Raw genomic sequence first — 115,343 nt, 5'->3', positions numbered from 1 at the left:
ACCCCACCACCGAGCTCAACTGGAGCACGCCGTTTGAGCTGTTGGCAGCGGTACTGCTCTCCGCCCAAGCAACGGATGTAGGCGTGAATAAAGCCACGGCCAAGCTTTATCCGGTCGCGAATACCCCTGAGGCGATCATTGAGCTAGGTATTGATGGCCTAAAGCAGCACATTAAAACCATTGGCCTGTTTAACACCAAAGCAGAAAATTTGATGAAGACTTGCCACCTGCTGGTCAATCAGCACGGCGGCGAGGTTCCCAACACCCGTCAAGCGTTGGAAGCACTGCCCGGCGTCGGGCGTAAAACCGCCAATGTGATTTTGAACACCGCCTTTGGCCAGCCCACTATCGCGGTGGATACGCATATTTTTCGCGTTTCGAACCGTACCGGTATCGCCAAAGGCAAAGACGTGGTCGAGGTTGAGCAGAAACTGTTGCGGCATGTTCCCAGCGCCTTTAAACAAGATGCCCACCACTGGCTGATTTTACACGGGCGCTACACCTGCATTGCGCGCAAACCTCGCTGCGGTAGCTGCATCATCGAAGATCTGTGCGACTATAAAGAAAAAACCGAGCTTGCTTAACGGCACGCCAACGCCAGGATCGACCCATGCCGAGCCCCACTGCCCTGCTTCACAGCCAGCCCATTGCCCAACGCATTGATGCGCTGCTGGACCTTTCCAGACAGCATGCCGAGCGTTTCTGTAGCCCAGATGCGTGGCTTGCCCGCCAGCGCTACCTGGCACAGCACCCCACTTCCATCGTGGTGATGAAGTGTATGGATGGGCGGATTCACATTCCCCATGCCACCCGCACGCCGCTGGGGATCATCACCCCGTTTCGTAATTTGGGCGGCATCTTTGATCTGGGCTGGCCCTATCTTGGCGAGCTGCTCACCGAATCTGTCCTACACGCCGCTAATAACGGTCGCGCCACGCTGATGCTGATTACCTATCACTTTTCTAGCGGACATCAAGCACGCGGCTGCGCTGGGTTTAACTGCGATACAGACGCCGCGAAAGCCCACGCTTACGCCATTGCCCAGCAAGCGGGGGAGCTGTTTGGCCACGACCATCAGCAGGTGTACCCGCTAGTGTGCGGTTTTGAAACCGACAGCGATGCCATGATCATCCACGGCCAAGGTGGCGCAGTGCTGGATATCCGCGACGAGGTAGGTCAATGTGCCAGTGAACTACCTGCCAAGTTGGCAAACCTCTGCCCCGATATGCCCGATGATATTCAGCGAGACCTGCTGCCGCTGCTGGTGGGTAACCTAGCTCACGTAAGCGAGCTAATCGGGGTGGCCAGGGAACTTGAGATTGAACACCGCGAGTGGGTCATCTGCATTGGGCGTGGATTCGATTTTTTACACCTGCCCAATACCGCGCTGATAATCGGCCCCTACGGGCCGGATCTTGCAGCCCCTATTGCCACCGCCGCAAGCATCATCGACGCCAACATGCGTGCCGGGCGAATTCCCGAGGATGGCTTTATGCTGTTAGCGTCGACGCCTTATCAGCACAGCGGTGTAGACCGAGCGCGGGCAGAATTGAAGTCGCGCTTTTTATCGGCTTTTGCCGAACAAGTCATCCGCCTCCATCATCCCAAGCTTGCTGAAAAGATGCGCCGCCACACAGCGGTGGTTCACTGGCCCACACGGCGAATGGATTCATTAGACGCATCCTCCGCTAGCAGTTGACGATACGTCTCCCGCCAGCGTGGCCACTGCCATGCCTGGGTGTCGAGCTGAGCCGGCTGGCTGTGGGGTTCTAAAAGCCACCGCTCCAATCGCTCATAAAGCCCCTCTGGGGTGCCGTCATAGCGATATTCACTGGGGTATAGCTCGGGAAAACAGAGCCTATCCGGCACCAGCGGCGTGGCTCCTCGCTGGGCAGCCTCCATGATCGCCAGCCCCTGAAACTCATGCCAAGTGGTTGACACCACAATACCGCCACCGTTGAGCAGCGCACGGTACTCCGCCTCCGGCTGCGGCCCCCAGCAGATAATATGCTCAGCCAGGCGCACCTGCGCCTCGGCAAACACTGGTGGCACATCGCGAAACTGCTGGCCAAGCACGGCCAGCTCAAAGGGCACTTGCTGCTCGCTAAGTTTGAACAATACCGTAAAGAAATCCTCCGGGTTTTTGTCATACTCCCAGCGATGATTCCAAATCAGCCGCCGTGGGTTTGCATTGCCAGCAGCGCTACAGGCAGCAGGCGCAATGGGAACAGGCACCACGCGCGCGCTCTGACGTAACCGTTCTAGCGGTTTAGCCGCCGGTAGATTTTCCGGCATTTTCTTTAAAAAACGCCGCGCACCATCGAAAAAGGAGTCCCGGTTATAGGCCGTGTTGAACACCAGCACATCCGCCGCCAGTGCCGCATACAGGTTGACCATTTTGGCCTCTACCTGGGGCATCTGATCACTGGATTCTGGGTAGGCAAACTGATTTTCGTGAAAATAGACGACTTTTCTTGCCCGCCCCAGATGGGGAAACAGCCCCACCAGGGTGGCGATATCGACCATGGATGTTGCCAGCACCACATCGTAGGGCTGGCTTAACCGCTCGTACTCTTTTAACCACCAGCTCATCGGATTGCCGCGAATACGCCAGGAAAAGTGGCGAGGAGGCAGGCTTAGCAGCGTCCATGACACGTCGCTCACTTCATCCATCAGGCTGTTAGCCCAATAGCGGTGGCTGACGGCTTCATAAGCCGATAACAATAAAACGCGCATTGTCCTGTTTACCGATCAGAGGTTTCCATCACCGGCATTCGGCCAAGGTCGTCTTGGCCGAATGCCGTACGCTACATACACTTAAACCATCGCTTGCAGTCGCACTGCTCATCTAAAACCGCTGGGGAGACCGTAATGGCCAACGTATTAGTGGTCGATGATGAACCCAACATCCTGCTGTCCCTTGAGTTTCTCATGTCTCACGCTGGGCTGACGGTCACCACCGCGCCCGATGGCGAAACCGCGCTATTGAGAATTGCCGACTCCTCTCCTGACCTACTGCTGCTAGACATCAGCTTGCCAGGCATTAGCGGTTTTGAAGTGCTGGAGCAGCTGCGCCGCACTGACACCGAACGGCATCTGCCGGTGATTATGTTAACGGCTCATGGCCGTGAAGTAGAGCGTGAAAAAGGCTTTGCGTTGGGAGCAGATGACTACGTCACCAAACCTTTCTCGACCCAGCAACTGGTAGACAAGGTTAAAGCGCTACTTAACGAGCGTGCATCATGACCCCTAAAGGCCTTCCAAAACGCCAGCGATTGGTAGGCATGTGGCTGCTACTTAGCGGCATCAGCTTGCTAGGTGGCGCTCTTTTTGCAGCCTGGTTAGACAGCCAGCTAGTGCTCTCTGGCTTTGCGCGTGCAGCCCTATGGATAGGCAGCTTCTCAGGTGGCATCACGCTATTTCTGATGGGCCTGCTTCTTGAACGCATGCTGTTTACGCCCCTTCGACACCTTCAAACCCAACTGGCACGCTGGGTGGCCAACCCAGATGCGCAAGATGAAAACACGCCAGAAGGCTGGTTAAAAGGACTCGGCCCTGACCTTCGTCGTGTTAGCAATAGCTGGCGCGCTGACCGTTCACGGCTCGCCACCGCGCACGCGGAAGGCGCGCGAAGCGCATCGCGTATACGCCAGGAATTGGAAACACTGCTTCAAGTGCTGGAAACTCCGCTGTTACTTTGCGACCGACACCGCCGGGTGATGCTCTTTAACCAAGCCGCCGAGAACTTCTTTGCGGGCAATACAGGACTTGGCCTTGGCAAACGCCTAGATGCACTACTCCCCACCACCAGTCTCGCGAATGCCATGGCCCAACTGCCGGAGGACGGCTCGCCGCGCGAAATGCTGGCCCCCTGCGACCAGCGTTGGTTAAAAGTCGTCATTCGCCGCGTGCCTGGTAGCGAGCACGAAACCCTAGTCACCTGCAGCGACGCCACCAATACCTGGAATAATGAAATGGGTGTACGGGCCGAGCTTAACCGCCTGCTGCCCACACTTCGCCAACACTCCGCAAGTGTGAGCAGCGCTGCTGAAGCTATGCGCCAGCTTCCAGCAAGCGACACATCGCGTGAGCTACGAGCACGTCTAGAACAAGTGGTGCACGATGAGAGCCAAGCGTTAAACACACATGTTGCGGAGATCGGCTCGCTACTAGACGATCTCCAGTATCACGGCGAACGCTTAAAACCTATTTGGTCAAATGACTTTTGGCAATCCTTGGATGAGCGTCTTGATCCCGCCCATCGCTTGATTACCCCTATTGGTGTGCCCGCTTGGTTCAAGGGCGATGCCCCTGCGCTAATTGAACTATTCGATTCCCTGGTAGACCACCTACGTTGCCACTTGCCCAGCAGCGGTTTTGAAGGCGAAATTACGCTCAACCAAAAACGTGCCTACATTGATTTGATTTGGCAGGGAGCGCCTGTTCCTGAAAGTGAACTGACCGTGTGGCGCGAACACCCGCTGACCACGCTGCCGCTTAGCCCGTCCGTGGCAGATATTCTGCGCCAGCACGCCACCGATATTTGGAGCGTGGCCGATGTAGATAAACGCCACGCAAGACTGCGACTGCCGCTACCGACGATTGCGCAAGTACAGGCACCGCGAGAACCGACACCACCGCGCCCTGAGTTCCATGACTTTGGCATTGCGCAGCTTCCCGCACCGGATGAGGCCTTAGCCAGTCGCGCCCTACGCTGCCTGGATATTGTGGCCTTCGATACCGAGACCACGGGCCTGGAGCTTCGCAAGGGAGATACTGTCATTAGCTTAGGGGCCTGTCGGGTTGTCAATGGACGCTTATTAGCAAGCGATGCCTTTGATCACTTTGTGGATCCTAAACGATCAATTCCGGCGGCCAGCACGGTGATACACGGCATTACCGATGCAGATGTCGCAGGGGCTGACTCGCTTGATAGAGTGCTTGAGCAATTTCGTGATTACGTCGGCGATGCCGTGCTACTGGCTCATAATGCCGCTTTCGATCTGCTGGCGATTAGCGGTCGAGGCATCGCGTTTGACATGCCTATTTTAGACACGCTGCTCATCTCAAAGGCACTGGATGAAGCGCTGGATGGTCACGATTTGGATACACTTGCCAAGCGCTATGATCTTCACTTTCCACCCAATACGCGCCACACAGCGCTCGGTGATGCGCGCGTTACCGCAGAGCTATGGCTGGCCTTGCTGCCACGGTTAGAAGCCCGAGGCATTGATACATTGGAAGAACTGCTTGCTCTACAAGCCAATGCGTTTGATAAAGAGGATGCCAGCGCATCATGAAGAGCGTGAGCGCTTCCCATCGCAGGCGCGAACGGTTTATCGCGCTTACCCTGCTTGCTCTATTTATGTTTTGCCCGCCAATGTTGCTCATTATCGACCGTCTACCGGGCTTGCTGGGTTGGCTTCCGCTGTACCTCTTTATCGTTTGGGGCGTGCTCATTGGCTTTACTGCATGGCTGGTTGAGCCCCCCAAGAGGCCATGACCATGCGCGGCGATCTCGTGGTTATTGGTACCGCCTTTAGTTATTTAGCCCTGCTATTTATGGTCGCCGCCTGGGGAGACCGCCGCGCCGAACAAGGGCGCTCGTTGATCGGCTCCCCAACCGTTTACGCGCTCTCCATCGCGGTATACTGCACCGCGTGGACATTTTACGGCAGCGTTGGGCGCGCCGCGCAGTACGGCCCCAGCTTTTTACTGATCTACCTGGGGCCAACATTGGCAATGCTGCTGGCCCCCTTTACGCTACGCAAAATGGTGCGAATTGCCGCACAGCAGCGCATCACATCCATTGCTGACTTTATTAGCGCTCGCTATGGCAAGAGTTCTCGATTGGGCGCACTAGTGGCGCTCATGGCGCTTATTACCATCACTCCCTATATTGCGCTCCAGCTCAAGGCTATCACGGTGAGCCACGCTGTACTGATGAACTACCCACTAGGCGCTGACACCACGCTGGACAACGAACGCTTCTGGATGGATCGCTCTTTTTGGATCGCGATGGTGCTCGCCGTGTTTATTATTCTCTTTGGCACGCGCCACTTGGATGCCAGTGAGCGCCACGAAGGTATGGTCGCCGCCATTGCCGTAGAGTCTTTGGTAAAACTGATCGCTTTTTTAGCCGTCGGTATCTTTGTCACGTTTATATTATTTGCAGGACCTGCCGCGCTACTGGCTGAGGTTGCCGCCACCCCCGCTTTAATGCATAGCATGCGCCTGGAGAACGTGCCGGGTGGAGCCACGGGGTGGGTGGGCATGCTGCTGCTGGCATTTTTGGCGTTCTTTACTCTGCCTCGTCAGTTTCAGGTATTAGTGGTCGAGAATGTCGACGAGCAGCATTTAGACCGAGCCAGCTGGCTTTTCCCGCTCTATTTATTGCTCATTAATCTGTTTGTCATCCCGATTGCCTTAGCCGGATTGCTACTTGGCGAGGGCGACCCCGACAGCTTTGTACTCACGCTGCCGCTTTCGGCAGGGCTAGAAGGCCTACCACTGCTGGTCTTTATCGGAGGACTCTCTGCAGCGACCGGTATGGTGATTGTCGAGACCATTGCCCTTTCAACGATGGTCAGTAATCAGCTGATGATGCCGCTGCTGCTAAAGGTCAAGGGGCTCTATAGTGGACGTCATGGTCGGCTCGCGGATTGGCTGCTCAATATTCGACGCGTTGCGATCTTACTGATTCTCCTTTTGGGGTATCTCTACCATGCGCTGATTGGCGATAGCTACAGCCTAGTAACCATTGGGCTGGTTTCGTTTGCAGGCGTCGCCCAATTTGCCCCTGCGCTGTTAATTGGGCTTTACTGGCGTGGCGCAACACGCCAAGGGGCCACGCTAGGGCTACTGGCGGGCTTCTTCATTTGGTTTTATACGCTACTGCTACCTGGATTCGCACAGTCGGGCTGGTTAGAAGCGTCGCTTATCACCCAGGGTCCGTGGGGTATTAGCTGGCTATCGCCCTATGCCCTACTGGGCCTCAGCGGATGGGATATTTATACCCACTCACTGTTTTGGAGCATGCTAGCAAATGTTGGGCTACTGGTAGGTATTTCGCTGTTCACTCGCCCAACGCCTATGGAACAAACCCAAGCCGCGCTGTTTACCGAAGCGATGCACCCTCACCTACCCACGACCGCCCGCTGGCAGGGGCAAACCACTGAAGGTGCTCTGTACACGCTACTGGTACGTTACTTAGGCCACGGGGCCACGCTAAGGGTATTTACAGCGCTCGACGCCCCGCTAGGCGACGCCGAGGCCTACCAGCGGCCTGCCTCGGGCGAGTTGATCACACGGGCCGAACAAGCACTATCAGGCTCACTGGGTAGCGCCTCTGCCAGCGTCTTGATCAATTCTGTCCTGCGCGGTGAAGCGCTTGACATGGAGTCCGTGCTGACGATTTTGGACACCACCTCTCAAGCGCTAGAGTACAATCGCCGGCTGGAGCAAAAATCTCAGGAGTTGGCGCGAGTAGGTGAAGAGCTACGCAGTGCCAATGAGCGCCTGCGAGAAGTCGACCGCATGAAAGATGAGTTTGTCGCGATGGTTAGCCACGAGCTGCGCACACCGCTCACGTCTATTCGCTCGTTTGCCGAGATACTGCGCGACACGCCCGACATCGAAGCAGAAAAACGCCAGCACTTTCTCGGCATCATGGTGTTAGAGAGTCAGCGCCTGTCTCGCCTCATTGATGAAATTCTCGACTTAGCACGCCTTGAAAGCGGTCGACTTTCCCTCAAACCAGTGCCGGTAGATTTAGCCTTAGTCGCCAAACAAAGCAGCGAAGCACTGGCTCGTTTACATGACGAGCAAGGGTTAACGTTTGAGTTCATCGCAGAGGTATCCACAGCGATGGTGTTAGCCGACCCCGACCGATTAGAACAGGTCATTATCAACCTACTGGAAAACGCTCGAAAGTTTGCTGACACTCAGCAACCCAGGATTACGCTACGCATTTATGAGTACAACGGTGCTTTTCGGCTAAGCGTTGAAGATAATGGCCCCGGCATCCCCGTTGCTGAACGCGAAAATGTGTTTGAAAAGTTTTATCAATTAAAACTAAAAGAGTCCCCTAAGATACAAGGGAGGCCAAAAGGAAGCGGCTTAGGGCTGCCCATTAGCCGCGCTATTATCCACCACTTAGGCGGAAAGCTATGGGCCGAAACATCCACACTAGGCGGAACCGCCCTTCAACTTGAACTACCCCGTCATAGCGTTTAAGTGAACAATTGTGCCATTCAACGCATTGTGACCCAATGTAACTAGCGTAAGCGCAAGCTTTTACGCTATTCTTCGCGACCTCGCACGTTTTACCCCCTGACAGTTGGAGCAGCGGCACTATGCAAGGGTCAGCGCAACAAGAGTCGAGTACAGGTCATTACACGATCGCCATCCAGCCCATTGTTAACGCACAGCTGCAGCATGTAGCAGATGAATTGCTCTATCGCGGTGATGTCACAGCCAACAGTGCCCATGTATTTGATGACGTACAAGCCACCGCGCGGGCCTGTGCGGTAGCCATCTATGAAATAGGATTAGATAAACTCTGCGGCCAGCGGCAGCTGTTTATTAATGCCTCCGGTGACTGGTTACTCAATCCCGATTTAATTAGCTTACCGGCTGATCAAATTGTCATTGAGGTATTAGAAGACACGCAGGTAAACGAGCCACTGTTAGCGGCTTTACGCAGACTAAAAGCCCTGGGGTATACGTTAGCATTAGATGATTTCGAACCCAACGCTGCCAACCGTCCTCTGTTAAATATCGCTGACATCATTAAATTTGATATTTCAACGGGCATCCCCATCGCGCTTATTAAACGCCTTGACCAAGACGGTTATACACTCTTGGCAGAGCGCGTGGAAACGTATGAACAGTTTGAGCAGTGTAAAGCACTGGGGTTTAGCCTATTTCAAGGTTATTTTTACCAGCGCCCCCAAGTCCAAGTCACCACTACTCAGCGCCACAGCACCTCGCGCGCCAATCAGATGCAGCTACTTGCTCAGCTTTATAGCGATAAAGTACGCTTGCCAGCCTTAAGTACACTGATTGCGAGAGACCCATATCTGCTAAACGCGGTATTTAAGCGTGCCAACTCTGCTGGCAAAGCCGCGCAACGACCTGCCTATAAGCTACTGGACTGCATCCATATTATCGGCTTAAAGGAGCTACGCACCCTAGTCTCCATCGTCATGCTGGCTGGCAACAATCCTGCTAGCAAGGTCAACTTGATCAATGGCTTAACGCGGGCATTTGCCTGTGAAGCCTTAGCCGAACAGCGCGGGTTAGACGAGGAAGAAGGCTTTATTGCTGGGCTATTTTCGCATATGCCAGTGATTTTAGGGGTGAACTTAGAAGCCATGCTTCAAGAGCTTCCCCTCAGTCAGGCCGTTAGCCAGGCACTAACTCAACGAATAGGCGCGTTAGGCAAGCTGTTAACAGATGTTGAAGCGTGTGAACAAGGCGACGTGAACCCAAGCGTGCCTGCAGGACTCATACTGCAGGCCGCTGCTGATGCACGCTCCCTGATGGATGTTCACATCAGCTAGGAGCAGTGCCGCTCTCTCGGCGAGGATCGGGTTCAAACATTGAATCGCCCACCTCGTCGATATAGCGCTGCGCTTTGGAGACCATCAACGCATCGCAGGCGTCTCGCCCTGGCAGCATGTCAGAACGTTCAAATCGATGCTCTTGCGCCCCGCCCTGGCTATCAGGCTTGCGTATCCAGCCGCTAACACGGTATTGACCGCTCTGATTGTCAGGCTGAGAAATAATTAAATACTCTTTGTACTCAATCGGCTCAGCAGCCTTGGTGCTAGCGTTCGCTTCACCATCGCCCTGTGAGCCAAATAAGCCTGCAAGCAACTTTTTAAACATAACGGCTCCTGTTACGTTGTGGCCAGCCCTAAGGCTGGCCACCGTTAAACGCTAGCTCTGCTGGCGGCCTTTACCTGCCGCAATACGCAGACGCAGGGCATTCAGCTTGATAAATCCTTCGGCATCTTTCTGATTGTAAGCACCTGCATCGTCTTCAAACGTTGCGATAGACTCATCAAACAGTGACTGCTCAGATTTACGACCAACGACCGTGGCGTTACCTTTGTAGAGCTTCATGCGTACAACACCGGAGACATTTTTCTGCGTCTCGTCAATAGCGGCTTGCAGCATGCGGCGCTCTGGGCTCCACCAGTAGCCGTTGTAGATGACTTCGGCGTACTTGGGCATCAGCTGATCTTTCAGGTGAGCTTCTTCACGATCCAGCGTCAGCGATTCAATCGCACGGTGCGCACGCAGCATAATCGTGCCACCGGGTGTTTCGTAGCAGCCGCGAGACTTCATGCCCACATAGCGGTTCTCAACGATGTCCAGGCGGCCAATGCCGTTATCACCACCTAGTTTGTTGAGCTTCTCCAGCACTTCATGCGCTTTCAGCGCTTCGCCGTCGATCGCTACAATGTCGCCTTTCTCGAACGTCAGCTCAACGTAAGTCGGCTGCTCTGGCGCGGCTTCCGGAGAAACGCTCCAACGCCACATGTCCTCTTCGGCTTCGGCCCAAGGATCTTCCAAAATGCCGCCTTCGTAGGAAATGTGCAGCAGGTTGGCATCCATGGAGTAGGGAGATTTCTTCTTCTTGTTGGAGAAATCGACCGGAATGTTGTGCTCTTCACAGTAAGCCATCAGCTTTTCGCGGGAAGTAAGATCCCACTCGCGCCATGGTGCGATGACTTTAACGCCTGGCTTAAGCGCATAGCCGCCCAGCTCAAAACGCACTTGGTCATTGCCTTTACCGGTGGCACCGTGAGAAATGGCGTCTGCGCCGGTCTCGTTGGCAATCTCAATCAAGCGCTTAGCGATCAGCGGCCGAGCGATAGAGGTGCCCAGCAGGTACTCACCTTCATAAATGGTATTCGCGCGGAACATCGGGAAGACGTAGTCGCGTACAAACTCTTCGCGCAGATCTTCGATATAGATCTCTTTCACACCTAGCGCTTGCGCTTTGGCGCGGGCGGGTTCGACTTCTTCACCTTGACCGATGTCGGCAGTAAAGGTCACCACCTCGCAGTTGTAGGTCTCTTGCAACCACTTAACGATAACGGATGTGTCCAGGCCGCCTGAATATGCCAGTACAACCTTTTTGACATCGGACATTCTTTGCTCCTTGTAAAAAGCAGTTCACCAGAAGGGGTAGCGCCCTTCAGCGCTACCTGTTTATTCAAACCGTCAGTATAGCGTTCTCAATGCTCAGCGAATACCGTCAACGACGCCTTAGGGGTAAAGCTGCTAGAATCCCCTCAACCATAGCGGCACCTTGCGCCGCTAACCCTGACCGACTACTCGCTTTACTAAGGAGAGCTGCATGAGCGAGGCAATTGCCCGCGAATTGATGGCCCAGCGTTTTCGCAGTTATTTACCGGTTGTCATCGATTTGGAGACGGGTGGGTTTAATGCCCAAACGGACGCAGTACTGGAAATTGCAGCTGTCACACTGACAATGGACCCAGATGGCAATTTACTGCCCGATGCCACCTATGCCTATCATATCCACCCGTTTGAGGGTGCTAACGTTGAGCAGTCCGCGTTGGATTTCACCGGGATTAACCTCGATGACCCACTGCGTCGTCAGGTGGCACTCAGTGAATCTGAGGCGCTAGGAGAGATTTTCCGCCCCATTCGTAAGTCGCTTAAAGCCCACGGCTGCTCTAGGGCAATCCTTGTAGGTCACAATGCCGCTTTTGATCATGGGTTCTTGAATGCCGCAGCCAACCGCTGCAACGTGAAGCGCAATCCGTTCCACCCCTTTTCAAGCTTTGATACCGCAACGCTCGCTGGGTTTGTGTATGGCCAAACCGTTCTCGCCAGAGCCTGCCGAGCCGCGGGCATTGAATTTGATAACAAGGCAGCGCATTCGGCACGGTACGACACCGAACGGACAGCAGAGCTGTTTTGCGCCATGGTAAACCGTTACAAAGATTTGGGCGGCTGGCGGCTGGCTCAACGCGAGCAAGCCCTTGATGGCGGCGATGACTAACACGATGCCGTGCAACACTTAAGCAGCCTGGCCTACTAGCAGCATGTAATGCAGCAGAAATGGCTTTGCGCTAAACTTTGCTGCGTTACGAACGCTGTAGCAATACGTATGCTTATCGTACGTGTACAGAATTCAGGTAAGAAATTGATTTCTTGCCGTTAACAATGATGCAACCACCCGTTTTCAGGAGATGAGACGTTTCCATGGCCCAGCATAATGCCTTTTACGCCCAGTCCGGTGGCGTTACCGCCGTCATCAATGCCAGCGCCTGCGGCGTTATCGAAGCTTGCCGGCAAGCCCCCGACCAGATTGGCAAGGTATACGCCGGTCACAACGGCATTATTGGTGCGCTGACGGAAGATCTTATCGATGTCACTCAGGAAAGCGACGAGTCTATTTCCGCGCTTCGCTATACGCCGGGCGGCGCTTTCGGCTCTTGCCGCTATAAGCTGAAGGATATTGATACGCATCGTGCCCAGTACGAGCGCCTCATCGAGGTGTTTAAAGCGCATGATATCCGCTACTTCTTCTATAACGGCGGCGGCGACAGTGCGGACACTTGCCTTAAGGTGTCACAGCTCTCCGAAAAACTTGGCTACCCGCTGACCGCCATTCACGTTCCCAAAACCGTTGATAATGACTTGCCCATTACCGATAACAGCCCTGGTTTTGGCAGCGTGGCGAAATATATTGCGACGTCTACGCGGGAAGCATCGCTGGATATCGCCTCCATGTGCGCCACCTCTACCAAGGTGTTTGTACTGGAAGTGATGGGGCGCCATGCGGGCTGGATTGCTGCCGCCGGTGGCTTAGCAGGCGAAGGCGAAGGTGAACCGCCGCACTTGATTATCTTCCCTGAAGTGTCGTTTAACCGTAAAGCGGTCATGGCACGGGTCGATGAGAGCGTTAAAAAGTACGGTTACTGCGTCATCGTGGTGTCGGAAGGCGCGCGTTACGAAGACGGCACCTTCCTGGCGGATGCGGGCAATACGGATGCCTTCGGTCACCGCCAGCTAGGCGGCGTTGCGCCTACTTTGGCAGGCATGATCAAACAGGATTTGGGCTACAAATATCACTGGGCAGTCGCTGACTACCTGCAGCGCGCCGCACGCCACCTAGCGTCCAAAACCGACGTTGAGCAGGCTTATGCCGTTGGCCGTGAAGCCGTGACGCTGGCCCTTGCTGGCAAAAACTCCATGATGCCCGCGATTCGCCGTATTTCACAAACGCCCTACCAGTGGGATGTGATTTCTGCGCCATTGTCGCAAGTGGCCAACCAAGAAAAATTCATGCCGCGTGATTTCATCAGCGAAAGCGGTTTTGATATTACTCAAGCGTGCCGGGACTACCTCTCGCCGTTAATTCAGGGCGAAGACTTCCCTCCATTTGAGAATGGCCTGCCGAAAGTCGCTAAGCTGAAACTAGCGAAGGTAGAGCAGAAACTGCCTAAGTTCACGCTGTAGGGCGTTTGCTGGCGTAAACGCTGGCCTGTAAAAAGGGGCGATGACATAGTCATCGCCCCTTTTTTAATCGCTGTACGCCAATCACATATAGCGCTCTATGTGATGCCGCCTTATCGCAGCAGCCAAGAAAGCACCAGCAGTAGTAGCAAAATGCCCGCAACGCCTTGCCAGAAACGCCTGGACTCTGGGCGCGGCTCCTCCTTCTGGGGCAGCCGACCCAGCGGCACCCGGAGCGCGTGTAAAAACTCCGACATACGCCTGAAACGCAGCGGCCGCTGTGGGTCTAGTGCCCGGCGCAGCGCATCATCCAGTGCAGGCGTAATTTCTGGGTTAGTGGTACGCGCACTGCGGTAGCTGAGCTCCTCTAAATCGGTATGACAGCGCAGGCGATTAGGCGTCAGGATGTAGGGCAACTCACCTGTCAGCAACCAATACACCGTCGAGGCCAGCGAGTACTGATCGCTGCGCCGACCCACGCTATCGCCAAGCGCATATTCGGGCGCAGTATGCTCATTAAAGCCAATTTGGCGTAGCAGCTCACCAGAATGACGATGGCCATCTACTTCGCGCATATGGCAGGCGCTAAAGTCCGTTAACACTACTTTCCCATGCTGATCTACCAGCACGTTATCGGGGGTGATTTGTTGATGAATAATATCCCGATGATGTAACGCTTGAACGGCTTTACCTAACTGGTTGGCAATATCCAAACGCTGGACAAGGCTCGCCTGCGGGTGACGCTCCGCCCACTGGCGAAGCGTCTCACCCTCCACGTTCTGCATGAGATAGTAAAGGTAGCGACGTGGCCGCGATGGCTCCATCACCTTCACGACAAAGGGTGAATTCACGCGCTCGACCACCCACTGCTGAAGTAAAAAATGCTCTAAATAGGCGTTACGCAGCGAAAGCTCTGGGCTGGGTGCTTTCATCACCATAACGCGGTCGCTATGCACGTCGCGCACGCGGTAAACACGCGATTGGGCATTGCGCGACAGCACCGCTTGAATTTCTAACCCGTCAAGGCGCTCGCCAGGGGCTAGTTCAGGAGGAATCGGCAGGTCGCCATAGAGCATGCTCGGATGGTCGGTTGCTTCTTCGGGCAGTTCATCAATGCGCAGTAGCTGAAAGCAGAACTGGTCACCGCCGTAGCCACGCTCCTGAGCACGCTGCTTGGCTTCGCTGGCCAACCGCTCACAGGCCGCATCCAGGTCACTGGCATCTTGGCGAATAAGCCGCACGTAGTCTGAGGGCATCAGCGTGCCGCGCACCGCTTGGGTAGTAAATACAAACAGGTCGCCCTGCTTTAACGCCAAATGGGTATAGTCAATATCGACACTGCCATCCATACCCAATGCACGGGAAGGGTAACGATAGCCCCCTACATCGGTCACATGGTCGCGGGTGAGCTGTTCAAATTCAGCGCCGCGCAGTCGAAACACGAGGGTATCGCCCATATGGAACAGATGCCCGTCACGACCTAGAAACACCACCGCCGAAAGCGAGGAAACAAAACTGCCTTCCTTAACATGCTGGCTTTGGCTATAACACCAGCTATTTAGAGCGCGCAGCACGCGAGTGGCCGAGGTTTTGGTATCCCAATGCTCCGGCGTTGAGTAGTAATCAGCAAGAAAGCCTCGCACGCTTAAATCCCCCGCCTGCTTGGCCATGGTATTGCGGGAAATAGAGTCACTAATGACCGCGCAGCCGCCTTTCACTTTTAACAACGGCGCATCAGGCAGGCACACCGACATAGAGCTTCTGTGCTGCCGCCGCTCTGGGGCAACAAACGCTTGACCATAACTCATTAGCAACTGGGCGTGCGCCAACTCATCCTCCTGGGCTTACGGCTCACTATCGCGACTACCATCACAACCACATGGGGCTATCATACACGCTGCAACCGCGAAACGATGCCCACCAAACGTCGCGACCAGCACAAAACCGCTTCATGAACTGCCGAACAAAGGGCTTCGCTGCAGTGACTTAGCGGAAACTGTGAGGTTCTTAAACACACAACGCATCCACCACTATGCTGTTAAACACCTATGTCGCATTGGTAATCTATCAACCATGTTCGTATAATTCTTCACCATTAATGCAATGCATCAACTGCTTAACTACTGCGCTCCGCAATAGGTAAGAAAAGCCAAGCCAAGGAACCAACGATGAACTTTGATAACATCCCCGCTGGAAAGGATCTGCCCAACGATATCTATGTGGCGATTGAGATTCCTGCCAATCACGCGCCGATTAAGTATGAAATCGACAAAGACATGGGTGCCCTCCTCGTTGACCGTTTCATGGCCACGCCCATGTTCTACCCGGCCAACTACGGCTTTATTCCGCACACACTGGCAGACGACGGTGACCCGCTGGACGCACTGGTCGTAACGCCTCATCCCGTTGCCCCAGGCAGCATCATTCGTGCGCGCCCGGTCGGCATTCTGAACATGACTGACGAAGCCGGTGAAGACGCTAAACTGGTCTGCGTACCGCACCCCAAACTGTCGACACTGTATGATGACGTGCAGGAAGTGACTGACCTTCCCGAGCTGCTGCGTCAGCAAATTGCTCACTTTTTCGAGAACTATAAAGATCTCGAAAAAGGCAAATGGGTGAAAGTAGAGTCTTGGGAAGGTGTTGAAGCCGCTCGCAAGGCCATTGAGAAGTCTGCCGCTGCTTACAAAAAAGCATAAACAGCGTCACGACCCTGCTTGTAAAGGCCGCCTTGATAGGCGGCCTTTTGCGTTTAGATTAACGGAGCATGAAGCACCGCGGCACGTCACCGCAGCAAGTACGCTAATCTCAGTAGTTGCGCTATCCTGCCTCTTTGCGCCTCCATTTGACACTACTGCGTAAGGATACTCCGTGTTACTCATGCAACGTTTCAGTCTATTTTTAATGCTGTGTTGGCTACCTGTACTCGCCCATGGCCAGTGGTTTTCCTCAAGCAATCAAAGTGATTTTTTGCCAGTGATGGAAGCCTTCCAGCCAAGCGCTTGGCACGATGGCGAGACGCTCAGCATCGGGATCGATATCGCTGATGAGTATTATTTATACCGCCATCAACTGGCGGTTAGCAGCCAGCAAGCATCCGTCAGTTTAGAAGAACCGGTGATACCACAGGGAACTTTCACCACCGATGAATTCATGGGGGATGTCTACGTTTTTCGCGACCAGCTCGTCTTTGAGGTGCCACTTAGCACGGCTTATAGCGGACCCATCCGCCTCGAGCTGACCTTTCAGGGGTGTGCCGATGCTGGTTTATGCTACCCACCTGAACGCATCACGCTAGAGGCCGCGGAGACATCACCGCCCAGCGCGTTTGCCAACTGGCAAGGTGAGAGCACCTCAACCCCCACAAGTGAGGTGAGTACGGGTGCAGCCCTGTCTGTACCGCAAAGTGAAGATAGCAAGTTCAGCACTCTGATCAGCAATACCAGCCTACCACTGGCCCTAGGCCTCTTTTTCCTGGCGGGCATTGGGCTAACCTTTACACCCTGCGTGCTGCCGATGATACCGATTCTGTCGTCTATCGTGGTCGGTCAGAATCCTACCAAGCCGCGCGCTTTCGTACTCTCAGCCAGCTACGTGCTAGGCATGGCCGTTACCTATGCCCTGGTGGGGGTGTTAATGGGGCTATTCGGTGCCGGACTTAACCTTCAGGCACATTTACAGTCTGCGCCTGTGTTAATCACCTTTGCGATTCTATTTACACTGTTCGCTTTAGCGATGTTTGGCGCGTTTGATCTGCGCGTCTCCCCGCGCATCGCGAATACCATCGATGCGTGGCAAGCGCGTGCCCAGCGCAGTGGCCCAATGGGGTTAGCAGTAGCGGGCGCGCTGTCAGTACTGGTGGTTTCTCCCTGTGTCACGGCCCCCTTGGCCGGTGCCTTAGTGTTTATTTCTTCCACTGGGGATGCCGCTTTGGGCGGCGCTGTGCTGTTTGCGCTGGGGCTTGGCATGGGGCTCCCTTTGTTACTCGTAGGCACCTTTGGGACCACGTTACTGCCGCGTTCTGGCGGTTGGATGAATGGTGTTAAAATTGCTTTTGGCCTGCTGTTATTAGGCGTTGCGATCTGGATGATTGAACGATTAATCGCGCCCTCCATCTCTTTATTACTGTGGGCAGCACTGGCGATAGGTAGTGCTCTTACCATTGGAGCACTCAACACATCGCCCTCCCAAGGTTGGGCAAAAGCTCGCCAAACAGCGGGGTTAATGCTGCTGGCCTGGGGTGTGGCACTCGTGCTCGGTGCAGCCCAAGGAGGAAGCAACCCTTTGCGCCCCCTGTCGTCTGTCACTTCTTCGGGCACTAGCCATGCCACTGCTGCTCCTGAGTTTCAGGAAATCAACACGCTCAGTGCCTTGCAAACCGTCGTGGAACAAGCTGCTCAGGAAGGACGACCTGTCTTCGCTCACTTCACGGCCGACTGGTGCATCTCTTGTAAGCTAATGGAAAGAGAAGTCTATCCCGACCCCAACGTCGCCGCTGTATTGAACGATTTTCAGCTAATCGCGGTCGATGTGACTGAGACCAACGCCCAAAGTCGTGAGCTGCTCAACCATTTTAATCTGTTTGGCCCACCCAGCCTGCTACTCTTTCATCAGGGTGAAGAAGTGCGTGAAGCACGCATTCAGGGCGAAGTAACTGCCCAGGGACTCACTCAACACCTGGATGCCTTCCAGCGCTGGCAACAGGGATAAGGCGCCAAGGCTTCCACCCACATACGGGTTACTCGGCTTTCAGCGCGTTTTTAGGGCACCGTGTCGCGATCATCGTCAAACAGTTGTTTAAGTCGCAAATTTAGCACACTGGAGGCCTGCCACTGGACAGTGGATGACTTTTTCGGCAAACTCCGCTGCCATATTTGCTAAAAAACTCATCTTTTAGCGTTGAGTCTAGGGTAACGTTCGCCATCGTGCAGCGTTCTCTTCATTTTTAAATTTGGTTTACTGCGCTTGAAAACGCCACACTCTGCAGGCATATACCTCCTGCGAAAGCGTACACTTTGATCAACTTTTGGGGCTATACGAATGGATATTCGCAAAGTTAAGAAACTGATTGAGCTGCTAGAAGAGTCCAACATCAGCGAAATCGAAATTCAAGAAGGTGAAGAGTCGGTTCGCATTAGCCGTCACCCCAACGGCACGACGTGGCAGCCGCAGCCAATGCCGCAGTACGCCCAGCCAGCGCACGCTCCCCAAGCAGCGAGCGCCAGCGTTACCGCCGAGGCAGAGCCGCAGGGAGTCAGCTACCGTGGTGAAGCGGTGAATTCACCGATGGTCGGCACTTTCTATCGCAGCCCGGCACCCGGCGCAAAATCCTTCGTGGAAGTAGGCGACACCGTTAAGCAAGGCGATACTGTTTGTATCGTTGAAGCCATGAAAATGATGAACCAAATTGAAGCCGACCGCGATGGCGTGGTTGAGGCCATCCTGGTGGAAGATGGCGAGCCGGTGGAATTCGATCAGCCCATGATCGTCCTCGCTTAATCTTTCATATCAACACGGGTGGACTCTCCCATGCTGGACAAGGTACTTATCGCGAACCGCGGCGAGATAGCCCTTCGTATCTTACGCGCGTGTAAAGAGCTAGGGATCAAAACCGTTGCCGTTCACTCCAAGGCAGACCGTGAACTGATGCACGTTCGTCTAGCAGACGAAGCGGTCTGCATAGGCCCGGCTTCTTCTGCGCAATCGTATTTGAATATTCCTGCCCTGATCAGCGCTGCTGAAGTCACCGACTCAAGCGCGATTCACCCTGGCTACGGCTTTCTTTCTGAGAATGCTAATTTTGCCGAGCAGGTAGAACGTTCAGGCTTTACCTTTATTGGCCCGCGTCCGGAAACCATTCGCCTAATGGGCGATAAAGTCAGCGCAATTGAAGCCATGAAAGTGGCTGGCGTGCCGACCGTTCCCGGCTCTGATGGCCCGCTAGGCGATGATGACGCCACTAATCTGGCGACTGCTCGCCGCATTGGCTACCCGGTCATCATTAAAGCGGCAGCGGGCGGCGGTGGTCGCGGCATGCGCGTGGTGCATACCGAAGGTCACCTCCTCTCTGCGATTACGGTCACGCGCACCGAAGCGCATGCCGCCTTTGGCGACGGCACGGTGTACATGGAGAAGTTTCTTGAGAAACCTCGCCATGTAGAAGTACAGGTGTTGGCAGACGGCCAAGGTAATGCCATTCATCTGTATGACCGCGACTGCTCGCTCCAGCGCCGTCACCAGAAAGTGCTGGAAGAAGCTCCCGCGCCAGGTATCGATCCAGCCGCTCGGGCAAAAGTACTCGAAGCGTGCCGCCAGGCGTGCATTGAGATTAACTACCGCGGCGCAGGCACCTTTGAGTTCCTGTATGAAGACGGTGAGTTCTTCTTTATCGAGATGAACACACGTGTTCAGGTAGAGCACCCGGTGACGGAAATGGTCACAGGTGTTGATATCGTCAAAGAGCAGCTGCGCATTGCATCTGGCCTGCCGCTGTCGATTCGCCAGGAAGATGTGACACTGAACGGTCATGCGTTTGAGTGCCGTATTAACGCGGAAGACGCGCGTACTTTCATGCCCTCTCCGGGTAAAGTCACGCTGTTCCACGCCCCGGGTGGCCTGGGCGTTCGGATGGACTCTCATCTGTACACTGGCTATACCGTGCCTCCGCATTACGACTCCTTGATTGGCAAGCTGATCACTTGGGGCGCTGACCGCGAGATCGCGTTGACGCGTATGCGCAACGCGCTTGACGAGCTACTCGTTGAAGGCATTAAGACCAATATTGACCTACAGAAAGACTTGGTACGGGATAGCTACTTCCGCCAAGGCGGTGTCAATATTCACTATCTGGAAAAGAAGCTAAGCAGCTAGGAACACGGCTGTTTACTTGCTCGCCTAAACGCGAGCCATACAGCGGGGTGGCTATCGCCACCCCGCTGCTGTTGGTTACCTCAGTGACTCCTTACCCTTTTCACGCCGTGGAGATCCCCCATGCCCTGGCTGCAATTAAAAGCGCATGTCGCCCCCGAGCAAGCCGACCTTCTTGAAGAGCTGCTGCTGGAGGAAGGTGCGACGGCTATTGGCCTTCAGGATGCTCACGACGACCCTGTCTTTGAGCCAGAGCGCGGCACCACTCCGCTATGGCAAGACACTATTTTGACCGGGCTCTACGATGACTTAGAGGGCATCGATGAGATGCTAGGTCGTATTGAAGCCTCTTGGGCCGAGCAAATGCCCGGCGAGCCCTGCCCCACTATTGAATACGAGCTACTGGCCGACCGCGACTGGGAACGCGAGTGGATGGATGACTTCACCCCACTGCGCATGGGTGAACGGCTGTGGATTGTGCCCAGCTGGCACGAGCCGCCCGAAGCCGGAGCGGTGAATTTAATTCTCGATCCTGGCCTTGCATTTGGTACCGGCACACATCCAACGACAGCCCTTTGCCTTGAGTGGTTAGATGGACTAGCCGTGCGCAATGAGCTACAGGGCAAAGCCGTGCTGGATGTAGGCTGCGGGTCGGGCATCCTCGCTATTGCCGCCCTGAAATTGGGTGCCACCCATGCAGACGGCACGGATATTGACCCACAAGCGCTACAAGCCAGCCGCGACAACGCCGAGCGTAATGCTATTGGCGCGGAGCAGCTCGCGCTCTACTACCCTGAGCAGCTTGAAGGCGGCCCCTACCCCATCGTCACGGCCAATATCTTAGCAGGTCCGTTGGTAGAGCTTTCTAGCATGATTGCCGGCCACGTCGCGCCCGGCGGTCACATTGCGCTGTCCGGCATACTGGCTAATCAAGCTTCCGACGTACTGGAAGCCTACGAAGCCCAAGGGCTTTATATGGATGAACCCACCGTACGTGAAGGCTGGGTGCGCCTGACGGGCCATCGCCCTGCATAAAATCGGAATTGGCCTTCAATCCCTTGCCGAGTAGGCGTATCATACGCCCCCTTGAAACGTCCTACTCGTCGATTTCATGCCTACCAAAGTGCACCGCAATGACCTTGATGACTACTTCGCCACCTGCGATTGGGCCTTACCAACTGCCTAACCCGGTAATGTTGGCTCCCATGGCAGGCGTTACTGACCGCCCATTTCGCCAGCTCTGCCGCAAGCTCGGAGCAGGCTGGGTGGTAGGTGAAATGGTGACCGCCGACCCCTCATTGTGGCATACCCGCAAATCACAGCTACGCATGGACCACGAGGGTGAACCCGACCCCCGGGTTGTGCAAATTGCAGGGGGCGATGCTGAGATGCTGGCCCAGGCCGCTCGCCTTAACGCGGAGCTTGGCGCGCAAATCATCGACATCAACATGGGCTGCCCGGCCAAGAAAGTGTGCAACAAAGCGGCAGGCTCTGCCCTGCTGCGCGATGAAGCCCTGGTGGCTGACATCTTGGACGCCGTGGTGAATGCCGTTGATATCCCTGTCACGCTGAAGATTCGCACAGGCTGGTGCGCCAGCTCCAACAACGCACGCCGCATTGCTCAGCTCGCCGAGTCTGCCGGTATACAGGCACTCGCTATCCATGGCCGCCACCGTGAACAGCGCTATACTGGTGAGGCAGAGTACGACACCATTGCCGACATCAAATCGCGCCTAAGCATTCCTGTCATTGCTAATGGCGATATCACAACGCCCGAAAAAGCGGCCTATGTGCTGCGCTATACCGGTGCCGATGCTGTGATGGTGGGACGAGGTGCGCAGGGCAACCCGTGGATTTTTCAACAGATCACTCACTATTTAACTCACGGTGAGCGATTAGCGCTACCCAGTTTAGCGGAGCGCGGGCAAGTCCTGCGTGAACACCTGCAGGCATTGCACGCTTTCTACGGTGAGACGATGGGTGTGCGCATCGCACGCAAGCATGTTGGCTGGTATCTCAACGACGACCAGCGCTTTACAGACGCCGAGCAGCGCACGCTCAAACAGCAATTTAATGCCCTCGCCACGCCTGAATCGCAGTTTGAATGGATGAATAACGCCATGACCCACGACGCCACCCAGCGTCTGTTAGTTAAAGGAAGCCATGCGGCATGACTGAACGAGACCTGCTCTCCAGCGAGCGCTCCTCCCGACTCTCCGGTACGCTAGCAGACCCTTCCGCCAGCGCTCAGCCCCAGCCGTTAAGAGAAGCGGTTGAAACCGCCATGCGCCGCTACTTTGAGCATCTGGATGGCAGTCAAACCTCCGACTTGTACGCGATGGTGATGGCTGAAGTAGAGGCTCCTCTGCTGGCATGCGTGATGGAGCACACCGATGGCAATCAAACACGCGCCGCAGACGTGCTCGGCTTAAACCGTGGCACGCTGCGCAAAAAGCTGAAGCTTTATGGATTAATCGATAGTGACGCCCCTTAACGGGGCGTTGCTGTTTTCACCTCCGACCTGCCCACGACGAGCACCCTTATGGCCGATAGTACCGCTACCCCTGTTCGCCGCGCCCTGCTGAGCGTATCTGATAAAACTGGCATCGTAGAGTTTGCCCGCGGCCTCGCCAACCACGGTGTTGAGCTTCTGTCTACCGGTGGCACGTTCCGCTTACTGCAAGAGAACGGTATCGCTGTTAAGGAAGTATCTGAGCACACTGGCTTCCCAGAGATTATGGATGGCCGTGTGAAAACGCTGCATCCCAAAATCCATGGTGGCATTCTGGCACGCCGCGGCCAGGACGATGCCGTGATGGCAGAGAACGACATCACACCTATCGACATGGTCGTTGTGAACCTTTACCCCTTTGCCGCTACCGTTGCCCAACCAGACTGCACGCTGGAAGACGCCATCGAGAATATCGATATTGGCGGCCCAACCATGGTCCGCGCCTGCGCTAAAAACCACGCTTATACCACGATTGTGGTTAACGCCAGCGACTACGACCGGGTGCTGGGTGAGCTAGCAGAGCAGTCCGGCCAAGTAAGCGCCACCACCCGCTTTGACTTAGCCGTAAAAGCATTTGAGCATACGGCTGGCTATGATGGCGCGATTGCTGACTACCTTGGCCGTCAAGTGGCCAGCGAAGACACCACGTTTGCCCGTACCTTCAACCTGCAGCTGCATAAAAAGCAGGACATGCGCTACGGTGAAAACCCGCATCAGAAAGCCGCTTTCTATGTTGACCCCACCGCTAGCGAGCCAAGCGTTGCCACCGCCAAAACGCTTCAAGGCAAACCGCTCTCTTTCAATAACGTCGCCGATACCGACGCGGCGTTTGAGTGCGTAAAAGCCTTTGACGATACCGCCTGTGTGATCGTTAAGCATGCCAACCCCTGCGGCGTTGCCGTGGGCGCAACGGCTCTGGAAGCTTACGACAAGGCGTTCGCCACCGACCCGACCAGCGCCTTTGGCGGCATTATTGCCTTCAATGTACCGCTGGACGCTGAAACCGCACGTGCGATTATTGATCGCCAGTTTGTCGAAGTGATTATCGCTCCTGGTGTCAGCGACGAGGCAGCCGCCATTGTGGCCGAGAAGCAGAACGTTCGCCTGCTCGACGTCAGCGCTCATTGGCCCGGCACGGCCCAGCCTGCGTTTGACTTCAAACGCGTGAATGGCGGCCTACTGGTACAGGATCGTGATCAAGGCATGGTCACTAAAGATGAGCTAACCGTGGTGAGCGAGCGTGCACCTTCTGAGGAAGAGCTGCGCGATCTCGCCTTTGCATGGCGCGTTGCTAAGTTTGTTAAATCCAACGCGATTGTATACGCCAAAGCAGGCCAAACGGTTGGCGTAGGCGCAGGCCAAATGAGCCGCGTTTACTCGGCTAAAATCGCGGGCATTAAAGCAGCGGATGAAGGGCTGTCTGTTCCAGGCTCTGTGATGGCTTCTGACGCCTTCTTCCCCTTCCGTGATGGCATTGATGCCGCTGCCGCCGCAGGCATTACAGCGGTGATCCAACCGGGTGGCTCCATGCGCGACCAGGAAGTGATTGATGCCGCTAACGAAGCGGGCATTGCCATGGTATTTACCGGCATGCGCCACTTCCGCCATTAATCAGCAAATAAACCTGCTGCATTAAAAAAGCCCTCACTTGGTTTCAAGTGAGGGCTTTTTCGGTCTAGGGCGTGTTACTTACCAAGATCAATGCACAGATATTTCGTTTCCAAATACTCTTCCAAGCCCTGGTGGCCACCTTCACGCCCAAGGCCCGACGCTTTCACACCGCCAAAGGGTGCTGCCGCATTGGAAATAAGCCCGGTATTAATACCCACCATGCCGTATTCCAGCGCCTCTGCCACGCGCCAAACACGCGCAAGGTCTCGGGAGTAGAAGTAAGAGGCCAAACCATATTGGGTATCGTTGGCCATCTCAATCGCCGTCTCTTCGTCATCAAAAGGGAAAACGGCGGCCAGCGGGCCGAAGGTCTCTTCGTGAGCCACCTTCATCTTATCGGTGGCAAAGCTAATCAGCGTTGGCGTGAAGTAGTTGCCCCCTAACGGATGCGGGTGACCACCCAGCAGCAACTCAGCGCCATGATCAACGGCATCCTGCACGTGCTCGCTGACCTTCTTCACCGCCTTTTCATCGATAAGCGGGCCAATATTCACCCCGGGCTTGGTGCCATCGCCTACTTTTAGCTCGCTGTTCATGGCCACCGCCAGCTTTTCGCAAAAAGCGTTGATCACACTGGATTGCACCAGAAAGCGGTTAGTACACACACAGGTTTGCCCAGCATTGCGAAACTTAGCCGCCATCGCGCCTTCAACGGCAGCGTCTAAATCCGCGTCTTCAAACACGATAAACGGTGCATTGCCCCCAAGCTCCAGGGAAATTTTCTGGATATGCTCAGCGGCTTGCGCCATCAGCGTACGACCCACTTCCGTAGACCCCGTAAAGGTGATTTTGCGCACCTTCGGCGACTGTGTCAGTGCTTTGGCGATGTCTGAAGCGCTGCCGGGCACCACATTGAAGACACCACGAGGAATACCAGCACGCTCGGCTAGTAGCGCAAGCGCCGTGGCAGAAAAGGGAGTTTGACTGGCGGGTTTTACAACGATGGTACAACCTGCCGCTAAGGCAGCACCCGCTTTTCGAGTAATCATCGCTGCCGGAAAGTTCCAGGGGGTAATCGCCCCGACAACACCCACCGGCTGCTTGGTCACCACAATGCGCTGATTGGCATTGGCTGCAGGAATGGTTTCTCCGTACACACGGCGCGCTTCTTCTGCAAACCAACGTAAGAAGCTCGCCGCATAGACGATTTCTCCTTCCGCCTCTTTAATCGGCTTGCCCTGCTCATGTGTCATCAGCAAGGCTAGATCTTGCTTATGCTCAAGCATCAGATCATGCCATTTGAGCAGTAAATCCGCACGCTCCTGGGCAGTGAGCGCCCGCCATGCAGGTAATGCCGCATCGGCGGCATCAATGGCGCGTTCGGTCTCCGCTTTACCCAGCCTTGGAATATCACCAACGGGCTCACCGGTGGCTGGGTTTATGACGTTGATTTGCTCACCGCTGTCGGCGGCTACCCAGCTGCCATCAATATAGGCAAACGGGCAATACAGCTGCGTTTCTCTCAGCGCTTCCATGACAGACTCCTGACCAAATGACGGCCTGATAGGCTCATTTACCTGTTCATGCTAAGACGAAACGGCGTATTTCACCAAACCTTTGACATGAAACGGCTGAGACCGCCTTCCATTAGCTTATTAAAGTTAAGAATTCCTGACGCGTCGCTTGATTACTGCGAAAACCGCCTAGCATCACCGAAGAGGTCATGCTGGAGTTCTGTTTTTCCACACCGCGCATCATCATGCAAAGGTGGCGTGCTTCAATCACAACCGCAACCCCTCTCGCCTGAGTCACCTGCTGTACCGCCTCCGCAATTTCACGGGTCAGATTTTCTTGAATTTGCATGCGACGAGCATACATATCGACAATACGAGCAAACTTGGATAGGCCTAGTACACGACCACTGGGTAAGTAAGCAATATGACATTTACCAATAAAGGGCAGCAGATGATGCTCACACATCGAGTACAGTTCGATATCTTTAACCAGCACCATTTCATCGGTTTGTGACTCAAACACAGCACCGTTAACAATTTCTTCTAGCGACTGGTGATAGCCAGCATTCAAAAACTGCATCGCTTTAGCGGCACGCTTTGGCGTATCTCGCAGCCCTTCGCGATCAGGGTTTTCACCCAGCGCGGTAATAATTTGACGGTAGTGTTGGGCGATATCGTCGGTCATTGTAGGCCTCATCAAACTGTGCGTATTCGCTATCACTTAATCGCCTTGCAGCAATGTTATCGCGCCAGCGAGCTTCCATTATCGGCAAGCTACCAAGTAGCTTGTAGTCTCTTCCGTTTAGCTGCTTACCCCAAGAGTGCTAGCTGAACGCTTATCTTCACAAACCACCCTGTACAAAAAATATACCTTAAACAATTTATGTACAACAAAAACGGTAGATTAATCTATTTTAACGCACCTAGGCTGCCTGTGGCAGAGTGACACGCACCCCCCTTCGGCGCTCATTGAGCTGTGCTATGATAAAAACACTATTTTCCTGCTGGTAAGGCAGGAACCACTGTTGAGAGTACGCTATGTCATTCAAATCCTCGCCCTTTTGGCTCACTGCCCTGCTGGGCACCTTTTTTGTGTCTCCGTTACATGCAGAAGAGTCCACACTGAAACTGCCCAGCGGGGCAAAAGTAGGCGTCGAAGTCGTTGAAGCTTTGAGTTTCGATAGTAATCAAACGCGCTATACCGATATTTTATTGCACCCGAAGCAAGCAAATGGCACCACTCACTCTCTGCCAGAGTATTGTTTGCTAGTCGCGAATGCGCAGTTAAACGGAGACCGCATCCGCATTACGACCCAGGATGCTACTTGCATTGAGACCCACGATTCAGAAAGCGCTATTTATTCTGGCGATTTTGCCGCCAGCGCTTATGCAGAAGATGGTCAATATGGACTTGCCTGCGACAGCGGTGCTTGCTCGCTCGAACCCGGCCAAACGTTTATCCTAGCCCTTGAAGAGAGCATCCATATTGAGGCCCAGGGTAACCCGTCCGCCGAGATCAACGCGACTCGACGTCAAGCCGATGGGGATGGTGTTGCCAACCCTATTCCAGGCGAACGCCCAGATCCTGACCAAAGCATCGAGAACCCTGCTCCTACGGAGCAGCCTGAGTAAGCGTTACGCCCCGTATTGAGCGGCCTTGCGTGAACATTCATGCAAGGCCGTTTTCGTGTCAGACGGGAATCACCTTCTAGACGAGGGCTAAGCCAACCAGAGTGGCTGGTCCAACTGCAACAACTGTTGCTCAAGTTGGCGAATGTGTTGGTCCCAATACCCTGCCTCTGCCAGCCATGGAAACGCCCGCGGGAAAGCGGGATCATCCCAACGCGTCACCAACCAAGCAGCGTGGCGGATCAATCGATAAGCGCGCAGCGGTTCAATCAGCGACATCTGCTGGTGCGGAAACGGCAACGTCTCTTCATAACCTTCTACCATCTCGCTCAACTGCGCCCGCCATAGCTGGGGCTGCTCCATCGGTAGCAACATCCAAATATCCTGGATCGCTGGAGCCATCAAACAATCGTCAAAATCGACCAGGGTAAAGGCCTCATCGCGCCCCAACACATTGCCTAAATGACAGTCTCCATGGGTGCGAATCATCCAGTCGCTGCTAACATGAACCGCCGACAGTTGGCGGCGAATCTTATCGACCACCGTTTGATACGCACGGGCTTGGTGGTTGCTCAGCCAGGGGCTTGCCACAACGCGCTGCTCTGCCTCTGAAACACCTTCAGCAAACAATAACGTACCACGATGCTTAAACGGCTTTTTAGACGATACCTTATGCAATTGGCCTAATACTTCGCCAAGCGCAAAGAGATGACCAGGATTATCCAGCTCAGGTGCCTGCCCTGGGCACTGAGGGAACAGCGTGAAGCGAAACTGCTGATACGTGTGCAGCGACACGTGCTGCTCATTTCGCCAAGGGGCCACGACCGGAACGCCCGCCTGCTTTAATTCCGTTAGAAAGTCGTGCTCTTCCTGGATCGCCTCACTCGACCAGCGGTCAGGCCGATAAAATTTCACCACCCAGCGAACACCCTCGTCATCACGAAACATCAGCACGCGATTTTCATAACTATTCAGAGCAAATGGCTCGCCAGCCGGCCAAATATCAACCGACTCTACGGCCGACATAACAAGGTCTGGCGAAAGTGCGCTAAATGGATGTGACATAGGTGACTCCTTAGATGAGCCGCCCAGTTTATCAACTCTTCTGAAGCGGTGTACGGGCAGCTGCCCAGATGTCCACTCGCTGTGCGCCGTTAACCAACAACACACTGGCTAGCGCATGCCCCGTGGCTCCCGTGGTGACCACATCATCAATAATCGTTACGTGGGCTGGCACCGGGCTCTTCACTGTGAATGCACCAAGCAAGTTTTGCTGGCGCTCACGGCGGTTCAAAGCACGCTGAGAGGGCAAATGCTTCACACAGCGCGCCTGCAACAATGGTTTATGGATGCGTTCTCCCAAGCGTTCGGCCAACCACTGCGCTTGGTTAAATCCACGCGCCTTGGCCCGCGCAGGGTACATGGGCACGGCTAACAAAGCGTCTCCCACTTGAGCGGGGCGGCGAGATAACATCAACTCAACCAACAACATTCCCGCTCGGGGCGAACCGTGAAACTTAAAATCATGTACCAAAGAAGTGACGGGGCCTTGGTAGCAAAGCGCTGCCGTCGTGGCAGTAAAGCTGGGAGGCTCGACTAAGCAATGGCCACACCGCTGACCGGCCTGGCCTACCAACGGCTCTGCACACTGCTCACAGCGGCGGTGATTCCACGGCAGTTGGGCAAAACACTCATCGCACCAACCCGCATGAAAAGCACGTGCAGTGAGACAGAACGCACAGTAGCCTGGCAATCCCTGTTTGAACCACTGGCTCACTGCTTGCGTCCATTTGTGCATAGCTAACGCTCTCTATCCCTGCGAATTTCAAAAGAATACTGCTTTCATATTGACATTACCGCAGATATTGATAATATACGTCTCGTCTTCTGCGGATGTGGTGGAATTGGTAGACACGCTAGATTTAGGTTCTAGTGCCGTAAGGTGTGGGAGTTCGAGTCTCCCCATCCGCACCAATTTAAAGTGTATCACTTCAAATAATTCGGTAGCTTTTAGCTAACCGAATTTTTTTGTTTTTGAATTCCTTCAAATCACCCTAACTGGCTGACGAGCGCCATTTTTTACGCTACGTTAGCGGCCTACCCACGCCGTTTAATTTGAGAAGGATCTCAACTTATGCAATGGCTCAACGACAATGCTCAGGCAATTTCAGCAGTCACCAGCGTTTTTACGCTGTTTGTGTGGGTCTTTTATGCGCAACTGCTCTATAACGGCTATGTTCGTCAACGCCGCCCTCGCATCATTGTGAATCGCGGCAAAGGCATTGGTACGGACGCACTGTGCTTAATCAGCAATATGAGCAGTGAAGCGATCTATATCCAGCACTTGGTAGCCGTACTGCATACGGGTGATGGTATTTATGAACTGGATGTCGTGGAGTACCAGCAGCAGAGCGGTGACGACGATGAAGCCTGCTATCGCACTCATCAAGGGCCCTTAGCGTCCGGTGATTATCTCCACATCCAGTCTTTTGGCTCCATCGTCAAGCAGCTTACGCGCCACTGGCAACTCGATAATCAATTATTAAGCCAGCAAACGCTTAAGCTAGAAATACGCGTGATCGCTATTTATGGCTCAGAAGATATGCCCGTGGGAGCATCACGCTGTTTCTCGCTTGACCTAAAGGCTGAACCACTTCATCAGCTCATGCCGCTAAAAGTTGACACTGAGCGCATGAACAGTCGCCAAGATCGCAAACGGGTTCTGCAGTGGGCGAAAAATATCGAAATGCATAAAGCACAATAATGACGCGTGCATCATTAAAATTTGGGGACGGACCTATGAAACCAGTCATTGCGTTTATTTGCCTTGGCGCGCTTACCACACTCTCGTGCTACAGCCACGCTGCCGAGGAAGATAGCGACTTGCCCGACTGGGCCGAGGAGCGAGTTGAGCCGTTTCGCGCACGCATCGGCAACTGGGTCGACAATACATCGCGCAATATCGATTCTTTTTTTGGTGGTGACCAATCTGCTACCGTTAATAACGAGTCTTACCTGCGCTTGGGCCAGGAAATTGACTGGATGGAAGGCGACGGCACCAGCGGCGATATCAGCCTACGTTACCGCATCGACTTGCCCACCACAGAAGAGCGCCTGCGCCTCGTCATCGAAAGCGATCCCGAAGAGTCTCAAGGGACGCTGGCCGATCAAGGCTCTGGCCGTCTCTATAACGACCAGCGCGACCGCAGCACTTCCACGTTTGGCCTAGATTGGCTTGAAAGCCGTGATAAACGCGAAAACTGGAGCAATCGAATCGGGGCTGGTATTCGCCTACGTATGCCGCTCGACCCCTATGTCCGATTTACCAGTGAGCGGCTATGGGATTTAGGCGATGGGCCCTGGCAGCTTGAGTCCTTCAACCGAGTCTCCTGGTTCAACAATGAAGGTTACTCAGCCCGCACCACCTGGGACGTGGGTCGCCCACTGTCCGCCAACCGTCATCTACGCTTTATAACCAACGTGCAGTGGCGTGAAGAAGAAGATACGCTTGAGTACAGTGAAGTCGCTCAGCTCAATCAGCGCTTGAATAACCGCAGCGCCCTGCGCTACTCGGCCATTGCCATTGGGGAAAGCGCTTCTAACCCTCGTATGACCAATTACTACCTGCAGACACGTTACCGCCGAGATATTCATAAAGGCATTCTGTTTGGTGATGTTATCCCTGAGCTGCATTTCCAACGTGAAGATAGCTACGACCCACGCTGGGCAATGACGTTGCGTTTGGAGATGTACTTCCAGCGGGAAATTCAGCGGGACTACTTCCATTTTTGACGCGTTTGCGCTGCTGCTCGCCGATGAGCATTCACTAGTATAGCTCATGCTCATCGGCCGTTTTTTAAAGCCGCAGCCCACCATCACATTCGATAATCCGCGCGGTGAAGTAGTCATTCTCAAAAATAAAGGCCACGCTCTGGGCGATATGATCAGGCTCACCCAACTGCTTCAATGGCACGCTTGCGGCAATTTTTTCTAACATATCCGGGCGCATAGACGCGGTCATTTCCGTCTCGATAAACCCTGGTGCCACAGTGCCGGTACGCACGCCATAGCGCGCAAGCTCTTTCCCCCAGGTCACGGTTAACGCATGCACACCTGCCTTGGCAGCCGCGTAGTTACTCTGCCCCATATTGCCCGCACGAGAGATACTGGAAATATTGACGATGACTCCCTCGTGCCCAGCCTCCACCATCTGCGTTGCCGCCTCACGACCACATAGAAAAACGCCGGTTAAATTTACGTCCAGCACCCGCTGCCAAGACGAAAGCGTCATACGTTTTTCAACAACCCCCTCTTTGGCTTTAATCAGCAGCCCATCATCAGTGATGCCTGCATTATTCACACAGCCACTCACAGGCCCCATACGCTCAGCAATATCAGCAAAGGCACGCTGAACGGACTGCTCATCAGCCACGTTCACCACAAATGCCTGGGCAGCAATACCCTCTGCGCTCAGCGACGATACCGCGCTATCCAGCGCTTCCGCACTCATATCCAGAAGAGCGACCTGGGCGCCCTGCTTACCTAAACGTTGAGCAATAGCAAAGCCAAGACCTCGTGCGCCGCCAGTTATTGCCACCACTTTTTTATCTACCTGCATCTCTCTCTCCTTACGCAGACCTGTCGCCTATTACACTTGGCGGATGTCTGCAGGTTATGTCATGGTTGTGCATTGCAGCATAGAGGAGCTATCTCAGAATATCGAGCCGCTCGAAGCCGCTCTCACCACTACGTACTGCTTGTTTTTTATATTTCTGTCACCATATTCAGCGATTACGCCTGTTTTGGAGTTGGCCATGCCCATTCTTCTCTTTATATCGCTGTTTACTCTACTGGACTTTGTGCTGCTTTTTTCAATCGGCAGCCAAATAGGCCTGCTCACCACACTGATATTAGTGCTTGGTACCGGCTTTATTGGACTCCATCTCATTCGCAAAGAGGGGGTTTCTACGTTTGCTCGCGCCCGCCAACGCATGCAAATGGGTGAAATTCCCTCTCAAGAACTGCTTACCGGTGCAGCGCTCATTTTTGGCGGTGCCCTGCTACTCGCCCCAGGCTTTTTATCCGATGCGCTGGGTATTGCGTGCCTAATCCCTAATGCGCGCCAGCTGCTGATGAAAGCACTCACCTGGGTAGGATTAAAGACCGCAACAGTCAAGCAAAACACCTATCAACGAGGCTCCTCAAACTGGGAACAGAGCAGTCAGCAACATCACTCCCAATCCCAAGACGGCCCCATCGAAGGTGAGTTTATTAGTGGTGATGATGACCCTCGTCGGCGCTAGGGTCCAATACCTCTGAAAAACTACCTGAGCGTAATTTTTTTCATGTATACCCCTTGAAAGGCGGGGGCTAGCCCCCACTTTTGAGTCAGCAAACAAGTTCGGCGATGGCTTTAGCTTTCGCCATTAACATGAAGGTGACTTACCTTCACTTTTCGCGGGCAAGACGCCCACGAAAATCACATTTAGCTAACTGCCCTTATGGGCCTTGACGATACTCAGGAGAACGTGAGCATGAATATCCGTCCTTTGCACGATCGCGTCGTGATCCGTCGCGTGGAAGAAGAGCAGAAAACCGCTGGCGGCATCGTGCTACCGGGTAATGCGCAGGAAAAACCCACGCGCGGTGAAATCCTGGCGGTTGGTAACGGCCGCATTCTCGAGAACGGCGACGTACGCCCGCTAGACGTTAAAGTTGGCGATACGGTGATTTTCAAAGACGGCTACGGCGTTGAGAAACAAAAAATCAACGGCGAAGAAGTTCTGATCATGAGCGAAGCCGATATCCTGGCCGTTGTTGAAGGCTAAACCGCCTCGGCTAATTACTTTCACATTTTTATTTCAAACGTTAGGAAGTAACGAACATGGCAGCTAAGCAAGTTAAGTTTTCAGATGATGCTCGCAAACGTATGGCGCGTGGCGTCGACATTCTGGCAAACGCCGTAAAAGTCACGCTGGGCCCGAAAGGCCGCAACGTAGTGCTGGACAAATCCTTTGGCGCGCCGACCGTTACTAAAGACGGTGTTTCTGTCGCTAAAGAGATCGAACTGAAAGACAAGTTCGAAAACATGGGCGCTCAGATGGTCAAAGAAGTCGCTTCCAAGACGTCTGATGCTGCAGGTGACGGTACCACCACTGCTACCGTTCTGGCTCAAGCGATTGTCGCGGAAGGCCTGAAAGGCGTCACAGCTGGCATGAACCCGATGGATCTGAAGCGCGGTATCGACCAAGCGGTCGCGGCTGCGGTGAAAGAGATCCAGGCAATGTCTGTACCCTGCACCGATACCAAATCCATTGCTCAGGTAGGTACTATCTCTGCCAACGGCGACAAGCGCATTGGCGAGATCATCGCTGAAGCGATGGAAAAAGTAGGTAAAGAAGGCGTCATTACCGTTGATGAAGGTCGCGGCTTTGAAGATGAGCTGGAAGTCGTGGAAGGTATGCAGTTTGATCGCGGCTACCTGTCTCCCTACTTCGTGACCAACCAAGACACCATGACGGTTGAGCTGGAAGACCCCTACATCCTGCTCGTCGACAAGAAGATCTCTAACATCCGCGAACTGCTGCCGGTGCTGGAAGCCGTTGCCAAGCAAGGCAAGCCGCTGGCCATTATCGCTGAAGATATCGAAGGCGAAGCGCTGGCCACGCTGGTTGTGAACAACATGCGCGGCATCGTTAAAGTAGCCGCTGCAAAAGCACCTGGTTTCGGCGATCGTCGTAAAGCCATGCTGCAGGATATCGCTATCCTGACCAACGGCACGGTGATTTCTGAAGAAGTCGGCCTGACGCTTGAGCAAGCGAACCTGGATCACCTGGGTACCGCCAAGCGCATGACCATGTCGAAAGAAAACACCACCATCATCGACGGTGCTGGTGCAGAAGGCGATATCGAAGCACGCGTTAACCAAATCCGTGCGCAAATCGAAGACACCTCTTCTGACTACGACAAAGAGAAGCTGCAAGAGCGCGTTGCCAAACTGGCAGGCGGCGTTGCCGTTATCCGCGTCGGTGCAGCTACTGAAGTCGAAATGAAAGAGAAGAAAGCCCGTGTTGAAGATGCGCTGCACTCAACTCGCGCTGCCGTAGAAGAAGGCGTGGTACCTGGCGGCGGTACTGCCCTGGTACGCGTCATGGCCAAAGTACAAGGCCTGACGGGTGATAACGAAGACCAGAACCACGGTATCAACATGGCACTGCGTGCCATGCAGTCTCCGCTGCGTCAGATCGTTACCAACGCGGGTGAAGAAGCCGCTGTTGTTATCAATCGCGTAAAAGATGGCGAAGGTAACTTCGGTTACAACGCGCAAACAGGTGAGTACGGCGACCTGTTTGAAATGGGCGTTTTGGACCCTGCGAAAGTAACCCGTACTGCCCTGCAGTCCGCTGGTTCTGTTGCTGGTCTGATGATCACCACTGAGTGCATGATCGCTGACGACCCGGAAGAGAAAGAATCTGCCCCTGATATGGGTGGCATGGGCGGAATGGGTGGCATGGGCGGCATGATGTAATGCACCCATGAGCCTATCGCTCTGACGTTGTAACGTCATTAAGAACCCCGCTTCGGCGGGGTTCTTGCGTTATTGCCCCTTATAACAGTAGAAAGCGTGCTACCATCCCCGCCTTTATTTGGCAGCTTTTAGGTGCTACTTCCCGTGCTTTCCAATATTCGTATCGTACTGGTGCAAACCTTCCACCCTGGCAATATCGGCGCCGCTGCGCGTGCCATGAAGACCATGGGATTAACGGATCTTGTACTAGTGAACCCTCGCTCGTTTCCCGATGAAGACGCTACTCGCTTAGCCGCTGGCGCCACAGATGTACTGGAAAACGCTCGCTGTGTAAGCACGCTGGAAGAAGCGGTGAGCGACTGCGTTCAAGTCGTCGGGGCAAGCGCCCGGTTACGTAGCATGCCGCTACCTCATTATGACGAGCCTGACGAGATGGCCCAACAGGTCATCGAAAACGCCACACACGCTCCAGTGGCAATGGTATTTGGTCGAGAGCGGTCTGGGCTTACGAATGATGAAATTCGTTGCTGTAGCCATCAGGTGAGCATTCCCGCTAACCCCGAGTACGGCATTCTGAACTTGTCACAAGCGGTGCAAATTCTTGCCTATGAAGTTCATCGCGCCTGGCGTAAACACGATGCCAATCATTTCGAGTATCAGCGTCCGCTGGAAGCAACGCCACCCAGCCGGGAACAGTTCGGCCATTTCCAAGAGCATCTGGGAAGGCTCATGCAGCAAAGCGGCTTTCTGACCCAGCCGCATGCGCGCACAGAAGAGCAGCTGCAAGCGCTGTTCGCCCGAGCACAGCCCAGCCGAAAAGAACTGTCGCTGTTACGCGGCCTGCTAAGTGCGTTTGAAACTCACTTGCCTAAGCAGTAGTAATATTACCCTCTAAATTGCATTAAAAAAGGGCAGCTCATCGCTGCCCTTTTCATTACTCACCGCTACTAACACGGCGGATATCGCTGACGCTTAAAGCGACATGGCTGCCAGCCAGCCAAACGCAATCAGCGGAATGTTGTAGTGCAGGAAGGTCGGTACCACGCTGTCCCACATGTGATCATGCTGACCATCCACGTTCAAACCTGAGGTTGGCCCTAAAGTGGAGTCCGAGGCAGGAGACCCCGCATCACCTAACGCCGCAGCGGTACCCACCAGCACGACGGTGGCCATGGGCGAGAAACCAAACTGCACCGCCAACGGTACAAAAATAGCGGCGATAATGGGAATGGTGGAGAACGAGGAGCCAATACCTAACGTAATAAACAGGCCCACTAACAGCATAACCAGAGCGGCCAAGCCACGGTTATCGCCAAACAGGTCAAAGGCACCCTCCACCAACGATTCAATATCACCCGTGGCTTTCATGACCTCCGCAAACCCTGCTGCAGAGATCATGATAAAACCAATCAACGCCATCATGCGCATGCCGCTAGTGAACAGATCATCCGCCTCGCGCCACTTAAAAATCCCACCTAGCGAAAGCAAACCAATACCGACTAAGCCACCCACGATCATAGAGCCCGTATACAGCTGCAAGCCCAGCGCGGCGACAATGGCAACGCCTGACATAATCAGCCCCAACATATGCGGCTGCGCGGGCGTATGCGCAGGCTGCCCGTTCGGTGCGGCGACCGCTTTACTGGCATACGTCCGTTGGCCACGATAGCTAAACAGCAGTGCCACCAGAAGCCCAATAGCCATACCCGCCACTGGAATAGCCATGGCCATCGGCACCATGCCACGGGTAATTTCTAGCCCTAGTGACGCCCCAGCGCTATTCAAGTTTGCCAATAAAATATCGTTCAAAAAGATAGCCCCAAACCCTACCGGTAGCAGCATATAGGGAGCGGTTAACCCAAACGTCAGTGCACAGGCGACCGCACGGCGATCTAGCTGTAAACGATTCATCACTGCTAACAGTGGCGGAATAAGAACCGGAATAAAGGCGATATGTACTGGAATCGCGTTCTGCGAGGAAATAGCCACCAGCAATACAGCCACCAGTAGCAACATTTTCACGCGGGCTTGGTGGGCAGCGGTTGCCTCTTTACCCAGCAAGGTGATCAATCGGTTCGCCAGCATGTCGGGCAAACCAGAACGGGAAATAGCAACGGCAAATGCCCCTAACGTTGCATACGCCAGCGCCACCTGCGCACCGCCACCGACACCGTCGTTAAACGCACTGAGCGTATCGTCTAAAGAGAGGCCACCAACCAGCCCCCCAACTAACGCCCCAACCACCAGAGCGAAAACAACAGACACGCGAAGAAGCGACAGTGCCACCATGACGAGCACTGCAAGAATTACTGCATTCATGGAAATACCCAGAGCTATTGGAAGGTCATTAACGCCGAAGGTGGCGGATTCTAACAGATAGAACGCACTTAATCAGGCTAAAGTGGGGTGGCGACCCTGTTACGACTTTAGTCCCAATGCCCTTGCTGCTTTGCAACATACTGCCTAGTATCCCGGCCTTTGCTTAAGCTTACCGCTTGCTAAATTAACAAACGCTTAGGAGCCTGTATGGGCATGCTCGCCATTCTTATATCTCTATTACTGCTGATGTTTCTTGCCTATCGGGGCATTTCGGTACTGCTACTCGCTCCCTTGATGGCGGCTTTGGCAGTATTACTATCGGGAGACGGCGCTTTCTTACTACCGATATATACCGACACCTTCATGCGTGCATTGGGGAATTACGTCATTCAGTTCTTCCCGCTTTTTTTGCTGGGCGCTCTGTTTGGGCAACTAATGGCAGACTCTGGCGCGGCTCAATCTATTTCAAACGGTATTGTAAAACGCCTGGGGACTCATCACGTTGTCCTCACGGTGGTGATGGCGTGTGCAGTCCTCACTTACGGAGGAGTCTCACTGTTTGTGGTGGCCTTTGCGATCTACCCTATTAGCCGCGAGCTGTTTCGCCAGGCAAACGTTCCTAAGCGCTTAATCCCCGCCTCCATTGCGCTGGGCTCGTTTACTTTCACCATGACGGCGCTGCCCGGCACCCCCGCTATTCAGAATGCAATTCCAATCCCTTACTTTGGCACCAACAGCTTTGCTGCACCGGGTCTGGGTATTATTGCTGGCTTGATTATGTTGGGTTTAGGCACCTTCTATCTTCAGTCACGGGTCAAAAAAGCGGCCGCTAACGGGGAAGGTTATGGTGCCCATACTGAACGCGAAGCTGACGCCAACAGTGATACCGCTACAGCACCCAGCATGCCGCTTGCGATTGCGCTTATTCCGCTGGTGATGGTGATTGGCTTAAACGCCCTGTTTACCTATGGTGTTTTTCCAGCAATGGACCTGAGTTTTATCAGCGAGGCTTTTGAAAACGTCACGCCTAGCCGTCAAACAGGGCTTTGGGCGATTCTTATTTCACTGCTCAGCGCCTCTGCATGGTTAATTATTACTCGCTGGCGTCATTGGCAAGATTTAAAAGCCACTATCAACCAAGGGTGCTTTGGCTCGCTATTGCCGATTTTCAATACCGCCTCTGAGGTCGGGTACGGCGCGGTGATTGCAAGCCTTGCGGGGTTTGCCATCATTCGCGATGCGGTACTCAACGTGTCGCCGAGCAACCCACTGATCTCAGAAGCGTTGGCAATGAGTGTATTAGCAGGCATCACCGGCTCCTCTTCTGGCGGTCTTTCGATTGCACTCCAGACCCTGGGCAGTGAGTACCTTGTGATGGCACAGCAGGCGGGTATTAGCCCGGAACTCATGCACCGTGTAGCAACGCTGGCTGCCGGGGGTATGGACACGCTGCCCCACTCAGGCGCGGTGATTACTCTGCTAGCCATTTGTGGTCTTACCCACCGTCAGTCCTATGGCAACGTGGCGATGGTCACTATCGTGCTGCCGATCGCCGCATTGATTAGCGTGATTACACTCGGCACGCTGTTTGGAAGCTTCTAAAGCCACCAAAGCCATGCGATAGTTGGTTAACGCGTTAATCAACTAACCATAAGAGACGTGACATGGCACTCCAAAGACACAACACGCTGCTACTTATCGTGCTCGCCAGCCTGGTCATTTCAACCGCCATGGGTCTACGCCATGGCTTTGGCCTGTTTCTGGAGCCCATTAGCAGTGACTTTGGCTGGGGCCGCGGCGTCTTTGCCTTCGCGCTAGCCGTTCAAAACCTAATCTGGGGCTTATCCCAACCCTTTACCGGGGCACTAGCAGACCGTTTCGGGGCAGCCAAAATCATCGTGGTCGGCGGTGCGCTTTACGTGCTTGGGCTTTGCTTGATGAGCCTTTCTACCAGCTCACTTGGCATGACCCTAAGCGCTGGCCTGCTGATTGGCTTTGGACTGTCAGGCACTACTTTCTCAGTCATTTTAGGAGCCGTTGGCCGTGCGGTCGCACCTGAAAAACGCAGCATGGCCATGGGTATCGTCAGTGCAGCGGGCTCTTTTGGTCAATTTGCTATGCTGCCCGGCACGCTAGGATTGATTGAGTGGTTGGGCTGGTCGTCTGCACTGCTGGCCATGGGCATGATCGCGGCATTGATGATCCCATTGGGAGCCATGGTAAAGGATCGCCCAAGGCCCAATGCATTAGGCGATTTAAGCCTACGCGATGCACTCAATGAAGCCGCCGGGCAAAAAGGGTTTTGGCTGCTATGCCTGGGCTTTTTTGTGTGTGGCTTTCAGGTCGTATTTATCGCCGTTCACTTACCGGGCTACCTGTTCGATAACGGCTTAGCCGTGCAGGTAGGCACCACGGTTCTAGCGCTGGTCGGACTCTTCAATATCGTGGGTACTTATACCGCTGGCTGGATGGGTGGCATTTGGTCAAAGCCTCGTTTGCTGAGCTGGCTGTACTTAATCCGCGGCGTTGTGATTACCGCCTTTATTGTGCTGCCATTGACCACTACCAGCGCCTATTTATTTGGTATTGCCATGGGGTTACTGTGGCTCTCAACCGTTCCGTTGACCAATGGAATTGTGGCATCAGTCTTTGGTGTTCGCCATTTATCCATGCTGGGAGGAATTGTGTTCCTTTTCCATCAATTAGGTTCTTTCATGGGCGTCTGGCTAGGGGGGTATTTATACGACCTTACCGGCCACTACAACACTGTTTGGCAAATTGCGATTATTCTCTCCGTCATCGCCGCGGCGCTTCACTGGTTTATTAGCGAGAAGCCGTTGGCACGCCCCCATACGCCGCAGGTCGCCTCATGAGCTCAACAACCGCACTCTGGACAGCGCTTGGGCTGCTACTGTTCAGCAGCCTGTCGTTACTCGCTTGGTGGGGATGGCAAACCCTAGATCCATCGCTACTGCTGTTTGGCAGCCGACTCTGTTGAACACGCGATTGAATAAAGAACACACATCACTTGCGCTAGATCAAATGAGGGCTTGGCGTTAGTCAGTAAACTGACTAACGTTAACCGTATCAGTCACTTAAAAAAAGGGCGTCAATGAACGTTATTCACTCACTCGCCCTACAGCTTAAAAACAGCTTACGGGACTTGCTACCCGTTGTACTGGTCATAGGCTTTTTTCAGATTATCGTCATACGCCAGCCACTCCCTGATACGCTGGCACTCCTCGACTTGGCCTTAGGCCTGTTATTTGTGGTGATAGGCTTAACGCTTTTTATTAAGGGGCTTGAGCTTGGGCTTTTTCCATTAGGAGAAAGCCTAGCACGCGCCTTTGTCCAAAAAGGCTCTGTTACCTGGCTGTTACTGTTTGCGTTCGCGCTAGGGTTTGGCTCTACGGTCGCTGAGCCGGCCCTCATTGCCGTTGCGGCTCGTGCAGGGGTGGTCGTATCTGAAAGCGGCCTGATTGAAAATAGCAGCCTCGCTCAAACATCTTTTGCGTTTACGCTCCGCATGATAGTGGCGCTTTCGGTAGGCACCGCGGTAGTCGTTGGCGTACTGCGTATCTTTAAAGGCTGGCCGCTGCATTTAATGATTATTGGTGGCTATGTGATTGTCTTGCTATTAACGCTGCTAGCGCCAGCCGAGCTGGTGGGCATTGCCTACGATTCAGGCGGAGTGACGACATCCACCATTACCGTCCCTCTTGTCACAGCGCTGGGCGTTGGCTTGGCCTCCGCCATTAAAGGCCGCAATCCGATGCTGGATGGCTTTGGTTTGATTGCCTTTGCATCGGTGATGCCCATTATTTTTGTGCTGCTGTTCGGTATTTTTGGCCTTGGCCTAGTCGCAGAGGGAACATCATGAATATGCTGACGACTTTCTGGGACACACTGCGCGACATCTTTCCGATTGTGGCGATTATTTTTGGCTTTCAATATCTCGTTATTCGAAAGCCCATCAAGCATTTTCTGAAGGTCGCTATTGGCTTTTTAATGGTATGGGTGGGGCTCTCATTCTTTTTGCTAGGACTGGAGCAAGCCCTATTTCCCATGGGCGAATTGATGGCAAGCCAATTAACGAGCCCCGATTTCCTACCGGCCATTACCGAGGGCGCTCATCGTCACTGGAGTGACTACTACTGGGTCTATATTTTTGCATTTACGATTGGCGCGAGCACAACTATTGCCGAACCATCACTGATCGCAGTGTCGATTAAAGCAGGGGAAATATCAGGCGGCACCATCAACCCCTTTACCCTACGCCTTGCCGTTGCCCTCGGCATGGCCTTTGGGATCACCTTAGGTGCATGGCGTATTGTGATGGGTCTACCGTTGCAGTGGTTTGTGCTGGGTGCCTACTGTTTAGTCATCGTCCAGACCCTACGTTCACCAAAGTCGATTATTCCTCTTGCGTTCGACTCTGGCGGCGTCACCACGTCGACGATTACCGTTCCTATTATTGCCGCGTTAGGTCTTGGATTAGCATCTTCGATACCCGGGCGTAGCGCGCTTATGGATGGTTTTGGAATGATTGCGCTCGCCTGCTTATTTCCAATTATCACGGTGATGGGGTACGCCCAGATTGCCCAATGGCGAAGCAACAGAAAACCCCAAAAAGAGCCGTTTTTAGGCACGTCAGCGACGAAATCTCATCAAGGAGATACAAATGCGCTTTAAACTTATTGTCGCGTTGGTGGAAGATGAGCTAAGCGACCAGATACTTCAGGCGGCTAGGGATGCTGGCGCGACAGGTGCCACCGTCATCAATAATGCACGTGGCGAAGGCTTAAAAAAGGCAAAGGGCATTTTCGGCATGGACATAACGGCGCAGCGAGATGTGCTGCTCTTTTTAGTAGAAGAGCACATCAGCCGTTCGATTCTTGAAGCGATTGCAAAAGTAGGAGCATTCGACGAGACCTCGGGAACAGGCATCGCTTTCCAAATTGATGTTGAAGACGCCGTAGGCGTGGCACATCAAATGAAATCTCTCGAAGATGCGTTTGACCAACCGCTCGACTAAAGAGGTCTTAAAAATGGCAAGCAAATCGCTCACGGAAAGAACGGCTAACGATGTCATGCACTCACGCTATGCAACGGCCGATGGTTTCATGACCGTTGCCGATGGCATTCAGTTGATGGGGCAACACAACGCCAGCGCCATCATTGTTAACAGGCGCAATGAACATGACGAGCTGGGCCTGGTTTTAGCATCTGATATTGCAAAAAAAGTGCTCGCTGCCAATCGTGCTGCCGACCGAGTAAGCCTCTACGAAATCATGAGCAAACCTGTTATTAGCGTTCGTCCAGAGATGAATATCCGCTATTGCGCTCGCCTGTTTGCTCAGTTCGGTCTCTCTCTAGCACCTGTCGTGGATATACAGCATAACGTCATTGGCATTATCGATTACCCACAGCTCGTAGCAGGCTGGGGTGCTAATTAGCATTACCTAACTTACGATGCCGCCAAAAACGCATCAATACTCCGTGTTTTGGTGAAAACAACAGCGCCATAAAGAAACAGCTGGTGGCAACAAGAACAATGGTGCCACCTGAGGCAACGTCAAAGGCAAACGATAGCCATAAGCCGATAACCGCCGACCCTATGCCCACTCCAATAGAGATCAGCAGCATGGTTTTAAAACGGTCGGTAAGGAGATGTGCAGTTGCCCCAGGGGTGATTAGCATGGCCACCACGAGAATAATGCCAACGGTTTCCAAACTGGCCACAATGGTCAGCGTAAGTAGCAGGATTAAACCGTAGTGAATCACGCCTGTATTAAACCCTAGGGCCTGAGCTTGTGTGGGGTCAAAGGCGTATAGCATTAATGGTCGGAAGGCCAGCCATACAACTAATATCGCTACTAAGCTCGCCACCAAGGTCAGCAGCAGGGCAGACTGCTGCACTCCCAGCACGTTACCAAACAAAATATGCATTAAGTGAGTGCTGGAGGCAATTTTGCTAATGAGCACGATGCCAAGCGCAAACGCACCGGTAAACATAATGCCCATCGCAGCATCCGACTTAATCCGGGTGTGGCGTTCAATGGCTCCAATGCCCAAGGAGGTTAAAGCTCCCGTCACAAAAGCGCCTATAAAAAAAGGTAGCCCCAGCAAGTAGGCAATGGCCACGCCCGGTAGCACAGCATGAGAAATGGCATCGCCCAATAGTGACCAACGCTTTAATACAACGTAGCAAGAGAGCATGCCACAGATAGCACCGACCATCATCGATGTGAGAAGTGCACGCTGCATAAACGCGTATTGAAAGGCGTCTGAGATGCTATTGGGTAACAGGTTAACCAGCACCATGAGAGCAGCTATTAAGCCGGCTACCAGCGCGCTACTCCAAGCGTCTAACGTTTGTAACATGCAAGTTGCCTATTATTTGCTTGCCAACGCAGGATTGCCCGCAAGCGTTACGTCATGAGCAGATTGCTCAATAGCGCTTACCGCCAGCTCAGCAAGTTTACTATCGCTAAGCATTTCATCTGGAGTGCCCTCACCGCGTATAAACCGGTTAATCAGCACCACATGATCCACATAACGCCGCGCTCCAGGCATATCGTGGGTCACCATTACAATGGTTCTGCCTGCTTCGCGCTCACGCTTAAGCACCTCAAGGATCAGCTGCTCGCTGGGCGGGTCAACACCCGCTAGCGGTTCATCTAGCAATAGAATACTGGCTTCTTGCGCCAGCGCTCTGGCCAACAGCACTCGCTTTTTTTGGCCACCGGAGAGAGCACCAATAGGCCGATCAGCAAATGCCAGCATATTGACGTCATCCAGCGCCTTCTCCACTGCCTGACGATGCCGCGGCTCGTGCCAGCGCACAGGCAGTAATCGACGCCACCAGGCATCTTGGCGCATATGGCCATAGCGGGCACTCATGACGGTTTCCCATACGGAAATGGGAAAGTCCCACTCAATGGCTTCGCGCTGTGCCATGTACGCAATGCGCCCTGCTTTGCGGTGATGCTCAATGGCTTGTCCAAACGCGTTCACATGGCCACGCAGTGGTCTCATGCTACCCGTTAAGACATGAAACAGCGTGGATTTACCAGCGCCATTAGGCCCCACGATAGCCGTCCACCGACCGGCAGGCAGCGAGAGGTGAATATCCTCCAGCACGGGCTGTCGCTGATACGCGGCATAGACCCCCTTCACTTCTATAGCAGCCGCCGATTGAGTTAGTGGCAAAGACATAAATAGTTACTCAGTCGCCAGATAACGACGCAACAACGCTACGTTGTGGCGCTGCATGGCAAAATAGTCGGCAGCCTCACCGTCAGGCTCACTTAAAGAGTCGACATACAACGGCCCCGCAACTGGCAGCCCTGTATCACGAGCAATACTGGTTACATGACGATCCGAGATCGTACTTTCCCAAAATAGGGCAGCAGGCTGACGCTCATTAATACGGTCAATCACGCGCATAAGCTGCCGGGGCGAACCCTCTGTTTCTGCGTTTGTGCCCCAAATACCATCATGCTCAAAACGATAGGTATCGGCAAAATAGAGAAATGCAGCCTCACTGGACAGCAGCACTCGACGCTCTTGCGGGATCACTTCCAGCGCTTCTTGCAGCTCAACATACAGGTCATGCAACTGTGCCTCTAGCTCCGATGCCCGATGCTGAATGGTATCTGCCTGATGCGGCAGACGATCTTCTAATGTATTGGCAATCGCTTGAACATAAGCACTAGCGGCACGAGGATCCATCCACAAATGGGGGTCAACATCGCCTTCCATTTCCCCCGTCACAATCGATTGCGTTGGGTAACCTGAAGCCTCGGCCACTGCGACCATCGGCACATTGTCACTCACGGTAGCCTCTACTTGGCGCATCCACTGCTCAAGCTGATAGCCGTTATAAAAAACAATATCCGCGTCTTCAAGGGCCGCAAAATTATCCGGTGTCAGCTCCCACTCATGCACTTCTGCGTTAACCGGGGTTAGCACAGTCACTTTGGCATCGTCCCCGGCCACTTTCTTCACTAAGTCCCCGAGGACAGAAAACGTCACTGCAATATTGATAGGTGGGTTTTGCAACTCATCTGCCTGCGCACTGGTCACAACGCCGCACCACACTAACGATGCGCCCACTGCCGCTAGCAAGTACTGTTTGGCCACTGGATTTCTCCTCTATGCTAGGCTCGTGTTAGTAACAACTTTAGCTCAACAAAAAAGCATTGTGCAAACAGTTTAGCCTTGGCTAACAATTATCGTGAAAAATGCGCTACCATCGCCAATTAACGTTTCCACTAACTTTGATAACCTTTGCCAATGAGTGATCACGAACAGCGGCACACCCCTACTCCACCTGGGCACAGCGGTGACGCACTGCCGCCAGTGGAACAGCACGCCCAGCAGTACGAAGCCGTGCGCAACGCCCATGAAACAGAGCTAATTGAGGATTATGTCGAACTCATTGGCGACCTCATTCGCCATCGTGGCGAAGCCCGCGCGGCTGATATTGCCAACCGCATGGCCGTCAGCCAAGCCACCGTGTCGAAAATGATTCGCCGCCTCAATGAGCTAGGTTTAGTGACAAGCAAGCCCTATCGCTCGCTCTTTTTGACAGAAGAGGGTCAAAAGATGGCGCAAACATCGCGTGCACGACACGATGTTGTGCTGCACTTTCTTCGCGCGTTAGGCGTGGATGACAGCACGGCCCGCATCGATGCGGAAGGTATGGAGCATCACGTCAGCGATGAAACGCTCACCATTATGCAGCGTTTCACGGAGCAACAGCGAACCCCCTAACGAAACGCTTATTGTTGCGTAAACGTTAAGCAGCTCACTTGGGGGAATCGCTCCATTCCAAATCATTTCCAGGTGGGTGGTTTGGATAATGTCAGTCACAGACTTCATTATTTATGAAACTGTGGTTTCAGGACACGCCATGACACCGAATACAAAAGAACGCTCATTTTTAAATCGTGTGCGCAGCGCCCTGCCCACACTGCACCCTGCAGAGCGGCGCTTGGGTGAGTTTGTCTGCGACTTTCCTGGTGAGCTGGCCAGTTACGATGCGCAAGAGCTCGCTTCTTTTGCCAAGGTGTCCAAAGCAACCGTGTCACGCTTTGTGAGGCGATTAGGCTATGAAAGCTATGAGGCCGCCCGCAAACACGCACGGGAAGAACAAACCACAGGCTCAAGGCTGTTTCTGCCATCGACTGAGCTGCACGAAGAAGAGCACTCACTTAGCAGCAATCTAGAGCAGGGAAAAGCCAACCTAGATCGAACGTTTACCACCATTACCCAAGCCGAAATCGATGATGTTGCTCAGACAATTCTGCGCGCTCGCAAAACATGGGTGATCGGCTTTCGCGCCAGCCACCCTTTTGCCGACTACTTGCGCTGGCAGCTAACCCAAGTGGTAGAGCACGTTACTAGCCTACCAGGTGGCGGCGAAACGCTGGGAGAGCAACTCGTCAACTTCACGCAAGACGACTGCGTCATTATCTTTGGGCTGCGCCGCCGCGTAGCGTTAACGGAACAGCTGCTGTTACATGCCAAAGAGTGTGGTGCCAAGCTACTGTACATTACCGATGAAGGTTTAACGACTGAACCCAGTGCCACGTGGCATTTCCGGTGTCATACCCTTGCCAGCGGGCCATTATTTAACCATACCGCCGTGATGGCGCTGTGCCACTTGGTGGTAATGCGCACCATTGAATTAGCAGGTGATGCCTCCCGAACACGCTTGCGCCGTATTGAAGCCCTCAATGACCGCCTTGAAGAGCTGTAATCGTCAGCCCTTGCCTCTTTCCAGCCTGCCCTACTCTCCTCCTCTACACGCTGAGCACCTAAATGGCGCAAAACACGCGCATGACGCACAGTTAATGTGCAATTCCGGCACCGGCTGAATCCGCTTTTTGCGTCGCTAAATAAAGTAATCGCTTGATTACAATATGAAACTACAGTTTCTTATTGATTGTGGCATGAAATATGGATCTACATACCAAGCAGGCTACTTGCACCCGCCGTGCCATTACCTCCTCGACACTCCACTGCGTCGCCCAGCGTTCGTGGTAAGACATCCATAGGAAACCATCATGTTAAAGCGCACCGCACTCATCACCGCCATCTCAACCGCTCTTATCGAATCCAGCGCCCAAGCAGCACCGCTATCGCTCAAGGTGCTTGGCCAACCGGCAGGCTCTGGACTGATTGCACAAAATAAAGAGCAGCCTTTCTTTGAAGCACTGTCTGAAAATAGCGGCCTAGATGTGGCCGTTCAGTATATTCCTGTTGATGTGGCGGGCATCCCTGACACGGATGGTCTGCGCGTGCTGAATTCAGGACTCTTTGACATTGTGTCGCTGCGCGGCCCGCAGGTAAGTCGAGACGAACCCTCCATCCTCGGCCTAGACCTGATTGGCCTGAACACCAGCTTTGAGGCCGGGCGCAATAACGTGATGGCTTTTTATGATTATGTCGACTCACGCCTTCAAGAACGCTTTAACGCCAAACTGTTGGGCGTATGGCCCGCAGGCCCACAGGTGATTTTCTGCAGCGATCAGATTACTGGCCTAGATGACCTTCAAGGGTTGCGCGTTCGGGTCGGCGACCAAAGTGCCGCCAACTTCGTTGGCGAGCTAGGTGCCACCGGCATTTCCATGCCTTTTGGTGATGTTCAGCAAGCGCTTTCCCGCGGCGTTGTGGACTGCGCCATTACAGGCCCCGCTTCAGCAAACTCTGGCGGCTGGCCCGAAGCCACCAGCACCGTCTTACCCATTGCACTGCAGTTAGCGATCAATGGCTACGCCATCAACATGAACACGTGGAATCGTTTAACCACCGAACAGCAAACCCAGCTTGAAGACGCCATCACCACACTCAGTAACGATATTTGGGAATACTCCGAAGCGCTCTATGAAGATGCCATGCGCTGCAATGCCGGCGAAACGCCCTGCGAGTTTGGAACCTCCTACTCGCTGACGGAAGTGGCTGTTTCAGAGACTGATTTAGCCACGGTCACCGCGGCCGTTGAGGAAGTATCGCTGCCTCTTTGGGCAACCCAGTGCAACGCAGTGGCCGCCGACTGCGAAGCCGCTTGGCGTGACACCGTTGGCGCACAGCTAGGCCTTTAAGGCGCGAGGAAAGGAAGATGACAACCTACTCTCGCGTTCTAGGGATCATGTTTGGCAGCGTCATGCTACTGCTGGCCTTATTGATCACTCTGGAAACTCTGATCCGCAAGTTCTTCTCGCTGTCATTGGGCGGCGTGGATGAACTGGGGGGCTACGCCATCGCCATTGCGGCACCGCTAGCGTTTTGCGTAGCGATGGTGGAGCAGTCGCATATTCGCATCAACTTGCTGCATATGCGTCTTACCACCCGCACCCAAGCGGTGCTCAATGCACTGGCAGCCCTCTCCATGGGGCTGTTAGCGGCCTTTTTGCTCTACTTCACGGTGCAAACCGTACTTGATACGCAGATGTATCGCTCCATCGCTCAAACCCCCTGGGCGACGCCGCTGATATACCCCCAAACGGTCTGGCTAGTGGCCATGCTAGCGTTTAGCCTCGCGGCTGCGCTGCTCTCCGTTAAGGCGTTACTTCTGCTGTTAAAACGTGATTGGAAAACGCTGAATCAGCAGTTTGGGCCAAGCTCGGCAACCGATGAGCTGGAGGCTGAACTGTCTGACCTAGAGCAGCGTGAAGGAGGCAAACCATGAGCATTCCACTGATTATCGTCGCTTTTTTGGTCATGCTCGCACTCATGCTGCTGAGCATACCGGTGGCAGTGGCCATTCTCTTTGTTGGGGTATTAGGCGGCTATCTCATGTATGGCACCCCCTTGGTGGATATGATGGGTGGCGTGGTGTGGAGCAGCCTCAACAGCCCCTCTATGCTTGCCATACCGCTGTTTATGCTACTGGGGGAGCTGCTACTTCGCGGCGGCATCGCCGACCGTATGTATGCCGCATTAGCCGTGTGGTTTAACAAGCTACCCGGCGGCTTACTGCATACCAACATTGCCACCTGCACGCTTTTTTCTGCGACCTCTGGCTCATCGGTCGCTACTGCTGCCACGGTGGGTACTATTGCCCTTCCCGCCCTTCAGGAGTACCGCTACCCAATACGCCCGTCACTCGGCTCTTTAGCTGCAGGCGGCACGCTGGGCATCCTGATTCCGCCCAGCATTAACCTGCTGGTCTATGGTCAATTGGCCAACACGTCGGTTAGCCAACTGTTTGCGGCAGGCTTAGTCCCGGGAATTGCCCTGGCGCTACTGTTCTCGGTGTACCTGTTTATCGCTCATGGCAAGGCGGGAAACGCATCGATCGTTGACGTCGATGTGCCTGTAAAAGAGAAACTCGCACTTTCTAAACACCTGATTCCCCCTGTAGTGATTTTTGGTGTTGTGATGGGCAGCATTTACGGCGGCTTAGCGACGCCTACGGAGTCTGCGGCTATCGGAGTGGTCATCGCGTTAGCGTTTATTATCGGCGGGGGAAAAATGAGCCTGGATCTGCTCATTCACTGCTCACTGCAAGCGGCCAAAACGTCGGGCATGGTGATTATCGTGTTGATGTGCGCCTTGCTGCTTAATGTCACCATCTCGATGTTAGGCGTCACTCAGGCACTCACCCAGTGGGTGGCGTCGTTTGGCTTAAGCGCTGTCGGCCTGCTCCTGGTGCTGCTGGTGTTTTACGTGATACTGGGCACCTTCATGGATGCCATGTCGATGCTGGTACTGACCGTCCCCATTACGGTTCCCATGGTCATGGCAGTGGGCATTGATCCAATCTGGTTTGGTATTTTTATCGTGTTGATGTGTGAAATTGCGCTGATTACCCCACCGGTCGGCATGAATCTCTTTGTGGTTCAGGGCGTGCGCAAAGACGGCGGCAGCTTTAATGACGTTATTTGGGGCTCCATGCCGTTTGTCGCCATCATGGCGCTGTTTACCCTCGCGATCATGGTATGGCCGAGCATCGTGATGTGGCTTCCCGACCTACTGGCGGGACGCTAATGAACCCTCAACACTCACTTGCAAACACACCGCGTGTATTAATTATTAATCCCAACACAAATCGCCACGTCACCCACAGCATTCAAACACTGATCCATCGGCTCGCCCCCGTAGACGTGGTCACAGAAGTGACCAGCCCTGCGCAAGGCCCCACGGCTATCGAAACTGATCAGCATAAAGCAGACGCAACCCAACACGTATTGGCGCTGATTGAACAACGTAAAGCAGAAGGATTTGCTGGCTATATCATGGCCTGCTTTGATGATATCGCCATTGCACAAGCGCGGGCGCTGACTCAGGCGCCAGTCATCAGCTTAGCGGAAGCGGGCATCCGCCACGCGGCGGCGTCGGGCGGTTTATTTACCGTCATCACGACGTTTGATGAAGCGGTGCCTACCATAGAAGCGCTAAGCAGTGCTTATGGCGTAGCCGAACGCTGCCGCGTGGTTGCCACCGGCATGGGAGTGGCTGACACCGCTGCACAAACGGAGCGCGCCGAAACACGCTTACACGAGGCCATTAAAGAAGCGATACGAATCCACTCTACGGCCATCGTGCTAGGGTCGGGAGCATTTGCGGGACGTGCTAAGGCCCTTCAACAACGTTATGGCATTGCAATTAACGATGGTTTTGCTGAAGCATTGGACTACACACTGAAAAATGCGCAAGTTACCAAAGGCTAATCTCCACTGCCCGCCACGCGCGCGGGCATTCCTAATCGACCGATACCAGGCAACTTCAACGCAGGCCGCATGACGTCGAGCCCTGCACTCATGCCCAACAGGTTGACCTCTATTCCTTCCTCAAGCGCCAGCATGACGCCAAATACACCGCCTAACGAGAGCTGATACCCCGTGCCGCTAGGGGTGGGGGCAACCACGCCATTAAAGAGATAATCTTTACCTACCGCCGTAGTCGGTAGCGCAACTTCAAACCCTTCGACTTCGCGTATCACCCAGGCAATAAAACTATTGCTATTAGGCCCCGGCCAAACGCGATATATATCCGCTTGCGGGTAGCGAGCCACGGCGTCTTGTATGCGGGGGATCAACTCAGCGGCTTCAGCACCTCGATAATCGGCTAGCAGCTCAGGCGGATGCCCAAACCAAGCACGATCAGGCGTATCAATAGAGGAAACAACCGTAGGACGCCGCCAGCTCAGTACTTGATGCAACTGATACTCCAGGGCACCTTCCGCCTTGGTCGCGATCCATATATGTACGCCAAAGGCTCCCCGCCAGCTGTAAGCACGGGCGGCATACACTTGCACCACTGCTTCTTGCGTCTGGTCTGGATGAGGCGCTAAGCCCGCGGATGAGCGATCCAGGTTTGACCAGTGGCCATCGGTAATCACTTGGTTGCTGGCCAATATCCACACTGGCCCCGCCAGGAGTAGCAGCAATAGCGCAATAGTACCGACTGCCCAACGCAGTAACGTTTTCATACCGTTGTCCCAAGTAAAAAATATTCGTTAATTACCGTGATGGGAAATAGCGCGCAAGTTGATACATCAACGCACAGTGGCATCAATAATAAAAAGGGGGAGGCAGAAATGGAGGCGGCCCCAAAAGCCACATCCCGGCACACGCAGCCACCACTACCGTTGCTCCCTTCCGGGCCTGGCGGGGTTCGCAGTTTAGCGTTGCGGGAGGACCTAAGGGGCCACCATAGTTGTATGCTGTTGAACTGCATACTTGCGCTGATTGGTGGCTACGCCCTGATTTGAACAGGGGACCCCATCATTATGAGTGATGTGCTCTAACCAGCTGAGCTACGTAGCCTTTTCGACATCAGCGGGTGCAGATTATGCCTATATGAGTGAAAAAAGGCAAGCCGAAACGGCCTACCTTTTTTATTGCATACCTCACTCAGCTCAACCGAGCTTACAGCGCTGCTTTTACAACAGGCAGTGCTTCTTCGCCTTCACGCGTTGTCACACCCTCTAACCAAGCCTCAAGGATCTCAGGGTTATCATTGAGATACGTGCGCGCCGCCTCACGCGGCTCAACGCCTTCATCCATAATGGCGCTCATTAATTGGTTTTCCATTTCCAACGTAAACGTCATATTGTTGAGCAGTTCCACCACATTGGGGCAGGACTCCACAAACCCGGCGCGAGTATTGGTGTAAACCGTCGCCCCACCAAGGTTGGGGCCGAAATAATCATCCGCGTCAGAGAGATAGGCCATCTCAAAGTTACTGTTCATCGGATGCGGCTCCCACCCCAGAAACACCATCCACGTTTCATTCGGCACCCGCGCGCGGAGTTCGGCCAACATACCCGCCTCGCTGGAATCGACCACCTGCCAGTCACCTAACCCATAGGCGTTATCGTCGATCATTTGCTCAATGAGCTCGTTACCGTCGTTCCCTGCTTCAATACCGTGAATGCGCTGCTCAAACTGATCTGCGTGCTCGGCTAAATCATTAACGGAGGTCACGCCAGCGTCATACACATACTGCGGCACGGCGAGGGTGTACTTCGCCCCTTCGAGATTCGCGACCAAACGCTCTACTTCACCACGCTCAATGTACGGATCGCTGATCGATGCCATCGATGGCATCCAATTACCCAAAAACACATCAAAATCATTATTGCGCATCCCTGCATAAGCGATGGGCACCGAGACAGTATCCACGCGGGGCTCGTAGCCCAGCGCTTCCAGCACTTCACTCGCCAGCGCCGTGGTCGCCGTAATATCGGTCCAGCCCACCTCAGCAAAACGTACGCTACTACATTCACTCGCGAAGGCCGTCACCGGTAAAAAAGCAGTGACGAATAGAGCACTTAAACGACGTTTAGATAGCTGTTGCATACATATTTCCCTCGTTGTCTGTTGTATTGATACGCCCTCTGCAAACGGTCGATGCAGGAGTAAGAAACCAGCAGACACACTTTTATTGATTGAACGTTCAATAAAAAAATGCCATTATATTCAGGTAACCATGCCTACTCCTGCTTTTCAAGGCGAGGAGCCAATGGGCATTCAACGTCATTAGGAGATAGCTGTGCCTAAGGTGGGAATGGAACCAATACGCCGCCAGCAGTTAATCAAGGCTACGATGGCGGCCATTGATGAGGTTGGCCTTGCCGAAGCGACTGTCATGCGTATCGCCCGCCACGCGGGGGTTTCTGCAGGCATTATCAGCCACTATTTTGGCGGCAAGGATGGCTTACTCGAAGCCACCATGCGGCAAATTTTGACGGATCTTAGCGATGCCGTCGCAGCACGTCGTCATGCATTAGAAGATGACTCACCACGCGCCCACATTGGCGCAATTATCGAAGGCAACTTCGATCGCACACAGGTGACGGGGCCGGCGGCTAAAACGTGGCTGGCCTTCTGGGCCAGCAGCATGCACAAGCCGGTGCTACAACGCCTTCAGTACGTTAATGACCGTCGTCTTTACGCCAACCTTTGCCATCAGTTCCAGCGGGTCATGCCTAGGGCGGATGCCCGCAACGCCGCACGCGGCTTAGCCGCCATGATCGATGGCTTGTGGCTGCGCGGTGCATTAACCCCCGAAGGCCTGGATGCCGCAGAAGCACGCCATCTTGCGCACACCTATCTCGACCAGTTACTGACACATTATGGATGTTACCAAGACGCATCCGCTGCCGACGTTCATTAAGGAGATCAACATGGCCGTTCAAGACGTACAACCTCTCTATATTGGTGGTCGCCCGGTTGATGCCACCTCCGGCGAAACATTTACTGTTACCAACCCCTACGATGGCAGCCTGCTAGCCACCATTGGCCAAGCGAATCAAGCCGATGTCGACAACGCCGTTCAGGCAGCACAGCGTGGCCAGCGCGAATGGGCCGCCATGACCGGCATGGAACGTTCACGCATCCTGCTGCGTGCCGTAGCACTGCTTCGTGAGCGGAACGACGAGCTTGCTGAGCTAGAAACGCGCAATACCGGCAAGCCCATTAGCGAAACTGCCAGCGTCGATATCGTGACCGGTGCCGATGCACTGGAGTACTACGCAGGCCTTGCCCCGGCGATTGAGGGCAGCCAAATCCCCCTGCGCGATAGCTCGTTCGTTTACACCCGCCGCGAGCCGCTGGGCGTGATTGGCGCCATTGGTGCCTGGAACTACCCGATTCAAATTGCTTGCTGGAAAGCCGCTCCGGCGCTCGCCGCTGGCAATGCGATTGTATTCAAACCCAGTGAAGTCACCCCGCTAACCGCCATTAAATTAGCCGAAATTTTCACCGAAGCAGGCCTGCCGGACGGCGTCTTTAACGTCGTTCAGGGCGACGGTCGCGTGGGCGCCATGCTGACCGAACACGAAGGCATTGCCAAAGTCTCGTTCACCGGTGAAGTGGGCACCGGCAAGAAGGTTATGGCAGCGGCTGGCGGCTCCACGTTGAAAGACGTGACGATGGAGCTGGGCGGCAAGTCACCACTGATCGTGTTTGAAGACGCCGACCTCGACCGCGCAGCGGATGCCGCCATGATGGCGAACTTCTACTCCAGCGGCCAAATCTGCACTAACGGCACTCGTGTGTTTGTCGAGCGCAGCGTCAAAGAAGCGTTTGAGGCAAAGCTGGTAGAGCGCGTGGCGCGCATCAAAGCAGGCGACCCGATGGATCCAAGCGTCAACTTTGGCCCGCTGGTGAGCTTCGAGCATCAGGAAAAGGTGCTCTCTTACATTGCGCTTGGTAAAGAGCAAGGCGCGCGTGTTCTGGCCGGTGGCGAAGCGTGGAACAGCGGCGAATGGGCGAAAGGCGCCTGGGCAGCCCCCACCGTGTTCACCGACTGCACCGATGAGATGCGCGTTGTCAAAGAGGAGATCTTTGGCCCGGTGATGTCAGTACTCGCCTTTGATGACGAAGACGAAGTGATCCGCCGCGCTAACGACACCAAGTACGGCCTGGCCGCGGGCGTGTTCAGCGAAAGCCTGAACCGCGCGCACCGCGTCATTCACCAGTTGGAAGCAGGTATCTGCTGGATCAACACCTGGGGCGAATCTCCCTCTGAGATGCCGGTCGGTGGCTACAAAGAGTCCGGCATTGGTCGTGAAAACGGGGTGGAAACGCTGAATCACTACACCCAGACCAAGTCCGTACAGATCGAGATGGGCCCGTTTGAGTCAGTGTTTTAACGACTGAATCCACACTCTCAAACACGGCGGCACAGGTAGACATCTTTTCAATCTGCCTATCTGTGCCTGCTTATTACCCTCTTGATAAGAGAAACATGAATGCCTCAACCACGTGAATTTGATTACATTATTATTGGTGCTGGCTCGGCGGGTAATGTACTGGCCACTCGCTTGACCGAAGATAGCGATGTTAGCGTTCTACTATTAGAAGCGGGTGGCCCTGATTACCGCTTCGATTTCCGCACCCAAATGCCTGCGGCCCTGGCTTACCCACTGCAAGGCAAACGCTATAACTGGGCGTTTGAAACCGACCCCGAACCGCACATGGACAACCGTCGCATGGAGTGTGGCCGTGGCAAGGGTCTTGGCGGCTCATCACTGATCAACGGCATGTGCTACATCCGCGGCAATGCCCTGGATTACGACAACTGGGCCAAACAGCCCGGCTTAGAAGAGTGGGACTACCAAAGCTGCCTGCCCTACTTCAAGAAGTGCGAAACCCGCGATATCGGCCCGAACGACTTCCACGGCGGCGATGGCCCGGTCAGCGTGACCACTCCCAAGGCAGGTAACAACCCGCTTTACCGCATTTTCATCGAAGCGGGCAAACAAGCTGGCTACCCGGAAACCGACGACGTCAACGGCTACCAGCAGGAAGGCTTCGGCCCCATGGACCGCTTTGTGACGCCGAAGGGCCGCCGCGCCTCCACCGCCCGTGGCTACCTGGACACTGCCAAACAGCGCAGCAACCTGACCATCGAAACTCACGCCGTCACCGATGTCATTGAGTTCGATGGTAAGCGCGCCGTCGGCGTACGCTACGAGCAGAAAGGCCAGCCCCAGCAAGCACGTGCACGCCGTGAAGTGCTGCTCTGCGGCGGCGCAATTGCCTCACCGCAAATTCTCCAGCGCTCAGGCGTCGGCAACGCAGAGTGGCTGAAAGAGCTGGGCATTCCCGTGGTGCACGACCTACCCGGCGTCGGCGAAAACCTGCAAGACCACCTGGAAATGTACATTCAGTACGAGTGCAAAGAGCCTATTTCGCTCTACCCGGCACTGAAGTGGTACAACCAGCCGAAAATTGGTGCCGAATGGCTGTTTAACGGCACCGGCGTGGGTGCCAGCAATCAGTTTGAGTCCTGTGGCTTTATTCGCAGCCGTGATGAAGAGGAGTGGCCGAACCTGCAGTACCACTTCCTGCCCATTGCTATCAGCTACAACGGCAAAAGCGCTGTACAGGCCCACGGCTTCCAGGCCCACGTAGGTTCCATGCGTTCAGAAAGCCGTGGTCGTATTCGTCTGACGTCTAAAGACCCCCACGCGGCACCGAGCATTCTGTTCAACTACATGGCCAAAGAGAAAGACTGGGAAGAATTTCGCGATGCCATTCGCTTAACCCGTGAGATCATCGCTCAACCAGCGTTTGATCAATACCGGGGCCGTGAAATTGCTCCTGGCCCTAACGTGCAAAGTGATGAAGAGCTCGATAGCTTCGTCAAACAGCACGCCGAAACCGCCTACCACCCCTGCGGCAGCTGCCGCATGGGCGAAGGCGAGATGGCCGTCACCGACGCCCAAGGCCGCGTGCATGGGCTTGAAGGGCTGCGCGTGGTGGATGCCTCGCTGTTCCCGGTGATCCCCACCGGCAACTTAAATGCCCCCACGATTATGCTGGCGGAAAAAATTGCCGACCGTATTCGTGGCCACGAGCCGCTGCCCCGGGCTAACGTTGAGTACTACGTGGCTAACGGTGCACCGGCAAAACAGGCCTCTTAAGTACCCATCAGCGCTAGTCAGCGATTCTGAAACGCCATGGCCGAGTGCCATGGCGTTTTTTTATGCCCTAACTGCGCTACAGTGGAAGATATAGAGCGAACGTATAACGGTGAAATGCTTGCACAAGGCATCCTGACTCTGCGAATATTCAAACATACGTTTAAATACGTTCATTAATAACCACTCACGGAGATTTTCCCCATGCTCACCTTATTACTAATCGTGCTGGCCATTGCAGGCCTGCTCGTGGTGATGCGCCGCGAGGCAGGTGCAACACCTGCCCTTGCCCTACTAGGCGTATTGGGCTTAGTAGGCGTGGTATTCGGCGCGCCCGTTATCGGCACCCTGCTGTTGATTGGCGCTGCTGCTGTCGCCGTGGCGGGGCTTCCTGCGCTACGCAGCAAGTGGCTCACCCCTCGCATTTTCGCCACCTTCAAAAAAGTGGCACCCAAAGTATCGGCGACCGAGCGCACTGCCCTGGAAGCAGGCAGCGTTTCTTGGGATGGCGAACTGTTCTCTGGTAAGCCACAGTGGCAATCGCTACTCGACTTTAAAGACGACGGTTTGAGTGACGAAGAGCAGGCGTTTTTAGACAACCAGTGCTCAAAAGCCGCTGGCATGTGCAACGCCTGGGATATCGCCCGTGAGCGCGCCGACCTGCCGCAAGCGCTGTGGGACTTCCTGAAAAAAGAGGGCTTCTTCGGCATGATTATTCCGAAGGAGTACGGCGGCCTGGGCTTCTCTGCCAAAGCGCAGTCGATGGTGCTGCAGAAGCTCTCCGCTAACGAAACGCTGATGGTAACCGTAGGCGTACCCAACTCTCTCGGCCCAGGCGAACTGCTGCTGAAGTACGGCACTCAAGAGCAGAAAGACCACTACCTGCCCCGCCTAGCCGATGGCCGCGAGATCCCCTGCTTTGGCCTCACCGGCCCCCGCGCAGGCTCAGATGCGACCTCCCTGCCGGATACCGGCGTGGTCTGTAAGCAGGTCATTAACGGCGAAGAAGTCGTGGGCGTGCGCCTGAACTTCGAGAAGCGCTGGATCACTCTGGCACCCATCGCCACCGTGGTGGGCCTGGCATTCCGCCTCTTTGACCCGGAAAACCTGCTGGGCGAAGAAGAAGATCGTGGCATTACCCTAGCGCTGATCCCCCGCGACACCCAAGGCATGGACATCGGCCGTCGTCACCACCCCATCGGCAGCCCGTTTATGAACGGCCCGATTAAGGGTAAAGACGTGTTCGTACCGCTGGACACTATTATCGGTGGCCCGGATATGATCGGCCAAGGCTGGCGCATGCTGGTGGAGTGTCTCTCGATTGGCCGCTGCATCACGCTGCCTTCTGGCGCAACAGGTACCGCGCGTTACGCGCTGGGCTGGAGCGGCGGTTTCACCCGCGTGCGTCGTCAGTTCAACGTACCGGTCGCAGAGATGGAAGGCGTGCAAGAGCCCCTGGCTCGCATGGCGTCACTGGCCTACATTTCGGCGGCCACGGTGTACCAAACCGCTAACCTGATCGACCATGGCGAAAAGCCAGCGGTACCCTCTGCCATCCTGAAAAGCCAGTTGACCGAATTCCAGCGCGTGCTGCTTAGCGATGCGATGGACGTACACGGCGGCAAGGCGGTCACCCTAGGCCCGCGCAACTACTTGGGTATTGGCTATAGCGCGAACCCGGTAGCCATTACTGTGGAAGGCGCGAACATCATGACCCGCAACCTGATGATCTTTGGTCAGGGCGCGATTCGCTGCCACCCTTATGTGCTGGAAGAACTGGCTGCCAAAGACGCCAACGATGTAAAAGCCTTTGATAAAGCCTTCTTCGGCCATGCGGGCTTAATCTTTGGCAACGCTGCACGCGCCTTCACCTTAGGGTTTGGCCTAGGCAAACCCAGCGTTCCCTTTAGCGGCCCCGCTGTCGGTTATGCCCAAGATATCGCTCGCCTCTCCGCTGGTTTCGGCCTGTGTGCGGATGCTGCGATGGCCAGCCTGGGCTCTACGCTGAAAAAACGCGAAATGCTGTCGGCCCGCCTGGGCGATATTCTTTCCAACCTCTACCTTGCTTCTATGGTGCTCAAGCAGTGGCACACCGGCAATAAAGTAGAAGGCGAAGAAGCCCTGCTACATTACAGCATGCAGTTCCTGCTCAATCGCGCAGAACAGGCCTTTGTTGAGATTTTTGACAACCTGCCAAACCGTGCGCTGGGTAAAGTACTCAACGTCGTGGTCATGCCCACAGGCCGTCGTTGGAATAAGCCGCACGACGACTTAGCCCGCGATATCGCACAGCGTGTCTCTACCCAAAGTGCGCTACGCAGCAAGCTGCTAACCAACACCTGGGACAAAGACGACGGTACTGAATCCAACCCGCTGGCACGCTACAACGCCCTGCTGAAAGAGTACGACCGCGCGGAGGCTATTTACCGCACGGTAAACAAAGCCTACGCCAAAGGTGAGCTGCCGCAAACGGCACTTCACCCCGAAGCACGGGTAGAAGCAGCACTGGAAAAAGGCTTAATTAACGAAGAAGACGCCGCCTTTATGCGCACATTCGAAGCTGAAGTGCTGGAAATGCTGACCGTCGATGATTTTGCCTACGACGCGTTTGCCAACGACAAGTCGACACTGATCGACCATAACGCAGCACCTGCCAAAGCATCTCCGCAGGCAGAGACCAGCGTTAAGTAAACGGCTCTTTAGCTCTCGCTCAACCGGCCCACCACGGGCCGGTTTTTTTATGTCTCTCGCATGTTCTAAAACGAATCAAACGAACATCACTGCCACATTGCACAGCGTCTACTGGGCAATGTGAGCCGCTCACTCACCCCTAAACCCCCTTTTTTAAGCTCTTCTACGCCTAAAAGCGAATACAAACGGCCATCAAAAGCGTTGCAAGTTCGCAAATGATCAACTAGCCTTTCGTTAATGAAAATATCGCATGGGCTGGTTGCCAAACAATAATCGCCAAATAAGCACGGCCAACCACCCTCCCTCGCGATCAGCGCACTACGCTTTTTTTATCGATACCACCTATCAATAACAACGACGCTAGCGAGATCGGCATGTCCTTACATTTGCAAAATATCGACCACGTCGTCGGGGGTTTGTCCCATATCAGTGGGGTTGACCTCGAACTGGAACCCGGTTCCTTTAACGTATTGCTGGGGCGCACCTTGGCGGGCAAAACCACGCTCATGCGCCTAATGGCAGGCTTAGAGCAACCCACCCGGGGACGTATCTTCATGGATGGCAAGGATGTCACCGGCGTTTCGGTTCGTAAACGCAACGTCTCTATGGTGTACCAGCAGTTCATCAACTACCCCAGCATGACGGTGCGCGACAATATCGCCTCGCCTTTAAAGCTGGCCAACACACCGCAACAGGAAATTAATCGGCGCGTTGGTAGCATTGCCGAAATGCTGCATATCGAACATTTACTAGACCGCTATCCTCAAGAGCTTTCTGGTGGGCAGCAGCAGCGTACCGCCATGGGCCGGGCGCTGGTCAAAGATGCCGATTTGATTCTGTTCGACGAACCGCTGGTTAACCTGGATTACAAACTGCGTGAAGAGCTGCGCGATGAGCTGCGCGAGCTATTCAAAGCCCGCAACTGCATTGCTGTATATGCCACCACCGAACCCAACGAGGCGCTAGCCCTAGGCGGCAATACGGCGGTGCTTCATGAAGGTCGACTGCTACAGTACGGCCCCACCGAGCAGGTCTATCGCGAGCCGAACGGTCGTCACAGTGCTGAGATGTTCTCCGAGCCGCCCATTAACATCGTGCCCGGTAAACTCACTGCCTCAGAAATCACCTTCGATCAGTCGCTGCACTTCCCCTGCGACCCAGGCCTTCAGCAGCTTCCTCCTGGCGAATATGATTTTGGGGTACGTGCCTCGCACATCACACTAAAACCGCAATCAGCCGCTGATCTAGAGCTGCCTGTATTGGTCGATGTCGCCGAGATCAGCGGCTCAGAAACGTTCTTGCACGTGCGTCATGAACGCTTCCCGCTGGTGCTGCACTTGGCAGGCATTCATGAGTTCCACGTGAACGACGCGATTAACGTGTACTTCCCGACGCATCAGCTGTACGCCTTTGATAAGCAGGGCAGCACCGTGCATATCCCCTCTTCTGCTCAAGGGAGCGCTGCCCATGGCTGAGATTACTTTAAAAGGCTTGGCGCACAGCTACAGCAAAAGCCCTAGCAGCCATAGCGATTACGCGATTCGTCAGATGGATCACGTTTGGCATCAGGGCGGTGCCTACGCCCTACTCGGCCCGTCAGGCTGCGGTAAATCGACCCTGCTGAACATTATTTCTGGCCTGCTGGAGCCTTCAGAAGGCGACGTACTTTTCGATGGCCACCGCGTAAACGAGCTGCCGCCGGAAGAGCGTAATATTGCCCAGGTGTTCCAGTTCCCGGTGATCTACGACACCATGACGGTGTATGACAACCTGGCTTTCCCGCTGCGCAACATGAACACCCCCGAGTACAAGGTAGACCCTAAAGTTCGGGAAATTGCCGATATCCTCGATCTCACGCCACTACTCTCTCGGAAAGCCAAAAACCTTACCGCCGATGAGAAGCAGAAGGTCTCTATGGGCCGCGGGCTAGTGCGCGATGACGTCTCTGCCATCCTGTTTGACGAACCCCTGACGGTGATCGACCCGCAGCTTAAGTGGAAGCTGCGCCGTAAGCTCAAAGAGATCCATGAGCGCTTCAATATCACCATGATCTACGTCACCCATGACCAGCTTGAGGCGTCTACTTTCGCCGACAAAATCGCGGTGATGTATGACGGTCAGGTGGTGCAGTTCGGCACGCCCCGTGAACTCTTTGAAAAACCGGCGCACACGTTTGTTGGCTACTTTATTGGCAGCCCGGGCATGAACTTCATGAGCGTCTCTCACCAAGCGGGCAAAGTGATGTTTGGCGAGCTGCCGCTACCGGTGAATGAAGCCGTTAGCCGCAGCGTGGCCGCCGCAGGCTCCAGCAATATCAAGCTTGGCATTCGTCCGGAGTTCATTACGGTCAGCCAGACACCGGAGGCAAACAGCGTACCTATTGAAGTGGTCAACCTGCAGGACTTAGGCACCTACTCGCTGCTGAGCTTTACGCTTAACGGCCAGCTATTTAAGGCACGCCTGCCTGAAGGTCACGCGCCGGTAGGTGACGCTGCCCATGCCGTGTTTTCCGATCAGCACATCGCGCTCTATGTCGATGAATACCTAGTGGAGATCGGCCATGAATAACAAAGTGCTTAACAACCGCGCATGGCTACTGGTACTTCCCATGCTGGTGCTGGTGGCCTTCTCAGCCATCATTCCCTTGATGACCGTGGTCAACTACTCGGTGCAAGACGTGCTGGGCCCTAACGCCCGCTTCTTCACTGGTACTGAGTGGTTCCATAGCATTCTGAATGACGCTTCATTACGCAATGCGTTTGTGCGCCAAATTCTGTTTTCGCTAACGATTCTGGCGATTCAGGTACCGCTGGGTATCGGCATTGCGCTGATTATGCCTAAACGCGGCTGGCAGGCCTCTGCCGTACTGATATTGATAACGCTACCGCTACTGATTCCATGGAACGTGGTCGGCAGTATTTGGCAAATCTTCACCCGTGGCGATATCGGCCTGATGGGCTGGGGCCTGCGGGAGCTAGGGATCAATTACAACATTACCCGTAATGCGGGCGATGCCTGGGCAACGATTATCTTAATGGATGTTTGGCACTGGACACCGCTGGTGGCCATGCTCTGCTACAGCGGCCTGCGTTCTATTCCTGAAGCCTATTATCAGGCAGCCCGCATTGACCGAGCTTCAAAATGGGCCATCTTCCGTTACATCCAACTGCCCAAACTCACCAACGTACTGGTCATTGCGGTGCTGCTGCGCTTTATGCACTCGTTCATGATCTACGCCGAGCCCTTCGTACTGACCGGTGGCGGCCCAGGTAGCTCCACGACTTTCCTAAGCCAATCGCTGGCGACCATGGCCATCGGCCAACAGGACTTAGGGCCCTCAGCTGCATTTTCGATCATCTACTTCCTGGTTATTTTGCTCGTGAGCTGGGTGTTCTACACCACCATCATGCACATGCAAAAAGATAAGAACCCGCACGGGGGAGCATGATATGTACCGCTTAGATAACGCCCAGCAGGGCGAGAAATACAACACCATATTTAGCAGAACCACCCCGGCTCAGCGGCGCAAACGCAATGCGCGCAGCCGCCTTCGCTCGCGGTTTCTGCTGGGGCTGTACCTGTTCCTGATGATCCTGCCAATTTATTGGCTTATTAATATGTCGCTGCAGACCAACAGCGAGATTCTGGGTTCCATGACGCTGTGGCCCCAAAACCTGACGTTCGATAACTACATTGGCATCTTCACCAACTCCAGCTGGTACATGGGCTATGTGAACTCGATGCTGTATGTAGCGCTTAATATGTTGATCACTATCTGTGTGGCGCTGCCTGCCGCCTATGCGTTCAGTCGCTACCGCTTTATTGGCGATAAGCACCTGTTCTTCTGGCTGCTAACCAACCTGATGGCACCGCCTGCGGTGTTCTTACTGCCCTACTTCCAGCTCTACTACTCGGTAGGCCTGTTTGATACCCACATTGCCGTGGCGCTGGCCCACTGCTTGTTCAATATTCCGCTGGCGATCTGGATTCTGGAAGGCTTTATGAGCAGCGTGCCAAAAGAGATTGATGAGACGGCGTATATCGACGGTTACAGCTTTCCGCGCTTCTTTATCAAGATTTTCATTCCCATGATCCGCTCCGGTATCGGCGTCACGCTGTTCTTCCTGTTTATGTTCTCGTGGGTAGAGCTGCTGCTGGCTCGCACGCTGACCGCTACCGACGCCCAACCGATCGGCATGATTATGACCCGCACCTCCACCGCTTCGGGCATTGATTGGGGCACGCTGGCCGCCGCCGGTGTACTCACCATCGTGCCCGGCATTTTGGTGGTCTACTTCGTTCGCAACCATATCGCCAAGGGCTTCGCCCTGGGCCGCACCTAAGGAGCACCGCTATGACTTGGATGGTATGGACTACCCCGACTGCCATTTTCTTTTCATCTATTGCAGCGATGCTAGCAGGGATGACGCTGTGGGAAATTCTCTCGCCCACCATCGAACGTAAAGGTTTTTTACCGATTAGCACCACCCGTGGCGATCGGCTGTTTATCAGCCTGCTTTCCGCCGCCTTTATTCATCTGGGTGTTATTGGCTTCACAACGCTATCCATCTGGATAGCGCTGGCACTATCAGCGGTATGGCTGCTGGTGTTGATGCGCTGGGGTTAGGCCAACGGCCCTCCCAGCGGATGTACGGCGGTATCAAGGACGCTCACGTTATCAAGGAAGAGCACAACAAAACGAGGTCAACATGCGTAATAACAAGTTCAAACTCACTACCCTCGCCGCTAGCCTCATGCTCGCCTCGGGGAGCCTGATGGCAGATGACCATGACGCGAGGGCAATCGCCGAGCGCTTGGTCGATGAACACTTCCAGAACTCAACGCTTAGCCGCGAAGAGCAGATCGAAGAGCTGCTATGGTTTGCCAAAGCCGCTGAACCCTTCCGCGGTATGGATATTCAGACCGTGGCAGAGGGCTTAACCACGCACGTATATGAAAGCGAAGTGCTTGCCACTGCGTTTAGCGAGCTGACCGGCATCAACCTGACCCACAATATTATCGGCGAAGGTGACGTGGTCGATACCATGCAGAACCAGATGCAGTCGGGCAACAGCATCTACGACGGCTTTGTGAACGACACTGACTCCATCGGCACCCACATTCGCTACGGCACCACCATCAATCTAAGCCAAGCCATGGAAAACGAGTGGGCGGATTACACCCTACCCACCCTGGACCTGGACGACTTCATCGGCCTGCAGTACGGCACCGGTCCGGATGGCAGCCTCTATCAACTGCCTACCCAGCAGTTCGCCAACCTGTACTGGTTCCGCTATGACTGGTTCCAGCGTGAAGACCTGCAAGAGCAATTCCGTGAAATTTACGGCTACGATCTAGGCGTGCCTACCAACTGGACCGCCTATGAAGATATCGCCGAGTTCTTTACCGAGCATGTCGGTGAAATCGACGGTACCAAAGTGTACGGGCACATGGACTATGGCCGCCGCGACCCATCGCTGGGCTGGCGCTTCCATGACTCCTGGCTCTCGATGGCAGGTATGGGCAGCCCCGGCGTACCGTCCGGTAACCCGGTGGATGACTGGGGTATTCGTGTCAACGAAGATAGCCAGCCGGTCGGCGCAAGCGTTAGCCGTGGTGGTGCTACCAACTCCCCTGCATCTGTGTTTGCGATGCAGAAAGCCGTGGATTGGCTGCGTGACTTCGCACCGCCAGAAGCACAGGGCATGACCTTTGGTGAAGCAGGCCCTGTACCTGCGCAAGGCCATATCGCTCAGCAGATCTTCTGGTACACCGCCTTTACCGCCGATATGACCGACCCCGCTGTGGCCGTAACCGATGATGAAGGCAACCCGCTGTGGCGCATGGCACCTTCCCCCACAGGCCCGTACTGGGAAGAAGGCATGAAAGTCGGTTATCAGGACGTAGGCGCTTGGACCTTCTTTGACTCCACGCCAGAAGACCGCCGCACCGCTGCTTGGCTGTTTGCCCAGTTCACCGTGGCGAAAACCACCTCGCTGGAAAAACTGATGGCTGGCCTAACGCCGATTCGCGAGTCTGACATCTTCTCTGAGCAGATGACCGAAATGGCACCCAAGCTGGGCGGTTTGGTGGAGTTCTACCGCAGCCCGAACGAGTCTAACTGGACCCCCACCGGTACCAACGTACCTGACTACCCACGTATGGCACCGCTGTGGTGGCAGAACCTGGCTCCGGTCATGAGTGGTGAAGTTACGCCCCAGGAAGGTCTCGATAAGCTGGCGGCCGACATGGATAACACCATGAACCGCTTAGCACGCGCGAATGTCTTCGACAGCTATGCCCCGGTGCTGAACGAAGAGCGCGACCCGCAGTACTGGCTTGATCAGGAAGGCTCACCGAAGCCGAAGCTAGACGATGAAATGCCGCAGGGAACCACCGTTCCTTACGATGAAATGATGGAAGCATGGATGGCGGCTGGTACCCGCTAATGCCTGCCGGGCGGGCGCAAGCCCGCCCATTTCAGTGGTGTCATCAGTGGAGCAGCATGGCTTTCTTCACTGTTTGGGACCACACACCAACACGGGGCTTTTTCTTAATTAATTGGAACCGCTATGAAACTGCGTAACCGTAATGTCGAGAAATTGCACACTGATGACTATGACGCACTGATTATCGGTGGCGGCATCAATGGTGCAGCAACCGCCGCCGCCTTGGCAGGCAAAGGTGCCAAAGTGGCTCTGATTGACCGTGGCGACTTTGCTGGCAGTACCAGCATGCACTCCTCAAACCTGGTTTGGGGCGGCATTAAATACATGGAAAGCAAAGACTTTGCACTGGTGCGCAAGCTCTGCAAAAGCCGCAATCACTTAATAAAAAGCTACCCCTCTACCGTTCAAGAAATTCGTTTTCTTACCACGATTACTAAAGGTTTCCGCCACTCTCCACGCTATTTGTGGGCGGGCACCTGGCTCTACTGGCTGATGGGCAACGGTTTTACGAAACTGCCGCGCTTGCTCTCGCCCAAAAAGATCAAGCAAGAAGAACCGATTATTGATATCAACGGTGCCGTTGGCGGGTTTGAATACTCTGATGCTTACCTGCACGATAACGACGCCCGCTTTGTGTTTAATTTTGTACGCCATGCGCTGAACTACGGTGCTGTGGCCGCAAACTACGTTGAGTCCCTGGGCGCTGAACGCGAGGGCGATACCTGGATCACGAAAGCGCGCAACGTGATGGATGGCAGCACGTTCAACATCCGCTCTAAAGTGCTGATTAACGCCGCTGGCCCCTGGGTTGACCAACACAATGCACTCACTGGGCAAAAAACCACCCACCAGCATCTTTACTCCAAAGGCATACACCTCATTGTGCCGCAGCTGACCGACACCAAGCGGGTGCTGGCATTTTTTGCGGATGATGGGCGGCTATTCTTTGTGATTCCAATGGGCAACCGTACCTGTATCGGTACTACAGATACCCATATGGAGCATCCAGAAGTCGACGTGACGGCCGATGATATCGCGTTCGTTTTGGAAAACATCAACAAACGCCTTACATTAGACAAACCGCTGACCCAAGACGATATTATCTCTACCCGCTGCGGCGTGCGCCCTTTGGCCATTAAAGCCGATCAAGGCAGCGACCGGGATTTCCTGCAGCTATCGCGCAAACACGTCATCGATACCAACCCAGAGAGCGCGCATATCAGCATCTTTGGCGGCAAACTGACGGATTGCCTCAACGTAGGTGATGAAATTGCAGAAGACGTCAAACGGCTTGGCGTGCCGTTAAGCGATCCTAACTTCCACTGGTACGGCGAGCCACCCGAGCCGGTAAAGCAGCAGTTTATGGATCAAGCCAAACGCATGAACCTGGATGACATGACAGCGGCGACTTCTTCAGAGCCGCTCTCTTCGCGGCTGTGGCGGCGCTACGCGGAACAGGCGATGCCCATGCTTGAAAAAATCCGCCAAGATCCCTCTGAGGCCGACATTTTAATTGAGGGGACCGAGTATATTCGCTGTGAGTTAGAGCACGCTCGGGACCATGAGATGATCACCCAGTTGGAAGACTTCCTACGCCGCCGCGCAAAGGTATCGCTGGTCGTTCACCATGAGCAGCTGCGTCAGTCGCCAGGGCTTAAAGAGGCCTGCCGGGTGCTGTTTGGCGAAGAAGCTGAAGAGCGCTTTACTACCTACTTTAAAGAGAACCGCGATACCTCTCGCCCACCGGTAGAAACACTCTCTTAAACCTGAATTCAGGAAACAAAGACGTTAACCGGCATCCGTTATAAATGGCATAAAAAATCCCCCTGCTAACTCAATAGCAGGGGGTATTAAAATTGTGAGTAAGCTAGTTAAGGAATTACTCTTCGTGTTCAACGAGCAATTGAGAATCGCCCGCTAACACCTCATCCCAAGCTTCTTCCAGTGTGCAGCCTAAACGACTATCAATGGTGTCGATAACTTCAACAGCATGTTGGAGCGACTCACGGTTGCCTTTCAGCGCCAGTACGAGCTTGGCTAAATCTTGCTTGCTGAAAGAGCTAGCGATACGGTCGGCTTGTTGGCTCAGTTCGATGCAGTTCATGTTAAGTTCCTCATGGTATGGTCAGCCGCTGCTTGTTATTGTTTGAAGTTCGTTTATAGAACAATCAAGCAGCCATCTTAATTAACGACGAATGGTGACATTGCTACTCATGCTGGGCCGGGTAAGTGCCCAGTTCGGTAACTGCGAAACGGTCACAAGCGTTACAAGACCTTCGCCTTTAGCGCCCTGGTAATGCGGCAGCGCCTCGGTGTGTAGCAAGGAGCAGTTCGGGGTATCGGGATAACAAAACACCGCCCTGATCCATGACTTCACTATGGTTCACGCAAGCAATGCTCACAATGCATCATTGGCAGCAGGCGCGGTTGTAGCTTGACTACATACGCACCACAACACCGTATTTGGTGATGGTTACTTTCAGGAAGGGAGTTAAACGACTGTTTTAACAGACACGACGAAAAAGAAGCGAGTCAGCTAACGATGCTTAAAAACAAGAAACGCGCGAATAAATTAAAAAGCGAGTGAAGTTTACACTTAAATAACGAATCCTCTATACGACCAAGGGCGATAGCCACGCTAGAAAACAACCATAAAAAAACGCCGCTATTAGCTTAGCGGCGTTATATCACTTATTTACAAGGTGTGCGTTTAGCTGGAGCGCACCCGAGAAACCGCATCCAACCAGCCTTGATAGAGCTTTTCACGGGTTGCCTCTTCCATACTGGGCGTAAAGCTACGCTCACAGCGCCAGAGCTGCTCAATCTCTTCTAGCGTGTCGTACCACCCCAGACGTAACCCCGCCAGGTAAGCTGCCCCCAGTGCCGTGGTTTCCAGAATCGTCGGGCGATCCACCTGAACATTGAGCATATCGGCCAAGAACTGCATGACCCAGCTGTTTTTCACCATACCGCCATCAACACGCAGGTTGCCCGGTGCGGCTTCCATGTCATCGTTCATACAGTGCTGCAGGTCGCGGGTTTGGTAACACACCGCCTGAAGCCCCGCCGCAACGATTTCTGCAATGCCGGTATCGCGGGTTAAGCCAAAAATCGCGCCACGGGCTTTGGGGTCCCAATGGGGCGCTCCTAACCCGGTAAAAGCCGGCACCAAATAAACGCTGTGGCCGCTGCGGGTCTTCTGTGCCAGCGCTTCGGTTTCCGAGGCATCGGCAAACAGGTTCAAACCATCTCGTAGCCACTGCACCGTTGCCCCCGCCACAAAGATGCTGCCCTCCATGGCATAGGTGGGCTTGCCGTTAATGCGGTAGCCAATGGTGGTCAGCAGGCGATTACGCGATACCGAGGCCGTTTCCCCGGTGTTCACAATCATAAAGCAGCCAGTACCGTAAGTGCTTTTACCCATGCCGGGTTTAAAACACGCCTGCCCAACCAGGGCCGCCTGCTGGTCGCCCGCCACCCCTGCAATCGGCAACGGAGCGCCCAGCCAGTGAGCCTCGACGGTGCCAAAATCGTCGCTTGAATCTTTCACCTCGGGGAGCATATTGGCGGGCACGTTAAACAGTGCCAGCAGCTCGTCATCCCACGTTTGGTTATGAATATTAAACAGCGCCGTGCGCGAAGCGTTGGTGGCATCAGTGACGTGCCGTTTACCGTCGGTCAAGCGCCACATCAAAAAGCTATCGACGGTGCCAAACGCCAGCTCGCCCCGGGCGGCGCGCTCGCGCGCCCCTTCTACGTTATCGAGTATCCAGGCAAGTTTGGTCGCTGAAAAATATGGGTCGATCAGCAGGCCGGTTTTGGCCTGTACGGCCTCGGTGTGGCCCGCGTCACGCAGCGCTTGGCAGCGCTCAGAGGTGCGCCGATCCTGCCACACAATAGCGTTATAAAGCGGCTTGCCAGTGGCGCGGTCCCACACCACGGTGGTCTCACGCTGGTTGGTAATGCCCACGCCATCCACTTGTTCTGGCGTTATCTTGGCTTTATTCAACACCTCGCGGCAGGTGGCAATCACTGAATCCCAAATGTCTTCGGGGTTGTGTTCAATCCACCCATCTTGCGGAAAGTGTTGAGGAAACTCTTGCTGGGCAACTGCCGCAATTTGGCCTTGGCGGTCAAATAGAATAGCGCGGGAGCTGGTCGTGCCTTGATCAATGGCGAGAATAAAGGAGGACATATCGCGTTCACTTTGTTGTAGGATCTTTCGATTTTGTCTGTTTTGTTTCGTTTTATTATCATTCAAGGCTACTCCAGCCGCCTAAAATGCTCAAGTATGAAACTCTCCCACCTTAGCCATAGCGCGGCGTAGAGGCCTTTATTGAGGCTAACTAGGCAATGTGCAGCGCTACATCGTGCTGGGTAAGCAGCCGCTGAATCGCCTCAGGGGGTTTACGGTCGGTAAAGAGCGCATCCAACTGGGAGATATTGCCCTGTCGAACGACCGGGTTACGGTGGAATTTTGAGTAGTCCGCTGCCAAGTAGACCCGCCGCGAGTTAGCAATAATCGCCTGGGCAACGCGCACTTCCTGGTAATCAAACTCCAGCAGCGAGCCATCTTCATCAATACCGCTGATGCCGATGATGCCGTAATCCACCTTGAACTGATTGATAAAGTCGATGGTAGCCTCGCCAATAATCCCGCCATCACGAGAACGCACCTGCCCGCCTGCAATGATCACGGTGAAGTCCTCTTTATGCTGAAGAATCGCCGCCACATTCAGGTTGTTGGTAATGATCTCTAGCCCTTGGTGCTCTAAAAGCGCCTGGGCGATCATTTCATTGCTGGTACCGATATTGATGAACAGCGATGCATGATGGGGAATATGCTGCGCCAAGCAGCGTGCAATGCGCTCTTTCTCTTCTAAGTGCAGCGTTTTGCGGGTGCTATAAGCGGTATTCACCGTGCTTGATTCTACGCCAACGCCGCCATGTACGCGGCGCACACGGCCTTCATTGGCTAGCGTATTCAAGTCACGGCGAATGGTTTGCGGAGTGACCGCGAAGTGTTCGGTAAGCTGCTCAATACTCATATAGCCGTGCTGGCGAACCAGCTCGACAATGGCATCCTGGCGGTACTGTTGATTCATAAGCCCGGCCTGTTCGATATTTGTTGGTCTATGTGCGTTATAGATTAGCAAAATTTTCGTAATCTAATAGCGCGAACATTCGAACAGGCCGGGCGCTGGCCTTAGCCCAGCGCTCTATAGCGCCAGCCTAAAGCGGCCACACCCACAAAATTGCAGGAATGGCAGTTGCCATCACTACCAGAGAAAGCGGCAGCCCAAGCTTCCAGTAGTCGCTAAACCGATAGCCCCCTGGGCCAAGCACCAGGGTGTTCGACTGGTGCCCAATTGGGGTTAGAAATGCGCAGGAGGCGCTGACGGCCACCACCATCAAAAACGGATCCAGCGAGGCATCGAAACCGTTGGCGAGGCTCGCCGCAATGGGCGCCATTAACAGGGCCGCGGCTGCGTTGTTCACGACGTTCGATAGCAGCATGGAGAGAAGAAACAGACCCACTAGCGAGACAATAATCGGCCACTCTACGCCAAACCGTAGCAGCGCGTCGGCAATGATATCCGCCCCACCGCTGGTTTCCAGCGCTTCCCCCACTGGCAACATGGCAGCAAGCAGTACAATCACCGGGCCATCAATCGCCTGATAGCCATCCCTCAACGGCAGCACGCCAATCAACAGCGACACCAGCGCCGCAGTGCTCATCGCCACGGCAGCAGGCAGAAGATCAAACAGCATCGCCACTATGGCAAGCGCGAAAATACCCACCGACATAGCAAGCTTACGCGGCTGCCCTAAATGCAGCTCACGGCTGGCCAGCGGCAGGCACCCTAGGCTCGATAAACTGTCGGTGATTTCGTTTTCACTGCCTTGCAGCAGCAGTACGTCCCCCGTTTGGAAACGGATATCCCGCAGGCGCTGCTTCAGACGACCACCGTCACGGGCCACGGCCACTAAGTGCAAACCAAACTGTTGATTAAGGCGCAGCTGCCGCACGCTGCGATTAATCATCATCGAATCATTGCGCACCACGGCTTCAATGAGCTGTAGGCCTTCGGTATCGACCGCTTGGCGCTCATCGCTCTTCTTAGCGTCCGTTTCCTGCTCCGATTCTTCCTCGGGCTCTTCAGGTTCCGCGATAGCGCTTAGGCCTATTTTGTCTTCCAGCAGTTTTAACTCATCGGGCCCGGCTTCCAGTAAGAGGATATCGCCCTCTTGGAGCACCCCATGAAACTGATAGCCCGCCCGGCGGTTGTCTTCCCGAACGACGGCCAGCACAGGGATAGTCTCATCCAGCTCGTCGCGCAGCTGCTGCAGGGTAAGGCCATTAGCTTTAGAGTCTTTGGTAACGTTGAGCTCGACCAGATAGTTAGCGGTATCGAACATATCGTCGGCGGCCGCCTGGCCGCTGCGTTTAGGCGTCAGGCGCCAACCCACCAAGACGATAAACGCCAAACCAACAAGCGCAACCACAACCCCCACGGGCGAGAAACTAAACATGCCAAAGTTGTCGCCGGTAATATTGCCCCGGTAAGCAGAAATAATGATGTTAGGCGGCGTTCCAATCAGCGTGGTAAGCCCTCCTAACAGAGAGCCAAACGCCAGCGGCATTAACAGCAGTGAAGGAGACGTGTTGTGTTCACGGGCAAGACGCATCGCTACCGGCAACAGTAGCGCCAGCGCCCCTACGTTATTCATCACGCCGGAAAGCACAACCACGGTACCCACCAGTACGAGCAGTTGTAGCATTAAGCGCTCACCCACTTTGAGCACCTGATTGGCGATGACATCCACCACGCCGGAGCGCTCAAAACCACGGCTTAACACAAGCACTGCGGCCACAGTAATCACGGCAGGATGACCAAAGCCTGCGAACGCCTCATCGGCAGGCACAAGCCCCAGCATCACCGAGCCCAGCAGTGCAGCCAAGGCCACCAAATCGTAGCGGAACCGGCCCCATATAAAGGCCGCCAGCGTTAACCCCAGCACGATAAACACCAGCGTGCTGGGAGAGAGTCCTAAGCTTTCCAGAGTCATTCGAGCGCCATCTCCCTATGTTGTCTCAACCAGACGCAGCACTGACTGTTTCGCTCTCCTACAGAAACAGACAGTGCGCGACACATTAGACGATGACTATACAGCCGTATAAGCTCTGAAAAACAGAGAAAATTGACGCATGAGCTACTGTTTCATGCGCGCCAGCAACCGCTCTACCGCCTCTAGGTGCTCGGGTTCGTTGTGGCACATGCCTTGGAACACAGCGCACACATCTAAGAAGGCCTTCAGCTCCATATCGGGGGCCATTTTCATTAATCGTTTGGTGAGTCGTGTCGCTTTCGGGGGCTGGTTCGCTATACGATTGGCATGGGCCAGAGCGGCTTCCATCAGCTGCTCCGGCTCCACCACTTCTAGCACTACACCGTAGGCAAGCGCTTCATCGGCGCTGATCACCCGGCCTGAAAGGGTTAGCTCAAAGGCCCGCTGGTAGCCAATCTGGCGCTGCATAAACCACGCGCCACCATCGCCGGGGATAATGCCCAAGTTAAGAAACGTCTCCCCAAAACTCGCCTTGCGGGAAGCAATACGCAGATCCGCCATGTTGGCCAAATCAAACCCGGCACCAATCGCCGCACCGTTCACAGCGGCAATGATAGGCACTTCCACTTGATTAAGCGCCAGCGGCATTCGCTGAATACCCGTGCGGTAGCGCTCAGCGACTTCGGCGACATCCCCCGCAAAATCGCCATCGCGCTCGGCCATATCTTTTACATTACCCCCAGCACAAAAGGCACTACCTGCGCCGGTAATCACCAGTACCGAGACTTCATGGCAACGGTTCACCCACGCGGCGGTGGCGACGATATCATCCACCAGCGCCGTGCCGGTGAGCGCGTTGCGCACGTCGTGGCGGTTAAGAGTGAGCGTCGCCACGCGGTTTTCCAGGGTTAAGGTAGCATCGGTTAAGTCAGGTAGCGTTTGGCTCATAAGGGGCGCTCCACAATAATTCGGGCATCGACGATGGCATAGTTAGCGGCAGAATGGCCTTCCGGATAGGCAATCACCGGGTTCAAGTCTAGCTCGCAAATCTCCGGGTAGGCCTCTACCAATTGGGATACCCGCATCAGCAGTGACACCAGCGCCTGTTTATCAACACCTGCCCCGCCACGCACCCCCGCCAGCACTTTCTGCGCTTTAATTTGATCGACCATGGACTGCGCATCGCGCCGAGTCAGCGGCAGCGAGCGGAAGGCCACGTCCTCTAGCACCTCCACAAAGATACCGCCCAACCCAAACATCAGCACCGGGCCGAAAATGGGGTCACGCAGCATACCGATAATCACCTCAACGCCCTTCTCAGCCATGGGCGTGACCAGCACGCCCTCTAATTGAGCGTTTGGGTCGTAAGCCCGAGCGTTTGAGTGAATGGTCTGAAAGGCTTCCCGCAGTGCGGCGTCACCCACCAGATTGAGCTTGACCCCGCCCGCGTCGGATTTATGCAGAATATCTTTTGACACCACTTTCATTGCCAGCGGCGCTTTTCCCGAACGCTGGGCTATGTCAGCTAATTCATCCGCACTGCGTACCACCCATTCCTCAGGCACCGCGATGCCGTGCTCTGCGAGCAGTGCTTTCGCTTCAAACTCCAGTAAATCACGCCCTTCCGCCTTGGCCGCTTTTAGCATGGCCTTGCCTGTTTCCGATGGCGCGGCAGGCGCTATCGTCTCCTGCGTTTCTTGGCTAGTCAGGTACTCTCCTCGCTCGCCTAAGGCAGCAAGCACGCGCACCGCATGCTCAATGGAGGCGTACACCGGTAAGCCAGCCTCGTGCAAACGGCGCAGCGCAGGCGGTTTGATGGGGGCATAAAGGCTGTAAATCACCAGCGGTTTCTCGGAGGCTTGAGCAAGCTCGACCATACGCTCCGCGCCGCGCATCTCATCGCCCATCAGCGATTCTGCAAAGCGCAGGCTATACCCGCCAAACATGCCCACTAGAAAGACGCTATCGACGCCTTCATCCGCCATCACCAGCTCAATGCAGCGGGCCAGCAGCGAGGGGCTCGCATCCGAGGAGCCAGCAACGTCCACCGGGTTGATCGTCGAGGCCTGAGGCAGCAGCACCTCGCGCAGTGCAGCACGGGTAGCGTCAGAAAGCTCGGCAAGGGTTAGGCCCGCTTCCGATAAACGATCGGCAGCAATCGTGGCCTGGCCGCCGCCGTCCGAAATCACCGCTACGCGTTTACCTGGCGCTTTTTGCAGCCGCCCCAACCCTTCCGCCACGGGCAGAATTTCATCGGAGTACTGCACCACACTAACCCCTGCCTGGCGCAACAGGTCGACGGTCATTTGGTAGCTACCGGCCAAAGCTCCGGTATGAGAGCTGGCGGCTTTTTGGCCCTGCTCGGTCGCACCAGATTTATACACCACCACCGGCTTCATCGTGGTCACGTCGCGGGCGACCTTTAAAAACTGCTGCCCATCGCGAAAGCCTTCCACATAGAGGGTTGCTACGCGGGTGTGCTCGTCTTCCCCTAGGTAGCGCAGGTAATCGTTAAAGCCGATGTCGCTCTGGTTGCCCGGGCCAACGTAGGTGCTAAATCCCACCTGCCCGTTGTGCTGGGCTTCCAGCGCTAAAGAGAGCAGCATATTGCCGGACTGGGAAACGATGCCAATATCACCCGGCTTAACGTTATCCAGCGCCAGCAAGTTGATCTGATGGTGCAGGTTAAACATGCCAGAGGTGTTCGGGCCAATAATACGCACCCCGTGGGCGCGAGCGGCCTCCATCATCTGCGCCTCTAATGCCGCGCCCGCCTCACCGGTTTCACCAAACCCGCTGGCAAGAATCACCGCCCCTTTCACCCCCCGGCGGCCACACTCGGCGATGAGCGCAGGCACGGTAGCGGCGGGCGTGCACAGCAGCGCAAGCTCAGGACTGCCCGGCATCTCCGCAATAGAAGGCCACGCCTTCACGCCCAAAATGAACTCGGCTTTTGGGTTGATGGGGTAAATGTTTCCCCGGTAGCCGCCTTGAATCAGCCCCACCATGGCTTTATAGCCCCGTTTAGTAGGGTCAGCGGACGCGCCCACCACGGCAATGCCGGTGGGCGCCAATATGTCATGCAGCGGGCTGCGAACTGGAAGACGACCTTCGATAGTGTTCATGGCGTAACCTGTTTGACAAAGAAGTGCGCGACGGCTGGATTCAGACCTAATTCCTGAGGTTGAAGCATGAGATTATTGGCCCTGAAAGTTCGGCGCTCGCCGCTCAGCAAAGGCATCCACCCCCTCTTTCCAGTCCTCGGTGGTGGAACAGGTAAACACTGCGTCTAGCTCCTGCTGCAGCTGGCTTTCCATACTGGTATGGGCGCTGCGGTTGACCAGCGGTTTTAACATCGCCATGGAAACCGGTGCCTGCTTGGCAAGCCGATCAGCAAGCACTTGGGCTTCGGCCATCAACTGCGCTTGGGGGTGGCTTGCCAGCGATAAGCCAATGCTGGCGGCTTCTGGCCCATGCAGTTTGTCGCCTAAATAGAGCAAGCGCCGGGCCTGGGTGAGCCCCACCAGTTGAGGCAGCAGTTTGGAAACGCCGCCGCCCACGCAGGTGCCAATACTGGTTTCTGGAAAGCCGATCTGCGCTTCGTCAGCCATCACGATAAAATCACAGGAAACCGCCATTTCCGCGCCTGCTCCCAGCGCATAGCCGTTAACGGCTGCCACCACCGGCTTACTGAGTTCGGTAATGGCCTCACATACGTCGTTACCTAGCTGCAAGTACGCACGGCGCTGAAACAGCGTGCGCTTAGCGCTGCCGTGGGCCTTCATATCGGCACCGACACAAAACGCGCGCCCTTCGCCGGTTAGCACGACCGCCCTCACCTGTGGCGATTGTTGGGCCCACCGCAACGCTTCTAGTAGCTCACGGTAGAGCGTTTCGATCACCGCATTTAAACGCTCTGGTCGATTGAATCGAATCGTCAAGACATGAGCATCGAAAGAAACCAGCAGCGTTTCGTAACGTGGCAGCGCAGTAGCATCGGCAGACATGGTGCGTTTCTAACCTTCTGTGTGGGGAGTGGCACGAAAAAAGAAACGTTTGTTCTTTTTTAAAAAATATAAAGGAACAAATGTATTTTTTGAACGATAGGCTATGGCGATCCAGGGCGTCAATACATCTGTGACAAAAACATTTATCATTGGCACAAATGTTTTATTTGAAAGGAGTCGGTGGCCATGCCAGATACCGATAGCGGGGCTACAACAGGCCTGGATAGCATTAACCAGCAGCTTGCCGAGCACTACTCAGCGCTTAGCCCACAGTTAAAGCGGGCTGCCAGCTATGTGCTGGAACACCCCATGGAGATGGCGTTTCAGTCGATTCGTAAAACCGCTCAGGCAGCGTCGGTCACGCCTTCCACTCTAGTGCGGCTGGCCAAGCGGCTTGGGTTTGAGAGCTATGAACCGTTTCGAGAAGTCTTCCAATCGGCGGTGCAATCAGCGCCGGTGGAGCTCTCTGGCCGTGCCAGCAAATTAAAGCATCAGCATAGAAACCCAGAAGCAGCGCTGTTTGTGGAGGTGGGCGATGCGGCCTTCGACAATATTGGGAAACTTTTCACCGCGGATAATCAAACACGGGTGAAAGAGGCCGCCGAGCGTATGCTGAAGGCAAGGCGGATAGCGGTGGTGGGGTTTCGCGATACGTTTGCCTGCGCTTACCACTTTGCTTATGTGGGGCGCATCGCGATGCCTGAGGTGACGCTGATTCGCGGCCAAGAAGGTGGCTTGCTAACGGAACTGGCACCGTTCAACGAGCAGGATGTGGTAGTGGCGTTTGGGTTTGAACCCTACTGCGCCGAGACGGTTAAAGCGCTGGAGATTACTCGCGCCAACGGCGTGCAGGCGATTGTGATTACCGATACGCTGCGCTCGCCGCTCGTGCCGGGTGCCAGCGTTACGTTTACCGTCGCCAACGCCACGCCGCACTTTTTTCCGTCGTTATTGGCAGCCATTACTCTCAGCGAAGCGATTTTGGCAGAGTGCGTCGCATTCGGCCCCGACCAGCTTGTCGAAAACGTGGCAAGCTTTGAGAGCCGAATGCGTCAGCTGGGAGCGTATGTAGAGATTGTCTAAACAGTCGGTAATGTCATCAGACCGGAACAACCCCAGGCGGGGGCGCTGTGAATCCCTCCATGGACGCTACTTTCGCCATCCATGGCGAAAGACCCCCGCTACGGGATGATTCCGATCATCTCTCGTAACACCATCACGGCAATAAAATAGTAGAACCGGTGGTTTTACGGCTCTGTAGCGCATCTTGAGCCTTGCCTGCGTCTTGCAACGGGTAGCGGTTGGCCACGTCGATGTGGATTTTGCCGCTTTCGATCATGGCGAAAAACTCTTCGCACATCATCTCAAGACGTTCGCGGGTGTCGGCGTAGCCGTTCAGGCTCGGGCGGGTTACAAATAGCGCCCCTTTTTGGTTCAAAATGCCGATATTCACGCCATCAACAGGGCCCGAAGCGTTGCCAAAGCTCACCATCAGCGAGCGGGGCTTCAAGCAGTCCAGCGACATTTCCCAGGTGTCTTTGCCTACTGAGTCGTATACCACGTCGCACATCTCGCCATTGGTCAGCTCGCGTACCCGCTCTACCACGTTCTCTTCGGTGTAGTTGATGGTCGCCCACGCACCGTTGGCCATGGCGAGGTCGGCTTTTTCTTGCGAGCTAACCGTGCCAATCAGCTTAACGCCGAGCGCCTTGGCCCACTGGCAGGCAATCGAGCCAACGCCACCGGCGGCTGCGTGAAACAGAATGGTCTCACCGCCTTTAAGCTCATAGGTTTGGCGCAGCAGGTACTGCACCGTCAAGCCTTTCAGCATGCTGGCAGCGGCGGTGTCGAAATCGATAAAGTCCGGCAGCTTGACGACTTTAGACGCAGGCAGCGTATGCAGCTCGGCGTAAGCACCCAGCGGGCCTTGGGCATACGCGACACGATCCCCCACTTGAAGGTGCGTGACGCCCTCACCTACGGCATCTACTACACCTGCGCCTTCCGTTCCTAACCCAGAAGGCATGGAGGGTGCCGGGTACAGCCCTGTACGAAAGTAAATATCGATAAAGTTAAGGCCCACCGCTTTATTGGCGATGCGCACTTCACCGGCAGCAGGGGCGGCAGGTTCAACATCCACCCACTCCAACACCTCGGCACCACCGGTCTTAGAAAACTGGATACGCTTAGACATTAATGAGACTCCTGTTATTAATTATTGGACATACCCTGCGCGCTATCCAACCGCGTTGCGGGCTTTAAATCAAGTGATTAGCCCGCTAAGCCGACACACCGCTGTCACAGCTGCATGCTAAACTATGCTCATTGTTTTTTATGAACGCTGATCAGTAACTACTCAACGGACTGGCTATGACCCATCCTGCTATCTCTGTTCCTACGCTTATTGCCCATCGTGGCTATTCCGCGGCAGCCCCTGAAAACACCCTGACAGCAGTGCGTGCGGCACATCAAGCCGGTGCCACTTGGGTAGAGTTGGATGTGCAGTTACTCAACGATGATACGCCCGTCATCTGGCACGACAGCGATGTTAGCCGCTGTTCAGATGGCCGGGGAGAGCTTGCCAGCCTCACATGGCAGCAGGCTCAGCAGTTAGATGTGGGCCATTGGTTCGGTGATCGCTTCGCGGGTGAAAAAATGGCCAGCCTGGAAGCCATGCTCGCCCTGCTGAACGAACTGGAGATGGGCGTTAACCTGGAAATTAAGGTGAACAAAGGGCGTGACCCTATCCGCTTAGTCGATGTCGTACTGCCTGCCGTTTTGGAGGCCCTGCCTCCTGAACGGCTGGTGATCTCTTCGTTTGATCCAGTCGCCCTTGCCCAGTGCCGCCGCCACGCCCCCAAAGAGGCCTTGGCGTTAGGTGCGCTGTTTGGCGGTGTACCCAAAAACTGGCGGGAGCAGTGCGAAGCGGTCGAGGCATACAGTATTCATCCCCACTGGCCACGGCTCAAACAGACACAAGCGGCTGCCATGTGTCGCGATGGCTACCAAATACTCTGCTACACCGCCAACGACCCCAGCGCGTTTGATAGCCGCTGGGCCTGGGGCATTGCCAGCGCCATTACCGATGAGCCAGCCGCTTTTAAGCGCTACTTAGATAACCGCCGACGTAACGGCCAGTCTGCTTAACCTGCTTTTAAAGGGAAACAATGAACTATCTAGGTGCCCATGTGAGCGCGGCGGGCGGTGCTGACCAGGCCGTCCTGCGTGCTGTTGAAATTGGTGCAACGGCATTTGCTTTGTTCACTAAAAATCAGCGTCAGTGGAAGGGAAAACCGCTGACGGACGAGGCCATTGCAGCGTTCAAGCAGGCCTGCAAAAAACACGGCTTTGGCCCTGAGCAGATTCTGCCCCACGACAGCTATTTAATTAATCTGGGACACCCAGAGGCTGAGGGGCTCGCCAAGTCCCGCGCGGCGTTTCTCGATGAGATGCAGCGTTGCGAACAGTTAGGGCTGACGCTGCTTAACTTCCATCCCGGCAGCCATCTGAACAAGATCAGCGAAGCCGAGTGCCTATCGCGCATTGCTGACTCCATCAATGAAGCACTGGCGGCCACCCGTGGCGTGACCGCAGTGATCGAAAACACCGCGGGCCAAGGCACCAACCTCGGCTGGCGTTTTGAGCACTTGGCCGAGATTATCGCTCAAGTGGACGATAAATCTCGGGTGGGCGTATGTATTGATACCTGCCACGCCTTCGCTGCCGGGTACGATCTCCACACCCGCGAAGCGACGCAGGCCTCCCTGGATGAGCTTGGTAACGTCGTAGGTTTTGAGTATTTGCGCGGCATGCATTTAAACGATGCCAAAAGCGCCTTTGCCAGCCGCGTCGACCGCCATCATAGCCTGGGCAAAGGCAATATTGGGCTGGATGCCTTTAGCACCATCATGCAGGACGAGCGCATTCACGGCATCCCGATGATACTAGAAACCATCGAGCCCGAGATCTGGGCCGACGAGCTCAACTGGCTGCGCGCTCAGGTGCCAGAAGCCGCCCCAGGCAAGTAGTGGATGACATCGTGAAAACGTAACCGGGTCGCGGTGTTATTGCGCATGGTGTGGGGCCTATCGGCAAAAAAGCGCAGCCCCTCGCCTGCTCTCAATGTTTGCCAGCGCTCATCAATGCGCAGCTCCATCTCGCCTTCAATGACCACAATGTGCTCCACCACCCCGCTGGCATGCGCCGACGATTCACTAAGCGCGCCAGGAGCGAGCTCGATCATGAACATCTCGAAGCCCAGCAGCGGGTCGTAGGGAAACAGCAGTCGCGCCTGCATACCCGCACTGTCGTCGCCCCACACCGACTCCCAGCCGTCTCGGTGCAGTTCCCCTAATGCAGGTTTATTACTATCAAATAAGGTCGAAAACGACACCCGAAAACCGCTGGCAATCTTCCAGAGCGTCGAGACTGTCGGGCTAGACTCCCCGCGCTCTATCTGACCCAACATGGCTTTACTTACCCCGGTTTCACCGGCCGCTCTGTCCAGGCTCCAGCCGCGCTCCTTACGCAGTTGCCTTACCGTACCCGCAATATGTTCAGCAATCGTATGTGGTTCGCTGGCCATTCTATTCTCCTGTTTCACGCCCTGTCACAAGCCCTGTTACAAGCCCTGTCACAAGTGCTATTACAAACCCTACCGCAACCCATTGTGCGCTATAACGCACAATGGTATGGTGACGAACGTGCGCTATAACGCACATCTTGCCACCACAGCCAGCGAGAGGCTACCCATGGAAGCGCCATCTACCTACCAAGATTCGGTTTCGCCTAGCCTATGGCGCGATATCAGCCTTTCTACCGTCATCGCGGGTTTCGTCGCTGTGGTCATTGGCTATACCAGTTCAGCGGCAATTATCTTCCAAGCCGCAGCAGCCGCCGGTGCCAGCACCGCACAAATTAGCTCATGGCTTTGGGCGCTGGGCATTGGGATGGGTATGACATCGCTGGGGCTATCGCTGCGCTACCGGATGCCGCTGTTAACGGCGTGGTCGACACCGGGGGCGGCGTTTCTGGCGACGAGCCTTCCCGGCATTCCCATCGAAGAAGCCATTGGGGCATTTTTGTTTTCAGCGCTACTGATCACTCTTTGCGGTGTCACGGGGCTGTTTGAGCGCTTGATGCGCCACATCCCCAGCGCCATTGCCTCCGCCATGCTGGCCGGTATTCTGCTGCGCTTTGGGCTGGATCTCTTTAACGTGATGGAGCATCAGTGGCTGCTGCCGCTTACCATGCTGGCCGCCTGGGTAGCAGGCAGGCGCTTATGGCCGACGCTCGCGGTACCCGGCGTGCTAATGACTGGCGTGGCAATTGCCGTTCTACAAGGGCAAATCAGCACGCAGGGGATCCCACTAGCGCCCACGCTGCCTGTGTTTACTGACCCTGTATTTAACCCCATGACGCTGCTCAGCATCGGCGTACCGCTATTTGTGATCACTATGGCGACTCAGAACCTGCCTGGCGTGGCGGTGCTGCGGGCAGCAGGCTACCGGCCCAACAGCTCGCCGCTAATCGCCTGGACAGGCGGCGCTACGCTGCTGCTCGCACCGTTTGGTGGTTACGCGCTCAATATGGCCGCTATCAGCGCCGCCGTGTGCATGGGCCCTGATGCCCACCCAAATCCTCAAAAGCGTTATACCGCGGGCGTGGCCGCTGGCGTTTTTTATATCGCGATGGGCGTCTTCGGTGCCACGGTCACCGGCATCTTCAATGCCCTACCCAGTATATTAGTGATGGCACTGGCAGGTATTGCGCTACTGGGTACTCTAGGCGGCGGTTTAGCGGGCGCATTTGAAAAAAGCGAACAGCGCGATGCGGCCATCGTGACCTTTTTGCTGACCGGTTCGGGCATTACGCTGTTGGGGATCGGGGGAGCCTTTTGGGGCCTAGTGGCTGGCTTAGCCGTCTTGAAAATAACCACAATGAAAGCAAAAACGTAAAAAGCGGTGCGGCAATAAGCAAACGCCCCTGGCAGGTTGACCTGCCAGGGGCGTTCAGAGCATACGTTCTGATAACAACAGTTCTGATAACAACACCGGCCGATTACATCGTGGCCAAGCGCTCTTCATCCAATACGCCGGACATACGCACCATCGCCAGCGCTTCATCCAGGCTATCCATCTCTTCAATCACCAGCAGCTCGTTCTCCAAGCTAACCGGTTGGCCGGCCTTATCTGACAGTAGCTTCTCTAAGGAAGCCACATCCATAGCGTCGTCTAAGTGGTGAATATCTACCGAGGCGCTACTCGCGCTGGGAAGATAGATAGTGCCATTAGAGAAATCCACGGCGTAGGCAATCACCCCTGGAACGATGAAAAACAGCAGACCCACGCCATTGGCAATCGCCACTACCGGGTCTACATCACCGCTCAACTGCCCCTTACGCTCCGGGTAGAACATGGTACCGCAACCGCTTAATGCCACAATGGAGACACCTACAACGGCCCCCGTTAACCAACGGCGAACTGCTTGCTGCATGGAGGTTCCCTCGAAATCTTAACGTACCGATAGCCGATGCTGTCGTGTTTGTTGTGTTCAAATCAGCGACTATCGAATCAAATGCCGCTTGATTCTAGCACACTTCAAGAACAGCACACGCTTGACTGCTGATGTTGGATTTTGCCGCCTTACCCGCTTAGCCGTACAATGCCGGATTCAACGCTCAATTAAGCGCTACGTTCGACACAACGATCCAGCATCACCCCTACCAACCAAGGAATGCTCACGCCCATGCGCGCCAGCCAATTATTGATTGCGACATTAAAAGAAACCCCGGCCGACGCTGAAGTTATCAGCCACCAGTTAATGCTGCGCGCCGGGATGATCCGCCGTCTCACCTCGGGCCTGTATACCTGGCTGCCTCTGGGGCTGCGCACCCTGCGCAAAGTCGAAGCGATTGTGCGTGAAGAGATGAACCGCGCCGGTGCTCAAGAAGTATTGATGCCCGCCGTTCAACCCGCCGACCTGTGGCAAGAGTCTGGCCGCTGGGAACAGTACGGCCCAGAGCTACTGCGTTTAAAAGATCGCCATGACCGCGACTACTGCGTGGGCCCCACCCATGAAGAAGTCATCACTGATCTAGTGCGCAAAGAGATCGCCAGCTACAAGCAGCTGCCGGTGAACTTCTACCAGATTCAAACCAAGTTCCGTGATGAAATTCGTCCACGTTTTGGCGTGATGCGCTCGCGGGAATTCATCATGAAAGATGCCTACTCCTTCCATCTGGACGAAGCCTCTCTCAAAGAGACCTACCAAGGCATGTACGACGCCTATTCGCGCATTTTCACGCGCCTGGGCCTCGACTTCCGCCCGGTCATTGCCGATAACGGCTCCATTGGTGGCACGGGCTCTCATGAATTCCACGTGCTGGCCGACTCCGGCGAAGACGATATCGTGTTCTCCAATGCGTCCGATTACGCCGCCAATATCGAGAAAGCCGAAGCGCTGCCCGCGCCGCTGGGCAGCAACGCCGAGCGCGCTGCCCCCAGCGAAGAGATGCGTTTGGTTGATACACCGGATGCCAAAACCATCGCCACGCTGGTAGAGCAGTTCAAGCTGCCCATTGAGAAAACCGTCAAAACGCTGATGGTTCACGCGGCGGAAGGCGGCCTCATTGCGCTGCTGGTTCGCGGCGACCACGAACTCAACGAAGTGAAAGCGGAAAACCTGCCTCAGGTAAAAGCCCCGCTAACCATGGCCAGCGAAGAGGAAATTCGTGCCGCCGTGGGTGCAGGCCCGGGCTCTTTAGGCCCGGTCGGTTTAGAAATGCCGATCATCATTGACCGCAGCGTTGCCTTAATGAGCGACTTCGGCGCGGGTGCGAATGTCGATGGCAAGCACTACTTCGGCATCAACTGGGAGCGTGATGCTGCCCTGCCGCAGGTAGCTGACCTACGCAACGTGGTGGAAGGCGACCCGTCACCCGATGGCCAAGGCACGCTCTCGATCAAGCGCGGCATCGAAGTCGGTCACGTGTTCCAGCTGGGTCAAAAGTACTCTCAGGCAATGAATGCCAGCGTACTAGGCGACAACGGCAAAACCAGCCATCCATGGATGGGCTGCTACGGTATTGGCGTGACCCGTGTGGTCGCGGCAGCCATCGAGCAGAACCACGATGATGCCGGCATTATTTGGCCCAACGCCATCGCGCCGTTTCAGGTCGCCCTGGTACCAATGAATGCTCACAAATCCCAGCGCGTACGTGAAGAGTCTGAGCGCCTGTACCAAACGCTCACCGCCGCTGGTTTAGACGTCCTGCTGGACGACCGCGACACGCGCCCCGGCGTGAAGTTTGCTGATCTAGAGCTCATGGGCGTACCGCACCGCCTAGTGATTGGCGACCGTGGCTTGGATAACGGCGAGCTAGAGTACAAAGGCCGTCGCGACAGCGAAGCAACGATGATTGCCGCCGATCGGATTGTGGATTTTCTGCGCGAGCAGGCAGGCTTGGTTTAACACTGAGTTATCGATAGGTATGTTGCTGAGCATTCCTGTGTTGCTAAGCATTCCGTGGCGGCGTTTGTCGCCACGGCACGTGACAGGGATGTTGGTGGGTAGCCTTATGATGGCTGTGTCCGCCACGCCAAGCGCGGCGGAGCTTCCGCTGCGTCCCACGCTAGAAACGGCGAGCCAATCGACAGCCTACTATCAGTGGCAGCTACAAGAGTGGCGCAGCCGTATGGATGCGCCACTCTCCCGCTTTATATCCGCACCTGAACAGCGCCACACTCTGCTCACACGGCTCTACCAAGAGGCCAGACTGGCAGGGCTACCGCCCGAGCTGGTACTTGCATTGATCCAGGTAGAGAGCGCCTTTAATGCCGATGCGGTCTCCTCCGCTGGCGCGGTAGGTCTCATGCAGATCATGCCGTTTTGGGTCGCTGAGCTTGGCCTGCCCGTAGACGACCTTACCGAGCCCAACCGCAACCTGCGCTATGGCTGTACCATTCTCGCCCACTACCTTGCCGTCGAACGAGGCGACTTCACTCGGGCACTCGCCCGCTATAACGGCAGCCTGGGGAAGACGTGGTACCCAGAGCGTGTACTCAAAGCGTGGCGAGATCACTGGCGCTAAGCGTTAACGTCTTGAATTAAGCCCGCGTGATAGAACTGCGCGAGTAGCTGAGCCATGTCTTGGCGAACCTGCCCAAACTCTGCGTCTGCAAAAAATCCTGCGAGCGTGTCACTCACGGACTCAAGGTCCATCGGCTCGTGATTTAACAGCGCCCACACAGCCCGGCTGGTGGTGTTCAGCCGATGAATCGCACCGCCCTCCTCGGCAATCACAAATAGCTCATCGCCTAGTGGAAACTCAAACGCCGCGTCACTGGCTTGCCACCGGCGCGCATCCGTTGGCGCAAGGGCAGGTATCACTTCAGGAGTATCGCAAGGGGGCTGGCTGGCACGTGCCAGGCTCTCTAAGTGTTCACTGCCCCAGCGTTGCGTGAGCCACTGAGCCGCTTCAAAGGCATCACGATAACGCAGTAAGAAACACGGCAAGTCCTGAAGCAGCGGCAAGAAGCGCTGTATGAGCGCCTGATCAGATTCGTGCTCGGCGAAATTTTGCTGTAGCAACTGCCATAAACCGTCACCCGGCTGCAAACGGGTCAGCTGCGGCTCGCTCAAGGCGTCGTCGCGGTCAATCAATAGAATCGCGCCCAGCGGGCAACACTGCCCATGGGCAGCTAACTGCTTGTTATTCAAGCGCAGATAGCCATAGCGGGAATCATGAGGACCAAGATGCGCTTGTACAAACTGCTGAAAAATAGGCGAGATCGACTCAGGCAGCGGTAGCCGCAGGCGCGGTGCCACACCCAGCGAAATACCTTCCCCCTGCTTGTTGAGCGCCAGCACATCATCACCAAACACACGCTGCCCGGCCGCCGCAAACGCCGCCGTCAGCGTGCTTTTTCCAGCGCGATGCGCATCGGGAAAAATCACCAGCTTACCGCCCATTTCCACCGAGCCACAATGCAATCCTACGAGCTCTGGGTGGCGATAAAAATAGGCCCCAGCGGCATCTGCAATCACGCTACATGCGGTACCCACGGCGGTATCCAATAGCACGCCTTCCGGCAGGGCGGGCGCTTCCTGCCAATAGCCCTGTGGGTGCCGCCACACGCACACATCAGGTGGCTCATGCACAGCCGTACAGGGCGTTATTGGCCAGCCCGGCATGGCTGCTTTTAAAACAGGCAACAGTGCCTTTGCATTCACTAAGCGAAGACACGGCCCAACACTTTCGAGCGCGTAATCCTGATAATGACGGGGCATGGCAGACTCCCTACCAGCGCGGCAGTACGCGACTTAAGCGAATTTCAATCACACCATCGCGCTCCCAGCGTGAACGCTGCGGACGGGAATAACGGTGTTGATAATGCCGGTCTCTAGCGTAGTCGGGGCGAGAGTAGCGAGCGCGCGAATAGTGCGGTCGAGAATAGCTGGGGCGTGAATAGCTGGGGCGTGAGCGACTTGGACGCGAATGGCGATGCCCACGGGCCTCCGCTTGACCCATCGTTAGTAAGGTAGGCGCAACATAAAGAGCGGCCGCGCCTAAGCCAAGACTCGTCAGCACTTGGCGGCGAGAACGGCGTTTACTTAACAGGTCTTTGGTGTTGTCGGTAGGGTTACTCATCACACGTCTCCTGGTTGTTACGTCAAACAGGTTAACGAACACTGTTTCTAAAGCTACTCTAGCTTCGCCAAACCAGTGACACCATAGCCCTCGCCAGACTTCCCCATTATTTACTCTTTTTCACTTTCTGTGAGTATATCGTTAGTGCGAAAACATGACTTTGCCACATAATAGTTACATGATTGACCTCCCCTGTACTTACTTAGGTAACTCTTCATGCTTACATCGCGTAAAGGCGTGCGCTTAACTCACACTCTGTGGACGCTAGGCTGTTTAGCCGCCATGGCTAGCCTGCCCGCTCAGGCTGCCAGTGTAAGCGTGACCGATACAGCAGGCCTTCCGCTAGAAAATGCGGTGATTGAAGTCTATTACGAACCTGCCACACCGCCTGCTACACAAACAAAAAATATTGTTCAGCGTAATGCGGCGTTTAACCCGCTGGTCACCACTATACCCACTGGAAGTTACGTCGCGTTCCCTAACGAGGACACCACGCGACACCATGTTTTCTCTTTTTCACCGGCTAAAACCTTTGACCTTGAGCTCTTTCTCAGTGAAACCCCGCCACCCGTTCATTTTGATCAAGCAGGCGTCGTAGTGCTTGGCTGCAATATCCACGATCAAATGCAGGCCTTTATTGTCGTCAGTGATGCGCCCTATGCAGCGCTAACAGACAGCGCAGGCACCCTGGCACTGCCTGAACTTCCAGAGGGCCGCCACCGCATGCGGGTATGGCACAGCCGAATGGACGATGGTCAAAACGTTTGGTGGGAAGGTGATATCAGCGACACCGACAACCTAACCGTTGCCCTGGAGCTAAACGCCATTCCTCCTCAGCCACCTACGCTATCGCCTCTGCAGCAGCGTTTCCAAAACGCCACGCACAGTCACTAAACGAGGTGGCTATGCGCTTTCGCACGCGTCTAACGCTAGTGCTGTTGACGGTTGTGATCATTTCACAACTGGCCACAGGCGTCGCATTTTTACGTGCCACGCAAAATGATGCGCTAGCGAAAGGCAACCAGCGCTTGGAAGTAGGTGCGCGTGTCTTCCAACAGTTACTTGATATCCGTGGCGAACAGTTATTAGGAAACGTTGCAATTCTGGCAGACGATTTTGGTTTTAAAAGCGCGGTGGCCACCCAAGATACAGCGACCCTGTACTCCGTTCTGGCCAACCACGGCGACCGCGCCAAGGCTGACATGGTCATGCTCAGCGACCTAAACGGTACCGTGCTCGCCAGTAGCCACCATGAGCAAAATAGCAGCATACCGTTTCCAGGCTTATTTCAACGCGCCCAACAAACGGGAAGCGGCGTCGGCGTTGTGATTGATAACGGGGAACCCTACGAGTTTGTGTTGCTACCGGTGCGTGCGCCTAATTTGATTGGCTGGGTAGGCATGGGGTTTCTGATTAATGAAAGCGTCACTGAGGAAATCAATGCGTTAACCGGGCTTGAAATCAGCATTGTGACCTACAACGCCAGCGGCAACATTAGCTACCTCGCCAGCTCTCACCAAGAGCAACTGGCGATAAACCTAATGAGCGACAATGGCAATCAGTTGATGGAGGGCGCTTATACCACGAGCAATAAACTGTCGCTGGATAATGACTACCTCTCCTATGCTTCAACGCTGATGGCCAACCAAGAGTATCAGTCCTTTGCGCTCATTCAGCTCTCCCGTGATGAGCTTTTGGGCGCTTACAGTCGTTTGCAGTGGCAGCTGTTAAGTATTGTCGCGTTAATGCTGCTGCTGACGCTCGTCGTCGCTATGTGGAGCGCCCGCAGCATCAGTAAACCGCTGATTGCGCTAGCGCAAGCGGCGAAGCGCATTGGTCAAGGTGAACGCATTGAACATATTTCAAGCGGCAGCTCTGTAAAGGAAACGAATCAGTTGGCGGCTACCCTGCTCTCTATGCAGGAAGATATCGCCAAGCGCGAAGCCACGCTGCTGCACCAGTCGCGCCACGACCTATTGACTAACCTGCCCAACCGAGTCAGCGCGTTTGAAGATCTACAGTGCTACATCCAAGCCAGCAAGCCTTTCACTTTGCTACGCTTTTCCATTAATGACTTTCGCGATATCAACGACACCTTTGGCTATGAGCTAGGTGACCACCTGTTAGTCACCTTGGCAAAGCGTATGCAAGACCTGCCCTCTCCCGTGATGAACGCCTATCGACTGGATGGCGACGAGCTGATGCTAGTGATTGATCAAGCCGACCTCGACCGCCGTAGGCGCGAAGCCATGATGGAACAGATCAGCGAACCCATCAGCCTAGATAAATCCTTAATCATGCCTTCGCTATCTGCGGGTGAAGTCAGCTACCCCACCCATGGTGACAATGCACAACTGCTGCTGCGCCGCTCGGATATCGCGCTTGATCAAGCCCGGCGTCATCGCCATAGCCACGAGCGTTATGTGGACGGCCAAGACGAACAGCACCTGCGCCAGCTGATGCTCATTCGTGACCTTCAAGAAGCCGTGGATAATGGCGAGCTGTGGATGGCCTACCAACCCAAGGTGGACACCACCACGGGCGGTGTTTGCCAATTTGAAGCGCTGATGCGCTGGCGACACCCCACCCTTGGGTTTGTGCCGCCAGATGAGTTTATCGGCTTAGCCGAGCGTTCTGGCAATATTGGACTGCTCTCCGATTGGATGCTGGCACACGTATGTGAACAGCTGTATCACTGGAAACGCCAAGGCCATCATCTCTCCGTGGCGATCAACCTCTCCGCCAGCGATGTCATTGATCCCGGCTTGCCGATGCATATTAGCGAGCTGTTCGAGAGCTACGACTTGACGCCTGACCAGCTCGCACTGGAAGTAACCGAAAGCGCCGTGATGCAGGATGTGGAAGCTGCCACCGAGACATTGATGGCACTGAGTCAGATGGGGCTCAAAATCGCTGTGGATGACTACGGTACCGGCTATTCATCGCTTGCACAGATCAAGCGTCTACCGGTAGATGAGCTGAAAATTGATAAGTCGTTTGTCTTGAAACTCGATACGCAGCAAGAAGACCTTACTATTGTTCGCTCGACGATCGAGATGGGCCACCACCTTGGGCTGAAGATTGTTGCGGAGGGGGTCGAAAACAGCGCCAGTGCGGAAATATTGAGCCAACTACGCTGCGACTATCTACAAGGCTACTGGATTGCTAAACCCATGCCAGCTGATGCCATTACCGGCTGGCTGGATGAGTTCAAGCCGTTACAACTCTCTGCCGTGGCCATTAACTAATGAAAAAAGGGAACACTATGCGCAACACCGGCTCATCTAAACGGCGCGCTATTACCGCGGCAGCCACCTTGGGCGCTCTGCTGGCAGCCACCTCCAGCATGGCAGGTAGCCGCATCTTAGGCACCGGCGCGGTCAGTGCCATCGAAGGGGCGGCAGGGGGCGGGCTTTCGCCTTGGGCCGTGCTTTCCAGCACGGCAAGCGATGATGAAATAGGCGTTACTGCCGCCGCCACGCGGGCATGGGTAGATGATTACCAACTCACGGTGACTGGGGCCAGCGTCAACTTACACGACCGCATGGAGTTCTCCATTGCCCGCCAAACTTTTGAGCTTTCCACCCTCGGCGGCGAGCTGGAGCAGGACATTTACGGCGCGAAAGTGCGCCTGTTTGGCGATGTGCTGTATCACCCGCTGGGCGTGTGGAGCGCGGGCGTGATGCATAAGCGTTTGGTAGATGGCACCGTGCCAACAGCGCTAGGAGCCGATGATGTGAACGGCACCGATACTTATCTAAGCGCCAGCAAGCTGCTGTTTAACGCCTTTTTAGGCCGCAACGTACTGCTTAACGCCACTCTGCGTAACACCTCGGCCAACCAAGGCGGCCTGCTGGGGTTTGGCGGTGATCAGGGCGGCCACGCTTGGATGGCAGAAGGCAGCGTCGGGGTTTTCGTCACGCCTAACTGGGTAGTCGGTACGGAATATCGCCAGAAACCAGATAACCTCAGCGTCGCGGACGAAGAGGATTGGCAAAGTGTCTACAGTGCTTACTTCTTTAATAAGCACGTTTCACTCACCGGGGCGTGGCTAGATTTAGGCGACATTGCCGGCTTACCCTCCCAACGTGGCGGCTACCTCTCGCTACAGGCGGCATTTTAACCGCTCTTGCCACTTCACAAGGCTCGTATAAGGAACCGCCCTATGAGACTTTCCCAAACATTGAAAAGCACTTCACGCAGCACGCTGGTGGTCGGAGCATTGATTGGCACACTGGCGCTTACTGGATGCGCTCAGCATCAGCAGCCGACCACGCTGTATGAGCGCATGGGTGGTCAACCCACTATTGACGCCGTGGTAGAGAACCTACTTTACCGCATTGCCGATGATGAAGAGGTCGTTAGCTACTTTGCCAATAGCAATATTGACCTGTTTGCGGCATCGCTGGCGATCCAACTCTGTGACGTCAGCGACGGCCCCTGCCAGTACGATGGCCCACCGATGGACCGCGCCCACCAAACCATGGGCATTACCGATGCGCATTTTAATCGCGTAGTGGAGTACCTGGACGCGGCCATGGTAGAGGAAGGTGTACCGCTGGCAGCACGCAACGATATGCTAGGCCGCCTAGCCCCCATGTACGAAGACGTTATGCGCTTGCAGTAACCTGCCAGCCATCTCGCCCAGCGGTTTTTACTTGATAGAGCGCTTTGTCGGCCGCTTCATAAGCGGATGCAAACGATGTTGCATCGGCCACAAAGCGCACTCCTCCAATGCTTAACGTCACGCCTTTATTATCCGGGTGAGCCGGATGTGGACACTGCGCCGCCTCAAGCCCCACCTGTAATGTCTCACAAAATTTGGCCAGTGCTTGATCATTGGGGCACGGCAACAACGCAGCAAACTCATCTCCGCCCAAACGGTATAACCTTGCCTCTTCGCCAAGCGCGCGCTCTAAAAGACTCGCGAGTTGACGTAACAAGCGGTCACCTTCGGGATGGCCTAAGGCATCGTTATATTGTTTGAAGAAATCAATATCGACCAGAATTAACCCCATGGAACGGCCCGAATAAGCCACGACATCTTGATAGAGCGCGCTGCGGTTACCTATCCCAGTTAACGGGTCGCGCATGGCGCGGGCCATCCAACCCAGTTTCTCAGCCGTTGCCCGCTCAGTGCGCCGCAGTTGGCGCTCGTGCAGGCCCCAAAAAAGTAGTCCAAGCACGAAAATGAGCAGGCTGGAGTAGGTCAATACCTGATTATGGCGGCGAGTGCTATCTGAGAAGTCATTGATGGCCATGCCCCGGCGGTCTAGTTGACTCATTTCGATACTGGTTAAACAATCCACGGGGATGAACAGAGCGTGGGCCGCATCAAAAGGGTCAAGCTGCTGGGTGTCGATAAGCAACACCAACTCATCTATCAACGCCAAGCTTGGCGCGGTGCAAACGTAATGCTGGTGATAGACATTCACGTCAAACAGGCCGTAGGCTAAATTCAGCCAATGACTGGCTTCACTTATCTCAACCGGCGATGAGGCCACCATCAGCTCCTCTTGAGCACGTTGCACATAGCCACGGGCACGGGTCGCCAACTGCTGACCGGTCAAGTTTCCTGTCTGACTAAAATACGCCTGTATTTCAGGATACACCCAGCGAGCTTCATACACGATCAGCACCATCAGCCCAACAAAACTCATCAGGCTAAGAGATAACCATGTAAAAAGACGCCTGACGCCCAAGCGTAGGGGTGGCGGGCCTTGAGGCGTATTCGGGTCGGTAGAACTCACCACTGCGCCTCAATGCTACGAATCATCCAAATCCAGTCGTTGAAGTCGCGCAGATTGTCGATATCGCGCCCTTCATATTCCCGCTCTACTAACCGAACGGGCCCCCGAGAGCGTAGCGTCAGCGGTTCGCCATCTTCAATGGTCACCAGATACCAGTTCGGGTCATCCCAACCACCCAGACTGACTTCATAGTCATCCCAGGCCGTAAAGTGCAGTGTTGGTGGCACCTCACCAAAATGCTCAATTAAAAAGTCACGAAACGATACGCCGCGCATTTCAACGTCACGGCCCTGGTAGGGGTCAAATACTGTAAAAGTCGTATCGGCTCGGTCGCGTAAATCCCCTAACGCCACCTTCTGGGTAGAATCCCCATTCACTAGGCTAAGTGCTTGGGCAGTCGCATTTAACGGCCACCATCCAGCAAGTAAGACTATTAGCACCACTGCTGCTTTTGATAGCGCCCCGCAGTAAAGGCGCTGGGGCAAGCGTGACAGAACAGCATTCATAGCGGTCAGTTTCCTAGTTCGGTTGAGTACACTATGTTGATTAGCGCACTTTACCAGAGCATGACGGCCAATGCTCTTCAACGTCTGTTAACACTTACCGCTCTGCTTTTCACTATAAGCAGCTACTTTTCACTATAAAAAAATGACACAAAAAAGCCGGCCCGATGGGCCGGCAACAGGAAGCTTACACATGCATGTAAGCCCCCTCCCCTGACGACTGTCACAGTCGGTTGACTAAAGCTTTTCAGGCTAAGGGATTGTCACGTTCACGACTTTTTACGTTCGTCTTTACGTAGATGATCCCGAATCACAAAGCCGACCCAACCGATCATAAAAGCGATCACTAGTGCGACAGTGGCTAAGCCGAAAATAACAGCGTCGTCCCAGTACATGATGTTCCCCTCCCGCCGTGATGTATGGGGCCATCGTACTGCGTCCATAAAAGGGGGAACTGACCTGGGTCAAGCTTTTAAAATGACCGCCACAAAGGCGGACAGGAACTTGATACAGGTCAGTTTTTAGGGGGCTTGGGCTGGCTTAAAGCACTTTACGATCTTCTACTTTGCTATGTTCAGTGCCAGGCGGCAGCGGGTGCCCTTTAGCAAGCTCGGCTCGGGTGGCATCACGAACGTCTAGAATCTTCACGTGATAACGCAGCGTATGGCCCGCCAATGGGTGGTTGGTATCTACCGTCACGTTATCGCCGTCGATGTTCAGCACGGTGACGATCTGCGGGCCAGCCTCGCCTTCGGTTTGAAAACGGCTGCCGGGTTCGATATCCGCACCACCAAACGAGGCGCGGCTCACCTCTTGCACCAAGTCTTCATTACGCAGGCCGTAAGCATCGGCGGGGGCCAGCGTGACGCGCAGTTCATCGCCTGCGGCCTTGCCGGACAAATCTCGCTCCAGGCCGGGCAAAATATTGTCGTGGCCGTGCAGATACTCCAGGGGCTTTTGACGTGCATTGGAGTCGTCCAGCACACGGGTACTGCCATCGCTGAGCACATCGCTAAGCACGTAGTGCAGGGTCACTACCTGATGGGCGGCAATCGACATGGAAAACTCCTCTCCGGTAAGCTATCGGCTTTGTCATGGAACGCTGACCATGAACCCTAGGCCTAGTCTAACACCGACCGGTTTTTGAGCGGGCCCTGACACCGATGTTTTCTTTTTGGAGTACACCACTACATGCCCACCCCGACGCCCCAGCGCAGCTGGCTGGCGGCGCTTGGTATCTACTGCCGAGCGCCTGTGATTACCATGCTGTTTTTAGGTTTTTCCGCTGGCCTGCCTTTTCTACTGGTGTTTTCTACGCTTTCGGCATGGCTACGCAGCGATGGGGTTGACGTCGCGGCCATTGGTTTTTTTGCCTGGATTGGCATGCTCTACTCCATCAAGTTCTTCTGGGCCCCGATTGTGGACCGGCTTGCGCTGCCGCTGTTAACGCGCACCTTTGGCCAACGCAGAGGCTGGATGCTGCTGGCCCAAGGCATGATTGCCGCCGGGCTCATTGGCCTAGCGGGAGTAGATCCTATCGGCAACCTGGGCTGGGTCGCCGCCTTTGCGCTATTGGTGGCCTTTGGCTCCGCAACGCAAGATATCGCCATTGATGCTTACCGTATCGAATCCGCCGATGATGATGTGCAGGCGGCGATGGCCTCTACGTACATTATTGGCTATCGCGGCGGGCTGCTGGCGGCAGGAGCCGGTGCACTTTATGTGGCGTCGGCGGTATCGTGGAACGCGGCTTACCTGACCATGGCCGCACTGGTGGGCATTGGCGTGCTTACCGTGCTGATTCGCCCAGAACCCAAGCGCGCCTCATTAACCGTGCAATTAATCCACGAACCCAAAGTGCGCGCCTTTATTCGCGCCAGCCGTGGAAAGCCCAAAACGCTGCGCCGCTTAGGTGCCTGGGTGATTGGAGCGATTGTGTGCCCATTTACCGACTTCTTTCGCCGCTATGGGGTGAAGGCGATGGGCATTTTGGTGTTTATTGCCGTCTTCCGCATCAGCGACCTGGCCATGGCATCGATGGCTAACCCGCTCTATATCGATCTGGGCTTTTCGCTGGCGACTATTGCTAACGTGACCAATATTTTTGGTATTGCGATGAGCATTACCGGAGGGATTTTAGGCGGGCTAATGGTGGCCCGTTACGGCATTGGCCCGCTGCTGGTGTTTGGTGCCGGGCTGGTAATGGTCACCAACCTGCTGTTTGCAGTGCTTGCGCTGATCGGTAACCAGGTGCCGATGCTGGTCGTCACGATTATTGGCGACAACCTTGCCAACGGCCTGGCCAGCGCAGTGTTTATCGCGTTCTTGTCGAGTTTGACCTCGCGGGCTTATACCGCCACGCAGTACGCGCTGTTTTCGTCGCTGATGACGCTACCGGGGAAATTTCTGAGCGGGTTTGGCGGGATCGTGGTCAGCGCGCAGGGATACGCTACGTTCTTTGTAGTGGCCACGCTGCTCGGCTTACCCGCCATTTTACTGGCCATTTGGATAAGCCGAGATAAGCAGCTAGTGCCGACGCCGACCAACGAAGCAAGCAACTAGCCGAAAAGCTTTCAGTAATAATCAACTCAGCGGTGGCTGGCTAACCAATCCAGCGCCCCTGGCGTGGTGCGCCACTGGTCCCGCATCAGCGTACGGTACTGCCACGCTTCCGCTCGGGAGCCCGGGTCCACCTGCCCATCAGGATGAGGCATGGAAGGCCGCGGGTTCTCACCACATAACAGCTCAAGCGCATGGCGGTTATGGGCCATCACCTCGGCCAGTGCTGCTTCAGCAGCTTCCAGCTGCTCCAAGCGATAAAGCGCTAACGTACGCCCCATCAGCAGCCCCAGCACTAGCGAACCGTCATCCTTTTGCGGCTCATCGGTCAGCGCCAGCGCTTCTTCGTTGCGGTCATCGCGCAGCAGCTGGTCCAGCACTAGCTCTTTCAAGCCCAGGCTATCTTCTTGGTCGATCGCCAGCAGCTCTTCGGCTAGCTCTCGGGAGTGTTGGCGAGCGCCACGCTCCATGCCCACTACCAGCGCCAAGCCGGTGCGCAGCAGCATGGCATTATCGGCGTCGTCCCAGCACAGGCTGCCATCGCCTGCGGCGCGGGCCTGCTCCAACCAGCGTGAAAGGCGCAGCGCTAACGGTTCTAGCAAGCTGGGGGCCATCCACGGCAGGCTACCAAAACGGCTGGTGAGCGCCAACGTTAGGTCTTGCACCACTTGCGGCGCATCCAGCCACTCCGGGTGGGCACACAGTTCCGACATCCACTCCACCGCGTTGACCCACGGGTCATCGCGAAAGCCCAGCGCGACATCTTCATCCACCATTACTTGGAACTGCTCGTGCCATGCGGCAAACAGCGTCTCTTCACGGGCGGTGGTGGTGTAGTGCAACCTGCCAGACTCGGCATCTTGCTCGATAGCCAGCTTGGGAGCCGTGGGCAGCGCTGCTAGCAGCGCCTGAAGCGAGACCAGGGGCGTCGCCATGTCCTCTTCAGCACTGAGTAGCTGGTCGGCCAGCGTCGCGCCTGGGTTATCTGCCAGGGCGGCCAGAAAATCAAGCTGATCTTCATCCAGGTCCCCTTGGCGAACCAAGCGGCGATACCAGAAATTAGCGCGCTCTTTGGCCTCTTTCTCGTGACCTTCATGGAGCAGCAGCATGGCTTCAATGTAGGCCAGCGTTGGCGAATCGGGCAGCGCCTGCTGAGCTTTGACGAACGCCGCACGGGCGCTGTCTAAATCATCGTTATCCAGGTGCATCAAGCACAGCCGCTCAAGCGCTACGCCGCGTAAAAACAGCGGCCCGCGCTCCATCACATCGTCCAACAGGTCAGCACGCTTGCGGGTAAAGCCGCGCTCTTGATAGATATCTAGCAGGATTTCAAAAGCAGGCTCGGCCTGCTCGGGTAGGCGCGACCAGTCGCTGCCATCAAACAGCGACTCAAGAATCTGCATGGAACGGCCCGTTTGTCCACTCTCTGCGGCAATCAGCCCGGCTTCTAGCAGCGCTTGCGGCGGAGCCTGCTGGCTATCTAACGCCGCCTTCAGCGTGGCCCCCTTCCATTCGCGCAGCGAGAGCATCCACATCATCTGTTCAGGGATGTCGGTCGGGAAATTGACGCGGTAGCAGCACTGCTTATATTTACGACCGGAATCGCACCAGCAAGGCTCGTTGCGGCCTGGGGTCGCCAAAGGTTCACTGGCAAAATCCAGCCGTTCCAAGGGAGTTTGCGACCATAAAATGGGCGCTAGCGCCTGTGCGGTGCCTACATCGCCATTAAACGCCTGCGCGCCTTTATCACGTACCCACGTCATAAAATCGGGGTAGTGTTCTTGCTGCCTGATTGCCGAGAGTGCCCCAGAGGCAAATCCCAGCAGTTGATCGACCCATACCGCCAGCATTGCCGTCTCCACTGTCTTCAAGACTATAAAATCTGTAAAACCGATTAAAAAGCGCAATAGTCTAGCATGGCTGGCGGTCATGGTGGGTTCAATGGTGGTTTAGCCAGCACGTGCCCAGGCAAGCAGCGGCTGGGTACGGCCATGCATATCCAATCGAGCCTTTAAGCGAACCAAGTTCCAGTAGTGCCCGTTGAGCGCTCGTGAAAGCAACAGCGTATCTGCCGGGGGCTGAAGGCGATCCATGGCCGCCCACACTTTGGGGGTGAGCTCCCGCAGGCGGCGATGAACGCGTACATCGCTGAAATCCTGCTCACCGGGGGCAAATAGCGGAGTAATGCACTCGGCGGATTCGCGATACAGCGCCAGCGGCGCGCCTTGGCCCTGGCGGCCGCCCATTTTCATTAGCGCCTCATCCATGGCCATGGGGTCTTGGGCCAGGGTGGCATCCAGCAGCTGCATCATGGCCTTTAGCCGCCCCTCGGGAACGGGAATCACCGCGCCTAAATCGTAAATCACCAGGCGGCCCTGCTCATCGCAGGCGAAATTGCCCGCGTGGGGGTCAGCGTGCAGCTCACGATAGGTAAACAGCTCTTCGGTAATCCAATCCGCCAGCGCTAAGGCCACTTTTTGGCGGGTCGCGTCATCCGCGCTCTCTAAATCTCGCAGCGGGGTGCCGCCTACAAAGCGCATGGCCAGAACGTGCTGGCCGGAGAGCTCAAACAGCGGCTCGGGGATCACCAGCGCAGGGTTATCTTGGTAGCGCTCCCGGTAGCGGGCCAGCGCCTGGGCCTCGGCGTGGTAGTCCAGTTCGTCCCGCAGCCCGGCTGCCAGCTCCTCAAACAACGCGTCCAACCGCGCCTGAGGTACCTTGAACCAGCGCCCAAGCCCCATAATGCGCCTTACTTGCTTAAGGTCGCTCTCCAGTACCTCGGCAAGCCCTGGGTACTGCACTTTAAGCACGATGGTTTCCCCTTCGTGGGTCACCGCCTTGTGCACCTGACCCATCGAAGCGCTGGCAAAGGGGCGCTCTTCAATCTCGCGGAAGTGCGTTTGGATATCCCCGTACTGCAGCACTAACGCCTCACGAATTTTCGGCCAGGGCATCGGTTCAGCCTGGCGTTGCAGGCGGGCCAGCTCGTTGGCCAGTTCCGGCGGCAGCAGGTCATCCCACTGGGACATAATTTGAGCCAGCTTCATGGCCGGGCCTTTTAATTCAGAAAGCCCTTCAAACAGCGCCTCACCCAGCGCCCGCCAATCCGCTTGGCCGCCTAGCCGCGTTTTCAACAGGGCACCACCGGTACGGGCACCCAGCCCAAATAAACGTCGTGTTCTACCGCGCTCGCGCATGAACCTCACCTCCCAGTGTTTAGTGTCAGATTACTCAATTCACTAATTTTATACAAAAACTATACATCAAGAATGAGTTCGACACCTTTTATACCTGTATAAATTTTCACTCCTACTCTCTATTGGTTGGGAAGGTTCTGCTAACATAAATGTCTGTTTTCTATCTATGCCAGGGCCACACTGTATGCGTTTGATTATCGCCGAGAAACCCAGCCTCGCCCGTGCCATTGCCGATGCCCTGCCCGGCGGCGGCAAACGTCAGGAAGGGGCGATTGTGTGCGGCGATACCACGGTGACTTGGTGCCTAGGCCACCTGCTCGAGCAAGCCCCGCCGGAAGCCTACGACCCCGCTGATAAACAGTGGCGGCTCGACCGCCTGCCTATTGTGCCCGGCACGTGGCAACTGGCCCCGCGCCCAAAAGCCCGTGGCCAGCTAGCGGTAATTCGTAAACTGATCAAGCAGGCTACCAGCGTGGTGCACGCTGGTGACCCAGACCGCGAAGGCCAGCTGCTGGTACAAGAGGTGATCGAACACTTGAAGTACCGTGGCCCGGTACAGCGGCTATTAATTAGCGACCTTAACCGCCCAGCGGTCAGCCGAGCGCTGGCCAGCCTGCGGCCGAATACTGAGTTTCAGCCACTGTTTCAGGCCGCCCAAGCGCGCTCTCGGGCTGACTGGCTGTATGGCATTAATCTCACTCGCGCCTGGACGCTCACCGGCCGCCAAGCCGGGCACGATGGCGTGCTCTCGGTAGGCCGCGTACAAACCCCGGTACTTGGGCTGATCGTGCGGCGAGACAACAGCATTCGCGATTTCAAACCCCACCCTTTCTACCCGCTTTGGGTGGATTTACAGGTGGCGCAAGGCCAGCTGCGCGCCTGGTGGGCTCCCAAAGCGCATCAACCCCTGGATGAGCAAGGACGACTAATTGACCGCACGCCTGCGGACGCCCTAGCCGCTCAACTACACGGCGCACGCGGCACGCTCACCACATTAGACCAGCAGGAGAAGCGCCAAGCGCCACCGCTGCCCTACTCGCTCTCTGCCTTACAGGTAGATGCCGCCCGCCGCTTTGGGCTTTCCGCGCAGATGGTGCTGGATATTTGTCAGCGGCTTTATGAGCAGCACAAGCTGATCACCTACCCCCGCTCAGACTGCCGCTACCTGCCCGAAGAGCACCTAGCACTTGCCCAGCGCAGCCTTTCCGGGGCTTGTCAGAATGACGACACCTTACGCGGGTGGCTCAACGGAGCCGACTTCACCCTGCGTTCTAAAGCTTGGAACGATAAGCAGGTGGGCGCGCACCACGCCTTGGCACCGACCGGCAAGCCCGCCGACTTCAGCCAGCTTTCCGCCACCGAAGGCCATGTGTTTCGGCTAATCGTGCGCAACGTCATGGCGCAGTTCTACCGCCCGCTGCGCACCTTTGAAGTGAAAGCCGAGTTCACCCTGCTCAATGAAGCCTTCCGCGCTCGTGGCCAAAGCATTCTCGACCCCGGCTGGAAGCCACTGTTCACCACCCGCGAAGATACCCCGCCGCTACCGCCGCTCACCCAAGGCGAAGCCTGCCAGGCACTTGGCGCAGGCGTGGAGGAAAAAGAGACCCGGCCACCAGAGCCGTTCACCGATGCCAGCTTAATCAAAGCGATGATGAACATTGGCCGCTACGTGGACGACCCAAATGTGCGCCGCATCCTGCGCGACACCGACGGCCTGGGCACCGAAGCCACCCGCGCAGGCATTATCGAAACCCTGGTGCAGCGCGGCTACTTAGTGCGCCAGCAAAAAGCCCTACGCGCCACCAAGCTCGGCGGCGCACTGATCGCCGCCCTGCCCAGTGCCGTCAGCACACCGGAACGCACCGCCCTCTGGGAGCAACGCCTGCGGGCGATCTCCGAACAGCAAGACGATCCCAACGCCTTCCAACACGCGCTGCTGGAAGACTTACGCGCCCTACTAAACCAAAGCGACGCGGCCAAGCTGCGCCACAGCCTACAAACCGCCCAAGGCGAAGCCGGAGGCCCCGCCAAACGCAGCGGAGCCACGAAGAAAAGCTACACACGGCGTAAAAGTACCGGCAGTAAGAAAACTACGGGGAGCCGTAGAAGTACGGTCCAAAAAGGGAGCCAATAACCATATCCCGAAGTATGATCGCCCAAAAAATGAGTAGCGATTCAGTCGAAAATCTTCCAGATTTTAGACTTTTTGCCGTGCTGTCCCCCGAGCTTAATGTCCTCAAAAAGCGATACGATCACTACCTCGATCCGCTGTTCAGCTTTCCTAAGCCGGAGACACAGCCCTCAAGTAAAGAGGCAATGCATGGACAAAATCAGCCAGACTCAACAACTCGTCAGTGAAATCAATCGCCTGCACGCGGATTTTTCTAGGGATTATTTTGAAACTGGAAAAATTGCCAAACTCAATCTTTCCCGAACCATTCGGCAGGTTCCCGCCACACATATTTATCAATATCGCCTCACCCTGCATGAGAGCATTAACGACTACCTGATGGCAGCAGACATCGACATCAAATATTTTTATCGCGTAAAAACGCGCGAGAGCATTGATGACAAAATCGAACGCTTTTCAAACCGCGAAGATCAATATCCGGTCAACAACTGGCTAAACGATATTTTTGGTGCTCGCATCGTGCTAACCGCCGATGACGTGAACAGGGTGATGGAGCTGCTGGATGAGTGGCAAGACAAGCTCGGGTTAAAAAACTGGTATCTACGCGATAAAGAGGGGGACCGTGGTCTCCACGTCTATTTTAAAAACAGAAGCAACTTCTCCTTCCCCTGGGAGCTGCAAATCTGGGACGAAGCTGATGTGCGTAGCAACATTGAAAACCACGAAAAATTTAAGCGCCATTTTATTTAGGCAGTAAGGTGCGATGAGCTGCTCACCGGCTTTCGCCATCATCAACTCCGAACGCCTGTAACATCTAAAAATAAACATCACCACGTCTCACTTGCCCCTGGCGGGCCGATATCCATGGGCATATCCGGTGATATATCCACCACGCCTTTCACCTGCTTTAGCCGCTCTGCCGTGGCGTCGTCGGCGGCACCGGTAATGCAGCCGATTTCCTCTAGCACTTCTCGAATAGTCAGCCCTTCCGCGCTGAGGCGGGTGGCGATGTCATGGATGGGCTGATCGCTGGAAATCGTGATCAACCATAGCGTGACCGTTGCCATGGAACGTCTCTCCACAGTGTGCGCTGGGCATGTGAATATAAACGCCCAGCGCGGCGTGATGGTTAAGGGGCTTGTACCAGCCCGACGCCCACTTGGGTGTCAGGCAGTGGCAAAGATTTGGCTGACGCTATCAACTGCTCCCATAGCTTTCGCCCACGTAGGGAAGCATCCGACTGCGCCCAAAGCGCTGCACAGCCCGCCACGTGCGGCGCGGCCATGCTGGTGCCACTAATCGATTTATGACGCGTAGGCCGGGGCCACGCCGAAAAAACATCTCGGCCTGGGGCGGCAATTTCGATTTTTCCATGATTAGAAAAGCTAGAGGGCGATAAGTTGGGATCTAAGGAAGCTACCGACATCACCGTGGGTGAATTGGCCGGAGCCCCCGTTTGTGTGGCGGCATTCCCCGCTGCGGCAATCACCAGGCAATCGTTACGCAGCGCCGCCGCCCCGGCATGGGTGTAGGCAGCTTGCACCGGGCTTTGGCTCCCTAACGACATCGAAATCACTTCACAGCGGTTGGCAATCGCCCAGTTCAAACCTGCCAGCACTCCCGCCCCGGTACTGCTGCCTGAATTGGTGAGCACCTTACCCACTAGAATCTGCGCTTCATAAGCAATGCCGTAGCGCGGCGTAGTATCACTTGGGTTTTGGGGGCCACAGGTTGTGCCAATGCAGTGGGTGCCGTGCCCGTTCATATCCTGAACGGCCTCTCCCACAAACGAGCGGGTCACAAATTCTCTGTCGGCAAAATCTGGGTGCCCCAGATCCATACCGGTGTCCAACACAGCCACTTTGATACCCGCCCCGCTCCAACGGCTCTGCGGCACCTTGCAACGTTTTAACCCCCATGTAGGCCGAAGCGCCGCTTCAAGCTCTGACTGCCCTTCATCAGCATCCAGCTCAACGCCCAAATCCCGCGCAATCACCGTGGCGGCGCGTAAAAAGCCGCGTAAATACTCGGAGTTCTCCGAAAACGCAAAGTACTCCGGCTCAATGATTTCAATGGGGCTGTCCGCCGCGAGCTTATCCAGCACGCTCATCCCGTGCTGCTCTAAGGCGTCACCGCCAATCAGCGCCACACCAATTTCGGGAAACACCATGGCTTCCGCGTCTCCAGCGTCTTCCAGGCTCACCGCTTGGTCGGTGAAGTCGCGGGCATCCGCCACGCGGAAGTTCAGGGCCTTGAGCGCCTTGATGCCCTCTTCCACTTGGCCATCGCGATAGCTAATCAAAAAACGCCCTGTTTCTAGACAGCTTCCCCCGCGTTCTAGAGCGTCCAGCAGCAGCTTTTCGGTACCACAAGAGACGGTGGCACGCGGCTGCTGTGCGGGTGTGCTGCCCTTACCTGTTGGTTTTTTCGCCATCATCGACATCCTTTTCTTTGAGCATTAACGCAAACGGCGGGCACATAAGAGTGTCCGCCGTTTCAGCTTAACGCACTTGAGGCGCTTCGCCAGAGAGGGGTTGAGCCCTCGAATCATCGGGAAAGGTGGGAATTGGCTCGTCATCGCGCAGCGTCAGTACCTCGACGCCAGTGGCCGTGACGGCAACGGTATGTTCCCACTGGGCGGAGAGTTTTTTATCGCTGGTGACAACGGTCCAACCATCCCGCTTGGTTTTGATTTTAGCTTTGCCCATATTGATCATGGGCTCAATGGTGAACACCATTCCTTCCTTCAGCGTGAGGCCTTTGCCCGGCTTACCGTAATGCAGCACTTGGGGCTCTTCATGCATTTCACGACCAATGCCGTGGCCACAATATTCGCGCACTACCGAGTAGCCGTGACGCTCGGCATGGCTCTGAATGGCATGCCCCACGTCTCCCAGCGTGGCACCGGGCTTAACGGCCTGAATGCCCCGCCACATGGCTTCATAGGTTTTGTCGACCAGTCGCTTAGCATTAGGCGTCACGTCTCCCACCAAATACGTTTTGCTGGAATCAGCAATAAAACCGTTTTTCTCAAGCGTGATATCCACATTAACGATATCCCCTGAAGCCAATAACTGAGTCTCTGAGGGAATGCCGTGGCATACCACATGGTTCACCGAGGCATTCAACACATAGGGGTAGTCGTATTGGCCTTTACTGGCCGGTCGAGCGTGCAGCTCATCGACGATATAACGCTCGGCCCAGCGGTTGATATCCATCGTCGAAATACCCGGCTCAATGCGTGCGTCTAAATAGCTAAACACCTGCGCCAGCAGCCGCCCTGCTGAGCGCATCAACGCAAGCTCCTCGGGAGTTTTCAGCGTGACCTTACTCACCCACCACCTTCCTGACATCCACGTCGGCTTGCTTCATTTGCTCACGCATAATGTCAGAAAACGTCATGCCGGGGTTCGCCTCCGCCAGCATGCCGATTTTGATCCAGTACTCCGCCTGGGCATTGATGGAACGTACCATCACGCCACTCGCTTTACGTAGCTCTTCATGCAACTGATCATTGATTTTGACGATACCCATCACTTCACCCAATATATGAAACGAATACATAATATATACGAATCATATATTTTGGGAGTATGAGTGGCAAGCGTGCCACTCATGGGTATAGCTAACCACTTGCCAGCGGCTTTAGCGCCAGCACTTTTTTACGCAACGTTTGCTTCTGGGCCTCCAGTGCTGCCTGCCACCGGGCACACTCCTGGCGCTCTTCTGGAGTACCCTCTTTGCTGACGTTGAAGGCTTCTAACCACGCTTGGCGCACGCAGAGGTCTTGGTGCCCACCCAGCAGACGCTGGCGTTGCTTTAACCCCGCTAACAGCGCTTTGGAAGTGGTCGGGTGTAAATCGGCAAGATAGCGAATGCGTTTAACGCCTTTACGCAGTTCGTGAAAGGCCTCATCTGGGGAGTCTAAAGAGAGCGCCGCCACATCTTCATGGTGGCGAACTAAGCGCTCATCAAGCACTGCTTGAATACGCTTGGACGATAATGTCGCCAGCGCCTGTTCACAGGTCTCTGAAACCAGCCAGCGCTGCCACTCCTCCAGTGCCTCTAGGTAGCCCGGCGCGTTTAGCTGTTGGCACAGAGCCGTATGTTCCGCCCGCTGGCAATCCTGTAGCCACTGACGCAGGCGCTGCTGGGCACTAGCAGAAAGCGGCGGCTCCGTGTGATTAAGCTCCTCTAAAAACACATCCAAATCGCGAAGATCACTGGTAGCGCTGGCGTGCTGTTTAAGCTGTTTTAAGCGTTTTTTCAGCCCAGGTACTTTGGTAATGGCACGCAGGGATTCCAGCATCGCTCGGCTGCGGCGCAGGCTGACTCGGTACTGGTGAAGGAATTCAGGGTCCACCCCCGCCATAACGCCCGGTTTTAACGCCTTCACTCGCTCAAACTGGTACGTTAGAGCCTCATGCAGGCGGCTTGCGGTATCGCTGTTGGTTGAGGGAGGTTCAGCAGCGCGGCGCTTAAATAGAGCGTAACTGGCAGTTTCAGGCATTAGGCCACCGGCAAGTTCTGCGCTGCCTTTCTCTAATGCGTGCCAAGGGGTATCAGGCAGCGTGAAGTGCAATACACTGCCAGTGGGCAGCGAGGTCGGCGCTTCCTCGTTCAGCCAATGTGCCAACTCTACCAACGCTGGGTTGTGGCCTATGAGGAGTACCCGCTCGATACTCGTTGGTAATGCTTTGAGCCACTCCAGCAGCGCCTCGCCTTCAAAGGTGTAAAGCGCGTCATCTAGAAGTACATGACTGTCCAACTTCCGCTCTAAATGCTGGGCTTCAATCACATCAAAGGTTTGCCGCGTGCGCACTGCTGTACTCACACACATTTTGCCCTCAAGCGCCTGCCAGCGTTGGAGCACATGGGCCATGGCTTCTGCTTGGCGCACGCCGCGTTTATTTAGCGGGCGCTGGTGGTCGGTCATATCGCCGCTAGGCTGTTTAGCCTTGGCATGACGCATTAGGGTGAGGTGCCGCATGGAAAGGCTCCCAAGCTAAAGGGGGATGCACAAAGTTTAGTACACCCCCATTGGCTGGCGAGCCAGAAACATCAGTGATGAAAGGCTGATTTACTCAGCAAGAACGGCCTGCTCTTCAGTGCCGCCCCCTAGCAACGGCGGCACTGGGCAGCCCAGCATATCGGCAATGGCACGAAACAGCTCCGCCTCGGCGGGGCGTATACGGCCATCATGCTCAATGCAGCGGGCCATGGATTGAAGCAGCAGCGACTTTTGCAGCGGTTTCAAACGGCGCAGCCGTTCTACGGCAAGGCTTAACGCCTGCATGTCGTCAGCATCCTCCACAGCGGCCAGCTCAAACGGCAGCACCTGCTGAGCGGCATGTAACGCGTGGGCCATCTCGCTCGCGCGCTCTTGCACTGACTCAAGCCCTTGCTCAAGCCCTGCCGCCGCTAATACGCTCAACAGCCGTTGGCACTCCCGCTCACACGCTTGAAGGGTTAGGTTTTCGGCACCGCCATGGTGTTCACTCAAGTGGCTCAGCAGTAGCTGGTACAGCGTCCATTCAAACAGGCTCACGTGGCCGTCGCTATGAATCAAGCGCTCCATGCAGAGCCTGAAGTGCTGGGCCTGTTCGATGGTCAGCGAGGTTAAGGCGGGCAGAGTAAGCTCAATCAATGGCAGGCGCAGCTGTACGTCCAAGCGGGCTACGTCCGCCATTAAGGTGTGCAGCTCGGTAAACACATCCGGCAGTGCGATGTTTTCCAACACCGCCAACTGATGCTGCCGCTGTGCGTCGTTTTCGCTCAGCAGCATGGCATATATGAGCGCTCGGGCCGTGTAGGGCTCATGGGCGGCGGTTTTCAGCGCCGCAGGCAAAGCGCTGAGCACGGTTTGCGCCTGGGCCACGTGGCGCTGGTCGGGTTGGCCCATAGCCCCAATGGCCATTTGCACCGAGGCAGCACTCAAGACAGTGGCCATGCTCCCAGCATGGGGAGCGCCTGCGTTTTCTAGGCTCGCCCGCACGTTATCTCTCACGCTTGCTCGACCCCCAGCACCCGCAGTGGATTGAGGCGACTGATCTGGCTCAACAGTTACGCCAGGAGCAGGCTTTAGGGCCACAAATTGGCCATCCCAGCCTGGCATCACCCGCTGAATGCGTGTTTTTAGCGGCGGGTGCGTGGCCATAAAACGGCTAAACCCCTGCTTGATGCCCTGGCTAAACAACAGGTGGCTAAACTCAGCGGTCTGAGGGGCTGCCAGCGCAGAGCCTTTCGCGTTGGCACCTATCTTCACCAAGGCACCGCCAATGCCCTGAGGGTTACGGGTGTATTGCACCGCGGCGGCATCGGCTAAGTACTCCCGCTGGCGGCTAACCGCCGACTTCATAAGGTTGCCAAAGAAGGTGCCCGCATAACCAATCAGCATTAGGGCTGCCCCCAAGCCCATCACCAAGGCAGCAGAGTTATCGCGCTTATTACCGCCCATACGCCGAAAACGCAGGCTGCGTAGCAACATACCGCCGGCCAAACCAATCAACAAAATACCGTGAAGAAGGCTGACCAGCCGGATATTTAAGCGCATGTCGCCGTGCAGAATATGACTAAATTCGTGGGCCACCACGCCCTGAAGCTCATCCCGGCTGAGCTGACGAATCGCCCCACGGGTCATGCCAATCACCGCATCGCCGGGCTGGTAGCCCGCCGCAAAGGCGTTTATCCCCTCCTCTTCCAGCACATACACCGAAGGCACGGGCGTGCCGGAAGCGATGGCCATTTCTTCTACCACATTGAGTATGCGGCGCTCATCGCTATCTCGGGTATTGAGGTTGATTTCGCGCCCGCCCAACGCCTCCGCCACGGCCTTGCCGCCTCGGCGCAGCTGCCGCCGTTTAAATAAGCCACCCAAACCGACCAGGGCCACCACGCCCACCGCTACGCTTGCCAGTAGCTCCCAAGAGAGCAGTGCCATCATGCCTTGTAGCGTCGGCTGGGGCTGGGAGTGCGCGCCTCCTATCCCCGCCATATACAGCACCACGGCCACCACCAGCGTGGTCACGGCAATTAGCGCCAGCACCGCCAATACCAGCAACACCACTAAACGGCCTGTTTGACGACGAGCTTGCTCCTGGGCAGTAAAAAAATCCATGCGTGGTGATTCCCTGCCGGTGGCTTAAAACGAGACTGTCGGCGCTGTTTGCAGCTGGGCGCTGTCTTCAAAAGACAGCAGCGTCGCATCCTGCCCGTGGCCCAACATGCCCGCGACCGCAATGGGAGGAAAGCTCTGGCGGTAGGTGTTGTAGTGCATCACCGCATCGTTAAATGCCTGGCGGGCAAACGCCACCTTGTTTTCCGTGCTGATGAGTTCTTCAGAAAGCTGCTGCATGTTCTGCGAAGCTTTTAGATCCGGGTAGGCTTCCATCACCACGTTCAAACGCCCCATGGCTTGAGTGAGCGCACCTTCGGCCCCGCCTAGCTGCGCAATGGCCTGAGCACTGCCAGGGTTGGCTGCCGCGGCCTTCAAGCCTGCCGCCGCTGTATTACGCGCTTCAATGACTGCCTGTAGCGTTTCCCGCTCGTGGTTTAGATACCCTTTGGCGGTTTCCACCAAATTGGGAATCAAGTCGTGACGCCGTTTCAGCTGCACCTCTATTTGCGCAAAGCTATTTTGGAAGCGGTTGCGCAGCGACACCAAACGGTTATAAATCCCCACTACATACACGGCCAAAACTGCCATTACCGCAAAAACGATAATCAAAGTAAGCGTCATATTCATTCCTTTTAGAAGCGACGGTGATGATAGTTACTGTTCAAAATAGTAACACCGAAGCAGCATAAGCAAACTAACGCTGGCGCGCACGCGGTGGCACTAGCCACCAACTTGCTAGCACTAACCCCCCAAACAGCGTGTAAACCACCACAAACACCCACTCCGGCGCGGTGAAGTACAACACACGATGCAGCCAGTGCTGAATAAACGACCCCGCATAGGTAGCAACGCCCGCTTCAGCACGTAGCGCCATCTCCCAGGTGGTTAACGGGCAGACCATTCCCCACCAGGCCTGCAACACCACATAGCCAATCGCGCTCAAATGAAGCAACCGAAACGGCCGGTGATACACCCATGCCCAACGCCGCCAATGCCCCAAGTAAACAGCACCCAAGCCAGCCACCACGAAGGCGACGAACAGCACATGGAGCACCAGCACAACATCGGCAAGTATCAATAACCAAGATGACGGCATCGCACAGCAACCTGTTTTCAAGGTGGAATACGCTTAAGACAGGCAGTAGAGACTGTGTGTTCGTCGTCTTTCTTTTCTAGCTCAGTCTTGGCGTAAACCATCACGGCAGACCACGACTTGATCTCGCCCACTGCGTTTACCCACGTAAAGCATGTCATCCGCGCGCTTAATCAGCGCCTCAAGGTTGCTCTCGTCGGCATTCGTCGTTGCTAGGCCGATGGTGACACTCAGGCTTAGCTCGCTCATTTCATCAGTGAACGCCAGCTCTGCCACCCGCTGCTTCAGCCGTTCTGCCACTCTTTGTGCATCGCTTGTGCTGGTATTAGGTAGGGCCACCACAAACTCCTCGCCGCCAAAACGTCCAATCACATCGGATGGGCGGAGCGCTTCCGCGCATACTTCGGCGACTCTAATCAGCACCCAATCTCCATAACTATGCCCCCAAGTATCGTTAATCTGTTTAAAGTGATCTACATCGATCATAAAGAGGCTGAACGGTACATGATCGGCTTGAGAGCGCTGCAATAGTTTTTTAGCCACGTTCATAAAGTGGCCGCGATTATTAAGCTTCGTTAACGCATCTCTTTCTGCGAGCACTCGTAGCTGCTCTTCCAGCGATTCACGATGGGCAATCTCTTGGTGCAGCTGAAGGTTTTGCTCCCGCTCCTCATGCAGCAACGCATACTGCTTGCGCTGCAGGATTTCTAATCGAAGCAACGCGCAAAAACCTACCACCATGCCCATAATCAGCAGCAGCGAGAGCAACAGCGTCGGTATGGGGGCGAGCTTAGCAAACAGCACCGCCGCCACTAAAAAGCCTATATTCAGATAAAGGCTAGCCGCAGCAACCACCGTTAAACGATTGGGAATTAGCAGACAGAACGCCATAGTTGCCACCACTACGGCAGTGGTTTGCGTGGATAGGCTCTCAGGGCGTAGCGGCACAATTAAAATGATACCCGTCGCGAATAACCAAAGCGGTACAGCATGTAGCCAAGAGCGGTCATCACTAATACCCCCGCGCCGCACTATATACGCCACCCACAAACAAAGACTGACCACCACCACACGCATGGTCAGCAGCATATAAAACGCGCTGGTAAACCCCAGCAAGTAGTAATCCGCGATCGCGAACATCCCAAATACACTGGCGGCCACGCTCACGGCAAGGCTGAACTCCTCTCTCACCCTTTCGTGGATGGACCGACGATAAATCAGCTCACGGCTGGCATCGCAAAATTGACCCGTTAACCCATGCACCCGATACTGTTTTTTTTGTAACAGCACAGCCCAACTCTCCCCATTAACACGGCAACGCTTTTATAGACGGTAGACAGCGCCCAGCCGTTAACTTGGTCACTACCAAGTTAACGGTATAAATAGCGATGCCATGCCCCACCCGCTTTTTGCACACCATACACTGCAAAAGGCGAATGTGCCTGGCGTTGGTTTCCACGTTTACCAATCGGTCAGAAGGTGAGCGCTATCGCGCAGTAATGAGGGGGGTAATAGCTAAATCAGAAACGTCTTTATGGATGCTTACGCTACAAGCCCCCAGAAGCGAGCGATCTGGCGGGTCGAAGAAATCCCAACCTCCAGCATGTATTTATCTTCCTCACCAAGCCCATCATCACCGCCGGCCATAATGGGCGTGCCATGCCCCATGCCTTCAATGATGTATTCTTCGATGACTTCACGCCCTTTATCGTTGCACCATACCTGGCGAGGAACCCCCTCGACGGTTTCTATCCGTGTTGGCGGCCCCTCAACCTGATGGATTTGCTGCCACTGGCGCACAATAGAATCGGCATTTGCAGTGGCCACTGTAGAATCACTGCCACCATGCCACACAGAGATGGTGGGCCACGGGCCTTCAAAGGTTGAGGCTTCTCGTACCAGCGCATCAAGCTTATGGTCGGATGGACCACCATAGCCCTTCATGCGAATGGCCGCCTGCATTAAGTTATCCGCGCTACGATAGGGTAAACCTGCGATGATGGCACCGCCCGCGAACACTTCAGGATACGTCGCTAACATCACCGAGGTCATGGCCCCGCCCGATGACATTCCCGTGATAAACACACGCGCAGGGTCAATCGCGTGCTCACTGATGACGCGCTCAATCATATGGTGAATAGAGAGCGGTTCACCGGCATCACGGCGGCTATCCCCCGACTTGAACCAGTTAAAACTGCTAATAGGGTTATTGGTTTTTCGTTGCTCAGGATAAAGCAGCGCCGCCCCACACTGGTCGGCCAATTCAGACCAACCCGCTCCACGATTATAACTTTCCGCCGACTGAGTGCTGCCATGAAGCACCACCACTAGCGGCCCATTTTTTGAATAACTTTGGGGTATATACGTGTAAGCGTGAAGCAACCCAGGGTCTGCGCCAAATTGCGTTAAATCGGTCAAGCAATCTTGGCTACCGGTAGATATAGGCATATCACCTTCTTGGCACATTGGATAGGTGCGCTTAATCTCACTTGCAGATATCAACCGTATAAGCAACACAATTAAAAAGAGAAGCGGCAAGTGGGAGTATTAAAAGATTGCGCTGCATTCCTTGCAGCGCTTAGCGTAACGTCCTTGTTTGGGCAATTCCTTTGCCCCGTTCACAGCTACCTTGCGCTTTAAGTTAGAGGCTCACTGTTCGTTCGCGAACATAGGGCGATAAAACATTTAGCACTGCGCCGGAGTCACGGTGCGGTAAGTAGCGTTGGCCTCTTCAAGCGCCTCTTGCAGCACTCGAATGCGCGATTCATGAGCCGGGTGAGTAGACAAAAACTCCGGTGGCTGGCTGCTACCCGCCGCCGCCATGTTTTGCCACAGCGCCACGCTCTGCTGCGGGTCAAAGCCCGCACGGGCCATAATCTCCACGCCCATCAAATCCGCTTCTTCTTCGTGGGTACGGCTAAACGGTAGGCTAATACCTAATTGCGCCCCCACCCCCAGCGCTTGCATCAACTGCTGATTGCCAAACTCCCCTTCCCCCAGCAACCCCACCACCAGCAACACGGCCTTAATGCCCAGCTGTTGGGTTAAGCGTTCATTGCCGTGGTCGGCCAGTACGTGGGCCACTTCATGCCCCATCACGGCGGCAAGCTGGGCAGGGGTTTCCGCCACCTGCAACAGGCCGCTATGCACACCGATACGCCCGCCCGGTAGCGCAAACGCGTTAGGGGATGGTTCATCAAACAGCACCACCTCCCAGCGCTCGGGGAAATCGAGCCCTGGGTAGCTCGCCTCCGCACCTGCCACTATTTTTTCTGCCACGCACTGCACCAGCCGGTTCGCTTGCGCATCGCGGCTGATCGGCTGGGTATTGCGTAGCTGATCAAAGGCGTCTGCCCCCATATCCGCCATTAACGGGCCAGGCACCAACGCCAGTTGAGAACGCCCGGTAGGCGTTTCCCCACAACCCGACAACAAGCCCAACAGCCCCGCCAGGAAAAAAGGTAATACACATCGCCGATGCATCGGTAGGACTCGTCTGAATTAAGAAACGTGCAACAGAGTATAAGCCGCTTCGCGCTCCTTAATCCCACTCCCCCAAACAAAACGCCCCCGGAGCTCTGAACGACACTCCGGGGGCGTTGGTATTGCTAGGCGCTCAATTTACCGAGAGTGTCCATAGCTCTCATTGAGGACCGCTTCCGGGAAGTAGCGGCGCAACATGCGGTTCTGGAAGTCATCCACGAAACGGCTGTTAATGATGATGATAAACCTCTCAAAGGGTACCTCACTTTTAAGCTGTTCGATCCCGTCGACACTGTGGAATAGCCGGTCATCACGCAGATGAAGGATATCACCCGGATTCAGGGTGATATCGACCAAGGGCTGCGTGCCTGCCTTGTCCGCGTAGAGGTGATTTTCGGCACCCGCCACGTTTTCCCGATTGAGGACCAGAATGCTAAGGGCCTTGCAGCCATCGGCATGAATCCCCTGCCCTTGCAGGGGGTCGATGCTGCCTTCCCCACGAACCCCGGTGATCTGCATCAGGATAGGTTCGTGCGCACCGATACTCCACAGCCTTGCCCAGGCGTGAACGAAGGCCTTCACATCAGAGCGTGCCAAGAATTCTTCCGTCAGCGGATCATAGTAGCGCAGGCGATCCGCCATGCTTTCAGCATCGTTAAAGGCACCTCCCTGGGCCATGGGGCATTGGCCCATCTCCTCTATGTCCCCCTGATCATTCAAAGCGAGCCATGACATCCGCTTCCATCGCTGATTGACATAGGGATCGCGCGGCAGGTCTGCGGTAAACCCTTGCCAGGCGGCTAGGTCGATTCGCTCCCGAATATCGGTTTTCGCCCAATCCTGCTGCCTCAGCGCTTCGGTCACTCCTGGATGCCAATAATCGGCGAGTGAATCGGCAGGCATGGAGGTGTGTTCGAAACCGTGCCTGAGAATATCGAGTTTCATGTGGGTATTCTCCTGTTAACTGGGCGGAATTGCCCGGTGCTGCCGTTTTAAACACCACGGTCAACAGGAAGAAAATGAAAAGGTTTGCAAGGATATGTCAAAGAAATGTACTTAAAAAGAGCGATTTTGTTGAAAAAAGGATCAAAATGTTGATGACGTATAGGTATAGGTTATCTCCTACAATTAGGTGTAGGATAATCACAACAAAGTGCCTACTGTTGCCATTATGATGGCTCTTAACAGTGTTTTTTAAGTGGACCCCATGACTGCCAGCGATTCCCGACATCACACAGATCCGGAGCGCCTGAAGAAACACCGCAGGGAGTTT

General features: G+C 55.1%; 106 protein-coding genes, 2 tRNA genes and 1 other RNA gene (2 of these 109 running past the window's edge). 62 read left to right on the top strand and 47 right to left on the bottom strand.

Annotated elements, in window-relative coordinates; all coding sequences use genetic code 11:
• Both nth and IEW65_RS06140 read left to right on the top strand, forming a co-directional pair.
• Positions 1 to 584: the 3' portion of an endonuclease III gene (gene nth, locus IEW65_RS06145; RefSeq protein WP_083023859.1), read on the top strand. The gene continues 55 nt to the left of window position 1, outside the view; only the last 584 of its 639 coding nucleotides appear in the window; the start codon falls outside the window, past its left edge; its stop codon occupies positions 582 to 584.
• 26 nt (positions 585 to 610) lie between these two features.
• Positions 611 to 1,699 (top strand): hypothetical protein, encoded by a 1,089-nt coding sequence (locus IEW65_RS06140; protein WP_188638604.1) that lies wholly within the window; start codon positions 611 to 613, stop codon positions 1,697 to 1,699.
• Here IEW65_RS06140 and IEW65_RS06135 read toward each other — a convergent pair.
• Positions 1,645 to 2,736 carry a tRNA-queuosine alpha-mannosyltransferase domain-containing protein gene (locus IEW65_RS06135; RefSeq protein ID WP_188638603.1) on the bottom strand — a complete coding sequence of 364 codons (1,092 nt, stop codon included), beginning with the start codon at positions 2,734 to 2,736 and terminating at the stop codon, positions 1,645 to 1,647. The genes IEW65_RS06140 and IEW65_RS06135 overlap by 55 nt on opposite strands.
• Positions 2,737 to 2,871: 135 nt before the next feature.
• On the opposite strand from IEW65_RS06135, the gene IEW65_RS06130 reads away from it, so the two are divergent.
• The 4 genes from IEW65_RS06130 to IEW65_RS06115 all read left to right on the top strand — a co-directional run bounded on the left by IEW65_RS06130 (position 2,872) and on the right by IEW65_RS06115 (position 9,563).
• Positions 2,872 to 3,246, top strand: a complete 375-nt coding sequence (locus IEW65_RS06130) for a response regulator transcription factor (RefSeq protein ID WP_188638602.1) — start codon at positions 2,872 to 2,874, stop codon at positions 3,244 to 3,246.
• The gene (locus tag IEW65_RS06125) at positions 3,243 to 5,300 is read left to right on the top strand and encodes a 3'-5' exonuclease (RefSeq protein WP_188638601.1); all 2,058 of its coding nucleotides are present in this window, start codon (positions 3,243 to 3,245) and stop codon (positions 5,298 to 5,300) included. The genes IEW65_RS06130 and IEW65_RS06125 overlap by 4 nt, the downstream gene beginning before the upstream one ends.
• A gap of 205 nt (positions 5,301 to 5,505) precedes the next feature.
• The gene (locus tag IEW65_RS06120; RefSeq protein ID WP_188638600.1) at positions 5,506 to 8,235 is read left to right on the top strand and encodes an ATP-binding protein; all 2,730 of its coding nucleotides are present in this window, start codon (positions 5,506 to 5,508) and stop codon (positions 8,233 to 8,235) included.
• A gap of 119 nt (positions 8,236 to 8,354) precedes the next feature.
• Complete coding sequence (locus IEW65_RS06115) at positions 8,355 to 9,563, top strand: EAL and HDOD domain-containing protein (RefSeq protein ID WP_188638599.1); 1,209 nt, start codon at positions 8,355 to 8,357, stop codon at positions 9,561 to 9,563.
• Here the strand turns inward: IEW65_RS06115 and IEW65_RS06110 are convergent.
• Positions 9,556 to 9,891 carry an HlyU family transcriptional regulator gene (locus IEW65_RS06110; protein ID WP_188638598.1) on the bottom strand — a complete coding sequence of 112 codons (336 nt, stop codon included), beginning with the start codon at positions 9,889 to 9,891 and terminating at the stop codon, positions 9,556 to 9,558. The two genes, IEW65_RS06115 and IEW65_RS06110, sit on opposite strands and share 8 nt — an antisense overlap.
• Before the next feature lie 51 nt (positions 9,892 to 9,942).
• On the bottom strand, positions 9,943 to 11,163 hold the full coding sequence (locus IEW65_RS06105; protein WP_188638597.1) for an argininosuccinate synthase: 1,221 nt from the start codon (positions 11,161 to 11,163) through the stop codon (positions 9,943 to 9,945).
• 208 nt (positions 11,164 to 11,371) lie between these two features.
• Between IEW65_RS06105 and rnt the strand changes: the two genes are divergently transcribed.
• Entirely contained in the window at positions 11,372 to 12,043 is a 672-nt protein-coding gene (gene rnt, locus IEW65_RS06100; protein WP_188638596.1) for a ribonuclease T, read from the top strand.
• Positions 12,044 to 12,246: 203 nt separating this feature from the next.
• The gene (locus IEW65_RS06095; RefSeq protein ID WP_188638595.1) at positions 12,247 to 13,506 is read left to right on the top strand and encodes a 6-phosphofructokinase; all 1,260 of its coding nucleotides are present in this window, start codon (positions 12,247 to 12,249) and stop codon (positions 13,504 to 13,506) included.
• A 110-nt stretch (positions 13,507 to 13,616) separates the two neighbouring features.
• Here IEW65_RS06095 and IEW65_RS06090 read toward each other — a convergent pair whose 3' ends face one another.
• The gene (locus tag IEW65_RS06090; RefSeq protein WP_188638594.1) at positions 13,617 to 15,332 is read right to left on the bottom strand and encodes a bifunctional protein-serine/threonine kinase/phosphatase; all 1,716 of its coding nucleotides are present in this window, start codon (positions 15,330 to 15,332) and stop codon (positions 13,617 to 13,619) included.
• A 339-nt stretch (positions 15,333 to 15,671) separates the two neighbouring features.
• On the opposite strand from IEW65_RS06090, the gene ppa reads away from it, so the two are divergent.
• The 8 genes from ppa (at position 15,672) to purH (ending at position 24,493) form a co-directional block, all read left to right on the top strand.
• Complete coding sequence (ppa, locus tag IEW65_RS06085; protein WP_044627994.1) at positions 15,672 to 16,202, top strand: inorganic diphosphatase; 531 nt, start codon at positions 15,672 to 15,674, stop codon at positions 16,200 to 16,202.
• A gap of 181 nt (positions 16,203 to 16,383) precedes the next feature.
• Positions 16,384 to 18,213, top strand: coding sequence for a protein-disulfide reductase DsbD (dsbD, locus tag IEW65_RS06080; RefSeq protein ID WP_422822606.1), 1,830 nt, complete (start codon positions 16,384 to 16,386; stop codon positions 18,211 to 18,213).
• A gap of 330 nt (positions 18,214 to 18,543) precedes the next feature.
• On the top strand, positions 18,544 to 19,002 hold the full coding sequence (gene accB, locus IEW65_RS06075) for an acetyl-CoA carboxylase biotin carboxyl carrier protein (protein WP_188638592.1): 459 nt from the start codon (positions 18,544 to 18,546) through the stop codon (positions 19,000 to 19,002).
• A 30-nt stretch (positions 19,003 to 19,032) separates the two neighbouring features.
• Positions 19,033 to 20,373, top strand: a complete 1,341-nt coding sequence (accC, locus tag IEW65_RS06070) for an acetyl-CoA carboxylase biotin carboxylase subunit (RefSeq protein WP_188638591.1) — start codon at positions 19,033 to 19,035, stop codon at positions 20,371 to 20,373.
• Positions 20,374 to 20,493: 120 nt separating this feature from the next.
• Positions 20,494 to 21,405 (top strand): 50S ribosomal protein L11 methyltransferase, encoded by a 912-nt coding sequence (prmA, locus tag IEW65_RS06065; protein ID WP_188638590.1) that lies wholly within the window; start codon positions 20,494 to 20,496, stop codon positions 21,403 to 21,405.
• Between the two features lie 98 nt (positions 21,406 to 21,503).
• A complete protein-coding gene (dusB, locus tag IEW65_RS06060; RefSeq protein ID WP_188638589.1) occupies positions 21,504 to 22,544 on the top strand; it encodes a tRNA dihydrouridine synthase DusB in 1,041 nt (346 codons plus the stop codon).
• A complete protein-coding gene (fis, locus tag IEW65_RS06055; RefSeq protein WP_188638588.1) occupies positions 22,541 to 22,864 on the top strand; it encodes a DNA-binding transcriptional regulator Fis in 324 nt (107 codons plus the stop codon). The genes dusB and fis overlap by 4 nt, the downstream gene beginning before the upstream one ends.
• A 48-nt stretch (positions 22,865 to 22,912) precedes the next feature.
• On the top strand, positions 22,913 to 24,493 hold the full coding sequence (gene purH, locus IEW65_RS06050; protein WP_188638587.1) for a bifunctional phosphoribosylaminoimidazolecarboxamide formyltransferase/IMP cyclohydrolase: 1,581 nt from the start codon (positions 22,913 to 22,915) through the stop codon (positions 24,491 to 24,493).
• Between the two features lie 74 nt (positions 24,494 to 24,567).
• Here purH and IEW65_RS06045 read toward each other — a convergent pair whose 3' ends face one another.
• Together IEW65_RS06045 and folE are read right to left on the bottom strand one after the other, a co-directional pair.
• Complete coding sequence (locus tag IEW65_RS06045) at positions 24,568 to 26,028, bottom strand: NAD-dependent succinate-semialdehyde dehydrogenase (protein WP_188638586.1); 1,461 nt, start codon at positions 26,026 to 26,028, stop codon at positions 24,568 to 24,570.
• Between the two features lie 112 nt (positions 26,029 to 26,140).
• Positions 26,141 to 26,692, bottom strand: a complete 552-nt coding sequence (gene folE / locus IEW65_RS06040) for a GTP cyclohydrolase I FolE (RefSeq protein WP_188638585.1) — start codon at positions 26,690 to 26,692, stop codon at positions 26,141 to 26,143.
• A 353-nt stretch (positions 26,693 to 27,045) separates the two neighbouring features.
• On the opposite strand from folE, the gene IEW65_RS06035 reads away from it, so the two are divergent.
• Complete coding sequence (locus IEW65_RS06035) at positions 27,046 to 27,639, top strand: hypothetical protein (protein WP_188638584.1); 594 nt, start codon at positions 27,046 to 27,048, stop codon at positions 27,637 to 27,639.
• A gap of 87 nt (positions 27,640 to 27,726) precedes the next feature.
• Here the strand turns inward: IEW65_RS06035 and IEW65_RS06030 are convergent, their stop codons facing one another.
• Positions 27,727 to 28,701: a serine/threonine protein kinase gene (locus IEW65_RS06030; RefSeq protein ID WP_188638583.1), complete on the bottom strand. Its 975-nt coding sequence runs from the start codon at positions 28,699 to 28,701 to the stop codon at positions 27,727 to 27,729.
• A gap of 31 nt (positions 28,702 to 28,732) precedes the next feature.
• Positions 28,733 to 29,434: a ComF family protein gene (locus tag IEW65_RS06025; RefSeq protein WP_188638582.1), complete on the bottom strand. Its 702-nt coding sequence runs from the start codon at positions 29,432 to 29,434 to the stop codon at positions 28,733 to 28,735.
• A gap of 91 nt (positions 29,435 to 29,525) precedes the next feature.
• Here IEW65_RS06025 and IEW65_RS06020 point away from each other — a divergent pair.
• From IEW65_RS06020 to IEW65_RS06010, 3 genes are all read left to right on the top strand, one after another.
• Positions 29,526 to 29,610 (top strand) — tRNA-Leu (locus IEW65_RS06020).
• 160 nt (positions 29,611 to 29,770) lie between these two features.
• Positions 29,771 to 30,400, top strand: coding sequence for a hypothetical protein (locus IEW65_RS06015; RefSeq protein WP_188638581.1), 630 nt, complete (start codon positions 29,771 to 29,773; stop codon positions 30,398 to 30,400).
• Between the two features lie 35 nt (positions 30,401 to 30,435).
• A complete protein-coding gene (locus IEW65_RS06010; protein ID WP_188638580.1) occupies positions 30,436 to 31,428 on the top strand; it encodes a hypothetical protein in 993 nt (330 codons plus the stop codon).
• Positions 31,429 to 31,492: 64 nt separating this feature from the next.
• Here IEW65_RS06010 and IEW65_RS06005 read toward each other — a convergent pair whose 3' ends face one another.
• Positions 31,493 to 32,254 (bottom strand): SDR family oxidoreductase, encoded by a 762-nt coding sequence (locus IEW65_RS06005; RefSeq protein ID WP_188638579.1) that lies wholly within the window; start codon positions 32,252 to 32,254, stop codon positions 31,493 to 31,495.
• A gap of 196 nt (positions 32,255 to 32,450) precedes the next feature.
• Here IEW65_RS06005 and IEW65_RS06000 point away from each other — a divergent pair, with 196 nt between their 5' ends.
• The 4 genes from IEW65_RS06000 (at position 32,451) to IEW65_RS05985 (ending at position 36,043) form a co-directional block, all read left to right on the top strand.
• On the top strand, positions 32,451 to 32,939 hold the full coding sequence (locus IEW65_RS06000) for an FxsA family protein (RefSeq protein ID WP_188638578.1): 489 nt from the start codon (positions 32,451 to 32,453) through the stop codon (positions 32,937 to 32,939).
• A gap of 231 nt (positions 32,940 to 33,170) precedes the next feature.
• Positions 33,171 to 33,464, top strand: coding sequence for a co-chaperone GroES (locus IEW65_RS05995; RefSeq protein ID WP_188638577.1), 294 nt, complete (start codon positions 33,171 to 33,173; stop codon positions 33,462 to 33,464).
• Between the two features lie 56 nt (positions 33,465 to 33,520).
• On the top strand, positions 33,521 to 35,164 hold the full coding sequence (gene groL, locus IEW65_RS05990) for a chaperonin GroEL (protein WP_188638576.1): 1,644 nt from the start codon (positions 33,521 to 33,523) through the stop codon (positions 35,162 to 35,164).
• A gap of 144 nt (positions 35,165 to 35,308) precedes the next feature.
• Positions 35,309 to 36,043, top strand: a complete 735-nt coding sequence (locus IEW65_RS05985) for an RNA methyltransferase (protein ID WP_188638575.1) — start codon at positions 35,309 to 35,311, stop codon at positions 36,041 to 36,043.
• Between the two features lie 93 nt (positions 36,044 to 36,136).
• On the opposite strand, the gene IEW65_RS05980 is transcribed toward IEW65_RS05985, so the two are convergent.
• Positions 36,137 to 37,483 (bottom strand): Na+/H+ antiporter family protein, encoded by a 1,347-nt coding sequence (locus IEW65_RS05980; protein ID WP_188638574.1) that lies wholly within the window; start codon positions 37,481 to 37,483, stop codon positions 36,137 to 36,139.
• 207 nt (positions 37,484 to 37,690) lie between these two features.
• On the opposite strand from IEW65_RS05980, the gene IEW65_RS05975 reads away from it, so the two are divergent.
• The 7 genes from IEW65_RS05975 (at position 37,691) to IEW65_RS05950 (ending at position 42,939) form a co-directional block, all read left to right on the top strand.
• Entirely contained in the window at positions 37,691 to 39,085 is a 1,395-nt protein-coding gene (locus IEW65_RS05975; protein WP_188638573.1) for a GntP family permease, read from the top strand.
• Between the two features lie 62 nt (positions 39,086 to 39,147).
• Complete coding sequence (locus IEW65_RS05970) at positions 39,148 to 40,356, top strand: MFS transporter (RefSeq protein ID WP_188638572.1); 1,209 nt, start codon at positions 39,148 to 39,150, stop codon at positions 40,354 to 40,356.
• Positions 40,353 to 40,481 (top strand): hypothetical protein, encoded by a 129-nt coding sequence (locus tag IEW65_RS17155; protein ID WP_268234705.1) that lies wholly within the window; start codon positions 40,353 to 40,355, stop codon positions 40,479 to 40,481. The genes IEW65_RS05970 and IEW65_RS17155 overlap by 4 nt, the downstream gene beginning before the upstream one ends.
• A gap of 114 nt (positions 40,482 to 40,595) precedes the next feature.
• Complete coding sequence (locus IEW65_RS05965; protein WP_188638571.1) at positions 40,596 to 41,363, top strand: DUF1538 domain-containing protein; 768 nt, start codon at positions 40,596 to 40,598, stop codon at positions 41,361 to 41,363.
• On the top strand, positions 41,360 to 42,175 hold the full coding sequence (umpB, locus tag IEW65_RS05960; RefSeq protein WP_188638570.1) for a Na,Li,K/H(+) antiporter subunit UmpB: 816 nt from the start codon (positions 41,360 to 41,362) through the stop codon (positions 42,173 to 42,175). Before IEW65_RS05965 ends, umpB begins: the two co-directional genes overlap by 4 nt.
• A complete protein-coding gene (locus tag IEW65_RS05955) occupies positions 42,165 to 42,518 on the top strand; it encodes a P-II family nitrogen regulator (RefSeq protein WP_188638569.1) in 354 nt (117 codons plus the stop codon). The genes umpB and IEW65_RS05955 overlap by 11 nt, the downstream gene beginning before the upstream one ends.
• Positions 42,493 to 42,939 carry a CBS domain-containing protein gene (locus IEW65_RS05950; RefSeq protein ID WP_229755486.1) on the top strand — a complete coding sequence of 149 codons (447 nt, stop codon included), beginning with the start codon at positions 42,493 to 42,495 and terminating at the stop codon, positions 42,937 to 42,939. Before IEW65_RS05955 ends, IEW65_RS05950 begins: the two co-directional genes overlap by 26 nt.
• On the opposite strand, the gene IEW65_RS05945 is transcribed toward IEW65_RS05950, so the two are convergent.
• From IEW65_RS05945 to IEW65_RS05935, 3 genes are read right to left on the bottom strand one after another with little or no spacing between them, the layout of a single operon-like run.
• Positions 42,932 to 43,867, bottom strand: a complete 936-nt coding sequence (locus IEW65_RS05945) for a metal ABC transporter permease (RefSeq protein WP_188638568.1) — start codon at positions 43,865 to 43,867, stop codon at positions 42,932 to 42,934. The two genes, IEW65_RS05950 and IEW65_RS05945, sit on opposite strands and share 8 nt — an antisense overlap.
• Before the next feature lie 12 nt (positions 43,868 to 43,879).
• Positions 43,880 to 44,701 (bottom strand): metal ABC transporter ATP-binding protein, encoded by an 822-nt coding sequence (locus IEW65_RS05940; RefSeq protein ID WP_188638567.1) that lies wholly within the window; start codon positions 44,699 to 44,701, stop codon positions 43,880 to 43,882.
• Between the two features lie 6 nt (positions 44,702 to 44,707).
• Positions 44,708 to 45,628, bottom strand: coding sequence for a metal ABC transporter substrate-binding protein (locus tag IEW65_RS05935; RefSeq protein ID WP_188638566.1), 921 nt, complete (start codon positions 45,626 to 45,628; stop codon positions 44,708 to 44,710).
• Positions 45,629 to 45,781: 153 nt separating this feature from the next.
• Between IEW65_RS05935 and mntR the strand changes: the two genes are divergently transcribed.
• The 6 genes from mntR to IEW65_RS05905 all read left to right on the top strand — a co-directional run bounded on the left by mntR (position 45,782) and on the right by IEW65_RS05905 (position 51,165).
• Positions 45,782 to 46,261, top strand: a complete 480-nt coding sequence (gene mntR / locus IEW65_RS05930) for a manganese-binding transcriptional regulator MntR (protein ID WP_188638565.1) — start codon at positions 45,782 to 45,784, stop codon at positions 46,259 to 46,261.
• Between the two features lie 139 nt (positions 46,262 to 46,400).
• Entirely contained in the window at positions 46,401 to 47,249 is an 849-nt protein-coding gene (locus IEW65_RS05925) for a MurR/RpiR family transcriptional regulator (protein ID WP_188638564.1), read from the top strand.
• Between the two features lie 307 nt (positions 47,250 to 47,556).
• Positions 47,557 to 48,594 (top strand): TRAP transporter substrate-binding protein, encoded by a 1,038-nt coding sequence (locus IEW65_RS05920; protein ID WP_188638563.1) that lies wholly within the window; start codon positions 47,557 to 47,559, stop codon positions 48,592 to 48,594.
• Positions 48,595 to 48,611: 17 nt separating this feature from the next.
• Entirely contained in the window at positions 48,612 to 49,181 is a 570-nt protein-coding gene (locus IEW65_RS05915) for a TRAP transporter small permease subunit (RefSeq protein ID WP_188638562.1), read from the top strand.
• Positions 49,178 to 50,482 (top strand): TRAP transporter large permease, encoded by a 1,305-nt coding sequence (locus tag IEW65_RS05910; protein WP_188638561.1) that lies wholly within the window; start codon positions 49,178 to 49,180, stop codon positions 50,480 to 50,482. The genes IEW65_RS05915 and IEW65_RS05910 overlap by 4 nt, the downstream gene beginning before the upstream one ends.
• Positions 50,482 to 51,165, top strand: a complete 684-nt coding sequence (locus IEW65_RS05905) for an aspartate/glutamate racemase family protein (RefSeq protein ID WP_188638560.1) — start codon at positions 50,482 to 50,484, stop codon at positions 51,163 to 51,165. Before IEW65_RS05910 ends, IEW65_RS05905 begins: the two co-directional genes overlap by 1 nt.
• Here IEW65_RS05905 and IEW65_RS05900 read toward each other — a convergent pair.
• The 4 genes from IEW65_RS05900 to IEW65_RS05885 form a co-directional block, all read right to left on the bottom strand.
• A complete protein-coding gene (locus tag IEW65_RS05900; RefSeq protein WP_188638559.1) occupies positions 51,162 to 51,926 on the bottom strand; it encodes a DUF3750 domain-containing protein in 765 nt (254 codons plus the stop codon). The genes IEW65_RS05905 and IEW65_RS05900 overlap by 4 nt on opposite strands.
• A 118-nt stretch (positions 51,927 to 52,044) precedes the next feature.
• Positions 52,045 to 52,141: signal recognition particle sRNA small type (gene ffs, locus IEW65_RS05895), an RNA gene on the bottom strand.
• A gap of 45 nt (positions 52,142 to 52,186) precedes the next feature.
• Positions 52,187 to 52,263, bottom strand: a tRNA-Met gene (locus tag IEW65_RS05890).
• Positions 52,264 to 52,365: 102 nt separating this feature from the next.
• Positions 52,366 to 53,298: a choline ABC transporter substrate-binding protein gene (locus IEW65_RS05885; protein WP_188638558.1), complete on the bottom strand. Its 933-nt coding sequence runs from the start codon at positions 53,296 to 53,298 to the stop codon at positions 52,366 to 52,368.
• Between the two features lie 208 nt (positions 53,299 to 53,506).
• On the opposite strand from IEW65_RS05885, the gene betI reads away from it, so the two are divergent.
• The 11 genes from betI (at position 53,507) to IEW65_RS05830 (ending at position 68,272) form a co-directional block, all read left to right on the top strand.
• Positions 53,507 to 54,115: a transcriptional regulator BetI gene (betI, locus tag IEW65_RS05880; RefSeq protein ID WP_422822605.1), complete on the top strand. Its 609-nt coding sequence runs from the start codon at positions 53,507 to 53,509 to the stop codon at positions 54,113 to 54,115.
• 10 nt (positions 54,116 to 54,125) lie between these two features.
• Positions 54,126 to 55,595: a betaine-aldehyde dehydrogenase gene (gene betB / locus IEW65_RS05875; protein WP_188638556.1), complete on the top strand. Its 1,470-nt coding sequence runs from the start codon at positions 54,126 to 54,128 to the stop codon at positions 55,593 to 55,595.
• 99 nt (positions 55,596 to 55,694) lie between these two features.
• Entirely contained in the window at positions 55,695 to 57,371 is a 1,677-nt protein-coding gene (betA, locus tag IEW65_RS05870; protein WP_188638555.1) for a choline dehydrogenase, read from the top strand.
• 201 nt (positions 57,372 to 57,572) lie between these two features.
• Positions 57,573 to 60,059, top strand: coding sequence for an acyl-CoA dehydrogenase (locus tag IEW65_RS05865; protein ID WP_188638554.1), 2,487 nt, complete (start codon positions 57,573 to 57,575; stop codon positions 60,057 to 60,059).
• A 374-nt stretch (positions 60,060 to 60,433) separates the two neighbouring features.
• Entirely contained in the window at positions 60,434 to 61,534 is a 1,101-nt protein-coding gene (locus IEW65_RS05860; protein WP_188638553.1) for an ABC transporter ATP-binding protein, read from the top strand.
• Positions 61,527 to 62,627, top strand: a complete 1,101-nt coding sequence (locus tag IEW65_RS05855) for an ABC transporter ATP-binding protein (protein ID WP_188638552.1) — start codon at positions 61,527 to 61,529, stop codon at positions 62,625 to 62,627. Before IEW65_RS05860 ends, IEW65_RS05855 begins: the two co-directional genes overlap by 8 nt.
• Positions 62,620 to 63,507, top strand: a complete 888-nt coding sequence (locus tag IEW65_RS05850; RefSeq protein ID WP_188638551.1) for a carbohydrate ABC transporter permease — start codon at positions 62,620 to 62,622, stop codon at positions 63,505 to 63,507. Before IEW65_RS05855 ends, IEW65_RS05850 begins: the two co-directional genes overlap by 8 nt.
• A 1-nt stretch (position 63,508) precedes the next feature.
• A complete protein-coding gene (locus IEW65_RS05845) occupies positions 63,509 to 64,402 on the top strand; it encodes a carbohydrate ABC transporter permease (protein WP_188638550.1) in 894 nt (297 codons plus the stop codon).
• An 11-nt stretch (positions 64,403 to 64,413) separates the two neighbouring features.
• Positions 64,414 to 64,686, top strand: coding sequence for a DUF2160 domain-containing protein (locus IEW65_RS05840; protein ID WP_188638549.1), 273 nt, complete (start codon positions 64,414 to 64,416; stop codon positions 64,684 to 64,686).
• 82 nt (positions 64,687 to 64,768) lie between these two features.
• The gene (locus tag IEW65_RS05835; RefSeq protein ID WP_188638548.1) at positions 64,769 to 66,508 is read left to right on the top strand and encodes an ABC transporter substrate-binding protein; all 1,740 of its coding nucleotides are present in this window, start codon (positions 64,769 to 64,771) and stop codon (positions 66,506 to 66,508) included.
• A 123-nt stretch (positions 66,509 to 66,631) separates the two neighbouring features.
• Positions 66,632 to 68,272, top strand: coding sequence for a glycerol-3-phosphate dehydrogenase/oxidase (locus tag IEW65_RS05830; protein ID WP_188638547.1), 1,641 nt, complete (start codon positions 66,632 to 66,634; stop codon positions 68,270 to 68,272).
• Positions 68,273 to 68,387: 115 nt separating this feature from the next.
• On the opposite strand, the gene IEW65_RS05825 is transcribed toward IEW65_RS05830, so the two are convergent.
• The 7 genes from IEW65_RS05825 to IEW65_RS05795 all read right to left on the bottom strand — a co-directional run bounded on the left by IEW65_RS05825 (position 68,388) and on the right by IEW65_RS05795 (position 77,586).
• Positions 68,388 to 68,612: a hypothetical protein gene (locus IEW65_RS05825; RefSeq protein ID WP_188638546.1), complete on the bottom strand. Its 225-nt coding sequence runs from the start codon at positions 68,610 to 68,612 to the stop codon at positions 68,388 to 68,390.
• A 606-nt stretch (positions 68,613 to 69,218) separates the two neighbouring features.
• Positions 69,219 to 70,703, bottom strand: a complete 1,485-nt coding sequence (gene glpK / locus IEW65_RS05820) for a glycerol kinase GlpK (RefSeq protein WP_188638545.1) — start codon at positions 70,701 to 70,703, stop codon at positions 69,219 to 69,221.
• Positions 70,704 to 70,854: 151 nt separating this feature from the next.
• Positions 70,855 to 71,613, bottom strand: a complete 759-nt coding sequence (locus IEW65_RS05815; RefSeq protein ID WP_054645152.1) for a DeoR/GlpR family transcriptional regulator — start codon at positions 71,611 to 71,613, stop codon at positions 70,855 to 70,857.
• A 127-nt stretch (positions 71,614 to 71,740) separates the two neighbouring features.
• A complete protein-coding gene (locus tag IEW65_RS05810) occupies positions 71,741 to 73,579 on the bottom strand; it encodes an SLC13 family permease (protein ID WP_188638544.1) in 1,839 nt (612 codons plus the stop codon).
• Between the two features lie 144 nt (positions 73,580 to 73,723).
• Positions 73,724 to 74,527, bottom strand: a complete 804-nt coding sequence (locus IEW65_RS05805; RefSeq protein ID WP_188638543.1) for an enoyl-CoA hydratase-related protein — start codon at positions 74,525 to 74,527, stop codon at positions 73,724 to 73,726.
• On the bottom strand, positions 74,524 to 76,704 hold the full coding sequence (locus IEW65_RS05800; RefSeq protein WP_188638542.1) for an acetate--CoA ligase family protein: 2,181 nt from the start codon (positions 76,702 to 76,704) through the stop codon (positions 74,524 to 74,526). The genes IEW65_RS05805 and IEW65_RS05800 overlap by 4 nt, the downstream gene beginning before the upstream one ends.
• Before the next feature lie 72 nt (positions 76,705 to 76,776).
• Positions 76,777 to 77,586 carry an enoyl-CoA hydratase/isomerase family protein gene (locus IEW65_RS05795; protein WP_188638541.1) on the bottom strand — a complete coding sequence of 270 codons (810 nt, stop codon included), beginning with the start codon at positions 77,584 to 77,586 and terminating at the stop codon, positions 76,777 to 76,779.
• A 186-nt stretch (positions 77,587 to 77,772) separates the two neighbouring features.
• Here IEW65_RS05795 and IEW65_RS05790 point away from each other — a divergent pair, with 186 nt between their 5' ends.
• A complete protein-coding gene (locus IEW65_RS05790) occupies positions 77,773 to 78,669 on the top strand; it encodes a MurR/RpiR family transcriptional regulator (RefSeq protein WP_188638540.1) in 897 nt (298 codons plus the stop codon).
• A 133-nt stretch (positions 78,670 to 78,802) separates the two neighbouring features.
• On the opposite strand, the gene IEW65_RS05785 is transcribed toward IEW65_RS05790, so the two are convergent.
• Positions 78,803 to 79,780 carry an NADPH:quinone reductase gene (locus IEW65_RS05785; RefSeq protein WP_188638539.1) on the bottom strand — a complete coding sequence of 326 codons (978 nt, stop codon included), beginning with the start codon at positions 79,778 to 79,780 and terminating at the stop codon, positions 78,803 to 78,805.
• A 176-nt stretch (positions 79,781 to 79,956) separates the two neighbouring features.
• Here IEW65_RS05785 and IEW65_RS05780 point away from each other — a divergent pair, with 176 nt between their 5' ends.
• Positions 79,957 to 80,733, top strand: a complete 777-nt coding sequence (locus tag IEW65_RS05780; RefSeq protein WP_188638538.1) for a glycerophosphodiester phosphodiesterase family protein — start codon at positions 79,957 to 79,959, stop codon at positions 80,731 to 80,733.
• 20 nt (positions 80,734 to 80,753) lie between these two features.
• Positions 80,754 to 81,614 carry a deoxyribonuclease IV gene (gene nfo, locus IEW65_RS05775; RefSeq protein WP_188638537.1) on the top strand — a complete coding sequence of 287 codons (861 nt, stop codon included), beginning with the start codon at positions 80,754 to 80,756 and terminating at the stop codon, positions 81,612 to 81,614.
• On the opposite strand, the gene IEW65_RS05770 is transcribed toward nfo, so the two are convergent.
• On the bottom strand, positions 81,584 to 82,171 hold the full coding sequence (locus tag IEW65_RS05770) for a helix-turn-helix domain-containing protein (protein ID WP_188638536.1): 588 nt from the start codon (positions 82,169 to 82,171) through the stop codon (positions 81,584 to 81,586). The genes nfo and IEW65_RS05770 overlap by 31 nt on opposite strands.
• 166 nt (positions 82,172 to 82,337) lie before the next feature.
• Here IEW65_RS05770 and IEW65_RS05765 point away from each other — a divergent pair, with 166 nt between their 5' ends.
• Entirely contained in the window at positions 82,338 to 83,543 is a 1,206-nt protein-coding gene (locus tag IEW65_RS05765; protein WP_229755499.1) for a benzoate/H(+) symporter BenE family transporter, read from the top strand.
• Between the two features lie 103 nt (positions 83,544 to 83,646).
• Here IEW65_RS05765 and IEW65_RS05760 read toward each other — a convergent pair whose 3' ends face one another.
• Entirely contained in the window at positions 83,647 to 84,081 is a 435-nt protein-coding gene (locus IEW65_RS05760) for a hypothetical protein (protein WP_054641308.1), read from the bottom strand.
• A 252-nt stretch (positions 84,082 to 84,333) separates the two neighbouring features.
• On the opposite strand from IEW65_RS05760, the gene IEW65_RS05755 reads away from it, so the two are divergent.
• Both IEW65_RS05755 and IEW65_RS05750 read left to right on the top strand, forming a co-directional pair.
• Entirely contained in the window at positions 84,334 to 86,058 is a 1,725-nt protein-coding gene (locus IEW65_RS05755; RefSeq protein WP_188638535.1) for a proline--tRNA ligase, read from the top strand.
• A 106-nt stretch (positions 86,059 to 86,164) separates the two neighbouring features.
• On the top strand, positions 86,165 to 86,677 hold the full coding sequence (locus tag IEW65_RS05750; RefSeq protein ID WP_229755485.1) for a lytic transglycosylase domain-containing protein: 513 nt from the start codon (positions 86,165 to 86,167) through the stop codon (positions 86,675 to 86,677).
• Here the strand turns inward: IEW65_RS05750 and IEW65_RS05745 are convergent.
• Together IEW65_RS05745 and IEW65_RS05740 are read right to left on the bottom strand one after the other, a co-directional pair.
• Complete coding sequence (locus IEW65_RS05745) at positions 86,674 to 87,876, bottom strand: PqqD family protein (RefSeq protein ID WP_188638534.1); 1,203 nt, start codon at positions 87,874 to 87,876, stop codon at positions 86,674 to 86,676. The genes IEW65_RS05750 and IEW65_RS05745 overlap by 4 nt on opposite strands.
• Positions 87,877 to 87,886: 10 nt before the next feature.
• Positions 87,887 to 88,237 (bottom strand): hypothetical protein, encoded by a 351-nt coding sequence (locus IEW65_RS05740; protein WP_188638533.1) that lies wholly within the window; start codon positions 88,235 to 88,237, stop codon positions 87,887 to 87,889.
• Positions 88,238 to 88,453: 216 nt separating this feature from the next.
• Here IEW65_RS05740 and IEW65_RS05735 point away from each other — a divergent pair, with 216 nt between their 5' ends.
• The 4 genes from IEW65_RS05735 to IEW65_RS05720 are packed head-to-tail and all read left to right on the top strand — an operon-like array spanning position 88,454 to position 92,864.
• Positions 88,454 to 89,131: a cupredoxin domain-containing protein gene (locus IEW65_RS05735; protein WP_188638532.1), complete on the top strand. Its 678-nt coding sequence runs from the start codon at positions 88,454 to 88,456 to the stop codon at positions 89,129 to 89,131.
• A gap of 11 nt (positions 89,132 to 89,142) precedes the next feature.
• Positions 89,143 to 91,485, top strand: coding sequence for a bifunctional diguanylate cyclase/phosphodiesterase (locus IEW65_RS05730; protein ID WP_188638531.1), 2,343 nt, complete (start codon positions 89,143 to 89,145; stop codon positions 91,483 to 91,485).
• A 17-nt stretch (positions 91,486 to 91,502) separates the two neighbouring features.
• Positions 91,503 to 92,360, top strand: a complete 858-nt coding sequence (locus IEW65_RS05725; RefSeq protein WP_188638530.1) for a DUF3034 family protein — start codon at positions 91,503 to 91,505, stop codon at positions 92,358 to 92,360.
• Between the two features lie 42 nt (positions 92,361 to 92,402).
• Positions 92,403 to 92,864 carry a group I truncated hemoglobin gene (locus IEW65_RS05720; protein ID WP_188638529.1) on the top strand — a complete coding sequence of 154 codons (462 nt, stop codon included), beginning with the start codon at positions 92,403 to 92,405 and terminating at the stop codon, positions 92,862 to 92,864.
• Here IEW65_RS05720 and IEW65_RS05715 read toward each other — a convergent pair.
• The 4 genes from IEW65_RS05715 to IEW65_RS05705 all read right to left on the bottom strand — a co-directional run bounded on the left by IEW65_RS05715 (position 92,848) and on the right by IEW65_RS05705 (position 95,549).
• On the bottom strand, positions 92,848 to 93,987 hold the full coding sequence (locus IEW65_RS05715) for a GGDEF domain-containing protein (RefSeq protein ID WP_229755484.1): 1,140 nt from the start codon (positions 93,985 to 93,987) through the stop codon (positions 92,848 to 92,850). The two genes, IEW65_RS05720 and IEW65_RS05715, sit on opposite strands and share 17 nt — an antisense overlap.
• Positions 93,984 to 94,493, bottom strand: coding sequence for a hypothetical protein (locus IEW65_RS17090; protein WP_229755483.1), 510 nt, complete (start codon positions 94,491 to 94,493; stop codon positions 93,984 to 93,986). The genes IEW65_RS05715 and IEW65_RS17090 overlap by 4 nt, the downstream gene beginning before the upstream one ends.
• Before the next feature lie 266 nt (positions 94,494 to 94,759).
• Entirely contained in the window at positions 94,760 to 94,885 is a 126-nt protein-coding gene (gene ccoM, locus IEW65_RS17150; RefSeq protein ID WP_268234703.1) for a cytochrome c oxidase subunit CcoM, read from the bottom strand.
• A gap of 145 nt (positions 94,886 to 95,030) precedes the next feature.
• Positions 95,031 to 95,549, bottom strand: coding sequence for an FKBP-type peptidyl-prolyl cis-trans isomerase (locus IEW65_RS05705; RefSeq protein ID WP_188638528.1), 519 nt, complete (start codon positions 95,547 to 95,549; stop codon positions 95,031 to 95,033).
• 132 nt (positions 95,550 to 95,681) lie between these two features.
• On the opposite strand from IEW65_RS05705, the gene IEW65_RS05700 reads away from it, so the two are divergent.
• Positions 95,682 to 97,052: an AmpG family muropeptide MFS transporter gene (locus IEW65_RS05700; RefSeq protein WP_188638527.1), complete on the top strand. Its 1,371-nt coding sequence runs from the start codon at positions 95,682 to 95,684 to the stop codon at positions 97,050 to 97,052.
• Positions 97,053 to 97,078: 26 nt separating this feature from the next.
• On the opposite strand, the gene IEW65_RS05695 is transcribed toward IEW65_RS05700, so the two are convergent.
• Together IEW65_RS05695 and IEW65_RS05690 are read right to left on the bottom strand one after the other, a co-directional pair.
• The gene (locus IEW65_RS05695) at positions 97,079 to 98,899 is read right to left on the bottom strand and encodes an SEC-C domain-containing protein (protein ID WP_188638526.1); all 1,821 of its coding nucleotides are present in this window, start codon (positions 98,897 to 98,899) and stop codon (positions 97,079 to 97,081) included.
• 99 nt (positions 98,900 to 98,998) lie between these two features.
• A complete protein-coding gene (locus tag IEW65_RS05690; RefSeq protein WP_188638525.1) occupies positions 98,999 to 100,246 on the bottom strand; it encodes an ABC1 kinase family protein in 1,248 nt (415 codons plus the stop codon).
• Between the two features lie 184 nt (positions 100,247 to 100,430).
• Here IEW65_RS05690 and IEW65_RS05685 point away from each other — a divergent pair, with 184 nt between their 5' ends.
• Positions 100,431 to 102,380 carry a DNA topoisomerase III gene (locus tag IEW65_RS05685; RefSeq protein WP_188638524.1) on the top strand — a complete coding sequence of 650 codons (1,950 nt, stop codon included), beginning with the start codon at positions 100,431 to 100,433 and terminating at the stop codon, positions 102,378 to 102,380.
• A gap of 186 nt (positions 102,381 to 102,566) precedes the next feature.
• Positions 102,567 to 103,127 carry a nucleotidyltransferase family protein gene (locus tag IEW65_RS05680; RefSeq protein WP_188638523.1) on the top strand — a complete coding sequence of 187 codons (561 nt, stop codon included), beginning with the start codon at positions 102,567 to 102,569 and terminating at the stop codon, positions 103,125 to 103,127.
• A gap of 77 nt (positions 103,128 to 103,204) precedes the next feature.
• Here the strand turns inward: IEW65_RS05680 and IEW65_RS05675 are convergent, their stop codons facing one another.
• From IEW65_RS05675 to IEW65_RS05620, 12 genes are all read right to left on the bottom strand, one after another.
• The gene (locus IEW65_RS05675; protein ID WP_188638522.1) at positions 103,205 to 103,444 is read right to left on the bottom strand and encodes a hypothetical protein; all 240 of its coding nucleotides are present in this window, start codon (positions 103,442 to 103,444) and stop codon (positions 103,205 to 103,207) included.
• Between the two features lie 62 nt (positions 103,445 to 103,506).
• Positions 103,507 to 104,814 carry a S8 family serine peptidase gene (locus tag IEW65_RS05670; protein ID WP_229755482.1) on the bottom strand — a complete coding sequence of 436 codons (1,308 nt, stop codon included), beginning with the start codon at positions 104,812 to 104,814 and terminating at the stop codon, positions 103,507 to 103,509.
• 64 nt (positions 104,815 to 104,878) lie between these two features.
• Positions 104,879 to 105,712, bottom strand: coding sequence for a type I methionyl aminopeptidase (gene map, locus IEW65_RS05665; protein WP_188638521.1), 834 nt, complete (start codon positions 105,710 to 105,712; stop codon positions 104,879 to 104,881).
• Complete coding sequence (locus IEW65_RS05660) at positions 105,705 to 105,911, bottom strand: ParD-like family protein (protein ID WP_188638878.1); 207 nt, start codon at positions 105,909 to 105,911, stop codon at positions 105,705 to 105,707. Before IEW65_RS05660 ends, map begins: the two co-directional genes overlap by 8 nt.
• A 91-nt stretch (positions 105,912 to 106,002) precedes the next feature.
• Positions 106,003 to 107,367 (bottom strand): CHAD domain-containing protein, encoded by a 1,365-nt coding sequence (locus tag IEW65_RS05655; RefSeq protein ID WP_188638520.1) that lies wholly within the window; start codon positions 107,365 to 107,367, stop codon positions 106,003 to 106,005.
• 90 nt (positions 107,368 to 107,457) lie between these two features.
• The gene (locus IEW65_RS05650; RefSeq protein WP_188638519.1) at positions 107,458 to 109,494 is read right to left on the bottom strand and encodes a M48 family metallopeptidase; all 2,037 of its coding nucleotides are present in this window, start codon (positions 109,492 to 109,494) and stop codon (positions 107,458 to 107,460) included.
• Positions 109,495 to 109,518: 24 nt separating this feature from the next.
• Positions 109,519 to 110,115: a LemA family protein gene (locus IEW65_RS05645; protein ID WP_188638518.1), complete on the bottom strand. Its 597-nt coding sequence runs from the start codon at positions 110,113 to 110,115 to the stop codon at positions 109,519 to 109,521.
• 73 nt (positions 110,116 to 110,188) lie between these two features.
• Entirely contained in the window at positions 110,189 to 110,590 is a 402-nt protein-coding gene (locus IEW65_RS05640) for a DUF2784 domain-containing protein (RefSeq protein ID WP_188638517.1), read from the bottom strand.
• Between the two features lie 81 nt (positions 110,591 to 110,671).
• Complete coding sequence (locus IEW65_RS05635; RefSeq protein WP_188638516.1) at positions 110,672 to 111,877, bottom strand: GGDEF domain-containing protein; 1,206 nt, start codon at positions 111,875 to 111,877, stop codon at positions 110,672 to 110,674.
• A 252-nt stretch (positions 111,878 to 112,129) separates the two neighbouring features.
• On the bottom strand, positions 112,130 to 113,035 hold the full coding sequence (locus IEW65_RS05630; RefSeq protein WP_188638515.1) for an extracellular catalytic domain type 1 short-chain-length polyhydroxyalkanoate depolymerase: 906 nt from the start codon (positions 113,033 to 113,035) through the stop codon (positions 112,130 to 112,132).
• A 237-nt stretch (positions 113,036 to 113,272) separates the two neighbouring features.
• Complete coding sequence (locus IEW65_RS05625; RefSeq protein WP_188638514.1) at positions 113,273 to 114,070, bottom strand: M48 family metallopeptidase; 798 nt, start codon at positions 114,068 to 114,070, stop codon at positions 113,273 to 113,275.
• A 138-nt stretch (positions 114,071 to 114,208) separates the two neighbouring features.
• On the bottom strand, positions 114,209 to 115,015 hold the full coding sequence (locus IEW65_RS05620) for a 2OG-Fe dioxygenase family protein (protein ID WP_188638513.1): 807 nt from the start codon (positions 115,013 to 115,015) through the stop codon (positions 114,209 to 114,211).
• A 262-nt stretch (positions 115,016 to 115,277) separates the two neighbouring features.
• Between IEW65_RS05620 and IEW65_RS05615 the strand changes: the two genes are divergently transcribed.
• Positions 115,278 to 115,343: the beginning of a putative bifunctional diguanylate cyclase/phosphodiesterase gene (locus IEW65_RS05615; RefSeq protein WP_188638512.1), read on the top strand. It continues 1,803 nt past the right edge of the window; only the first 66 of its 1,869 coding nucleotides appear in the window; it begins with the start codon at positions 115,278 to 115,280; its stop codon lies beyond the right edge, outside the window.

It is taken from the genome of Vreelandella lutescens, from assembly GCF_014640815.1.
In the GTDB taxonomy this organism is placed as follows: Bacteria; Pseudomonadota; Gammaproteobacteria; order Pseudomonadales; family Halomonadaceae; genus Vreelandella; species Vreelandella lutescens.
Note: the sequence above shows the minus strand (reverse complement) of the source record. Positions and strands in the feature narration are given on the sequence as shown.

Coding starts and splice junctions, on each gene's coding strand:
- IEW65_RS06140 (WP_188638604.1), top strand. CDS start 611: ATGCCGAGCCCCACTGCCCTGCTTCACAGCCAGCCCATTGCCCAACGC.
- IEW65_RS06135 (WP_188638603.1), bottom strand. CDS start 2,736: ATGCGCGTTTTATTGTTATCGGCTTATGAAGCCGTCAGCCACCGCTAT.
- IEW65_RS06130 (WP_188638602.1), top strand. CDS start 2,872: ATGGCCAACGTATTAGTGGTCGATGATGAACCCAACATCCTGCTGTCC.
- IEW65_RS06125 (WP_188638601.1), top strand. CDS start 3,243: ATGACCCCTAAAGGCCTTCCAAAACGCCAGCGATTGGTAGGCATGTGG.
- IEW65_RS06120 (WP_188638600.1), top strand. CDS start 5,506: ATGCGCGGCGATCTCGTGGTTATTGGTACCGCCTTTAGTTATTTAGCC.
- IEW65_RS06115 (WP_188638599.1), top strand. CDS start 8,355: ATGCAAGGGTCAGCGCAACAAGAGTCGAGTACAGGTCATTACACGATC.
- IEW65_RS06110 (WP_188638598.1), bottom strand. CDS start 9,891: ATGTTTAAAAAGTTGCTTGCAGGCTTATTTGGCTCACAGGGCGATGGT.
- IEW65_RS06105 (WP_188638597.1), bottom strand. CDS start 11,163: ATGTCCGATGTCAAAAAGGTTGTACTGGCATATTCAGGCGGCCTGGAC.
- rnt (WP_188638596.1), top strand. CDS start 11,372: ATGAGCGAGGCAATTGCCCGCGAATTGATGGCCCAGCGTTTTCGCAGT.
- IEW65_RS06095 (WP_188638595.1), top strand. CDS start 12,247: ATGGCCCAGCATAATGCCTTTTACGCCCAGTCCGGTGGCGTTACCGCC.
- ppa (WP_044627994.1), top strand. CDS start 15,672: ATGAACTTTGATAACATCCCCGCTGGAAAGGATCTGCCCAACGATATC.
- dsbD (WP_422822606.1), top strand. CDS start 16,384: ATGCAACGTTTCAGTCTATTTTTAATGCTGTGTTGGCTACCTGTACTC.
- accB (WP_188638592.1), top strand. CDS start 18,544: ATGGATATTCGCAAAGTTAAGAAACTGATTGAGCTGCTAGAAGAGTCC.
- accC (WP_188638591.1), top strand. CDS start 19,033: ATGCTGGACAAGGTACTTATCGCGAACCGCGGCGAGATAGCCCTTCGT.
- prmA (WP_188638590.1), top strand. CDS start 20,494: ATGCCCTGGCTGCAATTAAAAGCGCATGTCGCCCCCGAGCAAGCCGAC.
- dusB (WP_188638589.1), top strand. CDS start 21,504: ATGACCTTGATGACTACTTCGCCACCTGCGATTGGGCCTTACCAACTG.
- fis (WP_188638588.1), top strand. CDS start 22,541: ATGACTGAACGAGACCTGCTCTCCAGCGAGCGCTCCTCCCGACTCTCC.
- purH (WP_188638587.1), top strand. CDS start 22,913: ATGGCCGATAGTACCGCTACCCCTGTTCGCCGCGCCCTGCTGAGCGTA.
- IEW65_RS06045 (WP_188638586.1), bottom strand. CDS start 26,028: ATGGAAGCGCTGAGAGAAACGCAGCTGTATTGCCCGTTTGCCTATATT.
- folE (WP_188638585.1), bottom strand. CDS start 26,692: ATGACCGACGATATCGCCCAACACTACCGTCAAATTATTACCGCGCTG.
- IEW65_RS06035 (WP_188638584.1), top strand. CDS start 27,046: ATGTCATTCAAATCCTCGCCCTTTTGGCTCACTGCCCTGCTGGGCACC.
- IEW65_RS06030 (WP_188638583.1), bottom strand. CDS start 28,701: ATGTCACATCCATTTAGCGCACTTTCGCCAGACCTTGTTATGTCGGCC.
- IEW65_RS06025 (WP_188638582.1), bottom strand. CDS start 29,434: ATGCACAAATGGACGCAAGCAGTGAGCCAGTGGTTCAAACAGGGATTG.
- IEW65_RS06015 (WP_188638581.1), top strand. CDS start 29,771: ATGCAATGGCTCAACGACAATGCTCAGGCAATTTCAGCAGTCACCAGC.
- IEW65_RS06010 (WP_188638580.1), top strand. CDS start 30,436: ATGAAACCAGTCATTGCGTTTATTTGCCTTGGCGCGCTTACCACACTC.
- IEW65_RS06005 (WP_188638579.1), bottom strand. CDS start 32,254: ATGCAGGTAGATAAAAAAGTGGTGGCAATAACTGGCGGCGCACGAGGT.
- IEW65_RS06000 (WP_188638578.1), top strand. CDS start 32,451: ATGCCCATTCTTCTCTTTATATCGCTGTTTACTCTACTGGACTTTGTG.
- IEW65_RS05995 (WP_188638577.1), top strand. CDS start 33,171: ATGAATATCCGTCCTTTGCACGATCGCGTCGTGATCCGTCGCGTGGAA.
- groL (WP_188638576.1), top strand. CDS start 33,521: ATGGCAGCTAAGCAAGTTAAGTTTTCAGATGATGCTCGCAAACGTATG.
- IEW65_RS05980 (WP_188638574.1), bottom strand. CDS start 37,483: ATGAATGCAGTAATTCTTGCAGTGCTCGTCATGGTGGCACTGTCGCTT.
- IEW65_RS05975 (WP_188638573.1), top strand. CDS start 37,691: ATGGGCATGCTCGCCATTCTTATATCTCTATTACTGCTGATGTTTCTT.
- IEW65_RS05970 (WP_188638572.1), top strand. CDS start 39,148: ATGGCACTCCAAAGACACAACACGCTGCTACTTATCGTGCTCGCCAGC.
- IEW65_RS17155 (WP_268234705.1), top strand. CDS start 40,353: ATGAGCTCAACAACCGCACTCTGGACAGCGCTTGGGCTGCTACTGTTC.
- IEW65_RS05965 (WP_188638571.1), top strand. CDS start 40,596: ATGAACGTTATTCACTCACTCGCCCTACAGCTTAAAAACAGCTTACGG.
- umpB (WP_188638570.1), top strand. CDS start 41,360: ATGAATATGCTGACGACTTTCTGGGACACACTGCGCGACATCTTTCCG.
- IEW65_RS05955 (WP_188638569.1), top strand. CDS start 42,165: ATGCGCTTTAAACTTATTGTCGCGTTGGTGGAAGATGAGCTAAGCGAC.
- IEW65_RS05950 (WP_229755486.1), top strand. CDS start 42,493: ATGCGTTTGACCAACCGCTCGACTAAAGAGGTCTTAAAAATGGCAAGC.
- IEW65_RS05945 (WP_188638568.1), bottom strand. CDS start 43,867: ATGTTACAAACGTTAGACGCTTGGAGTAGCGCGCTGGTAGCCGGCTTA.
- IEW65_RS05940 (WP_188638567.1), bottom strand. CDS start 44,701: ATGTCTTTGCCACTAACTCAATCGGCGGCTGCTATAGAAGTGAAGGGG.
- mntR (WP_188638565.1), top strand. CDS start 45,782: ATGAGTGATCACGAACAGCGGCACACCCCTACTCCACCTGGGCACAGC.
- IEW65_RS05925 (WP_188638564.1), top strand. CDS start 46,401: ATGACACCGAATACAAAAGAACGCTCATTTTTAAATCGTGTGCGCAGC.
- IEW65_RS05920 (WP_188638563.1), top strand. CDS start 47,557: ATGTTAAAGCGCACCGCACTCATCACCGCCATCTCAACCGCTCTTATC.
- IEW65_RS05915 (WP_188638562.1), top strand. CDS start 48,612: ATGACAACCTACTCTCGCGTTCTAGGGATCATGTTTGGCAGCGTCATG.
- IEW65_RS05910 (WP_188638561.1), top strand. CDS start 49,178: ATGAGCATTCCACTGATTATCGTCGCTTTTTTGGTCATGCTCGCACTC.
- IEW65_RS05905 (WP_188638560.1), top strand. CDS start 50,482: ATGAACCCTCAACACTCACTTGCAAACACACCGCGTGTATTAATTATT.
- IEW65_RS05900 (WP_188638559.1), bottom strand. CDS start 51,926: ATGAAAACGTTACTGCGTTGGGCAGTCGGTACTATTGCGCTATTGCTG.
- IEW65_RS05885 (WP_188638558.1), bottom strand. CDS start 53,298: ATGCAACAGCTATCTAAACGTCGTTTAAGTGCTCTATTCGTCACTGCT.
- betI (WP_422822605.1), top strand. CDS start 53,507: ATGGAACCAATACGCCGCCAGCAGTTAATCAAGGCTACGATGGCGGCC.
- betB (WP_188638556.1), top strand. CDS start 54,126: ATGGCCGTTCAAGACGTACAACCTCTCTATATTGGTGGTCGCCCGGTT.
- betA (WP_188638555.1), top strand. CDS start 55,695: ATGCCTCAACCACGTGAATTTGATTACATTATTATTGGTGCTGGCTCG.
- IEW65_RS05865 (WP_188638554.1), top strand. CDS start 57,573: ATGCTCACCTTATTACTAATCGTGCTGGCCATTGCAGGCCTGCTCGTG.
- IEW65_RS05860 (WP_188638553.1), top strand. CDS start 60,434: ATGTCCTTACATTTGCAAAATATCGACCACGTCGTCGGGGGTTTGTCC.
- IEW65_RS05855 (WP_188638552.1), top strand. CDS start 61,527: ATGGCTGAGATTACTTTAAAAGGCTTGGCGCACAGCTACAGCAAAAGC.
- IEW65_RS05850 (WP_188638551.1), top strand. CDS start 62,620: ATGAATAACAAAGTGCTTAACAACCGCGCATGGCTACTGGTACTTCCC.
- IEW65_RS05845 (WP_188638550.1), top strand. CDS start 63,509: ATGTACCGCTTAGATAACGCCCAGCAGGGCGAGAAATACAACACCATA.
- IEW65_RS05840 (WP_188638549.1), top strand. CDS start 64,414: ATGACTTGGATGGTATGGACTACCCCGACTGCCATTTTCTTTTCATCT.
- IEW65_RS05835 (WP_188638548.1), top strand. CDS start 64,769: ATGCGTAATAACAAGTTCAAACTCACTACCCTCGCCGCTAGCCTCATG.
- IEW65_RS05830 (WP_188638547.1), top strand. CDS start 66,632: ATGAAACTGCGTAACCGTAATGTCGAGAAATTGCACACTGATGACTAT.
- IEW65_RS05825 (WP_188638546.1), bottom strand. CDS start 68,612: ATGAACTGCATCGAACTGAGCCAACAAGCCGACCGTATCGCTAGCTCT.
- glpK (WP_188638545.1), bottom strand. CDS start 70,703: ATGTCCTCCTTTATTCTCGCCATTGATCAAGGCACGACCAGCTCCCGC.
- IEW65_RS05815 (WP_054645152.1), bottom strand. CDS start 71,613: ATGAATCAACAGTACCGCCAGGATGCCATTGTCGAGCTGGTTCGCCAG.
- IEW65_RS05810 (WP_188638544.1), bottom strand. CDS start 73,579: ATGACTCTGGAAAGCTTAGGACTCTCTCCCAGCACGCTGGTGTTTATC.
- IEW65_RS05805 (WP_188638543.1), bottom strand. CDS start 74,527: ATGAGCCAAACGCTACCTGACTTAACCGATGCTACCTTAACCCTGGAA.
- IEW65_RS05800 (WP_188638542.1), bottom strand. CDS start 76,704: ATGAACACTATCGAAGGTCGTCTTCCAGTTCGCAGCCCGCTGCATGAC.
- IEW65_RS05795 (WP_188638541.1), bottom strand. CDS start 77,586: ATGTCTGCCGATGCTACTGCGCTGCCACGTTACGAAACGCTGCTGGTT.
- IEW65_RS05790 (WP_188638540.1), top strand. CDS start 77,773: ATGCCAGATACCGATAGCGGGGCTACAACAGGCCTGGATAGCATTAAC.
- IEW65_RS05785 (WP_188638539.1), bottom strand. CDS start 79,780: ATGTCTAAGCGTATCCAGTTTTCTAAGACCGGTGGTGCCGAGGTGTTG.
- IEW65_RS05780 (WP_188638538.1), top strand. CDS start 79,957: ATGACCCATCCTGCTATCTCTGTTCCTACGCTTATTGCCCATCGTGGC.
- nfo (WP_188638537.1), top strand. CDS start 80,754: ATGAACTATCTAGGTGCCCATGTGAGCGCGGCGGGCGGTGCTGACCAG.
- IEW65_RS05770 (WP_188638536.1), bottom strand. CDS start 82,171: ATGGCCAGCGAACCACATACGATTGCTGAACATATTGCGGGTACGGTA.
- IEW65_RS05765 (WP_229755499.1), top strand. CDS start 82,338: ATGGAAGCGCCATCTACCTACCAAGATTCGGTTTCGCCTAGCCTATGG.
- IEW65_RS05760 (WP_054641308.1), bottom strand. CDS start 84,081: ATGCAGCAAGCAGTTCGCCGTTGGTTAACGGGGGCCGTTGTAGGTGTC.
- IEW65_RS05755 (WP_188638535.1), top strand. CDS start 84,334: ATGCGCGCCAGCCAATTATTGATTGCGACATTAAAAGAAACCCCGGCC.
- IEW65_RS05750 (WP_229755485.1), top strand. CDS start 86,165: ATGATGGCTGTGTCCGCCACGCCAAGCGCGGCGGAGCTTCCGCTGCGT.
- IEW65_RS05745 (WP_188638534.1), bottom strand. CDS start 87,876: ATGCCCCGTCATTATCAGGATTACGCGCTCGAAAGTGTTGGGCCGTGT.
- IEW65_RS05740 (WP_188638533.1), bottom strand. CDS start 88,237: ATGAGTAACCCTACCGACAACACCAAAGACCTGTTAAGTAAACGCCGT.
- IEW65_RS05735 (WP_188638532.1), top strand. CDS start 88,454: ATGCTTACATCGCGTAAAGGCGTGCGCTTAACTCACACTCTGTGGACG.
- IEW65_RS05730 (WP_188638531.1), top strand. CDS start 89,143: ATGCGCTTTCGCACGCGTCTAACGCTAGTGCTGTTGACGGTTGTGATC.
- IEW65_RS05725 (WP_188638530.1), top strand. CDS start 91,503: ATGCGCAACACCGGCTCATCTAAACGGCGCGCTATTACCGCGGCAGCC.
- IEW65_RS05720 (WP_188638529.1), top strand. CDS start 92,403: ATGAGACTTTCCCAAACATTGAAAAGCACTTCACGCAGCACGCTGGTG.
- IEW65_RS17090 (WP_229755483.1), bottom strand. CDS start 94,493: ATGAATGCTGTTCTGTCACGCTTGCCCCAGCGCCTTTACTGCGGGGCG.
- ccoM (WP_268234703.1), bottom strand. CDS start 94,885: ATGTACTGGGACGACGCTGTTATTTTCGGCTTAGCCACTGTCGCACTA.
- IEW65_RS05705 (WP_188638528.1), bottom strand. CDS start 95,549: ATGTCGATTGCCGCCCATCAGGTAGTGACCCTGCACTACGTGCTTAGC.
- IEW65_RS05700 (WP_188638527.1), top strand. CDS start 95,682: ATGCCCACCCCGACGCCCCAGCGCAGCTGGCTGGCGGCGCTTGGTATC.
- IEW65_RS05695 (WP_188638526.1), bottom strand. CDS start 98,899: ATGCTGGCGGTATGGGTCGATCAACTGCTGGGATTTGCCTCTGGGGCA.
- IEW65_RS05690 (WP_188638525.1), bottom strand. CDS start 100,246: ATGCGCGAGCGCGGTAGAACACGACGTTTATTTGGGCTGGGTGCCCGT.
- IEW65_RS05685 (WP_188638524.1), top strand. CDS start 100,431: ATGCGTTTGATTATCGCCGAGAAACCCAGCCTCGCCCGTGCCATTGCC.
- IEW65_RS05680 (WP_188638523.1), top strand. CDS start 102,567: ATGGACAAAATCAGCCAGACTCAACAACTCGTCAGTGAAATCAATCGC.
- IEW65_RS05675 (WP_188638522.1), bottom strand. CDS start 103,444: ATGGCAACGGTCACGCTATGGTTGATCACGATTTCCAGCGATCAGCCC.
- IEW65_RS05670 (WP_229755482.1), bottom strand. CDS start 104,814: ATGATGGCGAAAAAACCAACAGGTAAGGGCAGCACACCCGCACAGCAG.
- IEW65_RS05660 (WP_188638878.1), bottom strand. CDS start 105,911: ATGGGTATCGTCAAAATCAATGATCAGTTGCATGAAGAGCTACGTAAA.
- IEW65_RS05655 (WP_188638520.1), bottom strand. CDS start 107,367: ATGCGGCACCTCACCCTAATGCGTCATGCCAAGGCTAAACAGCCTAGC.
- IEW65_RS05650 (WP_188638519.1), bottom strand. CDS start 109,494: ATGGATTTTTTTACTGCCCAGGAGCAAGCTCGTCGTCAAACAGGCCGT.
- IEW65_RS05645 (WP_188638518.1), bottom strand. CDS start 110,115: ATGACGCTTACTTTGATTATCGTTTTTGCGGTAATGGCAGTTTTGGCC.
- IEW65_RS05640 (WP_188638517.1), bottom strand. CDS start 110,590: ATGCCGTCATCTTGGTTATTGATACTTGCCGATGTTGTGCTGGTGCTC.
- IEW65_RS05630 (WP_188638515.1), bottom strand. CDS start 113,035: ATGCCTATATCTACCGGTAGCCAAGATTGCTTGACCGATTTAACGCAA.
- IEW65_RS05625 (WP_188638514.1), bottom strand. CDS start 114,070: ATGCATCGGCGATGTGTATTACCTTTTTTCCTGGCGGGGCTGTTGGGC.
- IEW65_RS05620 (WP_188638513.1), bottom strand. CDS start 115,015: ATGAAACTCGATATTCTCAGGCACGGTTTCGAACACACCTCCATGCCT.